This is a genomic window from Paenibacillus gallinarum (assembly GCF_014836635.1).
GTDB classification, from domain to species: domain Bacteria; phylum Bacillota; class Bacilli; order Paenibacillales; family Paenibacillaceae; genus Paenibacillus; species Paenibacillus gallinarum.
The window spans coordinates 1-115,343 of the sequence record NZ_JACSQL010000012.1; the positions used below are offsets into that span (position 1 = coordinate 1).

Sequence of the window (115,343 nt, forward strand, 5' to 3'; positions counted from 1 at the left end):
GAAAAGAAAAGATACGCCAGCATAAGAGATGTTAATTTCAAATTAAATTAATTGTGACATCTGAGACAGTAACAACTATTGAACTAACGAAAAAACGTTAGTTGAAAACAAAAGTGAGCAGCTTGCCAGTTGGCAGTTGCTCTTATTAGTTATGCAAACCGTCAGAATAGTTGAATTTAAGTGAAATAATTACAAATGTAGTCGTTCATTTAATTCGTTACACAAACATTCGATGAGAACTTTTTCACTGTAGTAACAGAAGGAAATGTTGACACGTTGAGGAATCCAGTAATAATTGAATGTAATCTTTATAACTAACGGGAGAGTAGGCGGATTATATGTTTGAACTTTCTGGCTGCATTATTATCCAACCGGTATATTCGAGGTTATAGGGAATACGGAGCTAGTTATAGCCACTGGGACGTGGACAAATTTATCCATTTGAATGGGTAAAAGATATTAGCTCTGAGTGGTTTGAACGACTGAGGGAAAGCCACTATGCATCGGAAAATCGAATTATCCTTACATACGATGCATGGATTCAATTGCCCGAAACCATAAAAACAAAGTGGCTTTTAAAATGGCTGCATGAACGGTTAGAACCGAGTGATGGCCAAACGGGTATAGCACTTAGTTATGAAGATGATATTTCTACAACAGACATTGAGGCTGGCAAATACCATGTTATTGAGGTTAAAATTCCTGAATAGTATTGAAGTATGAATAAGGCACGAGCTCTGTATGAAGAGCTCGTGCCTTATTTTATATATGTTTGTAGTTGTGGACTACGACCCATTTCTAGATAACTTCTAGTAAACGGAGGTGAAGTCTCCTATCGTACTTGTTTAATTCTCATCTTCTTACGAATAGACTAGCTAAGCTAGGTAGAGTGTTTGACTAGGTAAAAAGGCCGGGTGTTCAAATCTCTCACGGCGTGGGCATTTATATAACGGGATGTAGCTTTGTATATCAACTGGTTTAAGACCAGGGGGGGAAACGCTCATCACGGATTTTCTTAGCTTTCCGGAACGCGTGCCTATCGAGCTCTTTGTCTGGATGCTTACCAGTTCGTACGATACAATCCCATTGTTGTATAAGTCTTTTACTGCTGGGAGATATCTAGCGTTCTTCGGCTTGGTATTACGCTTATTTTGCTGTCTGGCTACACACCTTCAGTCTACAATCAATCTAAAGCAACGAAAGTGGAGTGTGATAGGGCATGTTAAAGGTGGCTTACTCTTGTATAGATGGTTCACCCCATGTTTTCTTAATAAATTCCTTTTCTTGTTCTGGCGTCGCTACTGCTACCGCTTCAACGTGGTTACTGCTCTCTAATTCACATAAATAATTATGATCTTCGTCAATCTTCAAAAAATCTCCGGCTCTCCATTTCGATGCAATCTCCATTAGTTCACTATAATGGTCCCATTCGACTGTACCTTCTGATTCTAGTATATTGATTAGTTGTTTAATACGTTCTGGTGTCATTTGAACTGAGTTGAGTTTATCGTTAGAGATAACTTTTTGGTGTGTCATAGCATGCATTAAGCTGATCACGTCTTTTTGCGTTGCTTTTGTACTCCCTGCTAACGCGCGTTCCATTACTCTATCAATTTCCTCATCGATTGATTCTGTCTTGATCTCTTTAATCGTGTTTGGCTTTTCTGTATCTATCCGTCCGTGAAGTTCTCCGGCATCACCGCGAATGGTTTGGGTCATGTTGAAATTAATAAGGTTATATGCGGTAAGTGATCCAATCGTGACTACGGAAATGGAAGCAACGATAATCATAATTTTTCTTGTAATCGACATTTTAGATTCCTCCGTAAAGTTCTGGTTGTTGTCTACTTTGTAATAGAGCCAATTTACTATCAGACTATGTGCTGTCAGTAATCTAGATAGAGAATGAGAAAAAGCTAATCCTGAAGGATAAGCTTTTGTGAAATTTATTGCACACTGCGGTTTTTATAGCTTAAACAGGAGGTGATAGATCAAACCCATATACAGGGATTTCTCCCTTATTTCAAAGGTTATTACCTGGTAGTTCATTACCAATTGTATATGGGACTTGATCAATACTACATGAAAGTGCCGCTATGGTAAGCTACTGGCATCCTGTTTTCTTCATTTTTGTTGTGTTAAGGTAACGAGCACTTCGTTTCATGTAAATCTCTTTCCTCGTTTATAATATCTCATCCTTTTAACGTATAGTAGGATAGAAATGTTTCATATTTACAAAAACTTGTTTCATAGGAATGAATCTATCCTGCAAAGTAAAATACCATACCTGAACTGTTTGTATTAATAATTACTGGATTTAAAATAATTACATCTATAGATCTATGAATGAGATGATGCTTAGCATCTCTTTACACTAGATATATGATTAATACACTATATGAATATTTCATAATAGAAAGCATATATATATCGCATACGAATTGAACTTACCCATACTTTTGAAGTCTCACCATACATTAGAGTGGAAAAAGGATCGTAAATAAGCTCCGGTATTAGTTTATCTATTCTACATATTAAGGCAAAGATATAGATAGTATTGGTTATGGGAGAGACTTGTTAAGTAGCCGGGGATATTAAAGATATAGAGATTTGATATATAAGGGAAGTAAAAAGAGTTAGCAGCTTTAAGATCATCTCTACATAAAGAGTGTGAATTATTAAGAGGGAGTGGAATAAAGCAGTTAGTGGTAGTTTTTCTCTTTTGATCTTTTGAAGAAAATCAGTCAAGATAATAAACTGCGTTTATTTCATTAAGTAATTAGTGAAGTGGGCTGATGCTACCCGCTCTAAAACGGCTACGCCGCTAAAGAGCGGATACGCACCGCTGGCGGGTTACTTCAGTCGATAACAAGAGCGCCTAAGCCGGAAAAGTCGTCTTGGCTAAAGCGCTCTAGGTTCCTGTCTGTCGCTTAACACCGCGCCACGGGGCCAAAAAGCTAAGGGATTTTGAGGGTAGTTCATAGAAGGCATGGCTGCATCATGAATGTTCCGCGCTGCTCCACTTATCATCAAGCCGCCACGCAAGATGAAGCACCATGATCCGCTGCGCTCCTTCATCGTGCAAAGGATAAGAGATATAGAGAAGGAAAAGGGGAGAACCGGCAGCTGCCGGTTCTTTTTTAATCTAGCGTTTTACGCCTTTTGCCTTCCGCATGGTAACAAGGGCAAAGCGACTAACCTTCCAGGAGGCCGAGCCTCTGGCTTCACCTCTCCACCTCCTGAAAGCTAAGTCGCTAAAGCGGCATGTTCAAGGGGCCGAAAAGTTTTTTCTTCTTCTAGCAAGAAAATGCAGATGAAAAAATTTTTCGGCTGAAACCCTTGATCATACCGCTATGCCCTTGTTTCCAAGCTACGCGTTAAAAGGCGAAAAAACGCCCTTTCGGGACCTGATCCCATGCGGTAGGCAAAAGAGAGAGTGCTACGTAGCACAAGAAAAGGAGAGGTGAAAATGATATTTAATAATGACTTCACGAAATTTTCTAGTTTGAATCAAATAGTTGAACGCACCTGTAAATGTAATTCAGCAGAAGACTGTGCGATCTGTGAGGGAGAGGGAAAGGTTACAGTACTGGATGGGAGGGACGAGTCTCAGTACTGGCACAGGATGCAAGAGGAATTGGTATACCGATTAGAGGCTGATTTTTATGAATCCAATTTTGTAACGGACATTTACCGAAAAGAAGACAAGTTATGTATTACTTATGTAGGCGGGGAATTTCATCCAGCCCAAACGTTCTGGTTTGATATTAAGTTTTTAAATAAACTAGCATGCCACAGTGAAAGTCCAATACATCTATGGACGGTTACGATTGGTGAAATACATGCTTTGTCTTCTGATGTGTATAACGAGGTCATCGTTCCTTTTTTTAAAGATGAGCTAGCAGGAATAGGACATTTATAGAGTTTTTATATTTCACGATGGATGAGCTGAATGAACCCGATTGGGAGATGCTAGCTATTGTTAGGCGTAAGACGCTGTGATTTTTCCTCTAATAACGAGCCGAGCCGTAGGTGAAAACTTTGAATTTAGTGCATTTGAATAGATTATCCAAATAAATGAAGAGAGGGAGATTAGAGATGAAGGAAAGACAAAAAGCTTATGCACGAAAAGCGATGGATAAAAAGTTTGTTCAATTAGTGCCCGATGAAGAAGAGCAGCTAGATATCGGGTTTGCAGACGATATTGAAAGAGAAGATAGTTACAGCTGGGTATATGAGTATAAAGGCAAGTGGGTGATGCTCACTTACCATTTAGATACAAAGGAAGTTATGGTGTCGGTAGCAAAAACTCGTCAGGCATTCTGATGAGTTTTACGCCAAATAGATACCCCGCCTCTCTTGGAAAGTTTTCGTAATGATTAGAATTTTAATTAGTATTAGGAAGGCTCTTTTTAGCTCGTAACTCTTGACCATCGCTACTTGTAGTTCTAAAATGAAGTTAAGTAAGTCATTAGTAGCCGAGTAGTAGTCATTGTAAACTTAAAGGTAATACCGGGAATTCCCGGTATCTTCATATTTTTTTCCAAGGCAAAAAGAACCCTAACGGCCAAAGTAAGGGTTCTTTTTGTTTTGTATGAATTATTCAGGTAAAGTGTAGAATAAGAATATAAAAAAGCCCCGGCAGGGGCATTCCTAGCTTACAGTGCAGCGGTCATTTTTATGACGGTCTTTTATACCGAGCTTACCATAAAGGGGTAGAGATCATGAGGACGAAAAATAATAAGGTAATTCATGGTAAGTTTCGATTAGGTGAAAATGCCTTTCCTTCCTCAAAAGAGAAAAGGGAGAAAATCGAAAGTGAAATCGCAAGTATTAATAAAAAGATAGCATCCATTAGAAAACAAAAAAGTAAGGAATAACAACAAGCTATATCTAATGAACAACTTTACTTTGAGGATCTTGAGTGAAGAACAGCTAACTATGTTGAGCCGCTGCCACTCTTCTGCTTTTGGAAAGATCTCAGGCGTTCGCAGTCATCAGATTCTAGCGTTCCTTTTATATTCTCGCTTTAAATGAATATGAATTATAAAGATTTGATAACAATCATTAATATGTCTCATTATCTAATTCAGCATATCTCAAGTTCGCGATGTAAACTCAATTTCAACATTGAATAGTCGTTTCGATACTGAAACATTCGATACGCTCGAAGAGGGAGCAGCTACATCTCATCTTGAGGGCGTATGAGTTCGATAACGAACACTATTTCCTAACTCAAGTTCATCATATGCTTTTTTAATTGTGTCAAGAGTATAAGTCATATCGTTACCCTTCTAGTTATAGAATGGGTAATTCTAATACTTCTTTCAGCAATGTCCAAGTTTGAGCGAGCTGTGGTTTCGGTGGAATATAAATAATTGTTGTATCGCGTCCACGAGTTAGAAGGACACGGTACGCATTTAATTTCATTTGTACCGGGCTTTTTGCACCATTTTTAGTATGAGTGGCTATCCAGTTTTGACCGTTCCAGCACAAATCTTCATCCCAATGAACAATTGCACAATCGAGCTCTAATCCTTGTGTTTGAAATTCTGTAGCTGCATATTGCAAATTCTTACAGTAGTAAGGGCTAGCAGGATAATTAAAATAGGCTGTGGCTGGTTTAGGTAATTCATTTCGATTCTCAAAAGGTATAACGGGTACTTTTTTTAACCCATCTGCACCTGAAGCACAAATCAAACCAAATGTTTTATGATCCTCTGCATAAAGCCCTCTAATGTGATCTGTCGCTTTTCTTAAATTATCTGTTATGAGTACAGGGTAACGCTGCTTTTCTAATGGTTTCTTGTAGTAGTTCGCTTGATGAATATCACCATCCAGCAAAGTATTTACAAACGCATAGTAATTCAGCGCGGCATGTGAACGTAGAGAACAGTTTAAATGAAGATGTTCATGTTGTTCATAATGTTCAGCGTTCCTAAATAACTTGTTTTCATGTTTTGCATGTACAGTAATGTGTTGACTCTGGATTGCTGTATTCCACAAACTTAATCCGCTTTCTTCTCCTAAATGAATCTCCTGCCCGTCACCTAGTAAGCCGATAACAACGCTCCAAGGTTTGTTAGCCTTCGCAATTTGAATAATGACATCAGGCTCGCTCAAATGACTCCCCATTTTTTTAGCATCCCAGGCTCGCTGCGCTTCATCAAAAATGATAACTTGCTCGTGTGGTGTTTTGCCATGCTGCAAGTAATCACGTTTATAACCGTAGAGTGATTGAACAAATGTCTTATTACTGAGCGTATCCTGTAGTACTTCAACTAAAGGGCCATTTCCAGATAAATAGACTGAGTTCGGCGTGGCGTGAGCGATTTGTAAGCCTAAAAATGTTTTGCCAGCACCAGGCTCACCAGAAACGAGTACAAGGTGGTGCGTGTTAGTCTTTATAGCTTCTTCGATAACTGCTTGTACAGTTGTATAAACCTCTTCAAAGTTGCTACTATTTATGGCTCTAATGCGCGGCAAGTCTTCATTGTGTAAAATTGCACGTGCCGCCTCAAGCATGGATGGAGAAGGCTGATATGTACCTGCTAAAAATTGATCGGCAGTAATGATTGCATCTGTACGTTTTTTAAGAAGAACACAAAGTAATTTGTAGAAGCTGTTTTGGCTAGCTAAATAGATTTGGAATTTATTGATGGCCAGTAGCTCCTCACTCGAATCATTTGTAAGCAGCAATACGCCGGTTACTTTTAATGAATGCTGCTGTACAGAAGAATGGTAATGCTCGATATCGCGTACATAAAGTGAAGCTTGTAAAAATTCTGCAGCGGTCACATCATTATAACTTTTGCATTCGATAACTAGAACGTGACCTGGAAGTAGTAGCAGCACATCGGGACGGCGCCCACTTCCTCGCAAAATCGAGTACTCAAAAATAAGAGATCCTTCAACTGCCTGATAATGCTGAAAGATTGATTGTAACTTTTCGTAGCAGTCCTGCCAGGCACGTTGTTGTGAGTGAATTTTTTGTTGTTCATCCTGCCATTGCTGAGCGCTTAGTGAACCGTATACATAAGATGTTAAGGATTGAATAAAGTCGCGTAACGAGAGGTTTAGAAAATCTTGGATAGAGCCTTTCCAGCCGCAGTTCAATTTGCTAACTCCTTTATAGTTAAATTCAACTGTAATATTAAGTTATTTCTATTATAATTTTAATAAATAGGGATTGTAAGTGTAGAATGAGAATGTAAAAACTGAAGGTAGGCGAGAATATGAACTTAAACGTGAATCAAGCTGTGTGGGTTGCTGCAGCTGTAATGACATATGAGCTTATTAAAAATGATGGTGCTACAACTACAGATGAAATTGCATTAGTACAAGCTGAAATTCAGAAACGTGCTCAAAAATTGACTAGTGATAATGTTGAAAGTGCAAGGATTTCACAGCATTTTAATGCAGATCATCCTAAAAAAATACATAACTATTTAAGACAGATTAGTGGCAACAAACGGAGAATCAGCTATATTGGTGAGTTTGATGGTATTAAGGAAAAGCCGGAGTTTGAAGCATTTCAGGAGCAAAGTTTTATAACTTTAGTGACAGGCGATAAAATAACAATAAAAGAGTTGATTGATTTTCATAGAAATGAGTATCGTTTACTGTTTGAAAACCAGCAGTTAACAGAGGCTGAGGTTGATTTTATTAAGATTATTTCACACCTAGAAGCTTATGCAAATGAAAGATATAAAAACCCAATGTCAGTACAGGGAAATGAAAGGGATGTGTATTTAGCGATTCGTGAAAGCGGCGGCGCTGCAGTAACAGAATTACATAAACTGGCGAATTATTTTTCGCGAAAATATGGACTGAAAAATATAGGTAAATCAAAGTGGCTTTCAGGTGGATATGATGTGGTTCGGCGTTATTTATGGAATCAGTTAAAATATGAAGAATATGAGCATGTTTTAACGAGTGTATCAATTTTTGCTGAGAAAATAGGAGAAGACGTGCAGTTTAGGATTTCTGTTGAATTAGATGAAAAAAATGCGAAAGAGGCTGATTACGATCAGCATCATAAAATTTTAAAAAAACCACGTATCGAAGCTCCAGAGTATTGTTACTATATTAAAACGAATAATGGGTCGGGAAATGAAATCTCTTATGAAACGGCTGAAGAAGCTTATAAGAAAGTGAAGGAAGGAACATATAAGAAAGTACAACTTGTATATGTACTTACACATGATCAAATTCAGCAACAACTACTAACTAATGACCAAATCTATAAAAAGTTTGATGAGGCATTCAGAAATTTACTGACTTACTACAATCTAGTTGTCGGAAAAATAAAATATATGAAAACAGATGTGGGGGAAGCATCGTTGTATGAGAAAAATATAGTACTATATGGACCTCCAGGAACAGGAAAGACGTATTATACAGTTATTTACGCAGTAGCTATTATTGAAAATACTACACTTGAAAAGTTAAGAGCAGAACCGTATGAGGAAGTCTTATCACGTTATACCGTGTATAAAAAAGAAGGGCAAGTTGCATTTACAACCTTCCATCAATCATTTGGTTATGAAGAATTTATAGAAGGTATAAAACCGGTATTAGATGATGAAGTATCTGATCAGGTAAGATATAAAATTGAGCCGGGCATATTCAAGCAATTATGCGAGCAGGCACAGCAGTTAGAAATTTCCTCATTGATCCCTAATCAGAGCTTCTCAACTGATACGAGAATCTGGAAAGTATCATTAGGCAGAAGAGAGAATGTTCAAACTAAAAGGGATTGTTTTGAAAATAATTATATCCGTATCGGTTGGGATGATCTTGGTGCAAACATAGCTGATGAAACGGAATTCCCAAATACGAGTGTTAAAAAGATTATATCTGATTTTTATGATGAAATGAGCATCGGAGATATTGTGCTTTCATTAGGTGATCAAAAGCACATCGATGCAATTGGTATTATTAAAGGGGAACCTGAATGGTTGGAGCAAGTAGACTATTATAAGCGAAGCAGAAAAGTAGAGTGGATTGCAAAAGACATATGGGAAGACGTCTATAAATCTAATCAACAAACGAATTTAACTTTAGCTACTGTATATGAGCTGAAGAAAATAAATAGAGAAGAAATTAATCAATTGATTTTGAGGTATGCGGAGAACAAACGAGACGATTTGGAGATTGAAGAAAATAAGAAGAAATATGTATTTATTATCGACGAAATCAACCGTGGAAATATTTCTAAAATTCTTGGGGAGTTAATAACGCTAATTGAACCAACAAAGCGATTAGGTGCTCCTGAGCAAATGAAAGTACAATTACCATATTCAAAGTCAGAGTTTGGTGTGCCTCAAAATGTTTACATAATAGGGACGATGAACACAGCCGATCGCTCAATTGCTTTGATGGATACCGCTTTAAGAAGACGTTTCCGCTTCATTGAAATGATGCCGAACCTTCAAGTACTAGAAGGAATTAATGTGGAAGGTATCGATATTCAAAAGATGGTGGATACAATCAATAAGCGAATTGAAGTGCTTTTTGATCGGGAGCATACAATTGGACATGCGTATTTCCTTAACTTAAAAAAGGAGCCAACCATGGCTAATTTAGCTGGTATTTTTGAAAATGCGATTATACCGCTTTTACAGGAATATTTTTATGAAGACTACAGTAAGATTCAGCTAATCTTGGGGGATAATGCGAAGGCTAATAATTTAAAATTTATTTTAGATACACCGGTTCAAATGGATAACATATTTAAGGCGATCCCTGATGTGGATCTGCCTGAAAGCAAATATTGTATTCAAAAGTCAGCTTTTCAAGACTCACAAAGCTATATTGGGATTTATGAGTGATCTAAATGAAGAGAAAAGTAGTGGAGCTAAAGGAACACGATGTTATTTCTAATAAGATAGCCCCTGGAACCGTGTATTTAGATAACGCATCATTTACCCAGTTAGAGAATCTTGTTTTAACGTTCGATGAAGAAGACGATGCAGACGCGATAGATTTTTTGTCTCTCTCATCCAAGAAGAATGTAGGGAAAATTATTAAGGCTAAAAATTATGTTGGCGTCCTGCCATTAAATAATGGCGTGCAGCTTGAAATTTTGCCGAAACTTCATGGGGGTACACAAGAGGATTCGAAAAAGACTTTTTTGAAAATGTTAAAAACCTTGCGCGATTTTCCGAGTAAAACATTCAATGAAGCGAATATAAATACAGAGAAGATGCCGATCTTCGAAATTTTTATTACCTTATTTATAAAAGAAGTCCAGCACCTTGTGAAGCGTGGACTCAAGTCTGCTTACTATGAGGTAGAGGATAATTTAAAGGTGTTTAAAGGGAAAATGAATTTTGCCCAACAAATGAAGCAAAATACGGTGCACAAAGAACGCTTTTACATGCAGTATGATGAATTTGGGATAAATAGACCAGAAAATCGTTTAATCAAGAAGACATTAGAAAAGTTAGCAAAGGAATCTGAGAGTGCGGAAAATAAAAAGGATTTGTATAGACTATTAGTACATTTTGAATCAATCGAATCATCATCAAATATAAAGAAAGATTTTACGCAAGTTAAGATTGATCGGAATTCAAAGTATTATGAGGCGCCTTTAAATTGGTCTAGAATTTTTTTAAGCAATCAAAGTTTCACTACATTTTCAGGAGAGTCCTTTGCCCAAACATTACTTTTCCCCATGGATCGTGTATTTGAATATTATGTATCGCGGAATTTGAAGAAGCTTCTAAAGCCTAATGAATGGACGATTTCTTTACAGGACCGAAAGCATTATTTATTTGAGAATAAATTTGCATTAAGGCCGGACATTGTTTTGCGAAACAATACAAAGCAGCATACAGTAATCATTGATACGAAGTGGAAGCTATTGACGAATTCTTCGTCTAGCAATTACGGTATTTCACAGGCGGACATGTACCAAATGTATGCTTATGCAAAAAAATATGAGACAAATGATATCCGTCTTTTATATCCGATGAATAATGAATTTAATGAGCAGCAAACTATTCGTTTTACAAGTGATGATGGTGTGAAAGTCACAGTCTTTCTTGTAGATTGTCATCGTATTGAAGACAGTCTAAAGAGATTTATAGAGGCTTTAAATGAATAAAAGAAACATACGAACTAAATTTCGGATGGTGCGTGTTTGATTTGAATGTTACGCTCGCCACGTACCACTTTATCCAAATGCCACCACCACGGCTTTAAGGGTTCCGTAGATAAAGAGAAGTCATACATTTGAGAGATATGGTCATACATTTCTTTTGCATTAAGCAAAAGTTGAATATCAAATAGAAGCAATTTATTTTGTTCTTCGGTGGTCATTTGAGAATGCAAATTATGTAGTGTCCTGGAATGCAGCATATTAATGGACTCAAACGCGCTTACCTCGAAATCATTGGCATCCATGCCATAGAAGTTAATGATCTGTGAAATGTTATGTTTCCTCATATTTGTCCTCCTATCTCTAGAACTTTCTTGTTTCAATATATCAATTGAAGATAAGGTGGGCAAATAATAAACACCCTTATGGAACCTGAACTGTACCCCGTAAGATGGACACTTTGAAAGAAGTGACCATCTTACGGGGTTTTGTGTTTTAATCAATATACAGAAAAGCCAACCTAGGAAATTGACAATGATAAAATCAGAAAAAGTTACACCGAGAACGAGTGGAATATCTTAGAGGGAAATCCAAGTGTACAACCAGTAACAAAAGAAAATTACCTATTCTTCCACGTTTAAATCTTTCTAGGCGTATAATGAGGGACACTCGCCAATGGGTATGTTTCTACAGAGCAGGATTCAGTATGGATATTATTGGTCAAGAGACTACGAAACAGAGCTGAAACGTTGGCAGAGCATGTATACGATATTACGACATATGGTGAAGTAGGCTTGCTTGACGAGCGTAAAGGAAAGGCAATATCACAAATCATCTGTCTGTTGAGCCTAAATACGGACATCCATAATGTATCTTATTCAAAGTGATCTGTAATACATACGTACATGTATACGTTTACGTATGTAAAATCATTAGATAGACTATTTTAGTTTTAAATGAAAAGTGTTTTGAGGCGAAGATTACTAGTATAATAAAATTCTGTTAGGTACGAGAAGATGTTGGATTGTATATGTAGTAAGAATTCTATGGATTTGAGGGATAATATGTTAAGTTGGCATGGTTTGAGAGCTGGAGATACGATTAACAATGATAAATTATGCAGCATCTTTAAATGCGCTCCGCAGGGAGGGATGCGAAGATCTCTTACAAAGAATTCATTAATTATTGTTTCTAATCATGTGGAATCGCTATACGAGGATCGCTGGGTTGATGATGTGCTCCACTATACAGGAATGGGCCAAAGTGGTGATCAAAGTAAGAGTTTTGCTCAGAATAAGACGCTTAACGAGTCAAATATTAATGGAGTTGAGGTGTATCTTTTTGAAGTTTTTAAACAAAAAGAGTATACATATCGCGGAAGAGTTGAACTAGCTGAAGAAGCCTATCAGGAAAATCAACCAGATGATACGGGTAGCATAAGAAAAGTATGGGTCTTTCCTTTAAGAGTTACCGGAGAGAAACGTCATTATCAACCATCTAAAGAGTTAGTAGATAAAGTGAGACAGCAACACGAAAAAAAAGCTAAGAAAATGAGCATCAAGAATTTAGAAAAGAGAGCAAAATACCCACGTAAAACTTCTATAGTGAGGAATGTAAATACCATAACTTACGACCGAGACCCATATGTTTCGGAATATGCAAAACGACGTGCGAAGGGTAAATGCCAGTTATGTGAGTGCCCTGCTCCATTTCAAAATAGACAAGGGGATCCTTACCTAGAAACACATCATATTGTTTGGCTAGCAAGGGGAGGAGAAGATACGATTTACAATACGGTAGCTCTTTGTCCAAACTGTCATAAAAAGATGCACATCTTAGATCTACCTACAGATGTACATAAACTTACTCAAGCTGCGCTAAAGGAAGGGATTAATAATGAAGCAAATTGATGTAGTAGGAGCGGTTATCGTTAACGAGAATAAGGAAGTCTTATGTGCTCTTCGTTCTGAGAGTATGTCTCTATCTAATTATTGGGAGTTCCCAGGTGGCAAAGTTGAGAAGGGTGAAGACCATAAGGAAGCTTTAGTAAGGGAAATTAAAGAAGAACTTCTTTGCGATATTCAGGTAGGTGACTTTATTACAGAAACTTTACACGAGTATCCAAACATTAAGGTGAAGCTTACTACTTACTTCGCTCAGATCATTAAAGGAACTCCAATTGCTACAGAACATGAAAAAATTAAGTGGACTCCTCTTAAAGATATACGTTCTTTGAAATGGGCTCCTGCCGACATACCAACCATTGATCTTTTACTTGAAACAGAAAGTTGTAATAAAAAATATTTTTAATCTTCTTATCCTGTAAAAAAACGAAGTAGCTAAGTACTCTTTACGCTTAGCCAATAAGAATCAAGGTAAATTCAATATTTATAAATTAGGTAGGTGTGAAACGGTGTCACAAAAGTTACATGATATTTTATTGGAAGTTAATTCAAGTCTAGCTGAACTTACACAAGAGATAGAAAAACTCATTTTCGTTTCGCCAAGAGCAGCGATGCAAACGACGCGTACAATGGCGGAAACTTTAGTTCGTGAAGTTGCGCACTTGGAAGGGATTGACCATAACGCATTTAATTTTGGCGAATTACAAATGAAGTTGAAAAGTGAAGGTTTCATAACGCCAACAACGGATAAGGCGATTGATTTCGTTCGTCGCCAAGGAAACACTGCGAGTCATGATGGCATGCGAAAAATGTTAATTCGGGAAGCGTTAACTTGTTGGGAGAATCAGCATTTGATTTTGACATGGTTTATCGAAACATATGCATCGCCAGATATTGAGGTGCCCCAGTATATTGAGCCAGTTCCTGATAATAGCGAGGCTGATAGTGAAAATTTAATCAATTATATAGAATCATTAATGCAGAATTTCATACAAAAACAGCCTATTCCCAAGAATATTGTAACCGAACAAAAGGTGAGTCGCAGAATTTACTATAAAGATGAGTTTGTTGAAATACCAGATTTTTTACGAGATGCCTTTTTATTACCACAGCGGTTCCCAAAATCAACGACATTTTTGATTCGCTTGAACGGTGAACAGCAAGCACGTATTATGAGTGAACTGCCTCACCAATTAGATGGTATGCATCAGCTTGTAAAGCGTTTTAAAGAAGCGAATGATAAATGCTTCTTTGAAGAATTACAATTATTCATTGAAGAAGAACAAAAGCGTAAAGTAGTGATGGAGCAATTTCGAGGAGAAGTCTTGTTATTTCATAAATCAGATTTTGTTATCTTAACAGAAGCATTACAAAATGTTGCATTAACAAAGGACAATTTTCTTGGTCAAACGAGCTTGATGAACTCACTGCAAGAACAAGGTTTCTTACATGTTAGGGATCTTCCGAAAGAGTTAGTTTTATTAGGTAAGTACCGAAATGTTGGTGAGATTGCAGTCACCAACTTATTTAATCAGCTGAAAGTTAAGGGGATGGAGTTTGCAAACGAATTTAATACCCGATGCGGAGTATGAGTTTTTTGTATTATTCATTCTAATGTAGTTACCCTCTAGTAATCCTGTTGATAATAGGAATGGCTTTCTGCAGCAGAAGCATCTCCAAATGAAATATCTGATGTTCTTAATGTAGAAGAGGTCTTTCCATACTACGAATTACGGCTTAATGGGACATCTATAAGTCAGTAAGCTACAATTTTATGGTTCTAATAAACGTAGTTTTCTTTTAATGTTTGAACGTATATTCTCTAACAACTTGCTGTCCAAACAGATCACTAGTCTGTCATTATGATGTTATGATAGATTAAATTGTATTGCTATATCGTATCTTAAATCTTATATAACCTAGTAAAAATAAAGAAGATTGAAACACTGCAGTTTTCAAAGCAAGTGTCATCGATCTTTTTTATTTATGAGCATTATTAATCCATTATAATTAAATATCTTGGAATTTATAAAATACACAAATATTTTCCTAATCATCTAGAGAAATTTTAGCGTTTTTAAAGTGTCTTTGTAGGTACTGTTTAGTAGTTCGACTCTAGAAACTATTTCTTTTTTGCTTCTTTTCCCTCTTCACTAATAATATTTTTATCTACTTGTATACTTTTGGCAAAGTTATTACAACTTACTGCTACAACAGCGAATATAAAAATAAACAGGAACTATTTCTCCCCCGAAGCTAAGATCCAGTAGTAGTGCAAGCAGATGTAATAAACCTTCATAATTATAATCTTACTTCTATTATAAAATGCTATAATTATAGAAAACTACATTAGCTGAAAGGTCGTATAAGTTAGATGGAGCAATATTCAAATTTACGTAAAGATTTAATTCATGAATTAGAAACATATTTAGTAGGCCCACAAAAAAAAGATGAAATACTAGGTGAAAACATTAAGCCAATGCAGTTTTATTTAACAGGGAAATTAGTTCCGTTAGGTGCAACATCAGATGTAGTAAATGAGCGCGATAACGCAATAGAAACACATATTCAAGTAAGTGAAGAAGAAATATCAGAGCAACTTACAACAAAGAAACTTTTTCGCCCGTCTACAATGGGCTTTAGTTTTAAATTAAAAGAATTAACGACAGTCGAAATAGAAGCATCCTGGGCTGTTTATGAGGGTAAAGAGCATAAACGTATGCCTCAATCCGAGAAATGGCAAATCGATATTTCAAATGAGAGGTCCAGCACGCTGAAAAATTTGAATGACTCCAAGTACGGGAAAGTACGTTATACCGTTACTTATCGGAATAACTTATATCATGTTAATATTTTTTTAATAAACAGTTTAAAGAGAGAACAATACCCTTTACAAAATGAGGTAATGTTTCAAAGTTCGTTAAAGGTACATATACCTACAACTCATGTTGCTAAATTTACATCTAGAGCTGATCAATATAATCTTCAAAATGAACTTCTTTATCGTGATAAAGAAGAGCTTGCAATCGGACATGGTGTCGGAGTAGATTGGGAAATAGTTGGAAGTATTACAACGATTTTTTCAACATGGATGCCGCGTTATGAATTGCCGAATGTAGAGCATTGTAAAATGGAGAATCAGTCATTTAAGATGAAGGATTTAAGTGAATACACTGTAGATATTTTGAAAGAGAAATTAAGCGTTATACCTGCTGCATATAAATTGTGGTTGAAGCATGAAGTTGAAATAATAAACAAACTACCAGATTATTTGAAAGTTGAGGCAGAACAGAACGTTTTAAAAGTAAAGAGCATTATCCAACGTTTAGAAGAGGGTATTTCACTTGTGACAGAAAGTAACGATTCTCTATGTTATTTAGCGTTTCAATTTGCTAACCGCGCGATGTTATTGCAACGAGCGCAATCCGGAGTAGCTCAAACATACCGTACAACAGGGGAGAGAATAAAACCTACATTAGATGGGGAATGGCGTTTATTTCAGTTAATATTTTTATTGATGAATATTGCAGGCGCATCGGATGAACAACACAGAGATAGAGAAATTGTTGATTTAATTTGGTTCCCAACAGGTGGTGGTAAGACAGAGGCTTATTTAGGAGTTGCTGCTTATGTCATGGCTTATCGTCGATTATTGGCGCCACATCAAATTGACAAGTATGCTGGTATAACTGTTTTTATGCGTTATACATTACGCTTACTCACAACCCAACAATTCCAACGAGCTGCCGCTTTAATTTGTGCTGCCGAAATATTACGTAAACCGAACACTAAATTATTTGGTGAAGAGCCATTTAGTATAGGTTTATGGATTGGAAGAGATTCTTCGCCTAACACATTAGAAGAAGCAATAGAGAAACTCGAGCAATTACTTGAAGGAAAAGAAGTGAAATCTGGTAATCCAGTTCAGTTGATGCATTGTCCGTGGTGTGGTTCCGAGTTAGGACCTGAGCAATATGTAATTAATAAGAAATCACAGAAAATATGCTGTTCAAATGAGCAGTGTACTTTTAAACATGGTATTCCTGTTTATACGGTCGATGAGGCTATATATAAGAAATTACCAACATTGTTAATTGGAACGGTAGATAAAATTGCTCAGTTACCTTGGAAACAAAATATGCATGAACTATTTGGAAATAAAAATGTTTATCACCGAGACCTAGGGTTTGAATATAGCAAATCTACTCCAAGAGGATACAGTCGTATTAATCGATTAAAGCCACCTGAGTTAATAATTCAAGATGAGCTACATTTGATTTCTGGTCCATTAGGCTCTTTAACAGGCTTATATGAGGTAGCAATTGACTTATTAACGCGACAGAACGGAAGACCTGCCAAAGTGATTGCATCAACAGCGACAATTAGCGGTGCGGAGGAACAGATTCGTTCTCTCTATGGTCGAAAAATGCAGCAGTTCCCTCTAGCTGTACAAAAAGCAAACGATAATTTTGTATCGAAGGAAGTCCCGACGTCCGAGAAGCCGGGGCGCTATTATGTAGGTATATGTGCGCCGGGGGTAAGTAATAAAATTCAAGCGATTCAAACATACAGTGCCTATATAACAATCACAAGAAGTGAGCCAAAGTTTAAGGTAGATCCATATTATACAATGCTATGCTATTTCAATACGATTAAAGAATTAGCAGGGATGAACACTACATTTAAAGACGAAATAAACTCACGATTAAATATGTTAGATCCAACTAACAAATTTGAACACGATTTGATAGTTGAAGAATTAACTAGCCGCAAAAAAGCACAAGATATTCCCCAGTTACTTATGCAAATGGAAAAAACAATGGATGAAGCAGGCGTTCTTGATGCAGTACTTGCAACGAACATGATTTCTGTAGGTGTCGATGTGGATCGTTTAGGAACGATGATTGTACAAGGACAACCTAAAACTACTTCAGAATATATTCAAGCAACAAGTCGTGTAGGACGTAAATATCCAGGAATTGTGTTTATTTTATTAAACTCTATGCGTTCTAGGGACTTATCACATTTTGAGCGTTTTAAAGTCTATCATCAAGCTTTATATCGTCATGTAGAAACAATGAGCGTAACGCCATTTGCTAAAGGAGCCTTATATAGAGGGTTAACAGGTACTTTTATCGGATTTATTCGTCAAACGATTATGGAAATCAATGCTGAGCAAAGTCCGAAGAAAATAGTACAGCTACAAAAAGAAGTAGAAGCTGCTACCGTTCAATTTTTAAAAAGAGTTCAAGATGCTTATGGAGCTACCATTGAATACGAAATAAAGGATTTATTAGAATGGTGGCGAGAGTTATCGTTGAAATACGCTGAAGATACGTTAGCTTACAAAGAATCAAATTATGTAAAAACATATTTATTAAAAAACTTTAATGAAGAAGTGAAAGTAAAAGATGCTCGTCCAGCTATGATGTCACTGAGAAATGTAGAAGCAGCTATTGAAATTGAGGTGTTAAAATCATGAGTCAACAAAATGAAACAATAAGACCTTCCCAATTAATATATCAATCAGGTCCAGGAGCAATCGTTGAACTCTTAAATCAAAGTGTAATCATAAAATCTGCAGATCAATGGAATACAGATAGAGCACCGCAGGAAAAGGATGTACGAATCACGTCATTTTTAGGGGTTGATCATGTAAGGATTCTGAATGAAAATCTCGGTAAGCAAAAAATTAAAGCGGTAGAGTTTCCTAAATGGAAAATCTGTCCCAAATGCCACAATATGACTAATTATGATAATGCCACTTGTTATTACTGTTCGAGAAAAAATAAAGATGACATTCAAGAACTATATGCAAGCCGTTTTGTATTAGCATGTGAGAATGGGCATCTATCAGATTTTCCTTATCATGAATGGGTTCATCGAAATAAGCCTTGTACAGAAAAATTTAAAGATTCAAGACTAATATTGAAAACACGTGGATTAAGCGGGTCTTTATCTGACTTACACGTAATATGTCTGCATTGTAAACATAGTGAAAGTCTAGGGAATATAATGAAGCCTGATGAAAGGGATAAACACAGTTTATTTAATTGCCAAGGTGAACGGCCATGGATTAGTCCGAGTGCTAATGAGCCATGTAAGTGTAAAATGAAAACAACTTTACGTGGTGCATCTAATGTATATTCTCCTTCGATTGTGAGCTTTTTGCAAGTTCCATTGACGGCATCTAGCTCTGAATTTGAAGTTTTGTATTTGGTAGAGAAAGATAAAGAAAACTTTAAAAAAGCATATGAAGGTATGCGTGAACCAGGTCTTGAGATGGTTTGCAGTTTCAAAAATATCCCATCTTCTTTTGTGCCAATTATCAAACGCTATCTAGATGGGGAAATGAATCTTGAAGAAAGTTCGACCTATGAATCCATTAAAAAGCAGGAGTGGAATACATTAATACAGGATGAAATAAATGATGATCGTTTTTCATCTAAGAAAGTCGACATTTCACCAATTTTAGTGCCATATTTTGATGGTATTTTCCGTATAGATTCTGTACCGGAAGTTCAAGTGCTGAAAGAATTTACTCGTCTAGATTACATTGACCGATTTACAGAAGATGAAGTGAAAACACAGCAAGTTGTTATAACAAATGAACTTAAATGGTTACCTGCTGTACGAAATTATGGCGAGGGTATCTTCTTTCAATTTAATTTAGATAAGTTACTACAATGGGAACAAACCGAACAGGTAACGAGCGCTATTATTAAGTCTTATAATGCTTACCGTGAAGAATTTAACAATACTCCTTTGAATATTTTACCACGTCAAATTTTGATACATACTTTTAGCCACGCGTTGTTACAGCAATTAGCAGCTCATTGCGGTTATACAACAACGTCTTTAAAAGAACGTATTTATGCAAGTGACGATATGTACGGTGTGTTTATTTACACAGCTTCTGGGGATTCAGAAGGAAGTTTAGGTGGTTTAACAAACTTGGTACAAAGTGAGAAATTATTACCTATTATTATACGTGCACTAGAAAAGATGAACTATTGTTCATCAGATCCAATCTGTTCGGATGGAGAATTTGAGTATCATACATCAGCAAACGGGGCTGCATGTCATGCATGTACATTCGTATCCGAAACTTCGTGTGAATGGGGCAATTTATTACTAGATAGACGTACATTAATAAACATTAATCCGAATCAAAAAGATGGTTATTTCAATCAATTATTAGAAATGTAACGTAAGAGGTGTTAAAGGTTGAAAGTAGATTTAGTCGATAATAAAGGAAACAATACTCTCGTTCAAGTGATAAAAGATGAAATAAACAAGGGCTCGAAAATTGCAGTTGCCTCTGCAAAATTCAGTATGAATGTCTTTCAAGAATTAAAAAAATCGTTAGCAAAAGGTGAATCTTTTCGATTTCTCTTCACAGATCCAACCTTTTATGAACAAGAAATAGATGAAAATCATCAATTTAAATTAGTAGAAAGAAAAGGGAAACAGCTCCAATTAGAAGGAAATCAGTTTGAAATTTCATTGCGTAATCAAATGGAATCAAAGCAAATTGCAAGAGAGTTATCGGAGTGGATTAGTAAACAGGCTCAGTTTAAAACGATTTTAGGCGAAGTAACATATCCTAAGCAAATAATGATTCAAAACAAAACGGATGAACATGTTTTTATTCAATCGGAAATTGAGTTTACAGCGGATGGATTAGGCATTACACCTTCAAATCGACAAGCCAGTTATACTGTCATGAAAGAAGCAGTGGGCGTAACAAAAAATATGCTCGCAGAGTTTGATCGACTATGGGAGGATGAAACAAAGTCTAAGGAAATTACTACTGAAGTTTTGCAACAACTGGATGTCTTTCAAAGGGAAAATGCACCAGAGTGGCTCTATTTTGTCACGCTTTTTAATATCTTTTCTGAAAATCTAGATGGTCTTTCAGAGGATCATATTATAAAAGAAGGAACCAATTTTAAAGACACTGTCATCTGGAATAAGTTATATCCATTCCAGCGTGATGGTGTACTCGGTATGATTGATAAAATGGAGAAGTATAATGGTTGCATATTAGCGGATAGTGTAGGTTTAGGAAAAACCTTTTCTGCGCTAGCAGTTATCAAATACTACGAGCTACGGAATGATCGTGTATTAGTTTTATGCCCGAAAAAACTCCGAGATAACTGGACTGTCTATACACAAAACGATAAAAGAAATGTGTTAAATGAAGATCGCTTTAACTATGACGTGTTAAATCATACCGATTTAAGCCGTGAAAATGGGATGTCAGGTGAAATACGTCTCGAAACAGTAAATTGGTCGAATTATGATTTAGTTGTAATCGACGAATCTCATAATTTCAGAAATAACAATGCGCATAAAGGCAGATTAACGCGCTATCAAAAACTTATGCAAGATATTATTAAAAAGGGTGTAAAAACGAAAGTGCTATTACTATCTGCTACACCGGTAAACAATAAAATGAATGATATTAAAAATCAAATTGCTTTTATAACGGAAGATAATGATCAAGCACTTCAAAAAGAAGGTATTGAAAGTATTGAACGAACATTACGCACGGCTCAAGCCGCTTTCAATCGCTGGACAATTTTACCAGCACCAAAGCGAACAACAGAAGAATTTCTAAATATGGTTGAGCAAGACTACTTCCAATTGCTTGATTTACTAACGATTGCTCGTAGTCGTAAGCATATTGAAAAATATTATAACGTAAAAGATATCGGTAGTTTTCCGACACGTTTGAAGCCGATTCCTATTAAATCGGATGTCGATATAGAAAAACGATTCATTGATATGAACGAAGTAAATGAGCGTTTGGAGTCACTTAGCTTTAGTATCTATCAACCAATGAAATATGTACTTCCTCATAAACGGAAGCATTATGAAGAGCTGTATGACACGAAAGTAAAGGAAGGGCAATCAACGTTTAAGCAAACAGATCGTGAATATGCAGTAGCGGCCTTAATGAAGGTCAATTTGTTTAAGCGTTTAGAGAGTTCAATTCATGCATTTAGGTTAACTCTCGAAAAATTAGTTGGACGAATTGAAGGGACATTACAGACATTACAGCTTCAAAATCAGCAAACGTATTCTGAGCAATACGATGACGTAGTTGAACTTGATGACGAACAGCTAGAAGCAATTACAGTAGGTAGTGATAAAATTCAAATCCAGTTAAATGACATTGATGCGTTGAAGTGGATAGGAGATTTACGTGCCGATTTAGCTACATTAAAGGACTTATTGCAGCAAGCAACGCAGATTTCTACAGAGAGGGATGCAAAGCTCGATCAATTAGTAAGCTTAATTAAAGAAAAAATTGATAATCCGATAAACCCAGGTAATAAAAAGGTCATCGTTTTCTCAGCTTTTGCTGATACAGCGAGATACTTGTACGATAACTTATCAGAGCGGTTACTTGATAGAAAACTCCATTCTGCATTAGTTGTTGGAAGTGGGGCTAATAAATGTACATTAAAGGGTGTTCGAGTAAAAGATATTAACGATATTCTAATAAACTTTTCACCAAAATCAAAGGAACGCCAAAAGTTGGACAGTAAACGTACAGATGAAATAGATATACTTTTTGCTACAGACTGCATTTCAGAAGGTCAAAACTTACAAGACTGCGATTATCTAATTAATTACGATATTCACTGGAATCCAGTACGTGTAATTCAGCGCTTTGGACGTATAGATCGAATCGGTTCTACGAACACAAAAATTCAATTGGTAAACTTTTGGCCGAATATGGATTTAGATGAATATATCAATTTAGAGGAACGCGTAAAAGGACGAATGAAAATATTAAATACTTCTGCTTCTGGGGAAGAAGATATTTTAGATACTTCGTCAAAGGAAATGAATGATTTAGAATATCGAAGAAACCAGCTAAAGGCGTTACAAAATGATGTATTAAACTTAGAGGATGTTTCTGGTGCTATTTCAATTACTGACTTAACTTATACAGATTTTAAAAGCGATTTAAGTTCAGCGTTAAAATCGTATAAAAAAGAGCTGGCAATAGCACCGAAAGGCTTATATGCAGTTGTGAGTAACGGCGTCTTGCAAGAAGCAAAGCCAGGTGTAATCTTCTGCTTCAAACAATATAAAGTTGTAACGCTTGAAAGTAATAGTCTAGCACCATATATTTTGTTGTATGTGACAGATAACGGGGAAGCATTAATTCATTACACACATGCTAAGAAAATTTTAGATGTCTATCGCAAATTAACACTCGGTAAACAAGATGTAGATAATGAAGCAGTTCAATGGTTTAATGAGAAAACAAATGATGCAACGGTGATGGGACATTATCAGGATTTAATGAAGAAAACAATTGCTATTATTAAAGATAAACAAGAAGAGGTTGGATTTGAAAGTTTGTTTAACTTTGGTGTGAATACATTGCAAGCTCAGTTAAACTTAGGTGAGGATGAAATTGAACTCATTTCATTTCTAGTTGTTAGGGATGAAGCAAATGAATGAAGGTCAGTTATTAAAGGCGCTCAGTTTTCCGAAAGCAACACAGATTATAAGAACATTGCCGTACAATCAAATGGAAAATAAGTTAACAGCCGCTCAGAAAAAAGTTATTTCTAAATATGTTGTTTCAAGAGGTATTCGAATTTTAGCTGCCATTCAAACCAGTAATACAAATATAGAAGGATTCGAGAGTGAAACAGAGCGTTTTGACTCTATCATATTTCTATCAGTACATGTAAATGATCTGGGGAAGTCAACACAGATTTATAAAGTGTTTATGAGCATTATGCCGAATCCCCTAGTTATTTTATTTTTCGATAAAACGCTAACAAAGTGGGTTTTTGCAACACATCAGAAAAAAAAGGATGGTTTTTTAGAAAGTAACGTTCTTTATGAAGTGCAAGAAATCGTAACGCTTCAACAAGTAGAAGAATGCTTGAACTTTGAAAATCTTAATAAAACGAATTTAAAAACGTTTTATGAATCATGGATTGAGAGATTGTTACAACTTGAATTACAATCTCGTTATAGCATATATACACCGGTTTCTTTACAAAATAATTTACTAGAGAAACTTGTTATAATGGATGCAAAAATTAATGATTACGTAAAGCAGGCAAAAAAAGAAACACAGCTTAATAAGCGTATTGAATTGCAGCAAGCTGCAAATAAAGTAAAGCTTGCGAAACATGCATTAATAGAAAAGGAGCAAGGTAATGGTAAGTAGAATGAATGGGGAATCATTAGATATAACTGCACAAAATATTACACGATTGAAAGAGTTATTCCCAGAAATTTTAACGGATGGCGATAAAGTTGATTTTGATATGCTCAAAACGTTATTAGGAGACGTAATAGAAACGGAGCAAGAGCGCTACCAATTTACATGGCATGGCAAGAAAAAAATGATTGAAGGAGCACAAAAGCCTTCAAAAGGTACATTACGTCCTAATACAAAAAAAAGTAAGAACTTCGCTACGACAGAAAACCTTTATATTGAAGGGGACAATTTAGAAGTATTGAAGCTTTTACAAAAATCGTACAACGGGAAAATTAAAATGATCTATATCGATCCGCCGTATAATACGGGAAGAGATTTTGTCTACAAAGATAATTTTAAAGATAGTATTCAGAACTATTTAGAACAAACAGGACAAGTAGATACGGATGGTAATATGCTTTCAACAAATGCGGAAAGCAATGGACGTTTCCATACAGACTGGCTGAATATGATGTATGCAAGATTAAAATTGTCGAGAAATCTATTAAGTGATACGGGTGTTATTTGTATAAATATAGGAGAAGAAGAACATGAAAAATTGAAATTTATTTTAAATGAAATATATGGTGAGAAGAATCTATTAGGAAACATCATATGGAAAAAGAAAACGAATGGGAATAATCAGGGACATATTCCTTCTATTCATGATTATATTTATTGTTATGCAAAAAAAATCGAAATGATAAATGAGAAAGAAATTGGGCTTTTACCTACGGAAGAATTCCTAAGTAAAAATTATTCAAATCCTGATAATGATCCTAGAGGTATTTGGACAACACAAGATTTATCAGCTAATCATGAAGGTCCATATTTCCCAATTGAGAATCCAAATACAGGAGAAATACATTATCCTCCTAAAGGGCGTTATTGGGTATTTAATGAATTGGAAGTCCAAAGAAGAATTAGTGAGGGGAGAATTATCTTTGGTAAACGTGGCGTTACGGCTCCTGTACAAAAAGTTTTTTACAATGAAAAAGAGTACAAAAAAATCAAAGTGTCTTCAATTTGGTCTGATATAGCATTAAATGCAGATGCTACAGCTGAAATTTCAGAGATATTTGATCAACCTAAAATATTCTCTCATCCTAAGCCAGTAGGTCTACTAAAAAGACTGTTGGAATTGTTTACAGAAGAAAACGACTTAGTTTTAGATTTTTTCTCAGGTTCAGCAACAACTGCTCACGCAACAATTCAGTTAAACTCCGAGGATAAAGGAAATCGTAAATTTATCTTGGTCCAGTTGCCAGAAACACTAGACGAAAAATCAGAAGCTTATAAGAATGGCTTTAGAACAATTTGTGATATAGGTGAAGAACGTATTCGCCGTGCTGGAGAGAAAATTATAGCAGAATTAAAAGAAAAGCAATTAAAATCAAGTATTCTTGATGAAAGTACTGTAGATCCAACTTCTATTGATATTGGATTTAAAGTGTTAAAACTTGACACATCGAATATCCGTGAATGGAATATTGATTTTACTAATTTAGAAAATGAGCTGGATTTATATGAAACACCATTTATCGAGGGTCGTTCAGAGCTAGATATTGTGTATGAGATTATGTTAAAGCAAGGTTTGGAGCTAACATATTCAATTGAAACCTTTGAAGTAAACGGCAATAAAGTTTACGACATTGCATTTGGAAGTTTATTTATTTGCTTATCAAAAGAGATTACAACAGACGTAGCAAAAGCGATTATTACACGTCGTGACGAACATGGAACAGAAACAAGTAGTGTTATATTCAGCGATGCGAGTTTCAGAAATGATTCAGACAAATTGAACTGTATTGAAATTCTAAAAGATTCAGGTTATCCAGAAGATAACTTGTTGACGATTTAGAGGTGACCAACAATGAAAATTCAATTTGATGAATTAACATATCAAGCAGACGCGATAAATGCCGTATTAGGTGTATTTGAAGGGCAACAAATTCGCAAATCCGAATTTACAATTATGGATCAAGATATACAGGGCAAGCTATTTGGTGAAAAAGGTATTGGAAATAAAATTGACATTTCAGAAAGTAAGCTTTTACAAAATGTTCAGCAAATTCAAATTAAGCAAGGTATTCCGATTGCTCAATCCATTCCATCCCCATTCCCGCAGTTTAATATTGAAATGGAAACAGGAACAGGAAAAACTTTCGTTTATTTAAAATCAATCTTAGAAATGAACCGAAAATATGGATTCACAAAATTTATTATTGTTGTTCCGTCTGTCGCCATTAAAGAAGGTGTCATGAAGACGCTACAAATGACAAAAGATTATTTTAAAACTCAAATGCAAGGGATTGTTTACAATCCTTTTATGTATAACAGTTCTGATTTAGATAAAGTAAAAGGCTTTGCAATCAATGAAACTGTAGAAATTATGGTTATCAATATTCAAGCTTTCAATAGTGAAGATAATATTTTTAATCGCAGTGATCGTGATAGTTTATATGGTGTGTCTCCAAAAGAGTATATCTCGGAAACGAATCCAATTGTAGTAATTGATGAACCACAAAGTGTAGACAATACGGAAAATGCCAAGGCTGCGATTGCTGCGCTAAATCCGTCACTTGTTTTTCGTTTCTCTGCAACACACAAAGAAGAAGGTTATCCTTTACTTTATAAATTAGGACCTGTTGAAGCATACCAGAACAAACTCGTAAAGCAAATCGAAGTGGCTGGCGTTAAACGTACAATTGATGGCAATGAAGCTCACTTTCGATTATTAGGTATTAAAGCGACTAAGACTTCTATTACTGCATCCGTTGAGGTTTTTGAGAAAACGAAAACAGGTATTGTTAAAAAGATTATTTCGTTAAAGAAAAACGATGATTTAGTAAGAAAGACAAAGCTAACTGCTTATGGAAAAATTGGGTATGTACGTGATATTTCTGCTGAAAATGGTAATGAATACATCGAGTTTTCGGGTGAGCCATCTATTATTTATTTAAGCCAAGCACACTTTGCGGATTTAGAAGTAAAACGTGGACAAATTCGAAAAACAATTGAAGAGCATTTAAATAAAGAATTAAAATTAAATTCTTTAGGAATTAAAGTATTAAGTCTGTTCTTTATTGATAACGTTGCAAACTATCGAAAATATGATGAGGAAGGTAAACCTTTTTTGGGGGATTATGGCCGGATTTTTGAAGAAGAATATAAAGACTTATTAAAATCTTCAAAATATAAAAATCTACGTGATTCTCATATTCCAGTTGAAGATGTGCATAATGGATACTTCTCTATCGATAAAAAAGGAAAGTTTAAAGATGGTGGAGAAAAGGATGCAAGTGCTTTTCAAATTATTATGAAAGATAAAGAAGATTTACTGACGATGTATGATGAAGAAAAAGGGAAGACGAAAACTGCCCATAAATTGCGCTTTATTTTCTCACATTCAGCTTTAAAGGAAGGATGGGACAACCCAAATGTCTTCCAAATTTGTACGTTAATTGACTCAAAAGATGAATTAACGAAGCGCCAAAAAATCGGTCGTGGCCTTCGTATTGCTGTTAATCAAAATGGACAGCGTGTGCATGGATTTGAAGTAAATACTTTAACAGTAATGGCAAACGAAAGTTACGAAGAATTTGCTTCTGACCTACAACATGAGTATGAAAAAGACGGGATAGTATTTGGTGTTTTTACGAACGAAACGTTTAGTTCACTTGTGTTAGAAGTAGACGAGCTTACGGGATATCAAAAACCTTTAGGTCATGAATATTCGAAAAAACTTGTTGAATATTTAACTGAGCAAAAATACATTGATTCAAAAGGTAAAGGGACAGTTGCCTTAGCGAAAGCGATTAAAGATCAAGTGTTTGAACTGCCTGAAGAATTTACTATACTTTCGCCAAATATAACGGAGAGAGTTATTGCTGCAATTGAGTTGAAGTTTAATACGGAAAGAGTTGAAATTAAAGATCATGCAAAAAAAGAAACGGTTCGATTAAATAAAGAAGCTTTATCTGGGCCATTTATCGAACTGTGGAAACGTATCAAATATAAAACGACTTATTCGATTCATTTTGATAGTGAAAAATTTATCAAAGATGCAGCAGACAAACTACGTGATGAACTGCTAGTACGTATTCAAAAACTTGAATATGAGCGTAGACAGTTAAAAATTGAAGAAGCAGGAATAGAAGAAAAAACGACTGTTAAAACAAGCTTCTCAACGGTACAGCGTGAATATACGAAAGTTCCGGATATTTTAACTGAGTTACAACAAGATACAAAGCTCACTCGTAAGACGTTGATTGCTATTTTAAAGCAGAGTGGCACGTTACATGATTTTAAACGCAATCCACAAATGTACATGTTAGAGGCAGCACGAATAATTAATGCTGCTAAGCGATTAGCAATGGTGGATGGCGTTAAATATGAAAAACTAGAAACAGAAGAAGTATACGATCAAAGTTTATTCAATCAAGAAGAAATTGAATCGTATGAAGATAGCATTGTGAAAGTTTCGGACAATCGTTCGCCTTATGATTATGTTATTGTTGATTCCAACATTGAACGTGCCTTTGCAGAATCGTGCGAACAAGATCCAAATGTAAAGTTTTATATTAAATTGCCAGCAGATTTTAAAATCAAAACACCGCTAGGAAACTATAACCCTGACTGGGCATTATCTGTTGAAGAAGAAGGAAAAGAGAAACTGTATTTTATTGTGGAGACGAAGGGAAGTACTGCTGCAGAAGATTTACGTAAAACCGAATTAGAAAAAATCCGCTGTGGAGAAAAACATTTTGCAGCGATTAATACAGGTATTACATTCAAACGAGCAGTGGAACTTGAGCAAGTTTATTAGAAAATAGGAGGTGATCATATGGCAGAAATCAAATATGAACTTGTTGAACACATTGGCGTATTATCTGAATCCACAAGAGGTTGGAAGAAGGAATTAAACCGTATTAGCTGGAACGGAAATGCACCGAAGTATGACATTCGCGAATAGGATCCAAACCGTGAAAAAATGGGGAAAGGTGTTACTTTGTCGGAGGAAGAAATAAAAGTATTGGTTCAACTATTAAATAAAACAAGATAAAAACAACGTGAACTCTCCCCGAATATTAGACGCTTAAAAGTGGTGAAGTGCACCCCTCAAAAATGGACATTAGAAAAAATCGCCACGGGTAAACTAATGGACATTGGGGGTGCGTCTTTATAGCAGAAAAAGGAACTAATGAAAGAAGCCGTTCAACTTCATGTGGAGGAGAAATGGACGTATGATCAGATCACAGACCATTTTCAGATTCAGGATCAAGACAGAGTCAAAAATGAATGAAAAATATATCAAAAGTATCAAAAGCTAGGATGATTTGGACTGCTAGATCATCGTGGAAGACAAGGTATATATGGTCTAGGATTTTTCTCAACTACGTATCTTACAATGTTGGAATGACGTAGTTTGTGCATCGTTCTAACGACAACCTTTTAGTCTACGGAAGTAAAAGGGAAACTTATGGGCTAATATCCTCTTTTAATAGAAATTGTTTGTCTAAATCTATTATTCTAACATCTATATAATTAATTATGGCTTTATATTGTTGTATATAATCTGAGATAGACGCTATCATTCTGAACTTTAACCATTCATATAACTTATTACTATTATTGTTTTCGTCAATTAGTTTAATCATTTTTGTTTCAATTTCTGGATCATTGTGTTTCTTCAGAAAAACATAACTTTCATCTGGAAATTTAAATAAGCTTGCATAGAGTATATGGAAAACATTCCAGGGAGAAATTAATTCTGGCCGTGCGGAGCCTAGAACATCAACTAAGTGATCAAACGTAACGGAAATTGGATTTATGTGTTTACTATTTGTTCTACTCAATACTTCAGGAAGTTCACCATGCTTATCCTTTTTATGCTTATCTTTCAACTTATACACATTGCTTAAGCCATGGTATTTTAACTCACGTTGTCTAAGAATTAAACCCCTACGGATATCTGTAAGTTCACAGGAATAACCCTCTTTGTCTTGGTCAACAAATACGCCTATCTCAACTTGTTTCCATAATCGATCCCTATTTAACCAATCCGATTTTTTTTCGTCAGTTAAAGATTCACGTTTTTCGATTATTTCTCGGTTAATGACTTCAAGTTCTTTAATAAACACTTCAAGATTTGTCTTCAATTCCTTAAATTTTCTTTTTTCAAGTTGTATCGGGTAACCTTTGTCCAAGTCACAGGATAAAACAAAAGACTTACATGTTCTTTCCCAAGTATACTGACTCATAGATTTCTTTAATCGATTAGCCAATTTTTTTTGTTCTTCTATATTATTAAAGATAAAAGTTAACTTATCAGAAACACTAACTATATCTTTTTCGAGATCCCCAGTAATTGTTACATCATGTACACAGCTCAGTAAGTGATTAAAATCCCGGATAAGGAGTTCATATAACCCAGTATTTTTTGAAATTATTAAAGGAACCTCTGCTGAGATAGCTTCCCATCCGGCTAGTCCAAATCCTTCATGTAAGGACAACATCATACTAGCACTTGAAACTCGCAACTCTTCGAACACGTTTTCTCTATCTTTATATGGAAGTGGTTGTATATTAACCTTTGCTTTTTCTGAATAAGTAGCGGAAAACTCCTGAAGGTCTTCATATATTTTTTTGAACTGCTCGTCATATGTATCCTTATCGGAGACTCCAATTAAAAACAATGGAGTAGAACTATCCTTTACACTCTTTGCAAACGCGCCAATTGCCACTTTCCCTTGTTTTACTATATCATCGTCTAATCTTCCATAAGTAACTGCTTGAGGTATTTCCGGAACTGACACAGAATTTATTTTTGCCAAACCGGGGATGATTTCAAAACAGTTTTCCGTTGATTTTCCGGCTCTCTGCAACAATGATTTAGCAGATTTATGAAGAGTTGGACCAACCGCAAGAACATAGTCAGCTGAGGATAAAACTACTTTTTGTGATTCTGTCTTCTGCATTGTTTTCTCAGCATTATTAGATTGGTGTGTAGAGTAGAATCGGTAACTCATGTGATGGATTACAACACTCTTTGAACTTGTTCGTTTGGCACATTCAATAGCAGTAGTTCCTGTTTTGACATCATGTCCAACCCAAATAGATGGCCTTCCTCTTGTCTCGTTTTTTATGTTTCTAATTATTCTGACAGCATCTTCATGATTATGAGACTTTATCAACTTAAGATTTTTAGGGATTGTGGAAAGACGACTAATGTCAAAAACAAGATCCTGGACAACACAAACAACTTGGTAATATCCCTCCAAGAAATTTGAAAGACTTAAGCACAGGTCGTAATTAAAGGAATTAATTCCTCCATGCTTTGATCCCCAACCCGTAGCAATAAAAATTATTTGCTCTTGCATCCCAATCACCTTTCTACGTAAGTATTAAGTAAATAATACCATTTAATCGCATCGTTGGGGGTTTCAATAATCACTTAATACGTAGAGAAACCCAGTTGAGTGTCTTATGCGAAAAAGATGATACGGTGAACCTTATCATAACTAAGGACAAGTTTTTTACGGAATTCCTTGAGGGACATGGATTTGTATATATGTGTGCAGGTTTCGGGCTATTGACTTTCAGCTTCGTCTTCTTGTTCAGCCCTTAGTTGGTTAAAGAAATCATGACATGATTGAGGAGTGAGGGAGGTACCACTACCGCGCTACAAGATGAAAATATCTATTTGTACATCGAACATTGTGCATCAGATCAATGAAAATGATGTGATAGCTAAACGTTGAACTGCTCTTAATTCGAATTCCTCTGTGTATGAATGAAAAACTTGTCCCTTTTTATCCATGAAAATGTCCCCTCCAAGTTGTCTCGATGTCTCATTATAACATGAGGCTCTTTTCGAGCGTCTACTTTGAGAGGATAATCCCAAAACTCCTCGATTTTTATAAAATGTTGCATCAAAATAGGAGACACCTTCAAGTTTTATTTTATTAGTTAGATAGTTGCTCTTATCTCTTTGCAATCATTACGCTAAAAATTCATTATCAACAATTTGGAATGTCATAAGAGTCTCATCGATCACTCTATTCTTAAATTCATTTCCACAGTCCGTGTGAAACCATTAAATTTCGCTCAAGTTACCTTCTACCGAGGCGAAGGCGCGAGATATTATTTGAAATGGCCTTTTAGCTTTGTTTATAGTTTGATTATATCTGAATAAAACTTATTTATCCTCTTTTATTTGTTTATTCTCTACTGTTGTTTCATTCGTACTTGTCCGTTTTTCCATACTATTTAACTCATAGATTTTATGAATTTTTTCTTGCCAATTCATTTTTTCTTCTAATATGGCTTCTTTCAAAGATAAAGCATGTTCTCGCTTTAAGTTCTCCATCATTTGATTAAATTCGAATTCCTTCCGGTCTAGTTTTTCTTCAGCCTCTCTAATCTGCATCTCATATTCTTTTTTACTTTGATTAAATTCCTCTTTTTGCTTACTCATGGTTTCCTCTAAAGACTTTATATCCTCTATATGTTTATCTTTCAGCTTCTTCATTTCAATTTTTAATTGTTCATTCTCTACTTTTAAATCATCATACGCCTCTACCTCTTTTTGCAGCATTTGATTTTTATCAGTTAAGAGACGGTTCATTTCTTCCAACGTTTCTGTAGATTTAGCATGCTGATTCATTTTTACCTGAAGATCTTTATTCTCGAGAATAATACGCTCTAACTCTTCAGCATAGTTCTTACTCTCTTTTGTAAGCTTTGCTACCTCATCTTTAAGATCATCCATTTCAATTTTTGAAGCCTCAACTAACTTCTTAGCTTTCTCTTTACTCTCACTTACCGCCGTATCTCCGCGCTGATAAACCCTGATAAATAAATTAAAAATAATATTCATGTGTTTCTCCAGATCTTTTAAATCGTACTCCAGCTCTGGGTTCGTTTCACGAATATTATGTAATGTTTCTAAAGTCATCAGAGACCTAAGCCACTCAGCGCCTTCCATACCTGATTCTGCGATCTTCTCATTCACTAATTTTTTAAAATCACTATCCATTTTAAACGATTTGACATCATCTTTAGCCATCTAAAATTCTCCTTTTAGTAAACCGGTAAACTCTTGATATAACTAATGGTTTACCGGTTTACCACTATTATTTAGTATAACTATACCACAAAAAAACAGGTGCATATAGCATGAAATTTGCCTGGAAAGGTGGTATAATAACGATAGAATCCTAAATTCCGATAAGATAAGCGTATCGGAACTTAGGATTGAAAGCAAAAAGAGGGAGAGAAGAAGAGAGTAGTGTAGTAGAAGAGAATAAAAAAGTAAGTGAAGTTAAAGTGAGTGAATGAGGTCGGTTTGTTCAGTCATTAAGAATACGAAAAAGGTAAGAAGATTAGTAAGAGGTGAGAATAATGAATGATAATATACATAATGCTGGATCATTCTTAGCTGAAAATAAGGATACCAGCATACAAGAAGCAAGCGAGGTATTGCATGCTCTTATGGAAGAGGCAAATACATATGTCTCTAATGCAAAAGCGCAAAATACCGTTCGTTCCTACCAGTCCGATTGGAGACATTTCACATCATGGTGCGATAGTTTTGGATTACCTTCGTTACCTACTACAGAGGAAACTTTTGCTCTCTATCTTACAAGCCTTGCTAAAGACGGATATAAAGCAAGCACAATTCAAAGAAGGATAAGCGCAATTACCCAAGCGCATACGGCTGCGGACTATGAGACGCCTAATACCAATAAGATTCGTTTGGTGTGGGCTGGTATTAAACGCACGATTGGAACAGAAGAGAAAGGAAAAGATCCTATTATCCTAGATACACTTAAGCAAATTCTAGAGGTAATTCCTGACCGGCTACTAGGGATAAGAGATCGAGCATTACTTTTACTTGGATTTGCGGGTGCTTTTCGAAGAAGTGAACTTGTAGGTATTGATGTAGAGGATATTAAACCGGTTAAAGAAGGAATTGTGATTTCTTTGAAGAATTCAAAGACGAATCAAGAAGGGAAAAAGGAAGTAGTTGCTATTCCATACGGAGAGAATCAAGATACCTGTCCAGTTCATGCTATCAATAAGTGGTTAGAAGCAGCGAATATTTCAGATGGTGCTGTATTTAGATCCATTAATAGACATGGGCAAGTTTCTGAAAAAAGATTATCTGATAAAGCGGTAGCTATTATAGTGAAGCGATATATTGAGGCTGTAGGTCTTAATGAAGAAGACTATTCGGGGCATAGTTTACGTGCCGGGTTTGCGACAACTGCTGCTATGCTAGGAAAGAGTGAGAGGTCGATAATGAAGCAATCTCGTCATAAGTCAGATTATATGGTTCGTAAATATATTAGGCACACCTCACTGTTTGAAGAAAATGCAGCAACAGATATTGGATTATAGAAGTAAGTACCTGATCTTGTTACGCAAATATAAGCTCGTTGATTCGAATGTACGTTCAACCTTCTTCTAATGGCTAACAAACAGTGTCTTTTTTCTTCGTTATATCGATTAGATGTTTGACTTTTCTCCGTTAGAGTAAAAAAGATTCCCTCCGGTTGTCCAGTGTTAGAGTTCATTTAACATGTTCTCTTTACTGTTTGCCATGTATCCATTAGCTTCTTTATTTTTTGCCATTATGCTTAGATGTATAGCTCACAGACTGATTCTCGTGTGTGAATGTTGTTGTGAAGGATCAGGCCATATGTATTTATAATTTGAACAAAGTGTCGCATCTCATATTACAATCCGTCATATGAAAAAACTATTATATTAGTAATAGGGCACTAAAGAACTAAGTATCATTAAAAGAATTGCCGTATATTGTATGATAATACGTCAATATCCGTTCTTTATTATGATATAAAATCATTCCCCCCTCTTTTTCTTACATCAGTTTAATTCCTACGTAAATGTCGACTTTAGCTTGAAAAGATTCAGATATAACAAGAAATTAGTATAAATAAATTTACAAAATATGCCGATTAGTCATATATACCTATATTGCTCCCATCTATTTGAAATAGAATCCATTCATAACATAGTTAGGTTTTTAGTATTATTTACGATATACTACTTCTTGGGTTTTAGGACAAAAGTATTAGATAAGGTTTATTTAAGAGATTACATATACGGGGTGTTAAATAAATGGGGTTAAATAATTTTGTGATTTCTAGTCCTAGACCATTACCTGTTTTCATATTAGTGGATGCAAGCGGAAGTATGCAGGGACCGAAAATTGATATGGTAAACAATTCACTTAAAGAAATGGTGGCTACACTTTCAAATATTGAAGGAGCCAAGGGACAAATTGAAATAAGCTTAATTAAAATAAGTGATTATGTAGAAGTCATACAACCACTAGATAAAGTAGAAAATATTGTGTTGCCACAATTGGTTGCAAATGGAAAAACACCCATAGGCAAAAGTGTGTTAAAAGTGTTAGAAATGATTGAAAACAAATCAATTGTTCCTGATCGGGCATATACTCCAGTAATCATTTTAATTAGTGATGGCATTCCAACAGATATTACTAGGGAAATGTACGAAGTAAGGCCATTAAATAAGCATCAATATTTAGAGTGGACACCATTTGAAAAATTTCATAATTCTATAAAAAGTAAAAATTGCATGAGGATGGCTTTAGGGATTGGAGAAGACGCTGATTTTGAATTACTAAAAGCATTCATCAATAAAGAAAATGTTCCTGTAATTAAAGCAGTTGAAGTACCTACCATTGGTAAGTTTTTTGAATGGGTAACTCAAACGGTTAGCCAACGTTCAGTTAGTGCGAATCCAAATCAGTTTGAGGGAATACCATTCGAAGATTTATTTCCGGATGATGCTTTGGTTATATGAAAATGAAGAATAAGATCTTTCGTGCTGACTTTGATGAAAACATAGAAGATACATGTAAAATAACATTTAATGCGATTTCCGTAAAAGGAGAACGTCATCAAAGAAATAATGAAAATAACCAAGACTTTTTCAAATGTAATATAGAGAATAAATTAAAATATGCGATTGTAACTGATGGCTTAGGTTCTGCTAAATACTCCCACATAGGATCGCAAAAAGCTACAGAATTACTTGAAAAAATGATAAATGAAAAGTTTCATGCCGAAGAAAACTTATCGGAAATCGATGTTTATGAATTTAATAGTGAATTTCTTGAAACATGGAGAATGAGTTTTCACGGTGATTTTAGAGATTTTGATACAACATTACTCTATATTATCATTTTTACACATGGAATTTTAGTTGGAAGTATTGGAGATGGGTTGATTTTATACTCCATGCAAAATGAAATAGTCTATATAAAAGAAAAGAAGAACTTTTTTTCTAATCAAACCTATTCTTTAGCATCAGAACATGCTATTGACTTTTTTGATTCATCATATACTACTGCTCAATTTAATAGTCAGTTGCCAATGATATTTATCCTTGCCACTGATGGCGTTTCTGATGATTTGGAACCTGAAATGGTCAATCAACTACCCACTTTTCTGTACGGTGAATTACAAGAAAAAGGGTTGATAGGGATGCAAGAGGTTATAGAGGATTGGATCATTAACTGGGAAACAGAAAATCATTCTGATGATAGAACATTTTGTTTACTCGCTATCTGGAAAGGCTGAGAATAAGAATGGAAGTATACAAAGGTAAGGAAGTTAAGGATACGGAAGGCCGGAAATATATCATAAATAATAAGATTGGTGAAGGAGCTCAAGGCGCTGTTTATGATACGGAAAACGACACTTTCTTAATCAAAATAGTTAGAGTGGATGAAGATCAGCGTCAGCCTACGGTAGATCGTTTCAAATGGATTATGAAGCAACGAATACCGTCTGAAGCTAGGATTATCACACCAGTTGCTATATTAGAACAACCATTAACGGGTTATGTGATGAAAAAAGCAAAGGGTCATGAATCCTTAAATAAGTACATATATCCGGGAAATGTTAGTAATTTAGGTGAGTGGTATAACATTCAAACTGGTGGGCTTAAAAAAAGATTCGAGATAGCTATATCTTTGAGTAAGTGCTTTCGTCAATTGCATTTACAGGGTTTATGCTATTGCGATGTTTCCCCAAATAATATTCTTATTTCAAGAAATCATAGATCTATTGTACTGATAGATTCAGATAATCTAACTTCTACAAGTCTTTTTACATCATCAATATTAGGAACACCTCGTTATATTGCGCCCGAGCTATTTATGCTAAGTAAGCAGCCTAATTCAATTACAGATACTTATTCTTTTGCGGTTATTTTATTTGAACTTTTAAGACTGGGGCACCCTTTAATTGGGGATGTCATTTTAAATGGAACGCCTGAGATGGAAGAGGATGCTGTAAAAGGCCATGTTGTATATGTAGATCATCCAAATGACGAAAGTAATAGAAACTCTTCAATTCTACCAGCAGATGTTCTTTTGACCGAAGAGTTAAGGGGATTGTTCCAAAAGATGTTTGTTGATGGGTTACATGAACATATGAAGAGACCGACATTATATGAATTTACTTCTGCACTTCAAAGAGCAGAAGACCAATTAATAAAATGTGATAATATACAATGTCATGCTTTTTATTATGCTCAAGATGGGCATGCGCAAGTTTGTCCTTGGTGTCGTCAAAAGAAAAATGAATTTTGTAAAGTTCACATAGTGGAAACTGCAAATTTTACAGATGAATTCTTTGAAAATGGAAAAGAAAAAATCAGCAGAACACTTTCTACGATCGTCTTAAACGATGATGCTATCGCTATATATAGCAGACACGTAGGATCTTTAGTTTCTCAGGACTCTGATAAGGCGCTTGCTATAATCAAAAAAGTGGATGATAAACATGTTATCATGAAAAATTGTAGCCAGAATAATTTCTTTATTCTTAACAAAGAAACGCGCAGTAGGGAACTCTTAAAGCCAGATGAAACAAAGAATTTGAATATGGGTTTAGACAATGTCATTTTTGATATAGAAGAAAATATTAGTGGTATTAGTGATATTTTTAATAAAAACAATAGAATTAGAGGTATTTTTTTTAATGTTAATTAGGAGGAAACTGAGTGAAAGCCACTGATATAAGTTTTGGTCAACAACATCAATACAATGCCAGAATTAATGTTCCTTTAGAAAAATCATTTGAAGGAAGATTTGTCAAAATGATTCCGTCGGGTGGCGGAATTTTTCTTGTTAAAGGTGTGGGAGCGAATAGTTTAGTTGAGGTAATACTGCCCGAAAATTCATTGCAAAATGTAATTTATGAATTGGAATATTATAAAGAAGCATGTATAGTCCGAATCGACGCTATTAATTATATGTCCATTTTATTTACAATTATTAAATTCTCACAATCAATTCAGTTTAATGAGAATGAAGCTTTGAAATTTGTTATCAATAAAGCAATTGAAGCTGATTTAAAAAAATTATCGGTTCATTATAATCCAATTGATTTCTTTAAAGAAGAATTTTTAGTTGAGGATATTTGTTTTGCGCGAACTAAAAACTTAGATAAGATTACTTTAATAGGAACAAAATACACATGTGTATTTCAAAAAACAAGCCAAAATATTATGCAAGCTATTGAAATAAAACCCTTGCGAAATAGATCTGCTATAAATGGAACGATTATAGTATTTAGAGGGTTTATTTCTTTTCAGGATCACCTAAACAATGCTCAACTTTCAATTGATGCAATGAAAAAATACCATGAAAGTTTGAAAGATACACATGAGTTGTTAAAACTTTGGAATTTATATAGTGAATTAGAAACAGAATTAGCGAAAGAACAAATTGAAGAGCTTGGAAGTTTAATCTATACTTCTACTTTTAGTAAACTGGGGGGAAATAGTCGCCTTAAGCAAGTTTTTTATCTTGATAAAAAACCATCTTCTGTATTTATAAAATCAGATAGAGGTTATGCGGTATCAAGTTCAGAAAGTTTTATTAGTGATGACATCACTAGTTCACGAAGTTTTTTTATTGGAAGTGAAGCAACTTTGGAACCTAAGCGCCAAAGCGGCCAATACGAACTTACAATTGAGTTAGAAGACGAGAATATCACAATTCCTCCATCTGGATATCTCATGGGAAGTTTCACCGGATCGAAAAAAATTGCTGAGCGCAGAGAAAAGGCACTAAACAAAATATTAGATGGAAAAAATCCATTGGTAAATTTGAAAATAATTTTACAGTCAGGCGTTTCCGAGCAAATTGTGGTGAAACATAAGGCACCCGTTACAGAAGAATTGTTGAGAAAAATCTTTGGAACAAAAAAAATGAGTTTTACAGAACGACAACGAGAAGCTATTGATATAGCAATTAATACACCGGATATAGCCATAATTCAAGGTCCGCCTGGAACTGGTAAAACAACTGTAATAAGGGCTATCATAGCAAGATTAAATACGGTTTATGACGGGAATATTCGTATACTAGTTTCTAGTGCCCAACATGATGCAGTAGATAATGCTATTGAAAATGTAGAATATGGTGGTCTACCAGTTAACCGTATAGGCGGAAAAAAAGCCAATTATTCTACGGATTCCGAACAATCAATTTTAAAATGGATTTCTGCAGTTACTAAAGGCTGTGAAGAGGTTTTAAATCGTGAGGAAAATGGACAAGAAAGAATAGTCATTCGTGAAATATTAATGATTCTGCAAGATATATATAAACATAAGAAAAATCAAAAAGAAGTCCAAAATTATTTCAAACAAATGTATCCCCTATTAAAAGAAATTACTGTCCATCCTAGTATTGTTATAAAAATTGAACATCTCATTAAAAATACTCGTTATGAAAAAGAAAATACTTATAATATGGATCAATCAGCATTTGTAGAACTTTTGCAAAAACAGAGAGTGACCATAGCATCATATATGGATGATGGGAGATACTTCTTATCACAGCTTGTTCGTTTTGTCCAATCGAATCTTGAGATTGATGTGGAAATACCAGATATTTGGAACGAATTGAGGTTGGCTGTAGATGAAGAAGAAGTAAATCAATTGCTCCCAAAATTTAGAGTAACGATTGAATCACTTATTGATCAATTTAACAACGATGAACCTACAATTACGTTAGATGAAAATTTATTTGATTTAGATGTAGATTCTATTTTGACTGAGATACATACCTATTTTGAAGATTATTTTTATAAAGGAGCTCAAACTGTATCAGATATTCTTTGGGACTTTAAAGACCAACTTGAAAACCCTGAAAAAATTACACAACTAATTAATAAATATACAAAAATAAATGCAGCTACATGTCAACAATCGGTATTAAACAGTGTTTCAACATTAAATTTGGATTTAAACAAATCAGACAAATCAAACATAGTATACGATTATGTCATTATTGACGAAGCGGCAAGAGCTAATCCACTGGATTTATTAATACCAATGAGCTTAGGAAAACATATTATTCTTGTTGGTGACCACAAACAATTACCGCATTTGTTGGAAGAAGATGTAATAGGAAAATTACTAGAGCATAAAAATGATCCAGAAATAAGAGAATTGCTGAAGGAACCATTATTTTCGAGATTATATAATATGCTGGAAAAAACCAAAAATACCTCTCATGCACGAACAGTTATGCTAAAAGATCAATATCGGATGCATCCTAAGATAGCCCAATTTATTAGTGAGTGCTTTTATGAAAATTCTCTATCATCCGGTGTAACTGCTGAACAAAGACAGCATAATTTAGATCGATATAATAATTTGCCTATCGCATGGATTGATGTTCCGCAATCGTTTGGACAGGAGAGTACAGCTGGCGGACAAAGCAAAAGCCGGAAATATGAAGTGGATAAGGTAATGGAGGAACTCCAATATATTTTGAATTCTAATACAGAATATTCAATTGGGATAATTTCTTTTTATAAGAAACAAGTAATGGATTTACAACGTGAAATCGAAAAATTATCAATGCAAGATCAAGTCCGTATAAAGGTCGGTACAGTCGATGCATTCCAAGGTAAAGAATTTGATGTCGTTATACTTTCTACCGTACGTTCAAATAACAGGAAAGATAAAAAGAAAAGTGTTGGATTCTTAGATTCGAGAAATCGTTTGAATGTAGCTTTTAGCCGGGGCAGAAGACTAATCATTGTGGTCGGAGACGTTGAAACAGTAGCGCTAAAACAGGAACAAGTTATTATTAAAGAGCTTCACGATTTTTATCAACTTTGTAGGAAAGAAGGGTATTATGAACACCTTTAAGTACACAATTAATTTAGGAAAAAAAAGCGTAAAGCCTCATTTTTTTCGCAAAAAGATTGCCTGGCCTGTTTATGCTTGGAAAACTATTCTTCCAAGTTTCTTAAAGGAAGAACTTGATATATTACAAAAACTCATTTTATCACTCGCAAAAATAAACAAACTTAAAGATTATACAATTTTTCGTCAACTGGGAATATCAAGTGAATTAATCAAAACGGTTCAAGAATCGTGTGTGCAAAAAGGATATCTAGGCTTAAATAATCTCATTACAGAAAGTGGAGAACAGGTTTTAACCAATAGCATGAATGTGGAACAGGACATGCTGATGAACTATGAGCAAATTTATATTTTTAGAGATGCTTTAACAGGGGACATTATCCCTAACTTTAAAGTAAGTGAATTGCCAGGAGAAGAAAAGCTCCAATATGATTATGTATTTGAAATAACTAGCTCAAATTATAGAGATCAAAAACCAACATTTATGGATATTGGTCAGGCGTTAAAAATTCGCCAACGGATTAATAGAATAACAGATGTGTTACAAAAAGATTATGCAAATGAAGTCGTTGATGCAGAACAACTCAGTAGTTTCGATGAAATGGATTTTTTTATTGAGGAAGTAGACTGGCAATTAATTGATGAAGATGGCCATATAGAATATAAAAGTTTGAAGGACAAAGAAGAACAAACAGAAATTAAGAAATCCGAGGAATCTACAACTACATTTAAAATTGTAAGTATTAGATCCGATATTCTTTATTTAGAAGCAGATCTATACGTTGATCCTGATTTACCTGAAAAGATAATGGTTACTTCACCCTTTGGCGAAAATGAAGACGATTGGTTTACAAAACATATGTTGCTGCATGCTCAGAAAAGCGATTGTCTTCAAGAAGATATAGAACTTTTCATGCTGGAAGCCAAAGAGGAGTTAATTGATAAATATCCGTTTAATAATTATCTGGATATTGAATTGTTTAGAAAATATCCTTCTATTGCAAACTACGAAAACTGGAAATCACTTAGAAGTCAGATTGAATCAACTGAAAGATCCTATAATCGATTAATTGAAGGTGATGAGGACTATGATACATTCTATATGCGTGCCCAAAGGTCCCTAGAAGGTGTTTTAAAATATTGCATTGAAAAGATTCCAAATAAAATGGATGTAATGAATTCTGTTACAAGATACAATTTTACAGATTCTTTAAAACGAATTGCTGAGAACCTGCGAATTGATATACCTTCAAACTTATTTAGTCCCGACTTTTATAATCGCCTAAAAAGTGTAGCAAACAATAAAGGGATTTCAAGTAAGGATCGTGCTCTATTTTTGGCATTTGATGCTTTTTATCATCAGGAAGAAACCCCTTCTTTGCAATTGTTAAAAAACATACCAGACTTTTATAAAAGAATTAACATCATAACTAACGTAAGAAATAAAACGGCTCATTTTACTGAGGAAATAGAGACAGTTGAATCGCGAAATTTCACGATTATTAAACAGGAACTTGACATTTTATTAGATAGCTTAATTGCATATTACTTAAAATAAAGGAGCCCTTCAATGGCTAAAACAAAAAAACAGCGTGGGAACGTTTTTAACAGAAATGATAACCAACCCACTAAACTAGATAAAGTAAGAGAAATTGCTGAGCAACATAAACAAATTAAAGAGAAAGAACTGCTTGAAGATGAACGTGTTCAACTAAAAATTCAAGAATATGATGAAAAAAAAGCTGAGTGTGAACGTCAGATGGAAGAAAAAGAAGCAGAATTGTTAAATAAAGAACTTGAACTTGAAGAAAAATACGAATCGTTAAAAACTAATCTAATGAAAGAAATCAAGAATGAAGAACATCAGTTGGAGCTTGAAAAAACGAAGTTAATAGAAGAAAGAGGAAAAATCACAGAAGAAAAGGAAAAAATGATTGAAACATTAAAAGCTGAAGAAAAAACTATTCAGGAAGCGTATAGAAAAGAGCTTCATCAAACTTGGGAGAAAGATTTACAGTTAAAGCTTAAGGAAAATGAACAGATTGTGGCAAAAACAGAACAGAAATGTCAGGAAGCGTTAAAGCAAAACGAAGAATTGCTTTCCAAAGCAAACGAGAAAGTATTGACTGCTCAGAAAGAGGCACATCAAATTAAATTGGAAGCGGAGAATGAAAAATTAAAAATTGTGCAAGCCGCTCAAAAAAGAATAGAAACTGAATATCAACAGCTTGTAAATGATTTTGAAACAAAAATGACTATCTTGATAGAAAAGGAAACTGATATACGAAAGAGAAAATTGGAAATTGAGTTGAAGGAAGAGGATCTTGGTTTCATGAGACAAGAACTCATTGATAAACGTAAATACTTTGAATCAAAGCTTAATGAGCTTTCTCCGCAAAAAGTAGAAGAACTAAAGTTTGAAATCAATTCTATCCAAGAGCTGCGACAATTAGATCAAGAAATTATCCAAAAGCAAAAAGAAGATATTCGCCACTTATCAAAGTTTATTCCTGAAGATGAACTAAGATCAGTACATACGATTGTGGAAGAGTTAGAATCTGTAAGAAGAGAGAATATGAGACTGAAAGACGACTTAGCTCAGTATCCTTCACAAGAAGAACTGATGACATTACGGAACAGCATTAATAAAGTAGATCTTCTACAAGACAAGCTAAAAGAAGAACAGCGTCTAAAACTTGAAGCTGAAAATAAAGCTAATTCTCTCAGCTTAGGTGTTATTGAACTTGAACAAACAAAACGTGTGACAGAGACGTTAAAAACATTAAATGCCCAGCTGCAAGATGAACTAAATAAGATTAATGAAGTGTATAAAGCAAGTTCACAAAGTAGGTTTTCTGGTCTATTAGAGATTGATCGTGAGATTTCTAAGCAAGATGTAGTTAAAGCAACGAGAAACAAATTAAATTTGAAACAATTAGTACAATATCTAAGAAGTTATGGCGCTTCAAAATTAGGTTTATATTATAGTGAAAAAACGATTCGTGCTTTTATTGCATCATTAGCTGCTTCTAAGTTATTGATTTTACAAGGACTAAGCGGTACCGGTAAGTCTAGTTTACCTAGGTTATTTAAAGAAGCTTTACAAATCGAGCATAGTTTAGTGCCAGTTCAGCCATCATGGCGTGATAATAGAGAGTTACTAGGATACGATAACGATTTTACTCATAAATTTAAAGAAACGATTTTCACAAAAAAAGTATATGAAGCTAGTGCAACTGCCAATAGAGAAAACATCTACTTAATTGTTTTAGATGAAATGAACCTAGCACGCATTGAGTATTACTTTGCAGATTTTCTAGCTGTACTTGAAGAAAGTCCAGAAAATTGGGTAATTCCTTTAGTTTCAAATAATGATGAACCGAATATAGATAACAGACCAAAATCTTTAGTTAAAAATCACACGAGTCTATTTGTTACACCAAATATTTGGTTTATAGGTACGGCTAATAGGGATGAATCGACATTTGGTATTACAGATAAAGTATATGATCGGGCTCAAGTATTAAACTTCAATTCCCGTGAAGAAGAATTTAATGTTGATGAACCAATGCAGCTACGCGTATCTTTTAGTGAATTTAGTGGTTTGTTAGAAGACGCCCAATTAATAAGAGCTAATTGCCTAAATGAAGAGGAATGGACACAGATTGATTTGATCGATGAGTTCTTACGAGAAAAATTGGATATAACATTTGGTAATCGTATTAAAATGCAAATGGAAAAATTCGTGGCAGTATACGTCTCTGCTGGCGGAACTAAATTAGAAGCTATAGATCACATAATCTCGAATAAAGTCTTACGTAAACTAGAAGGTAGATATGAAACATACTTGAAGGCTAGTTTAAAAGATCTAAACGAATTATTTGATATCGAATTTGGCAAGGAACACTTTACAGAGTGTAAAATGCTAATCTCACAAAAAATTAATCGTTTAGGTGGTTAATAAGATGAGACTGCTATTAAGAGATAGTTCAGGTTATAGTAATGAGCTAATAGTCAAAAGTCAAACAATTAGCATTGATAGTTTTTTTAATTATTTAGAGTTAATTGTTAATGAGGAAACATTAAGTGAAGTGAAAATTAATAATATTTTATTTTCATGCAAACGAAGTGAAGATGGAAGCTATATTATTCCATGCTATATGAGTAGGGACAATCATACAGTGATTGAAATGATCATAGATAATAAGCCCATTCGTATAGTGATAAAGTTTTCTGATGAACTTTTTATCGGAGAAAAAACAATTGATAGTTTTGCTGATTTCCATCGAAATGTAAAGGATTGGTTGGGGGATCAGAAAAAAACAATCGAAAGTTTGTTAGATGCGATTAAGGGGGGAAACATTCATTTACTCCAGATTATTAATCCTCTAACTGGACTCGATGACCAGACACTTTTAGAAGAGATATATAAGGTAATGCCATTTGCATTGGATATTTGCACAAAGCCAAGGCAGCATCTACTTATTGAAGAAGAGATCTTAGATGTGGAGTTGGTGAAGCGAGTAACCCCTTCCTCACTCCAACATCTTGCCTCCCATTCAGAGCATTGGCGTTCTAGAACGATTACTGGGCTGATTCCCTCGAGATTAAGAGCAGAAGTGTATGAAGACGATATTAATATTTATGAAAATATATTTTTTAAAATGGTTATAGAAGCAATTTTAAATTATGTCGTTAGAAAACATGAAGAAGTAAAATTAGCTATCTCACAAAAAGATACGTTACACGACTGGGAATTCTATGCGACTGAGATTAATGATTATAAAAAATTAGAAATGTTGCATAGTTTATTACCTGAATATAATAGTGAATCTGAAGAAGGAATTAGAAGACAATTTAAAGAACTTGAAAAACTGATATTAACGATCGAGAAACAGTTGTCTTCCGTAGTTTCTACGCCGTTTTTCCAAAGCATCAATGCAAGTAAACGACTGGAACTACCGATTCAGCCAACAAATATTATTAATATGGATAACAGATATAATGAGCTGTTTAAAATATGGAATAAACTTCTAGTTATCAGTACCAAAACTCAGCAGGACCTAACTGGCTCAAGTATCTTAGATATTGACGAATATTACCAAGTTTATATTCAGATTCTAAGCATCTATTCATTGCATTTATTGGGATATCAATTCAGTGACGATTCTTACCTGGAGTTAATAACTGAAAGTAAATTTAATTTTCATATTCAATTTAGCAATGAATATTGCGTGATAGAAGCTAATAATCAGAAAAAGGGTAAAAATGATATTACGTTCAGAATGGAAGAATCATTATCATATGCTATAAAAGTGCCAAATTCTTTTCCAGTATCATTTAAAGACTATGAAGAAGAAATGACATTTAAGGAGATTTGGAGTGATAATGAACAAATCTTACTGTTTAGAAAAAAACCTAATGAGACTTTAGAAAAGCAATTGAGTCAGGTAATTAAAAAATATGTTGATGAACAGCAAAACCTGACAACAAATCAAAAGATCTATCTAAAAAATCTTGATAGGGATTGGCGAAAGCATTTAACAGAGGAAATTTCTAGGATACCAGAGAACCGAACGTTTACTTTGAATTTGCATACACTTTTCAATTTGATGGGGGATTCTGAAAACAATTTACAAAAATACACAACTAGTATTCTAGATTCTGTACCATCTTCGTATTCCAATGTAACAGATATCTTTATTCTTCCTATTAATTTAGCTGATTTCTCTAAAGTGGAAAACTCAGATCTTTTACAAAGGCTAATTAATTTCGGAGAAGCATATACAGAAAATGATGCAAAAAAATATGGCGATTATCAAGTGGGAATTCTTCCTATTAGTCAAACAGATTTACGCTCTATCCAGAGATTAAGTAAGTTGTTTAATCTTTTTATTTATCGCCAGCTAATCCGATGGTCAACTGTTTTCAAAGAATGCCCAGCTTGTGGCTCAGCTAATATCACGAAAACAGATGAACACACCTGGCAATGTAGAAGTTCGGATTGCCACTTAGTTTGGGGGGTTACTAGGTGTTCACACGGATGCAATGAATTTTATGAGTGGATGAAACCGAGTCTTAAACCAAGATTAACTAAATTTCCAAATCCTAATTTAGAGGGATTTCATTTAGAAAAAATACTTCAAAATGAGATGCTATTTGATCGAATGGTTATTACAGCTTTTGATTTTCAAATCGGTGACAATAATGAATTCATATATAATCCAAGGTGTCCAAAATGCGGGAAATCAAAACTCCATTGATTAGATGTTATTTAACGTTCTTATTTATATTTATGTACAAAATATTGTTCTTATATAATCACTGTGTTTTTAGTTATGTAACAAAGCTGATTCCTTTTAAGCTTAAGGTTCACATGAAACTATTATCGGCAAAGTTCTTAACTGAGTACTTCGTTTATTCTTTGAAAGAGCACCACGTATGAAGGGCGTATGAAGGTGCTCTTTTTTTTATGTCCTACCATATGAATGAACCGTGAGGAAGTCTCAAAGAAATTTAATCTTGTATTCCAAACAGGTTTGACCTTACTCATAGTAATTGAAATAAAAGAGCACCCGCGTTAACGCTGTGCTCTTTTTAACGTACTATCCTTATTCCTTCATTGATCATTATTTCACAGAATTTCACCTAAGTGATGGTCTGTATCAACAACATTAAGTGTATTTGTATTTGCAATTAACTTTTAGGTTTACGGTGGAAAAAGCAGATTAACGAGCCAATCATCTCCTTTCATGTTATTTTATATTACATATTATTATGATTTAGATAACTTCAGAATTCTATCAGTGCGACTAAAAAGTATGATTTGATAAGATTTCTGTTCCTAAATATATAGTTTTCGGCTGGTTTTGTGAATTAATCACACAAGAAAATAAGATCTATTATGAATAGTTTACAATGACATTCTTATACATATGTAATATAATTTAACAAATAATAAAGGTAAGATAACATGAAATGTTAGGTAATTATTGTTTTTTATTTTATATTAAGGAGTGGATTTTGATGCATATGATCTCAAGGCCGTATTCCTTTCCATTTGATGGAGACCTAAGAGCCGAAAATACGGCGCTGATTATTATTGATATGCAGATTGATTTCTGCGGAAAAGGCGGTTACATCGACCAAATGGGCTATGATCTGTCTTTGACACGACGGGCAATCGAGCCGATTCAGCGGATACTCAATTGTGCTCGCAGTATCGATGGGCTTACCGTTATCCATACGAGAGAAGGGCACCGCGAAGATCTTTCTGACCTTCCAGCTAACAAAAGATGGCGCAGTAAGCAAGCCGGTGCAGAAATCGGATCAGAAGGACCCGCAGGCCGAATTCTCGTTCGTAATCAGCCAGGTTGGAACATTATTGAAGAATTGACCCCACTACCAAGTGAAATCATTCTCGATAAACCTGGAAAAGGATGTTTCTACGCGACGGATCTCGATATGATACTTCGAACTAAAGGCATTCGGAATCTCATTCTGACGGGAATTACGACAGATGTCTGCGTACACACAACGATGCGAGAAGCGAATGACCGCGGATATGAGTGCGTTCTTCTTGAAGACTGCACCGGAGCGACCGAGCCAGCTAATTGTCAAGCAGCACTAAATATGATCACAATGCAGGGCGGGATTTTCGGAGCCGTCTCTGACTCCGAGGCAGGAATTTCCGCTCTCAGACAACTTCAAAAAAAGACCGTGAAATAAAATTCGGTATTTCAATTTGGGGGATGATTTCGATGAGAGAACACGAAAATCAGATACTAGAAGAAGAGTATGAAAACTCCGCTGTTCCTGCCAAAGCACGTAAAAGTCTTTTCTCCGTGTCTATGATCTGGATCGGATTCCCTATGATTATGACCAGTGCGGTTACTGGTGCAACCATTATTGGTGGTCTTGGGTTCTGGACTGGGATGCTGTCCATTCTGATTGGAAATCTCATTTTGTTTGGTTATGTGGGTGCTCTTGCAATGCTATCGGCGAACAAAGGATATAACTTTTCACTTCAATCGGCCATTACCTTTGGTAGCAAAGGGGCCCGCGTTGTGTCAGGCCTGTTGTCTACACTCGTTATCGGCTGGTTTGCAGTCCAAACCGGCATGACTGGCAGCAGCATGCATGATGCTTTTGGCAGCAACGCATTCCTCATCACGTTTATTGCCAGTGTACTATTTATAGTACTAACTCTCTTCGGCGTAAAAGCACTCACCTATATCGGAGCAGTATCAGCTCCATTTTTCTTCCTCATTGGACTGTGGGCTGTCCACGATGCAACCAAAAACATTGGATTCTCCTCCATCACCGGTTTTCAAGGGACGGGTATGATCAGTATGGGTCTCGCGGTAACGATGGTTATCTCGCTATTTGCTGATTCTGGAACGATGACCGCTGACTTTAATCGCTGGTCTAAAAATAAAAAGCAGGCGCTGGCATCTACGTTTACAGCATTTCCGCTTGCCTGTATGATCGCCATGGTTTTCGGGGGCCTGATTGCAGCTACGGCTAGCCAAAACTCTGATCTATTTCTATATATAGCCGGCAAAGGCGGTATGATTGCCTATATTTCGAAACTCCTCCTGTTCCTAAATTTGGGTAGCGTCTGTGCCCACTGCCTCTACAACGCGTCTGTCGGCTGGTCCAGCCTGACGGGTCGTAAAATGCGGGAAACAGCTGTTGTCCTTGGCGTAATCGGCACAATCTTTGCCGTATCCGGAGCCTGGAACCATTTTTTTGACTGGCTTAATTTGCTCGGCATTATCGTGCCTCCGATCGGCGCTGTTATCCTTTGCGATCAACTCTTTCTTCGCAGGAAAGCCGATATCAGCCAAACGGTGCGAATTTCCGCTTTTGCCGCTTGGGTGATCGGTGCTTTTATTGGTCTGATCGTAGACCAGTTTGCTCCGTTTCTGTCCACTGCCGTAATGTCCATGCTTGCTGGCGGTGTAGCATATACAGCCATTATGCTGGCAAAAACAAGCTTCTTCACACCTGCAGAACCGGTGAAAAACCTTGCCATAGAGCCAGCACAAAAACAAAGTTAAGGTAAAGGAAAATGCCATATGAACAATGAACTGCTGCAATCTGCAGATACCGAATTTACTTGTGCTGATATTCTGAGGCTCCCGCATCTAGTAGGCATACGCCTGCGGGCAGGGGAGGCTGGACTTCGCCATCCGGTAACCCATGCCAATGTTATGGAGGTTCCCGATATATCTGACTGGGCCCAAGCAGGCGAGTTTTTGATGACAACGGGATACCCTTTTCGGAATAATCCTGCAATGTTGTCCGGCATGATCCCTAAATTAGTTGAAAAAGGCGTAGCCGCGCTTGGGGTGAAGACCAAACGCTTTATCGCTGAAATCCCCGAAGATGCAATCGAACTGGCAGAAAAGTATGGCTTTCCTATTTTCGAGTTACCTCCCCATACCGTGTTCTCGGAAGTACAGCGGGAAACAATGGAAAGAGTACTCGCACAGGAGACTGAAATGCTAAGCATACTGCATCAGCACGTGCAGCAGTTGTCGCAGTTGATGTTGGAAGGAAAGCCGCTGGATGAATTTATTGCTTGTCTTGAAGCCATCATGAAACGTTCGGTCGCTCTTTTCGATGACAGTGGTCTTCTGTATGCATCTGAAACAGGGACTGAATTAGAAGAAATTCTAGAAGGAAAGACGTTTGGCCAGTGGATAGATCTTGGAACTGGGAAGGATGCAAAAACTACTGTAGTTCATGAGGATTTACCTGTTCGAACTACGCCTATCCATGCCAATGGAAGGGAGCGATCTGCCGTGTTGTTTACGGCGGATTTTCCTATTCCGCATTCAAAGATGGATATTCTTCTTCTAGAAAGGGTCCGTGTTCTAATTGGGATGGAGCTTTCGGCCATACGTATGCGCAGGGAAATTGAATCTAAATATATGGATCAGTTTTTACAAGATTGGCTTCTTGGCCGTATTCCTACAGAAAAGGACATTCACATGAGAGCAGAAGCTAGCGGCTTTTGTTTACCGGTTCTAGTACCTATTTTCGTTATACTCGCTAGGCCGCTAGATCAGCGGCTACACCCGGGAAGCCTTAAACAGGCCGTGATACATCTGCGTTCCATAAATGTCGCGGAGAACACCCAAAAGCATCATAACCATATCCATGGAGTTGTTATTCGGGACCAGCTCGTATTCATCGCAGCCGGTGCAGATGCCGATTTTGCAGTGCGTTCCGTGAGGGAAGAGCTTGCTTTGATGTTTAGTCATCCCGATGAGCCTTCTTTTTCTCTATGTACCGGGAAAGGTGCTCTATCGCTTGATCAGGTTCAAGACAGCTACCAGGAAGCAGTGAAGGTGGCTTTGATATCTGTAATTACAGGAGTCAGGCAGCCGCACGTTACCATGGAGCAGCTCGGCATCTACCGCCTGCTGTATTTACTCTCTGACGAGGAGGAGGCCAGTTCGTTTCGGGATCAATATATCGAACCTCTCGCCGCTTACGATAGCAGTCATGGATCTTCCTTGCTCCTTACTGCCACAACCTATTTGGAGTACAATTTAAACGCGAAAAAAACCGCGGCTGCGTTATTTACTCACTACAACACAGTCATGCACCGGCTAGAACGGATTGAAGAGCTGCTTCAGATCAGTTTTGACCTCGCAAACGACCGCCTGCAGCTGGAAATGGCAATAAAGCTGTATGCCATGCAGGCTAAATTCAGCAAAATATAACCTGAATTGAGTTAAATATGTTAAACAAGAATGGAGCGGAAGTGTCATGGAAAACATATGCACCTTCACAGGCAAAGCAAGCTTGCCCAAGTCATTAACCATTACCTGTTTAATAGACCTATATCAAGAACAGAAAATTACCCCAATCCAGGTCATTGAGGAAATTATAGAGCGTGCTAATGCGGATAAAGAGATGAACATATGGATTGAAGCTCCCACCATGGAAAGAATTGCACCTTATCTTAAGCGACTAGAAGCCTTAGACCCAGCAAATTTTCCATTATGGGGTATTCCTTTTGCGGTCAAAGATAACATAGATGTAGCGGGCTATCCAACAACTGCTGCCTGCCCGGATTTTCAATACGAACCAGATGAGCATGCTTTTGTTGTCCAAAAATTAATTGACGCGGGGGCTATTCCTGTTGGCAAAACCAATCTGGATCAATTCGCGACAGGTCTTGTCGGCACCCGAAGTCCATATGGCGAAACGCATAACGCCTTGAAATCAGAGATGATCAGCGGCGGTTCTAGCTCCGGATCCTCTGTCGCCGTAGCCCGGGGTCAAGCGGCTTTTTCCTTGGGGACGGACACGGCTGGCTCAGGAAGGGTGCCTGCTGCCTTGAACCGGCTGGTTGGCTTTAAGCCAAGTCTTGGTGCATGGTCGGTCGGCGGGGTTGTCCCTGCTTCGGCAAGTCTAGATTGTGTCACGGTATTTACGAACCAGCTCCAAGATGCCCTAACAGTGGATCGAATCGTCCGCTCTGTAGATGAAGAGGACTGCTGGTCGAAGGCAGTCCCGCTAAAGCCTAGGCAGGCTCCGCTAAAACTGCTGATTCCCGAACAAACCGATCTGTTCATTGGACCATTTAAGGCAGAGTATGAGCAGGCATGGAAAGAGGCACTGCAGCGGATCGATTCCTTAGGTATCTCGATTGAACTAATTGATATCTCTTTGTTCGAGGAAGCAGCAAAGTTATTATACGGTAGCGCCTGGGTGTCGGAACGCTGGGCTGGTCTCGGAGATTTTGTTCAAAATCATCCCGGCAGTGTTCTTCCGGTAACAGAGCAAATATTGAGGTCTGGTGCTGATAAAAACTATGACGCAAGTTCAGTATTTCAGGCTTTGCACCTGCTGCAGCAATATAAAAAGAAGACTGACGTTATGCTGGATAGCGCCGTGTTAGTTCTCCCAACCTGCGGAGGAACTTGGCGCCGAGAAGATGTGGCTCTGGATCCTCTAAACACGAACCGTGAACTGGGGCGTTACACCAATCATTGCAATCTGCTGGATTTGTGCGCTATTGCGATGCCTGGGGATGATGCGGCGGAGGATTTGCCTTTCGGAGTTACGTTCTTCACCCTTTCGGGACAAGAGCATCTGACAGAGTATGTAGCGGGGAAATTCGAAGGTAGGAACAGCCCGGCTATAGAGTCTGAGCTTTCCGTAAAGACTGAAACTACGCTGGTTGCCGTATGTGGCTTGCATATGCGGGGCTTTCCGCTCGAGAAGCAAATGCACGATTTATGTGCACGATTTGTGATGGAGACATTAACCGCTCCAAATTATCGCCTTTTCAAGCTGGACACCTTGCCTGCCAAGCCGGGGATGATCAAAGTTTCAGAAGGAGGAGCGCAGCTTCAGCTGGAGATATGGGAAATGCCTTTGTCGGCCTTCGGCAAATTCGCAGCATCTATTCCTGCTCCGCTGGGAATCGGGAAAGTTGAGCTGGAGGATGGGCGAGAGATTCCTGGATTCTTGTGCGAAGCTTATGTCGCTGAAAGCTTATGTGATATTACTGCATCAGGGGGATGGAAGAAAGCAGTATCAGTGACCGGACAATAGAAAGGACTGCATTCAAGATCGATTGGTAGGAGCATAGATGGTAACAGAAGTTCCGATCATAGTTCCTTTATCCTGAGCATCTGAAACCGGATGGGGCAACCTATTCAGATAATTTGTATATAACTGATTTGCCTTCTTGTACAATTAAGTATAAGAAGGCTTTTTGACTTGTTAAAAAACACATTACCAAAGCCTTTTAAAAAACACCCAAATTGTTAAACTGATAAAATATTAACTTGGTAAAAAATTTATATCATTTTGTAAATCCCTGTGTAATTCGCCATGATTACTTACTTATAACTAGTTTTAGTTTGACATAGCTCTGAAAAAAGCATGATTTAAAAATCATGACTTTTATACTCCGATTATCCAATTCCACTATATACTTACTAATTAATCCAATGTAATGTTTAAAGCATGAATTGACAAAGGAGATGCTTACTATTAGTAGAATCATAGGTATGGTTTTCAGTTTAATTCTTGTTTTCACTTTTGCTACTCATCCAGTATCAGCAGCCAGCAGTAAAACAAAAATACAAGTTATATTTGTCAGCGCTGAACTTGTATGAAACAATCACGTGGGTAACGAGTGGTGGTGGGGAGGATACGTTAATGGTAAAGAAATTGAAGAAGGCAGTTCAGTTACCCTTATCTTGAGTCTTCTAAAACGATTAAACTACTAGCTGAAGCTCAAGAACAAGATAAATATCCAGATGACGGTGAAGGAAGTTCTGTTATTAAAGTAACATCGATTAAAAAAACGTTGAATAAAAACATCAAGGTAAAAGTCGTTGAAAATAGAGGTAGGTATTCTGGAAATACAGCAACTTGGAAGTTTACATTCAAGATTGAAAAAATATGAGATACAGCTTAATTTGTTATAAATTCTACTATGAAGTGTGACACCTAGCCAAACAATAAAAAAGCCCATGGCCTGATTCGTGTAGAATAGAGCTACCACAAAAAATTCACACAGGAGAATCAGATCATGAGCTAAATGAAATTTAGTAAACTAGAAGTACTACATCAACTGGGGACCGAGTGTTTTCTCAGTTAATAAAAGTGTCACCATTTCATCATAAACCACTCATTTTTGTACTCTTGATGTTTTATAATTTGTTTATTTTTTATACTACTCTTGTTTAAAGTAAAGCCAGCTCGATCATAGCCTGTCGTAAACCTGGTGAGATGGGGTTAGGATTTCGAATAGGTCCCATAACTAATCTAGCTTTATGCCGAATTTCCTCAATGCTTTGTTTTGAAAGACGAAACTTATTCACACGCAAATTCTCAATTATCTCCTGAGCTAACTCGACCGGCATATCGTTTGTAATTATATCAATTAATGATGAAGGGTCCACAACAGAACCTAGGGCTGACTTTACTTCATATGTATGTTTAGTAGAGGTTGCTGCAATCATAAGTTGAGAATCTATATGATTTTGACTCTGAAAGAGCTCACTGTTTTGCTTAGCATTATGCTGATATTTTATACTTAGTCTGTTCAGACACTCTCTCATAGCCTCGGACTCGTCATCTGCCCACCACTGAAATTCATCCCCTTCCTTTGAAAGAGATACAGCTTTCTCCAAGGGTATTGCTGCACAGTAAATGCTATAACCAAATTTATTATTTGAAGGAGTGAACCTTTGAATCCATGTCTTCCCCTCAGTAGGATCAACATAAGCTAAACTAAATACTTTATACTTCTGCACTACAGACGACGATTTATCATTATGATTAAAATGGTTCACTCCAAACATTTCGCGAAATACAAAGGATTCTCCAAACGTTTCCATAAACTCATTAACAAACTCACTCCAGTCTTCATCGATAGACGAGTGAACTTTCATTTGACTCTCTGCCAGATACAACGAAATCATCGATCGGTTGGGTACCTTTGCAATCCATGATGCATCTATAAAGTAATACGGTGTAAATCCAGCAGCCTTGTAAGCTGCTGTCCGCTTCTGAATATAGTTGTTATAAGACTCATCTTCTCGAGATCCTGTCACATAATCTATAGCCCACTTTTCCCCTGAAGGAAACACCAATATGTAATCCGGAACGATATGAAGAACGGATCGGTACATATAACCGTCTTCAAGAAGAACTCCGTGAGTTTTCACTTGTCCTTCTAGATAGGTACGAAGGATAGCTCGACCTACTCGATGAATTTGAATACTCTCTTGTTTATTAACACGGCGGATATATTTTTCGTAGTTGTCCGCACTAGGACAGCGTTTGCCTTCATGGCGAAAGTGGGGGGATTCTTCCCGAAGCACTAAAATCACCTGCTGACTGCAACACTGACAACTAAAGCTCCTCTTACGAGAGTGTATACGATACTTTTTTTCTAATGTTTGAATGATAGCACTCCTAGAAGACCCTTCCAAAGCCTCAGTTCTCCATTCCTTAGCGATATCAATTTTCTGATCAAATAGAATGGCGGTTTCCATAATGCCCTCCCCTGTAATATTTATGTACATTACTTCCTCACTGTTCTATTAAAATCCTTGTTGATAAGCAGTTAAGTAGCTTCTGGCAAAGAATCGAGTTAAGTAAAATTTGGGATACTAAGCATCTTTAAAATCGAGGATTGCTTTTTATCATACTTTATTTCTTGGAGGGATTATATTGGTAAGACCAAAGCTTAATGGGGTAAGTACTAAGATTGTAGAAGCTAACGTTTTTCTAAACCAGGCAAAGGGATTATATGATAGATCGGCCAAGGTTGGAGAGAGGTTAATATTGTTAGAAGGTTCATTATTAGAAGAGCCTGATTTAAATGGCTGGATTTATCGTGATCTTGAGAGTTTACTAGGTCAAGGATTTGTGGTAAAGATAGGTAGAAAGTATATTGTAAAACATCCAATTAGTGGTATCACTAGTGGAACAGCGGCGTCTGTACTTGGAGTGGGCTTTAAACCTGCAGGATACAGGCTGTAGAATTCGCAAATGGGAAAAGTATAACAGATGCTGAAGAAAAGTAAGAAGAGTTAATGTGCTAAATGCATTTTCTACAGAGAGCAGCTATGAATTCGGTTCGATTTTCTACATCACGACACAACAATCGGTCTCAGCCCATAAATTGAGGTATTATGCCCTCATGTGAAAAAAGAGAACATGTAACAATGAAGCTTGGATATGCATCGAGCTTGGCTGTAAGGCTAGATACGTTAACTTGGCCAGTTGAATAGGTAACTGCTCCGGTGTTTCTTTTTGTAAGTATTTCAATAGCTATCCCTATTTTAGCATATTTGTCCGAAACGCCTGAGTTGTTATCGAATTTGAAGTTAACTTGTTGAACCGTACGGTATGAGGCATTCGCCATGTCTTTAGAGAATGTGCGATTGCACCTTTGAAATCTACTTTGTAAGCAGAACTTGGGGGTCAAAAGGTGAGTTTATCCAAGCATCTGAAATAATAATACGAACAGCAAATCAAATAGTCATTTGAGGCACCTCCGTGTTTTCCTGCTTTAGTATTTGAAGTCACTCTACTAACGAGCTCTTCATATATAGGGGAGTTTTAAAACGACTTTTAACAACCAGAGAGGGTGGTGTTTTTGAAAAAGTTATCTGTTTTTTTTATAGCGATATGTTTTGTTTTAGTTACAGCAGGTTGCAGCAAGGCCAATGGAAAGTTTGAATTTCTAATTCCAAAAGATTACGTTGGATGGGTTTATATCATATACGATCAATCAGAGTATCCAGAGATTAAGAAGGAGGACGGAGTGACTACCTTCCGAATTGGAGAGGATGGCATCCTTAAAACATCTAACAAAGATGCCTTCTATGGTACTTCTACTGACAGATACTTTTATGTAGACGAAAAAGGAAATAAGGTAAAGGAACTTGATCAAATAGAGGATATTCATAATAAGGGCGTAGGAAATAAGGGCGAAGGAGGCGGAGTCAAGAACGGAGTAGAATATACTACCGAAGCACTTTCTACTGTCGAGTCCTTTTTTGTAGGAGACAAGAGTTTGATGAAGAACTACAAGGAAGTTTATCCAGAGGACGAAATGGAGCAAACAAAGTAAATAATATCATTAACTAAAGCAAGAGCAGCGGAACTATATCCGCTGCTCTTTTTTAATTAATGATGTTATAAATGAAAGCAAAGTATCCCGATTTTTCAAACTAACTTTTACAATTAATGCAATTAATTCACTGATAAAATATGTTTTTTACTAAAAAAAGCATACGTTCTAAAAATGAGAATAGCCCTCTAGGAACTCCTAATTACAAGCATAGTTGCAGAAGAGGAACTCAGCAGTGATGAAGCAAGATTCTATGGTTGAACGGTTTCGTAGCGAAGTTTATCCGATTGGTTGGCGGCTACAATATCACGAGAAAGAACGAAAGCATGAGTTATCTTTATTTGATGGTGCTCCTGAAACATCATATCGCACGGACTATTGGGATAGTAGAATCCTGGTTAAAGACTTTCTTTTAACACTGTCGATAAAAGGTAGAACTATTCTTTACAAACTTTATGTCGAAGATCTAACAGAAAAATAAGTAGCTTTAAATATGAGTCAGCAGGCGGGGAACAGATGGAAGAGAAAGATGATTCAACAGTTTATACAGACTGTATTGCTTCAAGAGGCGAAACAGAAAGAAACGGAAGCTATGCTAGATTAGTGATTTATATCAGGATGATATCGAAAAAATCAGCAATTCCATACGTATTCCGAAAGAAGATGCCAAATCACAAATTATTGTTGAATTGCTTGAGTATATTCAAAACGAAAAGAATGGCTAGACCAATGATGCGCTTGGGTGTAATAAGTAGTTATATCAAATAGACTGCAGGCAAACTAGTTTAAGCTAGTTTGTCTACAGTCTGAAGGTTTCCCAACGAAACCTTTTCCCATTTTCAACGTATAAAATTTCAACAATGGGAGGTGTCGCACATGATTAGGGACAACGATTCGTTGCTGATCCATGAACGGGAAGATCGAAGAATGGAGCCCTTCTTCTGGATTCTGACGTTCGAAGCCATGGCGGTTTTGATAGTGCTGGCCATTGCTATGATTGCCGGACCGATTGTGCTGCTATGGTATTATCCTGCTTGGTGGGCGTACACCTTGTTAGCTGTCGGAGGGGTGCTTGGGGTGCTGCTTGCGCGATTTACCTACAGGTATCTGACAAAACTTGTGAGAAAAAACCGTCGTCTAAGCACTTATCGAATTTACGAGGATAGAATCGAGGCCGTGGTTTATGATGCCGACGGGAGGAATGCTGCGGAGATCGATATTCCGTTAGTACAAGTGGAATCTGTATATGCATCTGTGCAGGTGGTGAATCAGGCTTACCATTACCAGAAGACGGGATGGACGGAACGCCTTTCTCCTTTTGATGTGCTGCCCATTCTGTACATTGCATATAACAGTGGCAGGAATCGGCGCGTGCTGACAATTCCTTTCTATAAGGATGATTCGGTCGACCGTTGGCTAGGTGCCTTGCAGAAACGGGAAATTCCGATACAGGTCATAGATAGGATGATGCAGTCCGTGTCCGAAGCTTTTCAATTGGATGCCATTGATAGTGGTGATTATACTTATCCATTTTTATATAAAGGTAATTTTAAGATTGATATCCAGCATGCTGTGGTCGAAATAGAGCGGAAGAAAAAAATGGATATAGAGCTGGCTATGGCAACCGGAGAGGAAGAGCCTCTTGAGGATCCGACTGCGGAAGAAGAGAGGAAGACAGCGGCTTCAAGCTACTCTTCTTCCTCACAAACAAATGCTACTCCTCCGGGTAAGGAGCTCGTTCCCGGAGATTCTGATGCCCGCTGGCTCCGATTTTCGTCCATAGGCATACTGGTGCTTCTCGTCGCCTCGCTATACCCGATCGTCCTTCTGGAGGAAACGCGTATTTTTCCGGACATTAGCGTGTTCTTGTGCTTTGGTTTATTGTTTGCCGGGGCGCTGGCTTACTTCTACCGGATGCGACAGTTGAAGGGTTGGGCCGCGTTCCGGTTCGTACTGATTACCAGTCTGGGATGGATTATATTGGGTCTTTCTTTGGAGACAAGGGGAGAGATCGCTTATGAGACAACCTCGATTGCCTCAGCGATAGCTCTCCTCCAGCCTGTCTTAGTCTGGCTGCCTTACTATGCGGCAGTGTGGATCCGGCGACGGTGGCCTGCCTCTTACCATCTGGTGCCTAAGCCACCACGATTGAAACGCCTTGACGGTAGAGGGAAGGGGGGAAGCGCATGAATTTATATCATGAGATATTTTTCTCCAAATGGCATCTGATTACAATTGTCGCGATCGCCGTCGCTTGGATTTCACTCTGGCTTGGGGGGTATGGCCGGAAAGCAATGCTTAAGAGTGGAATTGGGGCAACAATCTTTTTATATATAATTGCCCTAATTCCACTGGCTGTTACGATTCATGATAGGGAATATGTAGCAAAGAGAATGACCAGCCAGCTTGATCACCACTATGCTTTAAGGGTAGAACAATCCTTGGGCAAGGAATTAAGCGACATCGACCAGCTCGCAGCTTTCGCCTCCTCGCGTAGGGATGACGATAGCTACACAACGTATATATTTGCCGGAAATTATTCCGAATCTTTCTCGTTTAGCGGCAGCTTGGATATATTGATTTATGATAAGCAGGGCAAGGAACTGCATAAGGAGAAATACGAGCAGATCGTCCTGAAGCCTGGTGAGAAGAAGAAGATTGACCAATTCTACTCGCTACGGGATGCCAGCAACTATCAATATAGGTTTGTTTATCACCGTTATTGAATTTAGTACTATGCTGAGTGTCTATGGGAAGCTCCATGAATAATCCTCCTATATCTACATAAATTGCGGTAAATAAAGGACTTTTAATTTGAACGAATGATGTACTACTATAAGAATGGACGCGGTCAATGTGGATCTTAGGATTGTTCACTGGAATCCGACCTATCAATCAAAAAAGTTTATTGTCAGGGCAACCGGCAATAAACTTTTTTTGTTGCTCATAAAAACCCCTTGATCATTCCCGAAAGTGTCCATCTGCTGCAGATCACCCATGACCGCCGCATAAGCGCAGGAAATAATGCCGTGTGCTTGTTCGGTCCTGTAGCGCGCCGATAATTACCCTATTAAATAGATCCATCAGCATACAAAGGTAATGCCATTTCCGGACTTTCTCACACGTTAGTTGCTCAAACACATTCGCCGTATTTACTTCGTTACACGACGTTTTATTGATGCTTGTACTGAACTGTGTACCTGGAGGCCAGGCCTTTGATGCTTATTCGCCGACTGAAAGGTGAGTCCGTGCTCATAAAAATTATTAAATAAAAGCTAATCTTCAGTGGAGCCGGTGGCGAGTTCCATCGTTGTAGTGATATTTACATGGAATATTTCTATGATTTAAATTATGAGGGGCTTTCTCTAAGAGCTGAACAACAGGCCTTATTAATGCCCAGTTGTTCTTCGAGATAAAGGCATAGGACGTAATTCAAAAGCATGTTCAGTTCTACATCCTGAATAGTTTAATGAAGATTTGTCGACTCTTCATGGGTATGTTTGAATTTAAACATCTCTCTTTACGGTTGACCTTTGATCCTTCTTTATCAAAGCAATCAAAAAGGATCAACCAGAAGGAGGAGTGATCTCATAATACGAAAAGGCAGGAAATTTTGAGATGGTTGTGGAATAAATTCACAGACTTTACTGCATAAGGAGGTCTTAACTATGTCATCTTCAATGCATAGTATAGTCATAGGTGGACCTTGTAGAAGACGGGCAAGGAGATATACTTTTAGTAAAAACTTGTGAGGGTGGCTGGGTATACCCTGGTGGACACATGGAAGTGGGAAAAGGGTGTTTTATTAGCCCATTCCTTCCATAAAATCGGAATACTTGAAAACATAAGCGCCTTAAACGCCTATGCTCCTTATTACATAAAGTTAAAAGCCAGTATTGAAACTGTGTCGTCAATAAAAAACTCCTGTTTTAAGTCTAAAGAAGTTTACCTAAGAGTTAGAAAGATAAAGATATGGAGGGACAGAAATTGAAAAGGATACCAGTAGTCATTTTTATGTTATTGATCATAATTTTAAGTGGCTGTACATCAGAACAACCAAAAGAAGCTTCGGAGGAACAAGATAATTCAACAGTTACTCAAGTAAATTCTGAGGAAGCTGTAGAACCGACTCGTGAACAGAAAATAGAACAATTGTATCAAGAACTGAAGGAACAATACCCTGTTGCAGACTGCAGTCAAAACGAAGTGGAAGAAGCGGCTGAATGTCCAAAACCAGACTCTTTATCAACTGATCTGAAAGAAAATATAAATATTCAAATTATTTTGGATTCATCTAAAAGTATGGATCAATTGATAAATGGGCGCAGCAAGATGGAAATTGCTCAAGATGAGATTTCTAAATTCGTGGCCAGATTTCCAAAGAATACATACGTATCTTTTAGAGTGTACGGTCAGGAAGGAGCAAACGATCTGGAGCAAAAGAGTCTTTCGTGTTCTTCTACGGAAATAGTCTACTCTTTCCAGGAGTTAGACCAAGCTAAATTCAATACAGCTATACAGGATACAAAACCTGCAGGTTGGACGCCGATTGCGAAAGCGCTAGAAGAGGCAAAAAAAGATTTTGCTGAATTTAAAGGTGAGAATAATACAAACATTATCTATCTTGTTACGGACGGGCTAGAGACTTGTGGAGGTGATCCAGCGGCTGCAGCTGCAGCTTTAGCCGATTCCGACATTGAGGGCGTTATCAATGTAATCGGATTCGATGTTCAAGAAAGTACCGACAGTTTAAAAGAGATAGCGAAGAATGGGAATGGTGAGTACTTTGATGCAAAAAACGATGCTGCGTTAAAGAAAATTTTTGAAGATAATTTCAATTGGTATGAATGGACGACCTATTATAACTGTGTATGGTTAAATGAAACAACTTATAGCAACAACGTATGGTTAAAAGAATCGCTAGAGGCAAACTGTACATGGCTTGAGCTTACGACGCAAAAAAATAAGATTTATGCAGAAATTTCAAACAGAAAAAAAAATCAGGATCAAGAGGCTATAGAATTTGGTGAAGAGGTATATCAACGGATTGAACAGGAAAATGATGCAATAATCCAGGAAAAGAGGGAGAAGAAAGATCAGCTTGTTGAGGAATCAAGACAGTTTAGGGACAAGGCTGTTGAGAATGCAAGGACAGAACGTGATGAAAGGATTAACCCATAACATAAATGTGTAATATGAAAGAGGGACCCTTAAGTATAAAGTTGTCTCTCTTTTTTTATGTGCTATAAGGCGTGTCTTCAAACTCAAGCAAGCCACACCTCATCAGTATCTAGGTAGACATGATTTTAATTCGATTTTAGGCGGATCATTCATACTTTCCTTACGATACGGTTTAAGAACGACTAGTTGAACTTGCACGGAGAGTAGGTTCACAGCTTAAAAGGCCTACAATGTGAATGGTTTGATGCTGGAGATAAAAGAGGGGCTGTTGCTAGCAGGATCTAAGTCGGAAAGCTTTATACATATTGTATCGAAAGAGGAGACTTTGTAGTATTGCCAGGAGTGAACAATTAGGTTGAATGTTGATGATGATAAAAAACCTTAATTTATAAGGATTATGGAAAGACTTAAGTACATGTGTACAAAATCCTAATTTTGAGCATATGTCTATCTCTAGCTTGCACACTCCTTATAACTGGTCCACCAAATCCTGAGCTTTTACCGGAAAAAACGAACTGGGAGAGTATCCAATCTAATTTAAGAAAGCCTGAACAATGGGATTATCAAGTTAATAGTTTAATAGGAAAAAAAAGTGAGAAGAATGACGCAAATGATAAAACTATTTTTTTAATTCCTAAAACTGTAAAAAACGATGCTATTTACTTTAGAGAGAAACGAAATGATTGTGCACATGGAAAAGATATTGTCAGTTATCCGCATGTGGAGTGCTTATGGATGTTTATTAAAAACCATTCAGGAAAATTTATGGTTAATGGAGGGATTGATGGTTTTACACAGCTAGTTAAAATGCAATTTGACCCATCTGAAAATGACCCAACATCTGACTTTACAGAGTTACTGAATCTTCTCCCAAGTGTTGTTCATATAGATGAAATTAAAACACTTTTTTCTAAGCTATTTAACGTAGTGCCTATGAGATTCCAATCCCAGGATTACCACAAGCAATTTTGGATTTATCTTCTAGAAAATGATGAAACATTAAGGGGACATTTGTTAAGCTACCTTAAGGAAGAATTGGGCAAACTAGAGGGTTTCCTTTTTGCGTATCCCAAATTGATTCGATACTACAGTGACGATGATTCGACTTTACGTAAGATTTGGAATATTATTATCCCAGCGATTAATCTGTATGAAGATAGAATGGAAAGCCTATATGGGATGACAAACTGGTTAATATTGAATCAAAAGATTCCAAAAATAGAGTTGCCAGAATTTTGGAAGAAATGGATTAATAACGGAATACTACGATGGGTAGGGAATATATTGACACCAGAATTTGTTGCCCTGCTCCAAAGTTCTGGGTATTTTACGACTTATAGAGATTACCTCTTGAGGGAGAGTAATGCTGGTTCGAATTATTCGTTTTGGTATGATGAAGAGCAATTACTTCCGATCTACTTGAGATATGGCGATCTAGATCAAGAACTAGTTCAACATGTCAATACAATATTAGTTAATCTTAAATCTTCAGGCTCATTCAAATCCCGAGTAGCAGAAGCGTTAAATATTGACGGAGGAGCACGTCTAAAATTATTCAAAATGCAGTGCAATGATTTAGGCGTCAAATGTTATTATGGGAATTCGATTGATGAAGAAGAAGGCTCGTGACTCAAACTAAAGATATAGACAGATGATCAACATATAACTCAGATGTCTATTTTGAACATTTTTCTAGGTTAATGTTAAGTAGTTCAATTATTAAAGCACGTTATCACTTAGCCTAGGCGTAATGATGATTTAGAGCATTGTAGTTTAGAGCCGTTTAGGGGTAGATAGAACCTTACATCATATTTATAAAATCATCAATGTCTATACTCTCCTTGAAGTAGAATACTCAATTAAAGTCGTTGTTTATCTACTCAGCTGCGCCACTCCTAATACCGATATGAAGTCATTTTGCTATCATCGCTTTTAACATCCTTTTAATCCATAATGTCATTTCTCTTTCATTACCAACTTCCTCACATTCAAATAAACTATTGATTGTTATGTTAAAATAGAACGTCCTGCCTAATTTATTCAACATCGGGCAAATTAAAGAATGACCTTGAGGATAATTTCTCAAGGTCATTTGCATAATATGAGTGATGTTTAAGTTTCGATAATCAACAATCCGTCTAAATATGATTCTAACTCAGTAGTGTTAAGCCATGGTACTTCATTCCCCCTAACAGTATAAAAACGTAAAACGATCTCTTCACTATCATAAGAAAGTATTAGCATGAATTTCCTATGGCCGTTATATTGCCTATAGAGAACAGCAGCCCAAACTTCGAGTATCCTTATTCCGATGTTTAAGATTGCATCAGGATTAATACCCTCATCAAAATAATCATTTAAATGGATATGATTATAATCGGCTTCAAACGCTGTTCTATCAGGTACAAACTGATTTGGAGAAAAATAGGTTGCTAGTTCACTATTTTTTTCTTGATTAAGAAGAACACAACCGTCCCACTCAAAAAATCTCGGTAAGATAATATTCTCTATTTTTGATAGTTCATTAGATATATTATTCATACTGCCTGTCTTCATAGAATCAAGGTACTGTTTCATCTTAGAATTAGTTTTCATCTTCCACCTCATCACGGAGCGTAAGGACTTTCACCAAGATACTGTGTAAGTCCTACATTCAATTTCTTAACAAAATTTGAATCTTTGAGCATCTTATTAACACTTTTCGGAGCAAGTTTACCATTAGAATCTACAAATGCACCTTTTTGGGGGTCAAATAAATACTTCTTATTATTTGCATCTTGATAATGAATTTGTCCGGGACGCTGACCGGGGTTAGGGTTTTCCACGTCTATTCTTGCCTTACTACCATTCTCCTTCCAAATCGTCTTACTGGTAGTTTGTACCCCTTTTGCCCCAAATAAAGCACAATTAGTGTTGTGAACCCAAATCCCAAGGTCACTGACAAAGTACGTATGGAACTCGTCAACTGTCATATTGTAAACCGTAACGTGCCTATGTTCCAATTCGATGCTTTGAATCTTGAGTATATTCCCGTCACTCTGAACAAGCAAGTCTCCAACCTTAAGGTCTTTGACATACCTCCATCCCTTGCCCTTTACCCAAAACGGATGGTTATAGGTCGATTCAACGACTTGGTCGCCCACATGTATTTGATAAATCTCATCCGTTTCATGGTTAAACGTAGCGGTAACCTCTTTAATAGCTATCTCGCCAGTTGTTTCATCCTTCGAGAGAACCCTATCTCCTATCTCAATTTCCTCGATAGGTTTCTCCCCGTCGGCTGTTTGAACTTTCGTTCCTGCCGTAAAGCAATTACATTTACTGATCGGCTTAACTACTTTGTTTATAATCTTACCATTTTTATTGACCCATTTTACAACTAATTTACCGCCTTTAAGGACTTTTCCGACTGGTATAAATCCTGCAACCGCCATTGACTTATCAAAGAACGAGGATTTAGGATCGGTCAATGTTCGAATATCATCCAGTACTAAGAAGTTTACTGTAGCAGATGCACCTTTTTTAATAGATCTCCATCTTGTCCCTACCCATTCCCATACATGACCACTAGGATCCACATAAATTAACGGATTATTTCCGACATACGTATACAAGTTAAGTGTAGATGGCTCGACCAAGTCTCCCTGATAAGTATCTTCATTAATAAATCTCATGGAATTAGGATCATAGTAACGGGAACTTAAATAATAATAACCGGATTCATCATCGTATATCTCTCCTGCATATTTATAGGGGTTATTAAAGTTTCCAGTCTCTTTTACAATCTTCCCCCATGTGTCATATTCATAGGTGTTTAACGTTTTACCAGCCTTATCCTTAATCTCAATAACATCACCGTGCGAGTTATAGTAATAATAGCCAGCAGATGAGTTATGATTTTCTCTAAATAGTAAGTTCTGCCCTCCCCATATATTACGTGCTTTGCTATTTCCGGATGTATCGAGTTCCTCAATTACTTGTCCATTAAGATACACGTAGCGGGTAACATCCGATGTATTTGAAGTTTTAGTTGCTCTTGTTCCATCACCATAATAAGTGTAGGCTGTCTTTTTTTCTACTCCATCGTTATCGACTGATATATATGAAGAAAGCTGGTTAAGTGCGTCATATTCAAGAGAAGCACTACCTGTCTGAAACTCGTTAAAATCATCTCCTTTAATGGCATTGATATTTCCTTGTTCGTCATAACTATAGTCTCTGCTTCCCAACTGATTAATTTCTTGCTTTAACCTATTTAATCCATCATAAGCGTACACAAACGAATCACTGTTTACAGTCTTCTTATTAACATTACTATAGCCATCGTACTCAATTTTCTCGTTCATACCACTAAACTGATTTGAAACAGTTTCGTTAAAGGAATTTGCTGTAAGCGTTTGGGAGATTTGATTAGGATATCTGGTAATTGTAGTTTGATTATCTTCCCCAATCGAATAATCCATTGTAGCTGTTTCCATACCAGGATAGCTTACACTCGAAATTCGCCCTAACAGGTCGTAAGTATAATCCACATGATTACCGTCTGGATAATACAAACCTGTCATCCGATCAAATGCATCGTAAGTCAACTTATAATTATGGTTTCCTACCGTTTGTGACTTTAAGCGGTTCCAGTCGTCATAACTATACTCGATCTCTGTGTTATCACTACTCGAGCTTATTTTTTTTAATAATAAAGAGAATGGCTCGTAAGATTTTTCTATTTGATAGACATTTTCGTTTTGTGCATTTTTAACTGTGATGTTCTTTTCCTGATTATATCCGTTATATTCATAGGAATAACTTTGCCCTAACTGATCGGTTACATTCGAAACTAAACCAATATTATTATAAATATAGTTAGTAGTACGAATGGTATCTTTTAATTCGGGAGTATCACTTAATTGGGTTTTTTTCGACTTAAGCAACCAACCCACTTCGTTATAAAAATCTTCTTTTTGCAAAACTCCGTTAATATAGCTTCTAGTTAATGAACCATTAAAGTCATAATAATAAGTATATTTCTGTTTTTCAGCATCTATCATTGAAATCAGATTGCCATCCGGATTGTAGGTATATTCTGTAACTTCCTTTTGGTCTCCAGTTTGGATGCTTGTTTTAATATTCTGACCCAGCGAGTTAAAAACGTTATATGTTTCCCTCTTCGAAGTTAAGCTTTTTTCCAAGTAGTAATCAGTTTGCCCTGAAAGGTTTTGTTTTGTTATTTCAGTTTTACCCTCTGGATTAGTGACCATAACTGTACTCTGAGGCAACTGCTTTGAACCGCTAACTGCTGTATTCGCATAAAAATATCGAGTGATGTAACCAAGAGCATCTGTAGTTTGAGAAAGTTCTCCATTACCGGCATACGCGAAAGTTGTCTTCATATCGTCGTTTCCATAAGGTTTGGTGGCTGTTTGTAACAGCCCTGTTTTATTAAAGCTATTTTCCACTAGAATTCGATCATTGTTACCTGAAATAGCAGACTGAATTTCAATATCCCCATAAGGTGTGTAATTGGTTATCGTTTGAATACCTTCTGGTGATGTTTCCGTTATCTTTCTCTCTTTATCGTTATACTCATAAGAATAATCTAAAGCAGGTTCTGAGGTAGTGGTAATATATTTTTCGGAAATGACACGATCATTAAAATCATATTTACTTTGCACCTGACTCCCATCAGGAAATGAACTCAAGATCTGTCTTCCATATTTATCATATTGAAAGGTATAAGAAATTGGAGTTGGTGAAGAACCATCTTTTAAAGTAAGGTAAACGGTTTGTTTGGTGACATTTAAACCGTTAGCGTCATACTCTAAATACTGTTCATATGCACGGTAATTACCGTATAAATCTCCAGAGGAGGTTACACGTATATGAGTTGGCTGTTTGTTGCTATTGTAAGATAAATAATCCGTAACTAAGGTGTCCGTAGATGGCTTTCCTTCATTAGAATAGCTGTTAATAACAGTATGATTTCCTACTGTTCCATCGGAGTTATAAGCATATGACTGCCTCTTAATTAGTGAGCTATCTGTAGAAACATTCTCAATATAACTTACTTGGTGAAAAGGTCCATTATATAAGTAATTTGTTACATTTCCAGATACATCCACCGTTCTTTTCGGAAACCCATAGTTATCATAGCTGTAGGACTGAACAGCTGCTTGATTAGTAATGTTTGATGCGTTGCCCCCAAAGTAAAGTTCTCTTTTGAGCTGCTCTGTACGGTTGTCTGAAGCTAAATAATCCGTAAATGTTTTTATTATAGATGGATCATATCCATTTTCAAAAAAACTAGCCATTACAACCGATTTCCCAAAGTCCACCTGTACTCCATCGATATTTTGCTGTAAAGGACTGTTCATATCTTGGTAATCAGTATAGCTATAAGTGTTTAGTACTTTTCCGTTACTATGAGGCGTGTAGTACTTCCATTCGTTAATGACGTAATCTCCATAGTTATAACCGTACTTGGTGGCAATTTGATCACCGCTTCGAGATGTACTATCGGAAAGTCTGACATAAGCGACTCCTTCTTCTTCACGAGAAATATTCCAAATTTCATGAGAATCTTTACTGTCGGAGGAAGTATTCTTTTGAAAGATTTTTTGATTATTATGATTATCGGTATAGGAATAATAAACATTCAATACAGGATGATAACCCACATACGTAATAATGTTAGAATCAAGAAAGACACGGTTGCTCCCTCGCTTTTTGACCTGATCCTTCCAATTATCAGCTTGATCCCACGAACCATCATACGTACTATATTGATAGTTTGTTGAAAGACCATCTTCTTCATTGATTTGTTTTAATAATAAATATTCAATTTCGCCATATGTGCTTCTATCCCGATTAAAAATACTTGCTGCCTCTGCACCATTTACGTCCAAAATAGGTTCGTAATTTTGGTCAAAATAATACATATAGTCGTCTTCAAAATTAAAATCTGCATGTCTGGAAGAATCAGGTTCGTAATAACTATAACTTTTTATCGTTCGTTTATTAATATTGTCTCTAACTGAATTAAGTTGATAGTATGAAGCAGGAATGGTTTGGATGGTGTAAGTATCTGGCTCTACAGATTCTTTGTCAACCAAACGTAATGTAGCTTGATGGTCTACAAGATCAGAATCATAGGAAAGGTCATAAAGTAATTCACCCTTTGTGTTGGTTACTGTTATCCCAATGATTCTCTGTTCAACTCTACTGATTTTAACTACTGAATTTAGTGAATCAGTAATCGTAATTCCATCTTCAGAGTATGCATAAGTTATTTTATCGTCTAGAAAATTCTTCTTGTAAAGAATCTCTCCTTCTTCATTAAATGCATATTCAATTTGATCATTTAGAGTTAACAAATGATTCCCAACACTATCCATTTTATAGATAACATTATGATATGGATAATTAATAGGATAGGACTTATCATTATTTTCATCGTTTATATCAAACTCATAGGTTGTTCCATCTTCTAAAGTAAATCGTCTTCTTCCTTGGTCAAATCCATATTCTCGATTGTATACATCATAGGAAGAATTAGGTTGAAAAATTAATGGAATGGTTTCGAAAATCCAATCCGTCTTCATAGTAGGAATATTGAGAGTCCATCCTGTAGACACAAAATAATCAGTGTCATTGACGGAGTCTATGGCCTGGCTTACGGTATTTCCCATACAGTCTGAAGCAGGAACTTTTGTGTTGTAATCACTATTAGATTGGTCGCATATTTGTGTAGATTCATAGGAGGGTAAGGTTGTTTTTGCATTCATTGAGTCGTACATCCGGATAATTGATAAGTCCAATCCATGCTTTCCCTCCAAATAAATGTCCGTATCTGCTTGTGAGGCTGAACGGTAAACAGCATTCACATCGGCCTCAGTATCAACTGAACGTTCATAGTGGTAAAGAGTATTACGGTCATTGAAATTGAACAATGTGGGCAAAGAAAACTCACGAAATCCAGAATAGACAGAGTCTGTGACAGAAGGTTTCTGATTATCGTTTACATCATAATCATCGCCCTTATCCTTGCTGTCCTCATGAGAATCAGAATTACCATATACATCTTCAATGACCTCTGTATAAACAGCATCCGTAACTGATTCAGGTAAGATAATAGCTTCTGAGTGAATAGGCCTGTTCTTGCTTGAGGAAATAGGATCGATCTCAAAGTTATAAGCTTCTAGTACAATCGGCGTTAAGCCTAAAATGATGTCTTTTTCTGATTGCGAAAACGACTTTATTAGAGAAACTAATTCATTTTTTTCAACAGAAAGACTTTTCATTAATAAGTCAGTATCAAGTAAAGAATTAAGTTCAGGATAATAATAGCTGGCAGCTAACAACATATCGGCAGAATAGTATTGTTTAACATCTTTAATTTGCTCATTACTTAGGCGACCAGGAGTAGATATACTTACGTAATCAGCCTCATCTACGAAATTACTTGTCTTCGTATCCTGTGCTGCTCTAGCTATTCCATAGAAATTGGCATCACTTAATATCATAGAAATGATAATGAACACATAAAACATTCGAGTCCATATATTGTTCTTCGTCATCTATTTTCTCCCTCGTTGTTATCGATCACCATGCGATCTATACTAGTGGTATTTCCTAATTCATCATAGTTGTATTCTGTTAGATATAACTTTCCATTCTTAGCAAATTGCTCTGATAATAATTGATTGAAAGTGTTATATTCAAACTTCTTTATACCAACATCATAGAAAAAATCATATATCTGGGTTATAACCCCGTTTTTTAGAACCCCTACTTTTAAAGTCGTTGATTTATTTATAGAAATAGGATTGTTATATTCTTTACCATTAGCTTTAGTAGGTGTCGAACCATCTAGAGTGTAAATCATTTTATCTGCTGAACTGTTTAGTGTTAGATAGAAAGGTTTCTCATAAACCCCGCTAGGCTTATTCACATGAACAAAATCAGGCGGTGCCCAACCATCTCTCTTAATCTGTGCATAGGCCCATATATAAACTTCATTAAATTTTTGATTGAATCCATCATTTAGTGCTTGGTTTATATTGTTCCATATTCCAAGGTGATCTTGGTCAAGTACAAAACCAGCAAAATAATGAATTAGCTCAGGAGGATAGTTCAACTGGGATTGAACAAAGATCATGGATTTTGAGTGTTTTTGCATTTGATCATAAATGAGGTAGTCATAGTCTTCTAACATAAAAAAATCAAGATTAGGATATCTCCAGTGTTTTTTAGGGAAATTCACAATACTCATCATACGTGGAACCCTATCTTTATCTATTACTGAAGGTGTGAAAAATAAAACAGTGAACTTAGCGTCAGCGTACTTCTCCTTTAAAGCATCTCTTAGAAGCCAAGTAAATTCACCATTTTTATCCCTAAGCCAGTTCAGCATTTCTTCATGTCCTCTAAAAGATTCTGTACTGGATTTAAAGACATAAAGGTCTTTTCCTGTTTCTTTTTTATAAAGTTCTTTTGTAGCTTTATCATAAAAGGTTGGTGGTTTCCCTTCTTTGTTTTCCATAAACCACCACCAAGGTTCACCCAACTGGATCGCAGGTTCAAGACCATTTTCTTTTGATATTTGTGCAAGTCCTAAAATATACTTTTTATAGAAACTTTGTACTTCACTATTTGTAAAACTTAAAAAATGAGGAGTCGGTGTCCAGCCACTAGTAGCTGGAGTATTATCCCATGCCCTTTGCCACCACTCATTTGGAGCATCTACATTTTCCATTGAAATCGAATTTATCAAGCTGAAGTTATTCTCTTTTAATCTTTGAACATAGTTTTGGTACCATTCTTCAAAAGCTGCATTAAAAGGATAATCAGATATTAGCCTCATCTCTCCATTAGAATATCTTTTATCGTAGAAATGAGAAGCCCCCACATACATATTTACGCTCCCAGAGTATCCTAACTTCACATAATCGGAGATTACTCTTTCAGGTGTTAAATTATAAATATCGTCATAATCGTCTGTTAGACGAACTTGATGTTTCGATTTAGCCACAGGATCACTTCTTAGAAAGCTATCTCCTGTTACCGTCCAATTTGTCATCTTTATCATGAACTTTTGAGAATTGGGTAAATAATCTTTAACTAAATTTGTATTGTAATCTTTTGAAACAAAAGCCCACATAAGTCTTTTAATATTGGTAACCGGTATCTTAACCCATTCGGGATTTTTAACCCATTCTTCAACATAAGTTTTAGTGCCATCTGGTTTGGTAATAACTTTACTTTCTTTAATATAAGGTTGCCAGCCTGCATAAAGATTGTTAAAGTCTATTGTTATTGCTCCCTGTTGACCTGTCGCATTGCCTGAAGTTCTTCTAAGAGGAAAAAGAGAATTTGACCCATCTTCCCAATCATCTTTAGGTCTGTCAACGACATAATTCCAGAGCCTCACATAAAAAATGTCTCCTGTATTTGTTTCAATTGTAAGCGCAGGAGCAGAATTTGAGTCCATTTCTGGGATATCCCCGTAAATATAATAAGAGTAACTCAAGTTCACATTTGTAAAGTCAGGATCTGTTGGGTATTTCAGATCCTTATGGCTATACAGATCCTCCGTTTCCCAACTCATGCCACTAAGATCATAGGTTGTTCTGAAGTTCCCTCTAGTAATGACTGTATTTCCATTGGTAACTGTAGCTGCCATCATATCGAACGAAAAATTATTTGTTAAATATTTTGGCATAAGCTTGTATATATCTTTATTCGTATTTCCGATACTTAAATTCTGCTTGTTTGGTATCAATTGAGAACTCTTTGATTTAGAACTATTTTTTGATGGTCGTGGTTTATATTCAGGAAACTGTCTATTCCAACTTTCTAACTGTCTAGCATAACTCTCATTAATCTTATCCATATTCACCTTCTGAAGGGTTTCATTTTCACTTAAGCTATAAGGTGTCTTTATACTACTATACGTTTTATTATCGTCTGCGTAAGTTTCTTGGCTTATAAAACAAATACTGCTTACTAGAAAACAACAGATTAAAAATCTATAAATTTTCTTGCTTTTCAATAAAATAACCTCCACATTAATAACAATATTACGTATTCACTTTACAAAAATGCGCTTTTGGGTCGACCCTCCTAATTCAAGCCTATTATTTTTAATAAAGTAAAAATTTTCAAGCGGGGTTTATATTATCACTTTTTAAATTATATGTTAATAGTTATATATACCTAATTAATGTATAATAAATTACTTATAACAAAATAAAAAACCTTGAAGGCATGATGAAGTGCACCCCATAGAATAGACATTGGAAAAACCCCTGGGTTTAACCGATGAAATTCTAGGGGGTGTATTTTTTATGGCAATGAAAGGTCAAAAGTTTAAGACATATTCTGAGGAACTCAAGATGGAGGCAATTCGTTTGCACGTAGAGGAACAATGGACGTATCGGCAAATCAGCGATCATTTAGGAATTCATGATCAGGACCGAATGAAATGTTGGATGCGGAAATACCGTGAACAAGGTGAGTTTGGTTTGTTGGATCAACGAGGAAGACGAAAAGAGTATTTAGATCAGGAGCGATATGTTCAGCAGCTGAAACGGGAGAATACCATACTAAAAAAGTATTTGAAAATCTGGATGCAGGAGGGAAAGAGCAACGCTTCAGACTCATCGAACAAACGGCGAACATCGGCCACATAGCGGAACATTGCAAGCTTCTTGGCGTCTCTAGAAGCGGCTACTATGCATATGTAAAGAGGAAGAAGAACGACCGAGATGCCGAGGCTAAACAACTCATCCGCACGGTGTACAAACGCTATGAAGGGAAATATGGCTATCGACAGATCCAGTTATTCTTGTGGCAGGATAAAGGTGTATGGATGAATCACAAGAAGGTACTACGCCTGATGCAAAAGATGGGTATTCAAGCCAGCATTCGCCGGAAACGCCGATTTAACGCGACATACCAGGCAGCCGAGCGTGTTGCTGATAATCTGCTTAAGCGTAATTTTACGGCTGAAAAACCAAACCAGAAATGGGTGACGGATGTGACCCAATACCGAGTAGGCAGCGCTGGTTGTATCTCTCGGCAGTGAAAGACCTATTCAATAACGAGATTGTAGCCTACCAACTTAGTGAGCGTAATGACAATGAGCTGGTACTTCAGACCTTCGCAAGAGCCTTTTCTAAACAAAAAGACGTGACTGGACTAGTCGTTCATAGCGACCAAGGATTCCAATACACGTCTCATGCTTACCACGACATGCTACCAAAGGTTGGCGCCCAAATTAGCATGTCTCGCCGAGGCAATTGCCTAGACAACGCCTCTATGGAGAGTTTCTTCTCGCATCTCAAAACGGAAGGTCTCTACCCTTATGATATACGAAATCTGGTAGAGGCACAAAGGAGAATGGAGAAATTTATCCATTTCTATAACCGAAGACGGCCACAACGGAAACTAAAAAAACTGACGCCGGTAGAGTAGCGACGCCAGTTTACCGCCTAGGGTCTTTTTTCAATGTCTACAAAATGGGGTCTTGACCATGAGGCAATCAAGGTTTTTTATTTCTATTTATTACTGAAGCGTGAAATCCATCCATCCTCAGTGTATAATTCTCCAGCTAAACCATCACTGATTTCTCTAATATTAGAATACTTACTTTCTGTTGCTTTAACCAGTACATTAATGTCTTCTTCTTGTTCTAATGTCCATAAAAAATGATGTAAAGTCGTATCAACAATTTTAGGAAACAAATTAGCGATAAATTGAACTTGTTCAGGACTAAACGTGCTTAATGTTTCAAATATTTTTTTCGATTCATTATCTCTCATCTTACCTTGGAATATTCTTTCCCAATCATCTATAGCTTCATCTCTTATTCTTTCCATTAAAAATTGACCAAAAAAATCTAATACCGGTTTATTATCACTCATTTTATTCCACTCCTTATTTATACCAAGGTATATTACTAGGAACTTTGACACCTTGATGACGTAAGTTTTTAAGAGACTCCGCAACTAAATCTCTAGCTTCTTGCCGTGTTGCTCCCCCTGCTATTAATGCTTCTACCGCAATTCGAGTATGCTCTTGTATTGAGTTCACTCTTCCACTTTCAACCACTTCTTCTATAAATTCTTCTAACTGTTTAATCGCTTTTCTATATAGGCTTTGTTGTTTATGAGTCTGTTAATCTTTTATTGATAGACTCTACTTTCTTGTGTTCAATTAGTGGTGGTTCATACTTACTACTTATTTTAATTGCTGCACCATAGGACTCGGATACGTAAACTGGCCTATATTTAGCTAACAAGGAAGAGCAATGCTTGGTCAGCATAGATCTGGTTCTAAAGATTATTTTTTACATATCGTATCCAGGAAATCATTCAAACATTCGATCATTTGTTGCTGTTCTTCTAATGTAAGATTCGTTTGTTCGTTATAATCAACATTAACATTTGTCGCTTTATTGGAAACATGATTGACAGTAGTATAATTGTTGATGGTTGTTTTGTTCGTTATATCATTCGTTGTATTAGTCTCTGCATTCCATGAAGTAGCTAGTGTAGTAGTTATTGCAATAGGAATGAGCGGTTTAGAAATTTCACGCATAATAATAACCAATAATATTGCCCAAGTTGGTCTATCCTCTGGCTTATCCTTTCTAACTATATCTACTATCTCGGCCTTAACATGTGAATATCCATTCGTAATTACATTCTTAAATTTATCACATGTCTGTACTGGTACTTCTTCAGAAAGTAATCTCTGTAAAGTTTCATTATTCTCATAGTTGGATAAGGTATACTCCACTCTGTTTAGTAGATCACTGTAATCAGGTAAGTTTTCAATCGTCTCTAATGCAGGTAAAGCAAATTTAATTGAATTGATATTATGCGATAAATCGCTTACCATACTATTCAAATCAAGGGTGATCGGATTAATAGATTGATTGTTCCATATTTCAGTCGCTTTCAATGCTGCTTGATATCCTTCTGAATTGTATATCGATACTATTCTTTGTTGCGTCTCTAAGTAAGGTGCCAGAAGCTTATTTTGTCTCTCAAGATATTCATTCATTCGTTGATGTTGCTCAGAGTTAAAGAAATTATTATCTACCAATACTACACCCCTTTTTAATATTATTTAGTTAGGTAGATTATATGTAATAATTTTTATTTGTATATATGTAGTATTTAAGAGTGAATAATAGGTTAGTGTATACTACATATTGTGTTACTTTGAACATAGCGGACTATTATGGAACATTGATGAGTAGATATTTGAGTTAGATATAGTTTGGTATAGGTGAATGTTATATCATGCTGGATGTGTATAGATAAACATAGGAAAGGACTATAAGCCCCTGCAATAAAGATAGTGATTCCATCATAATGCTCTCACCTCCTTGCCTGTAAGTGAGAGCCTAACCCCAACTGTTATATACTTGTCTAACGATCAAACACGCTGCACCGCAAAATCCATCTAAATATTTATACAGAAAAAAGACCTCCTGAAAAGGAAGTCTTCTACGATAACAACGCTGTTATTTTATAACAGTACATTCATTATATAATGTCTCTATGATTTTTACCATTGCGCAATGATTGTCGTTACCGTTTGGACTGTCAACATTAAACCAGACAACTTTTTTAAAGAATGCCGCTTTTGTTTTTGTACTGAATTGGGGTCACGTATCCTAATGTGCCATAAATGCGATGCTTGTTGAACCAATTCACATAATCATATAGTTCCAGCTCTAGAAAGTGAAGACTTTGAAAATTCATTTGGTTTACAAATTCCGTTTTCATCACTTTGTAGGTGGCTTCAGCTACGGCATTGTCGTAGGGACAACCTTTCAACCTTAAAGAGTGCCCGATTTGGAATGTCGTAAGAGTCTCATCGATTAATCTATTCTTAAATTCACTTCCACATTCGTATGAAGCCACCCAATGTCGCTCAAGTTGCCTTCTACCGAGGCGAAACCACATTGAACCATTTTTCTTTTGAAATCTGCTGCAAACGTGCATCTTTGCTTTGGCATAGTAGATCCGATCCTAATCGTATTCTCTTTATTCTACTAGCCCTTATTTTTTCTGTTCAACTAATTGTAGACAATCCATACTAACAAGACTCCTAGCCGTCAAGAATTATTGCTCTTGAGAGCAGGAGTCTTAAGTTGATCTTATCTTTTAAATTACTTAAAAATCAAAAGTTTTTTCAACGTCTAATTCAAATCCTGGGACTACCAAGGAACGAATCGTTCCACTTTTCTCATTTGCCAAAATTTCATATTGACCATCTTCATTTAAAGTAAACACCTGTACATACTTTTGAAGAGGATTAACAATCCAATATTCTTGAACTTTATATTTTTGATAAAGATTCAGCTTAAATACTAAATCGTGAGCTTGATTAGATGGGCTAATGATCTCAATGATCAGTTTAGGAACGCCAACATATCGCTGTTCGTCAAACCCAGAAGGATCACAAATAACAGATAAATCAGGAATTACGACTTTCTGATTGTTTTCTTCGTCAGACAGAACAACATCAAATGGGGCTGCTAGTACTTCACATTCTTTGCCCATTAATAAACTACCTAACTGAACACTTAATTTCATGGAAATGCGCTGGTGACTCGTACTAGGAGATGGCGACATGTAAACAACGCCATCGATATATTCTAACAATTTATTTGATGTACTTTTCAATTCTAAATATTCTTTATATGTGATGGGTGATTCATTTGGAATCTTCATTTTATTCACCATCCTTGTAAATATCTCGCTACTTACAGTATATCATTTAACATTCACATGTTGACGTCTATATTCATAGACTTACTAGTCAATAAATGAAAGAACCTTTAAATTGCAGTTCTTTTCGTTTCTTTTCGTAATAATTCTGTAGTTTTTAGCACAATCTTTTTAAGAGCTTCTAAGTTCTCTAGATCTATATTATTACTAGGTAGAAGTATTTTAGCTTCCTTTATCTCTTTTATTTCATTGTCAATGCTATCTATTTTATCTCTCAGATCCTTTATCGACCAAAGCATCTGCTCATATTCATCGTTCAAGGAGATTACAGAATAAATAATCTGATTTAATTGCAATTGATCTGTATTAATTTCTTTAGTCTCATTAAGAATGTTTCTTTGAACTGATAATATTTTTTTGTTATTTTTCGCCTCTCTTATTTGATTATCAAACTTAGCACGTAGTTTTCCATTCCACCTGAAGCCAACTGCAGCAGCCGATCGATTTAACTTTTCACCTACATATTCAAACGCATCTAATTGTGTTTTGCCCTTAGATATATATGATATTACTGTTTGTAAAAGTAATATGTCCTCTTCGGTTTTCCAGGCATCTCTTCTCTTCATCCGGCATCCTCCAAATATACGTTCTTAATCTCATATATATCCTATTGCATATCATTTTATTCTGCTGCCCACTAGTTTGATTAAAATACTTCAAATAGTGAGTTTTGTTTTGGTTTATTTCATTTACTTTCTTTCGTTCGGTACTAAATGATATAGAATATATCTTCCATACCAAATAGAATTATCATCAGAATAGCTGCAAATAATCGGATTTTGACCAGTAAAATTATTAATTTTGATAGTGTCAGGGTATTTACATTTACGGCAAAATGACTAGTACAGTTTCCCAAAATAGTGTAACAGTCGTTTCGTCCATTGTAACAGGTAACCGCAAACCATAGTCTTAATCGTAATTATTATTATTAGTGTATATTATATTCTTATTCGTAATTGTTACCATTTAATCGTAATGGTTACTATTAGCTATCAAGGTTATATACTTTACGATGTAATTTAATCGTTTATTCTATATCCAATAGTAAATTTGTTGTTACCAATAAATACAACTTTACTATCTTTTGCAATAGAAAAGAATGACCAATAAGGTGTCTCCTTATCCTTTTTAAGATAATTTCCCATTGGGTTTTCTTGTGGAATAACAGGCAATCCATACTTTTCTACCGACTCTGATTTATAACGTATAGCCCAACCATTACTAGCGAATCCGTTTAACCAATGTGCATAATCATTTAGGAAAACGTCGGGTTTACCTTTCACTAAGACGAACGCAACCAATTTTCTATCTTCAATTTGATATCTTGTTCCTTCTCCTATAAACATCTTATGATATTGTGAGTTTTTATCTTTAGGATCTACAAATATCAAATTATGAATAGAAGCAGTCCCTTTACCATTATAGAGAGTGAACTCAACACCTCTAAATCTCTCTAAAGTTTCTGGTCTTCCTGACTGTAATGTTGGTGTCATATTCATACTCTCTGCATTACTACCTGTCAATCCAACTTCCCTCAACTCTTCTAACTGTTGATATTCCTTGGCCTTCTTATCCTGTACCTGTTCATATCTCAATAGTATAGCTGCTACTTCAGCTCTCGTTGTCGTCTTACTCGCATTAAACTTGCCATCACTATATCCGTTCATTAATCCAGTTCCGAGCGCTACACTTACTACTCCATAATCCTTATCACTTAATCCGCCTTTATAATACTCAGCTACTGGAACAATTGTACTCATTGTATCTGATACAGCTTGCTTATAATCCTCATCCTTAACCTCTAATCCTGCTACCATCCATCTAACCATTTCCACTCTTGTTATTGCTTGTTGTGGTTTAAATCCATTCTTCACATATGTATTGCTATCTACAAATCCTTTTGCTATTGCTTCACTTACTCCTGACTCACTCCATCTACCTGTTACATCCTTTAACTCTACACTATCATTCACATGATCATTGTTAGATACACGAGCCATTAATACTGCAAATTCTTCTCTTGTTACTGGTGCATTTGGTTTAAATGATCCATCACTATAACCTTTAAAGTAACCTTTAGATACTGCTGATTGAATAGCATTGTTTGCCCAGTGTAATGTTGATACATCTTTAAACTTTGCATCTGCACTTACTAAACTCGCATCATGTACACCAGCTAACAAACTCAATGATAAAACTACTGCTACGATTATCTTACTTTTGTTTTTCATAAATTCTCCTTCTTACTGCGACTATTGATATACATATCGACCAATATTATACATTTGATAAGACTATTTTACTATTATCCAAATAAAAAAGAGAGCAATATTGTATCTTTGCTCTCTTTTTTATTTATATCATTTAATAGACGGATAAATCACGAAGGTTTCAAAATATAATTTATCTGCTCGCTCTTCTTTTTCATCTTCTGGTAAGTTTTCTATATCCTTCGAGTACAATTCAATACTTCTCCACAATCTTAGGCCTAGCTCAGGAAAATCATATTGACACCCTTCGCTATAAAAATTATTAATAGCGTATGGAGAAATTTCATTTAATTTTGGAATTAAGTCTTCCACTTTTGTCTGAAATAAATCGATATTGTACCCTTCTAAGACTGCTGCAATCGTTCTATCGTTTGATATTTCAAGTTCAGTTAAGCTTGAATTCGTATAACTGGTTGTAAGAACCGAAAAAGAATATTCTAAATCGTTTAAAATATGATTAATTTCCGCTTCAGACATACCTAATTTCAGTGGTCCAACAAATTCTCCAGGCTTAATTGTAACTTTATGCATTTTCTAAAAACTCCTTTACTTTGTTCTAATCCCAGGCAACTATACCAAGGTAATCTTCTAACCCTAAAATTGTGAGAAGTAGCTCGTTAAAATATTTGTTGTACAAGTTACCATTCTCTACATCTGGATCTGTAAGTTTTTTGAAATCCAGCACATTTTTCGAAATTAATTCTTCATATTTTCCAGCCTTTAAATAACTAACTTCTTCTGCTCTATAGGCAACTGCTGCAGTAGAGGAACCATGATTAAGGGTTAATCTGTGATCTCTATAAATCATTCTTATTGCAGGGGATTTATTTGGATCTTTGCCTATTTGCTTCAAAGCATCAGCTGAAATTAAGTGATGTCTTTCTCCTCCTAAAGCTTTGAATGTAGAGTCGCCATAAATGCCTACTTCAAAATTATATCTTTGATGAGAACGTTTCGTTCCTGCCTCGAAAGTTTCGCTTGAATTACTAGCTTTCCAAACAGTACCGTTTTCTGTAACTGTGATTTGATAAATAAAATAATCAGTTGTTTTATCCATCGATTGAGCCCATACGTTAAATACTCCCGAACCCACCTGCGTTTTTGTTACTAATGGGCCAGCTGCAGCCATTGGCCAATTATTATATGAAGAGTTATGATATCTCTTTTGAGATAGACTAACTGTATCTAATTTGCTTGTTCCTACCTTAGTAAAATTTACCACAAATCCTGATCTTTGTGCTTGATAAGTGATGAACCATGCGGTGACACTTTTAGGTTCTCCAGTTATCTCGTCCATTTCAGAAAGTGTAACAACATCAATGTTTTCTGTATTAATTGTAGGCTGCTCATAAACCATACCATATTTCTCTATGGTTTTATTCACTCTCTCTTCTCCGTATTTTGCAAGTATTTCATCAAATCCATCAGGATAAGTTCTTGTATTAAAAATTGAAAGTTTTAGAGCTTGAGCTTGTTGAGAGTAATTCATATCATCTAATTTCAATAGATCAGCTCTATTGTTTTCTTCAAGAAATTGAATTAATTCAGGATTATCTTTAATATCATCATAATGCATCATCTCTATAACTGAATCGCTCTCTGGATTCTCACTAATCAACTCAATTTCCGAAGCTGCCTCTGTATTGGATACAAGTAAAAACATTGATAGTACGAAAATACCGAAAAACGTACTCAAATTACGTAACACGACTTTTTTCATTTAATTATCCCCTAGTATGTCTCTGATGTGTATTTGTCGTTAAATTGTCTTGTGTGATATGTACCTAATTTCTCTCCTTTAATCTAAAATTTAAGCCAATTTAAGCCAACTTTAAGATAATACCATAATATTCTTATTTTATTAAGAAATATTTTCTTTAATTGGTTTATAAAAATTAAACTTAATAATAATATGTAAATAGTGATATAATATTATTACCATATTATTATTGGTATTTTTCTTAAACGAGCGAGCTAACATAAAAAACTCCACCTTATTAGGTAGAGTCATTGTTCATTATTTTCTTTCTATCCCATCTTGCTATATTAATATCAGTAGCTTCCTTATACTTATCCATAAATTGTTCTGTATTCCTCACACTCTTCAATAAACGATGTTTAAACTTATAGTTGCTATATTTAGATCCTCTAACATACTCAGAATACAACACATACTTTCTATTCATCTGCCTAATATGTTTAAACACTGCATCACCATCTAATCCAGTCTTACCTGCTATATCTTCAATAGTAAGTTTATTATCCTTCAGCAGCAATTTGTGTATCATAAAATGTTTAATATTCAATCCTATATCTAGATAATATTGAAATAGCTCACTATTAAATGTGCCAATCTTATTGTCATCAGATATAGATAACAACTGTATCTCTAACACCTGTTTATCAGGTATCTGCTTCTCTGAAAGAAATCTATCCCATCGACTAACATTATGTACTTTGATTAGCTTGTACTTAATTAAAAGATTCATAGCGTTATATATATCATACTTTGTATATCCAGTCTCATTTGAAATCATGAATGTCGAAGAAGGGAGTAAAAAATCTGCTTGCTCTTTTCATTGTAGTAAAGATCAGTATTGAGATTCTCGTTAGATTTATTGAATCGATCAATTAATACACTTTGACAGACTAAGAATTTTTAAGACGGGAAAAATCAGCTAAGTACGGATGAATAAATTCTATTTCTAATTTTTCATATACTGCAAAAATATAATTAGTGATTTCGTTCCGTCATTGTTGTCCTTAGTGAGTAAACCAAAGCTAATTGATATCAACAGAAGCACCTAAACGCCACTTTTTGTTGTGGATTCGTAAAATGGAAGCTAGATCTAGCATCGCTAAAATAAGGTCAAAGGATGTTCTCGATCCAATTAATATCAATCTTGCTGGGAAAACAGACTCTAATGTCAAACAAACCTTGTCACAGTTGGAATCTTTGATAGATTAACCAGAATCTCCTCCTTTACAATAATCAATTAAATATATACGCTCTCAATTTTCTTTTTGTGATTTATACAATTTAAAATAATATAAAAAAAGAAACGACATTGAAAAATCAGATGCCGTTGCTCCTCTATATCAAATACTGATTGTTTTCCTACCGTTGTTTCTATACTTAAGACTACAGACTACAAATACACCAAAAAGGTTTTGTTTGTTTTTATAATGAGTTATGAAACTTAATCGAATAACATAAGAAGCTAAATAAACTAATAGGTTCCATATTTATCTATATCGTTTATTAATGTTATACTAAATTTCATTAAATAAGAATTTAACGCAATTTCGTTTTAAATCGATTTTTAAGGTGGTAGGCTGATGGATTATGCAGAAGTCTTTGAGCAATATGACCATGAAATTAGGCTTTTTATTGCCTATATGAAAGATCGTGAATATTCGAAAGAAACTCAGAAAGGTTACCTACATGATGTAAAACACTTTTTAATAAGTTTGGATGGAAAGTCTGTAAAAGAGGTAACTGATATCGATGTCATGTATTATCTGACTGAGGTCCGTGAAAAAGGTGCTGGCCCGCGTTACCGTAACCGTTTTATATCACAGCGCCGGGGTAGAATCAGTAAGCGTATGGTGCAAACGATCGCCGAAAAAACTTTCACAGCATTATTGGAACAATATCCTCAATTTGCTGGAAAGAGGCTTTCTGCATGCAGTTTCTTTACTATACCAAGGTTCTAAGCGGCTTGCTAAATAGGCTTGTAATAACTGATTTAATTCAGTTGGAAGGGGAATGTATCTCCACTTATCGCCTTTTCCTAAAACTGCAATCCTAGAATTATCTTTATCAAAATCCGTAACGTTTAGTTTCACAATTTCACTTACTCGAAGCCCCGCATAAGCCATAAGAGCAATGATGGTTATATCACGGATAATGTGTCTACCATGGACAAGTTCTAAACACGCATCTAGAGCTTCCTTTTGAAGATACGTAGGCTGCCGATTTTTCTCCACTTTTGCTTTTTCGATTTCCACTGCTGGATTGCTCGCAGCAACTTTAAACTTTACCATCACTTTATAGAAAAGCCGAATAGCTGAAAAATAATTTTAAGATAGAAAAATTTATGATTTTTATAAAAGGTGTGAGTGATTTTGCGTTTCTTTTTAACTTTTTTATATTTTGTTATTAGTTGCACGATCTTAGCATTTGTAGACGCTGTTTGGGCATTAGGTTACGCAACAAAATCGTTTATTAAGATTTTTCTTTTCGGTCTAGTCCCTTTCGTTTTATTGTGGAAATGTAAAAAAGTAGAATTGCTCGGTCTATTTAAGTTTTCGAAGAGTTCTTTTAGAAAATCCTTGAGCTACGGGGGACTTGTGTACGGGATCATCGTAGGTGGATATTTTTTATTAAAGCCTTTCATCGATTTTTCTAATATTACAACCAGCTTAAATGATTCGGTTGGCGTAAGTGCATCTAATTTTATAATAGTAGCTTTGTACATTTCGTTGATTAATTCGTTTTTAGAAGAGTTTTTCTTTCGAGGATTCGGGACCGTATTCTTCAATGTAAGCAACAGGTGGTTAACATATATAACAAGCGCTGCCTTATTTGCTCTCTATCATGTAGCGATGATGATTGGTTGGTATGACTGGTGGGTCTTTGTATTAGCTATAATCGGATTGTTTGTTTCTGGTATTGTATTTCACTTATTAAACCAAGCATCGCATTCTTTATATACTTCTTGGTTTGTACATATGTGTAGTAACTTGGGTATTAATACCGTAGGGTTAATCCTTTTTGGCATTTTATAATAATTCACGCGAAAAATAGCATCCCCTTCGATAGTGGTTATTTAGAAAATGGAATACAGAGATTTAATTCTCAACATTAATCTTTAACAGAGCCCTTTATTATTCAAAAATTGAAATAGCCACTTTTGATTGAATAATCAAAAGTGGCTATTTCTCAGCTGCTTTTACATTATTATTCTATTGAAGTTTTTTTAAAATATGCCTAGTTTATTCGTAAAATTTAAAGTGGTTATAGTGACAAAACGATAGCTCAGTTTTGGTTGTATTAAATAATGAACTGGTTTTTGTTTGTTCTTATACATCGAGTTTATTTGTGATTGTAATATGTATAAAACACTAACTCTTTGAACATACTTTTAATAAGATGATTAAGCCGTAACAGATAGCAAGTATTTCGTAACTAATTAAATTGATAGACTTGATGTCATAATGAGATTATTGGATCTATGATTTACTATGAAATAAAGCTTCTAAATTTATAGATACACTATAATGAAGTCATTAAATATTATTTAGATTAAACTCTTAAGAAATCTTTCATTTACTAATATCAATATTTTCTTCCATAACCTCTTCAATCCATTCTAAATCTGTAAGCACTTCGTACACATCTTTTTTCACTAATATCTTTTCCTTGTTATCATAATCAATACTCAAAAGAAATCGCCCGTCAAATTCAGTAAGAACGAGGTACATTAAGTCTCCAATCTCCTTCAATATTCCACGATGGTCTTTGAAATTTGCTTCTCTAAAACATGTGAGGTTGTAACTATAAAGTGTATTAATAACCAGTTCATGGTCCCATACACCTTCATAAACAAAAAAATAACCTTTTTCAGTTATCTTGTTCGTAACCGAGATAAAAAAATGATTGCTTTCTCCAACAAGAAGTGCGTACATTGTAATTTCAACCTGAATACCGCCATACTTCATAAAATTAACAGTAGAAGTTCTTCCTACTTCTCCAATTAACAGTCTCTGAATAGAATCAGAGTATCTTTGTATCTCGATAAGCATATCAGACTTTTTTCCATCAAAATTCAGTATTTTTTTCATAATATAAATTTCTCCTTTAGAAGCACGCTCAGTTAGAAACATTTCCTACTATTATATATCGGTTTATACGATCATATTTGACTAGTCTTTGAAAAAGAAAATTCCACTCATATGTCTTTTAGAAGCTAAATTAACAATGTATATAACGATTACACGTACGTACACGTATACGTATACGTACGTGTTAATTATTTGAATAAAATATGAGTTGAAACTCTCATTGGTTCTACTCATATCAATATTGCTTCACTCTTTTTGACCTAACGTCTGACAAGAAACTTTATCCTGTTATCTATGCCTAGCTATGGTAGTGATATAACCAGTCAAAATTCCAGCACACGTACCTTTTGATCAGTGTTCTGAGGAGAGGGGCTTCTTCCGTTACCATTTCTAAACAAATTGGTTGTGAATAGAGGTATGATTTATAGCTAAAAAGCGAACTATTGACTATGTTGATTCTACTTGAGCATTTTGGACACGTACATGTAAGAGATTGATCAGATAATTATTTGATCTCTTACACGTGAATTATCTTTTTGTGCTTCCTTGTACGAAGGGGGAGCTAGGTTAGACACATTCCCAGCAATAAATTCATAGTTGTATCGTCCATAACAATATCTTGCTTATGTATCTATAGCTAGCTTAATTTAGAACACGTACGTACACGTATACGTGTACGTACGTGTAAAATATATAAACCGAGAGGACTTTCGTTATTTGAATTATAGAATATCGTTTTTTAAAAAGTTAAATATGTTTCTTACCTTTTCATTATTTCACTTATGTCACCCAGGGGATTTCGTTCTACCTGCTTAATGTCTAATACTTATACCTCAACGTTTACCGCTTAGAGAAGGCATTTCTGGTGATAACTAGAGAACAGTTAACAAGTAGGTAGGTTTTTTATAGCGTACTGCTAATAACTGAACCTAATTTCATAGCTGTATCATCTATGACAAAAAACTCAGCCAATATATGTCCCTTTCTATAATAATGATCTAGTTCAGTTCTTCTAATCCTGCACGTACGTATACACGTATACGTACGTGTTAGTTTTTTTCAAAATTATTAGTGGAATTATCTTTGTCGGTTCTCATCAATATCACTAAGAGCAGATGTCACTTCCCTGATAATCTTAGAGAACAGTTAGAACAGTTAACTAATGGGTAGTCCTTTTAGCTTCTATAGCTTCTATAGCTTCCACGGCTGCTTTCTGGATCTTGCTATATCTAACCAGTGAAAATAAACCAGCTTTTGTCTTATCTCTATAATAATGATCTAATTTTATTTACATCATCTACACGTACGTATACGTGTACGTACGTGTGATTTATTTGAAGGATGTTAGTATAATTTCTTCATTTGATCTGCTCAATTATTTCTCTTGATCGCCCTAAAGAGTAGTTTACTAGTGGGTAGTCCTTATAGCTTCTATGGCTACCACATCTGCTATCTGAATCTTGCTATATTTTTTGAATTGAATAGCAATGATGTCGCGATATGACCTTTGAACCGCTCGATGCAAACCTTCATACCGTATCGTCCATGACAACAAACTCAGTTCATGTGTCTATCCCTATGATAAGCCTCTAAATTTGCTCACCTCCAACTACACGTACGTGTAAGTTTTTACAAGGATTTCAGTAGATTAATCCTCGTTGATTCTGCTTTCATCACAATATTGCTGAGTGTAGCTATCACTCCTCCTAGAAAAAAGTTAGCTAGTGGACAGTTTCTATAGCGTCCTAAGCTGCTATCTAAATCTTACAATCCTAGTTATATCGTCTATGACAACAAATCTAGTTCATATGTATATCCATAACTATGAAAATGATCTTATTCAGTTCATTTTCATCTACACGTACGTACACGTACGTGTAGATTTGTTTCAGGGATATCAGTAGAGTATCTCTTCGTTGGTTCTGCTCTCATCAATATTGAATAGAGCAGGTTTAACTTTTCCTGATAACCTAGAGAACAGTAAACTAGTGGTAATCCTTATAGCCTCTGAAGCGTCCCCAGCTGTTATCTAAATCATACAGCAATTGATATGGCCCTTCGAACTGCTCGATACTTTACTCTGCAAACATTCATAGACGTATCCTTTATGACTACAAACTCAACTCATTCGTCTACTCTAGCTTTGATAATGATCTAATTCTGTTCATCTTCTACTACACGTACGTATACGTGTACGTACGTGTTATTTATTATCAATGATTTGAGCAGAATTCTCTTCGTGCTGCTCTCATTAATATTGCTTAGAGCAAGTAACACTTCTTCTGATTTAACTAGAACAGCTAACTAGTAAGTAGTTTCGATAGCCTCTATAGCGTCCACAGCTGCTATCTGAATCATACCAAGCAATGTGTCGTGATATGACCTTCAGCAAACATTCATAGTCGTATCCTCTATGACTACAAACTCAGCTCATTCGTCTATTCTAGCTTTGATAATGATCTAATTCTGTTCATCTTCTACTACACGTACGTATACGTGTACGTACTTGTAAATCATTTCAAGGAGATGAGTTGATTTCTCTTCGTTGGTTCTGATCTCATCAATATTGCTTAGAATAGCTATTAGCTATCATCCTAGAAAACAGTTAACTAGTGGGTAGTTTCTATAGCCTCTATAGCGTCCTAAGTGTGATACCCACATTCATAGTTATTATCGTCTATGACAACCGACCCAGCTCATGCTCATATACCTATCCCTAGCTATGATAGTAATCCAATTCAACTCATCTTTTACTACACGTACGTATACGTGTACGTACGTGTTAATTATTTCAAGAAGATGAGTGGAATTCTCTTCGTTGGTTCAGTCTTCATCCATATTGCGCTAGAGCAGCTATCACTTCTCTTCATTACCTAGAGAACAGTTAACTGGTGGGTAGTTCTTATAGCTTCTATAGCGACCAATCTTGCTATATTGTTTTGAATTTACTAGCAATGATGTCGCGATATGACCCTTTGAACTGCTTGATCGTTTACTATGCAAACATTCATTAGTTTGATCGTCCATGACAACAAACTCAGTTCATGTATCCCTTTGATAATGATCTAATTCAGTTTATTTTCTAATACACGTACGTATACGTGTACGTACGTGTAATTTATTTCAAGAATATCATTCAGTAGAATCCTCTTCATTGGTTCAGTTCTTATCAATATTGCTTAGAGCAGCTATCACTTTTCTTAATTACCTAGAGAACGGTTAACTAGTGGGTAATACTTATAACTTCTTTAGCTACCAGAGCTGCTATCTGAACCTTGCTATATTTAACTAGTGGGTAGTTTCTATAGCCTCTATAGCGTCCTAAGCTGATACGCTCTTTCATAGTTATATCGTCTATAACAACCAACCTAGCTCATATGTCTATCCCTAGCTATGACTCATCTTATACTACACGTACGTATACGTGTACGTACGTGCAATTTATTTTCAGGATTTAAGCAGAATTCTCTTCGTGCTGCTCTCATCAATATTGCTTAGAGCAAGTATCACTTCTCCTGATTTACCTAGAGAACAGTTAATTAGTTAGTGGCTTCTATAGCCTCTATAGTGTCCGTCCTAAGCTAGTATCAAATTCACACATCCATGGTTATATCGTCTATGAAAACCAACCCAGCTCATAGATCTATCCCTAGCTATGATAGCGATCCAATTCAGTTCATTTTCTATTACACGTACGTATACGTGTACGTACGTGTAATTTATTTTCAAGGATTTGAGAAGAATTCTCTTCGTGCTGCTCTCATCAATATTGCTTGAGCAAGTATCACTTCTCCTGATTTACCTAGAGAACAGTTAATTAGTTGGTAGGCTTCTATAGCCTCTATGTGTCCTAAGCTAGTATCAGATTCACACATCCATGGTTATATCGTCTATGAAAACAACCCAGCTCATAGATCTATCCCTAGCTATGATAGTGATCCTATTCAGTTTTCTATTACACATACGTATACGTGTACGTACATGTAATTTATTTCAGGGATATCAGTAGAATGCTCGTTGTTGGTTCGGCTCTCTTCAGCTTAGTGCAGCTATTACTTCGTAGCTTGTATAGCGTCCACAGCTGCTATCTAAATCTTACTAAGCAATGTGTCGTCATATGACCCTCAGCAAACATTCATAGTCGTATCCTCTATGACTACAAACTCAGCTCATTCGTCTATTCTAGCTTTGATAATGATCTGATTCAGTTCATCTTCTACTACACGTACGTATACGTGTACGTACGTGTAAATCATTTCAAAGAGATGAGTAGAATACTATTGGTTGGTTCTGCTCTCATCAATATTCTAGAGTAAGTATCACTTCGCCTGATTTACCTAGAGAACAGCTACTAGTAGGTAGTTTCTATAGCCTCATAGCGTCCACAGCTGCTATCTGAATCATACTAAGTAAGCAATGTGTCGTGATATGATCCTGTGAACTGCTCGATCGTTACTCTGTAAACATTCATTAGATTTATCATCCATGACAACAAACTCAGTTCAAGTATCTATCCCTATGATAATGATCTAATACTGTCCTTCTTCAACTACACGTACGTATACGTGTACGTACGTGTAAATTATTTAAAGGGTGTGAGAAGTATTCTCTTCGTGCTGGTCTCATCAGTATTGCTTAGAGCAAGTATCACTTCGCCTGATTTACCTAGAGAACAGTTAATTAGTTGGTAGGCTTCTATAGCCTATAGCGTCCTATGCTAGTATCAGATTCACACATTCATGGTTATATCGTCTATGAAAACTAACCCAGCTCATAGATCTATCCCTAGCTATGATAGCGATCCAATTCAGTTCATTTTCCATTACACGTACGTATACGTGTACGTACGTGTAATTTATTTCAAGGATCTCAGTAAAATGCTCGTCGTTGGTTCGGCTCTAATCAATACTTGAGTAGAGCAAGTATCACATCTCTTGACTTACCTAAAGAACAACAGTTAATTAGTAAGCAGGGGTTCTATACCCTCTATAGCGTCCTATGCTAGTATCAGATGCATACTTTCATGGTTATATCGTCTATGAAAACCAACCCAGCTCATAGATCTATCCCTAGCTATGATAGCGATCCAATTCAGTTCATTTTCCATTACACGTACGTATACGTGTACGTACGTGCAATTTATTTCAAGGATGTGAGTAGAATTCTCTTCGTTCAGTTCTCTTCAATATTGCTTAGAGCAGGTATCACTTCTTATTGCTACCTAGAGAACAGTTAACTAGCCAGTAGTCTTTTATAGCCTCTATAGCGACCACAGTTGATATGTGTCATATTCGATTGTATAAATTGATTAGAGGTTATGGTTTTTGATATGTTCGGCATCTATTACTATACAAACACACGGTGTACATAACTACAAACTTAGCTTAGTACACGTACGTACACGTGTACGTATGTGTTCTTTATTTGAATAATATACTAGTTTAAAGCTCTATTGGTTCTGTTCAACTTAATATTAGCTTATAAGTAGCTATCAATTTGATTTAGAGTGGGTAGCTGTTATATCGGTACTAAGCTGCTTTTTGAAGCATACAAGATTGTTTTGTATTGACTAACAATGATCGAGATACGACCTTTTGAACTGGTCGATACTTTACTCTGCAAAACATTCATAGTACGTACGTGTGAATTACTTCAAAGAGATGAATAGAATTCTCTTCATTCGTTCCGCTCTCATCAATATTACTTAATGCAGCATCACTTCTCTTGTTTACCTAGAGAACAGTTAACTAGCGGGTAGTCCTTATAGCTTCTATAGCTACCACAGCTGCTATCTGACTCTTGCTACATTGCTATATAGCAATGATGTCACAAAATGACCCTTTGAACTGCTAAATCGATTTTTTACTCTGCAAACAATTTCGTCCGTGACAACAAACTCAGGTCAGATATCTATCTCTCTGATAATGATCTAATTCTGTTCATCTTCAACTACACGTACGTATACGTATACGTGTAAATTATTTCAAGGGTATGAGTAGAATACTCGTCGTTGGTTCTGCTCTCATCAATTTGCTTAGAGCAGCTATCACTCTCTGATCTACCTAGAGAACAGTTAGCTAGTGGATAGTTTGATAGTTTCTATAGCGTCCTAAGCCGCTATCTGAATCTTACATTCATAGTTGTAGCGACTATGACAAAAAACACAGCCCATATGTCTATCCCTATGATATTGATCTAATTCTGTTCATCTTCTACTACACGTACGTATACGTGTACGTACGTGTAATTTATTTCAGGTATATTAGTAGAATACTCATCGTTGGTTCTGCTCTCATCAATATTGCTTAGGATAGCTATTAGCTATCACTTCTTCTTATCTACCTAGAGAACAGTTAACTAATGGGTAGTTACTATAGCCTCTATAGCGTCCTAAGCCTAGTATTTGATTCAGGCATTCATTGTTGTATCGTCTATGACAACAAACTCAGCTCATGAGTTTATTCCACATAATAATGATCTAATTTAGTTCGTCTTCTACTACACGTACGTGTTAATTATTTTAAGGAGATGAGTTAAATTCTCTTCGATCAGTTCTCATCAATATTGCTTAGAGCAGGTATCACTTCTATTGACTACCTAGAGAACAGTTTATCAAGTAGTCTTTTATAGTCTCTATAGCGATGATTAGCTTGATTAGAAATTATGGTTTTTGAGATGTTCGGCATCTATTACTATACAAACACACGATGTACATGACTACAAACTTAACTTAGTACACGTACGTACACGTGTACGTACGTGTGCTTTATTTGAATAATATACTAGTTAAAGCTTTTTTGGTTCTACTCACATTAATATTGGCTTATAAGTAGCTATCCAATCTCTGATCTAGAGTGGATAGCTATTATATCGTTCTAAGCTGCTTTTTGAAGCATACAAGATTGTTTTGTATTAATTAGCAATAATGTCGCGATATGACCTTTTAAACTGGTCGATCGTTTACTCTGTAAACATTCATAATCGTATCGTCCATGACAACAAACCTAGCTCATGTATCTATCCCATAATAATGATCTTATTTAGTTCATATTGAACTACACGTACGTACACGTATACGTGTACGTACGTGTAAATCATTTTAAGGAGATGTGTAGAATTTTCTAATTGGTTCCGCTCTCATCAATATTTTAGTGCAGCTATCACTTCTCTTGATTACCTAGAGATCAGTTAACTAGTGGCAATCCTTATAACTTCTATAGCGACCACAGTTGCTATATGAACCTTGCTATATTGTTATGAATTTACTAAGCAATGACGTCGCGATATGACCCTTTGAACTGCTCGATCGTTTACTCTGCAATCATTCATAATCGTATCGTCCATGAACAAACTAAGCTCATGGGACTATCCGTATGATAATAATCTAATTTAGTTCATCTCTAATTACACGTACGTACACGTATACGTATACGTGTATGTACGTGTAATTTATTTCAAGGACATCATTAGAATCCTCCTCGTTGATTCTGTTTTCAACAATTTTGCTTAGAGCTGCTATCACTTCCCCTAAACTACCTAGAGGACAGTTAACTATTGGGAGGTTATATCCTTCCCCTATAGCGTCCTCAGGTACTATTTGAACCATACGAATTGACTAGTAATGATTTGACGATATACCTTTGAAATGCCAAAAAGCAAACCGCCGAATGAGCGTGTTTGCTTTTTCGAAAAAATGTTATTCGCACTGAAGTACCGAGCAGAGAAAATGGCGGTCCGGTAGCTGTTACCACAACCTCTCCTACCTACATTTCTCAAATCAAAAAAATGAAAGATATGAAGCACTTGGGCATTTATAATATAGCTTTGTTCTACGATGAACATCTTAAGAATAAACAGTTTCTCTAGCGCTTTTCTCTTCCCTTATTTTTTTCATGATAATATCTGCTATCTTTTCACTCGTAGTCCCATCACCATACGGATTCTTGGCACCACTCATTTTTTCATAAGCAGCAGGATTAGTGAGAAGTTCTTTGAGCTCTTTGTATACTACCGATTCATCTGTGCCACACAGTTTAAGTGTACCGGCTTCTACACCTTCCGGACGTTCTGTATTATTCCGAGCCACCAAAACAGGCTTACCAAGTGCAGGAGCCTCCTCCTGAATACCACCGGAATCCGTGAAAATTAAATAGGCTTCCTTCATAAGGTGAGCAAACACCTCATAGTCCAGTGGTTCAACTAAGTGAGTGCGTTCATTTAAATTTAAATGTTTAGCAATCTCATCACGAACGGCAGGGTTCTTATGTACTGGGAAAACAATTTGCACATCCTCATGTTCTACCAGAATGCGATTAATTGCGCTATATACTCCTTTAAGCTGAGCGAGGTTCTCTCTACGATGTGTAGTCATCAGAATAGTACGTTTCCCTGATTCCATAATAGATTTTAGCGGTTCCTCAAAGGCGAATACTTTACTTGTAACTTGTAGCAGAGCATCGATAACTGAATTTCCTACAACATAGATATTTTCAGGCCTGATATTTTCCCTAAGCAAAGCTTCACGATTGGTTTCTGTTGCAGCGAAGTGGTGTGTCGTAATCCGACCCACCAGCTGTCTATTGGCTTCTTCAGGGAAGGGGGAATAAATATCCTCGGTGCGTAGTCCCGCCTCTACATGCCCTACAGGGATTTGTCTTTGGAAAGCTGCAAATGCTCCCGCGAAGGTAGTAGCTGTATCACCATGAACAAGAACCAAATCAGGATTCGTTTCTTCTAAAACTTTTGTAATTTCAACCAGCATTTTTGAAGTGAGTTCAATCGGCGTCTGACGGTCCTTCATCAGATTCAAATCAAAGTCAGGTTTAATTTCAAACAATTCTAATACTTGGTCCAACATTTCCCGGTGTTGGGCGGTGTTTAAAAAGATACACTCAACATCTTCTCTGCTCATTAGTTCCTTTACTACTGGTGCCATCTTAATTCCTTCAGGTCTAGTGCCAAAAATAGCCATTACTTTCACTGGAATTCTCCTCCTCAGAGCTACTTCTCATCAATGTATAGAACACTAATGATCTATACATTGATTCTACACTAATCCAACAACCATAAATTTAAAATATAGTAAATATTTTAAAAAAAGGGTTCTAGTTGAAATCAACGCCCTTCTCTCCTATATATTCACTTAAACAAGACCTCTAACTACAGCAAGCTTTCTCTAATCTGCCAACCATCCGATAGTCTGGTGATTAAAAGAGTCTCCTTTTAGGATACTATTTTATCCCCTAAATATTGATCATTACTTTGTATTTTGTCTGATCAGCTGTGAAATCGCTTGTGTGGTCATGTTCGATCTATCAATCTAGTACATGTACGTACACGTACACGTATACGTATACGTACGTGTAACTAATTGTAAATAAAAGAACCCGCCCCGTAGGACCGGCTCCACTTTAGTCTTCTCCATATTTATAATTACTAAGTTCTTCAAGTAATTGCTTTAAACCCGATGGACTGAGTGTAACTGTACCGTGACCAAAAGCAAACGTATGATTTGATTTAGTGGATTCCCCCGTTACTATACAGGGTTCAAGGTTATCATACTTCTCTAGTATAATTCTCTCACCATCACTGTACACTTCAAACATTTGTTTTTCTCCCAAGTGAAGTTCATTACGAATCTGCTTAGGAAGTACAATTCTCCCTATATCATCAAGACTCCGAATATACTTTTTTTGCAAATGATCAACCCCTGCCCTTAGTCAGATTCTGTTTATGTTAGTTTTAATCTGATTGATTTTCTGCTTCAGCTCCTTCACCTCTTTTTCATCACCCTTGTCTTGAGCAATATCTAAAGAGTTATTCAAATCTTTAATTTTTTGGCTGCTTGATTCAAATTGACTCACTTTTTTTATCATTTTTGAGTCATCCGCGGCTAATTCTCGAGCTTCTTCAAGGAGTCCTGACCAAAGATAGGAAATTAACAGCTGACTTTTTCTTCTTTCTGCCAGTTCACTATCTGTTAAATCAATATCACTTGCTAGACTAATTACCGTATCGTATTTAGCCGTCATATAGGCAACCTCATAGTTAATTGGTGCATTTGCTGGGAAACGTGACTGAAGCTCCTTTAGTTGCTCTATCTCTTTTTTCTCTATCATTTTCTTTACAACCATATCAATATCGGTCTGACTTGGATCCAACTGCAAAATCTTATGATACTGTCCTTCTTTTTCGTATAACTGAACTAATTGCTTCCTTTCTGTATCAGCTAAGTGTTCAAATCCCGCTGTCTCAAGTATGGTTATAGCAGCTTCATTTTCACCGTTTATTACCTTACGGTAAATATCAGCAACCTCATCTGAGCTTAGAACCGATTTCTCTTCTTTTTCAACCTGAGAATTGTTCAACGCTGAAGCATTTACATTTGGATCGGTAGGGGAGAGTATGTTCACTGTAAGTAGAACAGCAGCTACTCCGGCGGATCCTAAGAAAAAGTATTTTGAATTGAAGAAACCTTGTTTTTCTTCATGATTGGCCTGCTTCTTTTGATTTGAATTTTCTTTAGATCGTAGACCACGGTTTGGCTTCTCAACAAAATCAGATATAGTTGCAGCTGTTAATTTACCGGCAGCTTTAGCTTTTCTAATCTCTCTACGTCTTTCAAAGAACTTCATTTGCTTTAAGCTTTCTTCATATTCAAGGCGGATCTCTTCCTGGCGTTCTATATTTACAATGGTCTCTTCCAAAACACGCTCGATCTCCTGAACTGAATCGGCTCTAAGAACCTGTTCAGCAAATCGAATAACCATATCCCTTTGGTCAATAAAGTCGGTCAGCCGCGGCTTACCTAAAACCCGGAAAAGCGTAGTTAAAGATAACAAGATCACCTCTTTGAGTCCATCAAGCGTTGGAGGAATATTGTAAAGACTATGACCACTAAATTCAAAGACTAAAGCCTTTACTTTACTATCTGTTAGATCTACAAAAAGGTTATTTTTATCCCACAAGATTGCTGTATTATGATTGTTTTTAGCCAGTTCGATAAAAGAACGGAAATAATAAACTTGGTCTTCAAAATATAATTGACGCAAATAATAAAATGATTTCATATTCTCTAGATAATAAGTAAACACAAGCCTGTTAGTTACAAGCGTTATATCATGTGCAAACAGGTAGTGGCTGTAAACAGCCAGGGAAGTCCCTTTTTGTTTATATACCATTTCCAGTTCATCAAGGCTATCAAAGTCCGTGTAGGATAGCGGTATACTGTAGTGAACTTCGTTACCAATGACTTCAATTTCACCATATTTATTAATGGTTGACTGCATTTAAACTCTCACTCCTTTCACTGTATTTTAAGATCATTTTTAAGTTTCTCTGCGTTGTAAGGGTAAACTTCCTCCTGATCCTTCTTTTCAAGGTCTGGTCCTCCTATAAAAAAACCATCTTTTATAATTTGTACTTGGCCATTAGTTTTCACAAAATGTATCTTATACAACTTAGGATCGTTCGTATCTTTACCTGGAAATACATAAGACATGGGAATTATTAATTCACTGACATTAAGTTTTGGGTAATAAACTTCTTTATGATCGTCTAAGAGCAGTCCAAAACGTGAAGCACCTAGTTCTAAAATATTTTTTTCACTTATTTCGACTCCACTTACTTGTAAAATACGTGATTGTGAGTGGATATAAATTGTGGATTTTATTTTCTCAGACATTTCTCTTTGTAAACCTTCTATATCTGACGTTGTGTGAGCTTTACGCCCATGAAATTCAGTAAGCGCAGCAACGTATTGTTGTGCCATTTTCTTCGCCTGATCAATGTCCTCATTTTTAAATACCGCTTCTCTTTCAGGTTCTTCTATCTGCTTAGCCGGTTCCTGAACCTGTTTTTCGGCACCTAGTGGAACTGTAGATGGTGTGTTTTCTTCTTTACCGCATCCTGACAAAACGATCATAAATGAAGCTGCCAATAAGATAAGTTTTTTCATCTATTAAACCCTCCTTTTATCTGCGTTTCATAACCATCATTTTAACTGCAGTCTTTGCACCTGAAGACACAGATCGAGCCGATCCGGTGCTAAATCCCCATTGTCCTAACAGTCCTGGAAGCGTCATCGAAAGAATAAAGAATGCTGAGCCTAGGAACAAATGATACGTATCCCCAAAATATTCAGGTGGTATAAGGAATTGATTTAGGCCGACTGCTATTGAAATGAGCTGCAAAGCTAATGTGATAAACGCAATGATGAAGTTTTTAAGCCAGAAGTCAAAAAAGTTGTAAGTATCATTTATTTTAGTTGCAATTGCAATGGGGCCGGCTATGTATAAAATAGCCACAAAGGCCGTGCGATAAAATAGCTGTAACATTAAAACGATTAGCAGAACGCCAATAATTAAAATCACGACTATTGAAAATAAACCTGGGCCCATTAAAATATTGCTGATCATGTTTATAATCATCTGATCACTATTGATCGTATCAATTATTTCTTTCATTAATAGCTCCTGTGCATGTAAGATCCATTCAATAATTGAATCATACACAAACAAAAAGAACGCACTGACAACAAGAGATACTATCTTTTCGTTCCATACCGCTGCGCTGTCCTCTGCGTCAGCCATCCGTAAACTCACAATTTTTGCGGCATTAAAGGCAATGAATATCGCAAGTACAATCTTGGATAAAGCAAAGATTCCGTCTTTATATGCTTCATAGGATGGGTTACCAACTACATCTGTTGGAGAGATAATTGTCTTTTTCATCAAGTCCTTGATAAAGTCCATTGCGGAAATCCCCGAATCTAAAGCTATCTTATATACGTGACAAGAAACATCAAATCGTCCGCAGCTTACTGTTCGCTCCTTTGAGTCATATTTCTTTATGAAGTCTTTATAACTTTCAGGAGCATTTTCAAAAAACGATTCGTGCAGTTCGTAATAGTCTCCTTCATCTGCGAAGCAAGTTGATGAAAATAATAACGAGGTTAAAGATAATAGTAGTACGTAAATTACTAACCTTTTCGTTTTCACCGTCCTGACCTCCAAATAAAGAAAATTAGGAAAAGGACAACAAAAACAGCAACACTCCACCTTAATGTGATTTGATATCTTAGTTCTCTAAGTTCATCTTCTGTCATGTCCGTCTTATATTCTAAATAAAAGTCTCGCTTCGCTTTTTCGACCGGCTTCTCATATATTTTGACTAAAAGTCTGAAAAGCTTATCCAGGACAATAAGTGTCTTCTGAGAGAATTCTAGCAGCTTTGCCTTATGGCCAGGAGACAGCTTCATTCAGCTCCCCTCGCCTTCGTCGCATTTTCCAAAGCTTCTTTTGCTTGTCTTCTCAGTTCATCATCGCGGGTATCGCCTTGAAGTGAAATAATTACATCATCTGCTTTCCATATTCCATCCTCTTTCATCCATACGGAGTGAATAAAGAATGTCTGAATATAATCATCTGCCGGGCTAGTGGAGCCGCCCATTTCATACTGCATGCGAACAGTAGCATAAGACTCTGCCTGATCATCCCGATCCTTTACCTTTTTTGTAAATAGCTGTTTTACTTCAACATTTGAGAGTCCCGCATCTTCAGACATGTGCATATCTTCATAATCCTTTTCCCGGTTATCTTGCCTTGCAAAACGCTCGGCTGCAGCTGCTGTTAAAAATTCCTGGTGTTTACCCTTTGCATATGCACGTACAAAGTCTTCAGAGCGCTGATTTAGCGTTTCAATATTTTGAAACTCTGCGATCGTTTGCCGTGCTCTATTCAGCTCTGTAAATAGTTTCAATCCCCAACCAAGTGATACTGCAAGGCTTATACCTAAGAGGAGCTTAATAAAACCGTTTTTCATTTGTATTCATCCTCTCTGCCCGTAGATTCATCAGCTTCACTGTGCAGATCAGACTCTTCCTTACGGCTTCCGATGTTTTGGAGGAAAGGCCAAGGATCTTCTCTTGTACCGTATATATCGCCTGTTTGAATCTCAAAGTGCAGATGGGGGCCGGTCACTCGTCCCGTTTTCCCGCATGTTCCTATCTGCTCACCCTTAATTACATTTTGATTAAGCCGGACAGATACAGCGGTTAAATGCCCGTATAAGGTAAAGCGGTTCCCGTGATTTATGATGATGTGATGTCCATAGTTGCCACCGCCTGATTTCACCGCCACTGCGATCGTGCCGCTATCTACAGCATAGATCGGATCCCCAATACTACACGCAAGGTCCGTCCCTTTATGCATAGTAGAGGGCTTCCCCGTTACGGGATGTGTCCGCATGCCATAGGATGATGTCACGATTAAAGGAGGAGCAGTAGGGTAGGCGTAGTCTCCAGATGCTATCTGATCGCAGTTTGCCGATAACCCACCAAATGAGTTTACGATACGTGTCACAGTAGGTATCCAGTGTGTATTGAGGTTATTAGGGTCGTTCTTTGCACCGACTGGGGCATATTTGTTTCCGATTTGCTCTATTGCTACGAGTCCTTGTGATATATATAGACGCTGTAAATTTGCCGCCATAAACTGTATACCTTCATCCAAGCTTGCAAAGGTCATAAGACCTTTTCCGTCCGCTCTCATGAGGCCGCCAGGGTTGTTCTTATTTAGTACGGCAGGAGATTTTCCGTACGTGGTTTCATGCATAGCGATGGACATGAGCAGTACCGGATCAATGCCGCTAGTTGTAGCAGATTCAATAAATACATTTTGTTTCCCCGTAAATACTCCAAGATCGGCAAATTTACTATCGATATATTCCATGTTAAGTTCTCCAGGGGTACAGAGCAGCGGTCCAGATCCTCCAGGGCCTGATCCACCGCTATTGTCATCTACAATAGCGTTCATAATCGCAGCTATTATGGCTACTATCCCGGCTAGAAGAAAAAATACTGCGATATAGTACCTAGCCTTATAAATCAGCGCTTCTTTCAGCAGCTCCTTCATTACCCGATCACTTCGCTCAGCGGCTTTCGCTCAAACCATAGCTGCTTCTCAACATCAGTGAGCACAACTTGCAGTCTGATTTTTTTAGAACCTACAAAGTAGAGACCCTTTCCTGCTTCTTCTTCTTTTCGTCCTTCAACGACTGTAATAGCGGTCTTTTCTTCTTCACTAAACTGCATATTCATTTCCCGCTCCAAGAAGTCCACTTCCGTATCAGCCATAGGCAGATAAAACCGCTGCGTTGCTTGGTTGATAACAGCTTCCCCGTAGTTACGCTGCTCATCTTTAGCCGATAAAAAGTCTTTAATAGACTGACTAGCAGGGGTAATACCGCAGTTAAAAGAGCGCAGCATTTTCATCGCTGTGTACAGATATTCCATAGCAAGCGGTACCTTCGGATCGGCAATAATGTGGGCTTCATCGATATATAGCTGTGACTCTGACTTGTCGCCGTTAACAACCTCGTACTGAATGTGAGACAAAAGCAAAAAGTAAACGACACGCTGCAGTTTAGGTTTGTGCTGTAGCTCTAAAATATCAAAATCACAAAGCGGGTTTTTGATATCCACGTTTGTGTGTCCGTTAAGAATTTTTGCGAAGAGTCCTTCAGCGTACGCATACAAAATGGTATGGAAATCAGTGATTTTGCTGAACTCTTCTTCGCCGCTATCTTTTTTCTCTGCAAGGAAATCGTATAGGTCTTTCATGATGGGAAAATCAGTGTTCTTGAGCTTACCTATGTCTGTTTTCTCGTTGATATTAAATTTCTTGTACAGTTCGATCAGGTATTTAGATAAAATGTCTTCTTGCAAGTCATTCATATCCGGATACATGAGCTTAAACATCGTTAATAAGGTGCTGATCTTAGCAAGCAGTGGGTTTCCTTCCGACAATCCTTGCCTTTCCATCTCTAGCTGAGCTTCTGCGCTAATCACTGGTATATCAAACGGGTTGATTATACTGCCACCATTAAAACTGAACTTCACCCATTCGCCGCCAAGACTTTTGTAAATAGCTCCGAATTCACCTTTTGGGTCAATCGTCCGTATGATGCTCCCAAGCATCCATTTGCGCATCATATTAGCAAAGAGCGTACTTGTTTTACCGGTTCCGCTCATTCCGATTAAAAACTCATGTTTATTGTGAAGCTTCGTATCATCTACGATCACAACATTTCCGGTAGTGATATTACGCCCCTTAATGATCCCGTGTTGATCAAAAATTTCGTTCTCATGGAAAGGAAAAAAGAAGCTTACTGCTTCCGCATTCATCGGCCGGTAGGTTAGGTCGTAGACCTTATTGTGACCAATAGGTAAAAAGCTATCGAATGCATCTTTTAGCTTCATCATTGGCGTTACAGTCTTGGCAAAAGGACCGACTACAGACTTTACGAGCTGGGTTAACCTCTCTAGCTGCTTTAGATCGGCTGCTACAATATGAATCAACATTTGGAACATATACATTCGCTCGTTCTTGTAGCTCAGCTGGTTCAGCGTCATCCGGGCGCTATCAATCTGCGCTTCTGCTTCCGCTTTTCCAGCATCGTTTACATACTTAGAATCTGCTTTTTGTCTGTTCTGCCTAATACTTTCAGATAGCTGCTTTCTTACTTCCCCTGAATCGTATTCGGTTAAAAACTGTACAACGCTGATATTCTCGCTTAGGTCGTTCAGATTCATGATGTGCTCCTGGTTCAAAATAGCGCTATACTCGGCCGCTACCAGAGTACGGGTAAAGTTAGCTCCAGAGCGCACAAAGGATTCTTCCTCTTCAATAGAATCAGGTGACAACAAATTCAGTATATTTTCACTAAAGCCAATGTAAGAAGACTCGAGCGTTTCTCTTTTCTTTTTGGAGAAGATACCCATGAAGTTGCTCTCCTTTTTTACATGATATGATTCGCTTTCATCTGCTTCCAGCTTCCGCTCATTTCTTCATATGTCCGCTCACCCACCGTAAGAGGCGAGAAGAGCGCTGTTTTAAAGCTGAAATTGACCTGAGCATTTTCATAGTCGATGCATGCAAACATGAGATGAAACAGTTCCTCATTGTCTAAAATTTTTGTTTTCATTTCATAGCGTCCACCAAGCATATTCTCAATTTGAGAGCTTACAATCTTAACGTCTCTTTCAAGTTCACTAAGCACTCTTTTTCGGTTTGCATTCGTAAATGGACGTGCCAATATAACGTACCTATTTCGTGAGACCATGTTTTTACTCTTCTGTATATCATCAATATAATTCAGGTAACTCTTAGTAAGGATCGCCTTCGCATGAGATTCTTCTTTCGCTGTTTTCTCCTCGATATAACTGCCGTAATTCGTAAGGTTAATGGGCTGGGCAATTTGGCTGACCTGAAGAGGTAACATGCTCCTTGGTAAATCATTCAAAAAGGTCTCATAGGCTTGAAAGATCTTCGTTTTTTCCTTCTTATTAAGCAGCGATAAGTTCACACTTGAAACACGGATCACCTTTACGAACCGGTTATCAGTCGTTTCATAGCACTCAGAGTAGATATTTTTTATGCCCAGCTGTTCACGTATATCTTTGACCGCGTTCTTTTTTTGTTTACTGCTCATCAGATCACCTTTCGTATAGACAAATATTTTTTGTCTTTTATTGAACTGAATTCTCCAAATCACCCGGTGAGTAAAGAAGTTTATGTTTTTACGGTCTGGATGGTGGATTGTCAGAATCAGTAAAAATGTGCCCCAAGGTGACAAACAAATGAGAAGTAGCTGTGCACTAAACGAGTAACCTAACTGAGTGAGATACCAGAGGGCCAAAAATCCGATAGCCATAAGCGGCAGTGAGATAAGTAAATCCCGGTACTTGATTAAGGAGAGAATATACTTCTTTGTATCAACATTGAGAGGAAGTTCAATTTTCCCTTCCTCCCTCAGACGGTCCCTGCGTTCTACCGCTGACTGATGATCAAACATCATAAAATCAGCCCCTTAGCCTCCAAGATTGGTTTGGAAATAGTCAACAACCTGTTTTGCCAGTAAGAAAGCAACCAGTCCAGTTACACAAGTGATCAGTCCTTTTTTAAATCTTGGCTGATTCTCTTCTCCGCCGAACGCTGCCAGCAAACCACATACGAGAATACCAATAGAAAAAAGCGTAATGAACGTCTTAGTGATATCACCAAACAGTGTATTGAATAACCCTTGCAAAGACTCAAACATCCACCATTCCTCCCTTATCATTTGCAATTTCCCTTCTAATAGGAATTTTACTAGACTTCTTCTAACATCGATATTAGTCAAACCTCCCATGAGAAACTAGCACAATATTACCAATTCCTTCCTTATTATGAATCTGATTAGACTTTTTCCGATTAATTCGGGGATAAAAATAAGAGATCACCTTTTGTAAAAGGTGATCCCTTATGTCGATATATTACTGATTATCTGCTCTGCTACTAAATTCAAATAAAATCGGTATGTTCTATTAGTGCTTTTTGCCTTGTTTTTAAGTTCAATTTTCACATTTTCACTCAGAATTAAATTCAAATGAGCCTTTTCGCTTATTACATAAGCGTAAGTTTTTATTTCCTCATTCAATATATAATGGGAAAAAAGAGAGCTCACTGTCATCGCGTTTTTCTCACAGTAAGATATAATCTTATCTTTTGTTGCTTTATCAATTGTAATCTCAATATGACTTTTGGACTTCATCTCTTCCTCTAGCTCATCTTGTTCCAGCCTAAATTTATCGCGGTTATTCAGGAAATAGTCTGAAATGAGTAGCCCAAAGAACACACGCCTTGAATATCCGTGTCTATCAATATATTCTATTTTTGTTTGTACCTGTTCACTGATCGTGGTCGCTGTAGAAACAGTCGTAGTAATGTCACTTGCCAGCGAATCAATGAATCTTTTATCATACACATTCTTTAATATCTCAACTAATGCCAAGGAGATTATATTTCGTTTACTTGTTCCCATCTTATTAGCAGCTAAAGAAATGATCATACCTGCATCCTTATTCAGTGCTAGATTCAGTTTGGGACTAGCCAAGTTATCCCCCCTTAGTTTAATTGGAAAATATTGTTTATTTATCTAAGATATCATCCAGCTCATTCGTAATCAAACAAGTTTTTCCTATCATTACATTGTTGTTTATTGATAGGTATGTACACATGATCAATTGCAATATTAATGATGGGTAAATAAAAATATAAAACCAAGAAGGTTTTTTCGGTGAATTGCTAATTAGCAGTAGATTTCTCAGTACTCTTATGATGTGCTCCGCATACTCTTTTTTATTTCACCTGAATTATGGCTGAAAGGACGTTTCTACGCTCACAAACATGCGAAGTAAGGGATAATTTCCTAATCTTAATTTGTTATATTTATGATAAACTGTAGGTTATATGGAGGTGTAAATATGATTCAACAACATGTGCCTCATTATTTTCTTAATCAAGTTGTATCTGAATTAGGAGAACCGTGTGAAGCGATATATAACGAATTAAAAGAAGGAAATATACGAGAGTTTCTTAAAGACATTATCTCGACAGAATTCACGCCTGCCAATACAAAAGAAATACGGCGTGGTACTAATAAATTAGCTCAAGCTACAAAGAAGAGATGGTACAAATCTTTAGCAGATAGTGTTAAGAAAACAAAAAAATCAAAAAAAACGGAAATATTAAAAGAGATTGCATTACTTGAATCTTTAATTGATATGTATGGTTTCTCTGAATTTAAGAAGCTGCATAACGTAGAAACCATGGATGAATTAATTAAGAAAAGATTAGATGAAGTTGCGAAATGGTGTAGTGATAAGGAATCGAGGCTTATGGATTACAAATACATAAGAGATAAAACTCCTACACAAATAAAGAAAGCACTTCGGTATGATGCGATTATTGCAATTGCTGATGTCCTAATAAAAAACTTTGATGGAAATCTAAATAAAATCATTATCGACCAGCCTTTAAAATATGCTGATCACCCGGTTGGAAATACAAGTCTAACCAAGATGAAATTAACGGATAAGAGCGTTCTCATCGATAATAAACTGCATTACATTAGTGAATATCGTCCTGGCGAAGATTATTCTCTTCATACATTAGTAAGCCAAGAACTTCTTAGCGAAGAGAAGATACTAAGGTCTGTAGATAATACAGATTTAGAGATTTTTCGCTCCGTAATATCCCTACGGGACAATAAACAGTTTTTTGAGAACCGAAAAGTGTATGTTACGATTGGCGACTTAGTTAGAGCAACCTATGGATCCGATAACAAAAAAAACTATAATGCTGTTAAAGAACGACTTATGAAGATGGCTAACGTAACTTTCAATGTCATTGAGCCGAATAGGACATTAGTGTTTGGTATATTTGATCGCTTGGATATTCAGCCACTTGGTAATGGTGAAATTGCAGAGATCACGATTAATGAAGAAATTCATCAGAACTATGTAAAAGGGCAGGTAATACGAGCTTATAGCGATAGACTCGCTTCATTTCAAAATAAAGCTTCTCAGACACTAATTTTCCCTTTACAAAAAGAGCGTTTCCTTTGTTACTTTAGACAGACGGGATACTCTGCAACCTTTGATTACACTTACTTCATTCATAAGGTGCAATTCCGGAGTAAACGAAAAGATGTAAACCTAGCCCTGATAGAGCAATGTTTACAGGACTTTGTCACCCAAAAGGTAACCGTAGAGTCTTATGAACGTAAACGAGATTCATTTCTCATCAATTTCTTCCCTGTGGAAACCTATGAAGTAGAAGACTTACTAGGGAACCAGCAATTAACTCATTTTATTGAAGAAGTTCCCGAACAAATTAATTTAAAGTAAATATAGACGTTTCATGAAGAGAGCTAGCTTGTAATGGCTCTCTTTTTTCTCTTCCAATTTTCCGCTCTTTTTTATCATCCTCTAGACAGCATAATACTAACCCAATTTTAAATACATAAATTTAATGATTTAAAGGTAAAAAATTCAGCCAATTTTCCGCTCTTTTATAAAAACTAGGCCAAATCTCCGCTCCTTTTATATAATATCAGCCAAAGCTCCGCTCCTATTAAAAACTCAGCCATTTTCCCGCTCTTTTTTCTTCATTTCGATACTTTTTGCTATATATATTAAAATATTTTACGAAATTCTCATTTATAACATGAGCCAAAAAGGACTATAAAAATAAAAAACTCTTCCAAAATTCCGCTCTTTTTATTATTTCACGCTACTTTCTAGTGATCTTGAGTCTATATGAGTCTATTTTTAATAGTGTTTCTCATTTTTTCAGCCAATTTCCCGCTCTTTTTTTTCTAAAAAAATTTTAATTAAGTTTTATAGTACAAAGAACCCTTGATACTCAAGGGTTCTTTGTAAATTCAGCCAAATCTCCGCTACTTATGTACATATCAAATCTCTATATACTTCAAGGGATTTCAGTTTTTTGAGCCAAATTTCCGCTCTTTTCTCATCTATTTACCGACTAAATCTGCAATGATATAATAACTTCTAGGTTAAGAAATCGACCAATTATTTCCTTTTACATAATTAAGTACTTTATAAAAATACATTAAACTTCAATATAGTGAATGATATAAAGATATTCGTCAGTGCATTGTCTCAAAAAGCGATTAATTTCGAATTTTCGCTGAATCCAATGCTGAATGTTTGAAACAATTTCTACCAAAAGAAAAGAACCCAACCTTTTAAAGTCTAAAAGTGTCGAGTTTGGCGACCTGCACTTATAAGACTTGGAGAGAAAAGTCGGGATCTTGGTTTTGCTTTATGAAACTGTGACTCAATTATATCACGGGTTGAATAAAAGAGAAAGCCGAGGCCCTTAATTTTTCTATGCCTTTTTGGGTTGGATTAAGGAGAGGCTATTTATGAAACACCACCCTGATTTATTCGATGCAAGAACCCTTCAAAATGATACTCGTCTTCTCTTTAAACTCAAACTACTCCTAGGAACAGTTTGTGCGTATGGAGGCGAAATCCCTCTTTCCAAATCAGAACTCGCTAAAAGAATGAAAACATCCGGATACCGGATCAATGTTCTCCTCCAAAAATTAGTTTGTGAAGGTATTGTTCATTCTGATGACAATGGCAAACTATTCTTTAATAAATTTATTTTTATTCAAGAGAAGGAGTCTACTAATAAAGAAGACTTATACTCCAAAAATTTCAACTTCTTCAATTCCGATGAATTTCTAAGTGAAGAACGCAATGTGCAGCGTCTTGTTCTCCATTATGTGGGTAAAGAGCTAGTTTATATCCCTGGGAATTTCAGATGGGGTTATATTAGTGATCTTTATGGTCCTTTAGGACTGTTAAATATACGTACTAGAAAAGAAGCTTTACGCATTTTAGAGAAAGCTTCCAAATACTTAAAAATGAAAATCTATAAAGATAACTTTCAAGTACTAAGCGTTCATCAGGAATGGTTAGATATGGGTGAAGTATATTCTGAAGGTGCTGAGCTGTGGGTTTTAAAACAGCTTAAAAAGCATCGTTTTTGCTGTGACTTTCTATCTCGTAAAGCAGTATGGCAAATAGCTAAAGTAATGGAAGATTACTATGCAAAATTTGGCTATGAGTATGCAACAGAAATTTTTGATACGGCTCTTTTCAATATTCAAAAAGACAAAATGCGTTCTCATCATTTTTTCAAGATGATTTATAAAGAAGAAAATGAGTTCACCATAAATGAAGAGAAAAATGAACTGGATGAAATAAGTGCTTACTTTCGGGCCGTTATGGAATCGGCTGAAATCAATTATGCAGTACAATTATCCATTGATTTAGAAGGAATCAACAATAAGAAAAAAGCAGCTGAAAGTAATCTATTTGAAGATGGTAAACTTTCACAAAAGAACAATGAAATTGTGGAAGAAGCTAGCAAGCAGCGTGAAAGCATTATCAGTAGACTTAATCATATTCACTATTGCTGGTTAAGTAGAGTTCATCAAGATCCTGAGTGGTTTATACAGAATTACTACCGAATTAAATCTCTTCCAGCGCCTATCTTAGAAATAAAACAAGAGATTGAAAGACTGATAGCGGCTAAAAATAAAAAAGACCGACGTTATGCTATATAGTTTTTAAAATCTTATCTAAGTAGGCTTTTTTCCTGTGTCTTTTTCTAGCTTCCTTGTTAAAAGCACACATACATTACGCAGTGGGATTCTACTACATAGAAGCGACTGCTTTTTGGTGTGTCGTTTTTTACTATCGCTATCCTACTTTATATGTTTAGCAAGATTAAGAGTAGCATCCAGAAGGGTAGGATACGATCTACTAGTAATTATTCTATCCAGTAAAAGGATTTTTTAATCATAATGTTGTGGATAACTATTTTTATATCGTGGCTATTTTAATTTTGTTTGTTCATTACTACTTCTTATACTGTTTATTACTAGACTATGATTATGAATAATCTGTTCATTCTTAGGGAATAAGCTTATTTCTATGTGTAAGCTTTTAATAGGGGAGTGTTTAAACAAAGTATCTTTCTTTTTCTCATTCTTCGGAATCGTAGGAACCCAGTCATACCAAGGGTTTTTTAGCAATTTTTTATGCTCTAAAAAGGTATTAACTAAATGTTTTGACTTATGATATTAAAGAAAGGTTTTAAGAAATGATTTTAATAAATGGTGTTGTAGAATAGTTTTAATGATGCTTATCTCCACCTATAAAAAATATATCTATAGGGAATTAAATAATAGAAGAGAGTAACAAAAACTTAGGAGGGAAGAATACCAAAAAAAGGGCTTAAGCTACTTACCTTAAGTGCCCAATAACCAAGTAGTTTCTTTAAACTTTAGCGCAGGAGTCAATTAAGATTCGCTTTATAGCTGATAGAACATGGCTTTACTCATTCTGTTTTTATCTTTGTTTATAAACGCCATAACGGCCTTACAATCACTATCAGAAGCTAGAAGAGAGCATTCTTTACTACTCTTTTCAAAACGATTAAAATACAAATGCTGTAGAGATCATCAGAAGATCGATAACATCAGGTAGCACCTATAATAGTAAACTCTTCTTCTGATACAAGTAAGTGAAGTTAGAAAGGCTGTCCGCAGAGTTCATTCACTAGCCATTCCGGCATATTTTCTTCCACTACATAAAATATAAGATCAAAAAACAATCCTCCCTTCATTAAAAGGAGGACCTTTTCAATATATTTTGAAGTATGTTAATTAGTATGAATCTAAAATTATTTATCTTTGTAGTGCTAATTCAATTTTTTCCTTTCCGGACTCCTATCCCTTACCTTTTCTATTTATGAATCAATTTGATTCATCTGGTTTAGTGAATTCAAGTTATGTTTTGCTGCTTCGAGAGTTTTTAACAATCACATTCCTAGATCTGGATGGAATGAAGTAAATCTTGTCAGATGTTTGTTCATTTTGGTTTAATTTTTCTTTCCTCGTATTTCTGCAGTTTACTTCTCTGCCTATAAAAAAATTTCCTCAATAACTTCGATGACCTGATGATTTAAATGAATCTCTTATGAATCTCTTGCATCCAACACAGTAGAGTAGTTACTCTTTGTTCCTATATTTAGTAGGGGTGTTTTTTGAGATGAAATCAGAGAATATTTTAAATAATTCTTCGCGCTGTTTTATAGTTAAATGTTCAATTCCAAAATACTTCTCCGCTAAAGCACCGGTCTGTATTAAACGATTTGCTCTTTGTTTTCTTTCTTTTTCAGAGCTTAACTTCATTAATCGGTGTTGTCTCTCTTTTAGCTGCTGGATTTTTAGATCGATGTCTGTTATGGGTGTCTTCTTTATTTCATCATGACTCATCCTAAGCACTCGTTGAACCTGCTTGGCTATAGATACTTTCGTCCGTCAATTCTTCTTTTAAACCTTTATTATTTCCTCCCATGTTCCTAAATGCGTTTTTAGCTTCAGATTGAAACTGATCTATCAATTTTTTTGCTTGCTCTATATCCTCTACTTCCCATGAATCCATTACATACTCCCCGATCTCTTTTTGGGCCTGCTCTATGATCTTCTTCTGTTTTTCTCTTAGTTCCTTGATTTGTTCTTCTAGTTTTTGTACTTGTCCTAACTTACTTTTCTTCGCCATTTTCATATCCTCCTCATGAGTAACAATCGATTTATTGATCCCTATTTTACTGGTAAAAGAGAAGGAAGTCTACTAATAAATGGTAATTTGTGATACGATAGGTCACAAGAGCGAAGCGAGAGTGCCCATTTATACCCCTGCGATGCAGGGAATGGGACTCGCCTTCTGCTCGTTCTCATTCACTAACCGTGAATGACTTTCCCTTAGGAAAGCAAGTTTACCTAACGGCAAATAACCCGTAGGGGCTTTTGGAAGGTGGTGAAGACATGGGTTACTTTTACTTTAGCTCACAGATCTTAAACCGAGCGAGTCATTCCGCTGTCGCGGCCGCAGCTTATCGCAGCGGAGAGACTCTCTATTCAGAGCGCGATGGATTGACTAAAAACTATGGTGAAAGAATTGTCCAGCCGCAGTGCTTTATTTTAAAACCAAAGCATGCTCCTGATTGGGTTATGGACCGGGAACGTCTATGGAACGAAGTTGAGAAAATTGAGAAACAAAAGAATGCACAAATGGTTAGGGAGATTCGCTTAGCCCTTCCTACTGTGTTAAGTGAGGAAGATCAAAAGGAGTTGCTTCTCGAATTTTGTAAAAAGAATTTTTCAGATGAAGGTATGGTAGCAGATATTGCAATTCATAGAGACAAAGAAAAGAATCCTCATGCCCATGTCATGCTTACTATGCGTCCTTTTAATGAAGATGGTTCTTGGGGGAACAAGCGTAAAAAGATTAACCAGGAAGTCGGTGGAGTGATCAAAAAGGTAAGTGTTCACCTTACAGATTGGAATGAGAAAGAAACGTTATCTCGCTGGCGTAAAAATTATGCAGAAATAATTAATGAGAAGCTGAACATACGTGGTATAGATGATCAGGTTTCTCATGAGAGTTATAAGAAGCAGGGCCTTAATCGGATTCCGGAGATAAGGCTGGAGAGAACAGCTTACCGTTATGAAATGCAGTTAAAAGATAAAGCAGCTAGGAACAAAACTCCATATGAACCTGCCACTTTTTACGGAAAAATCAATGAAGAAATAAGGCAGCTGAATGCACAACTCGGTAAACTAAGTGATGATAGAAGGAAACAAGTTATCTCGATTTCTGAGTACCAAAACGAAAAAACGCTTAAAGAACAAATCAAGCTGGTTCGCACAAGCAGACAGCTTAGTGTAGAAGAAAAATCAGCTTTACAGATGGTTGCCCAAAGATCTAAAAGCTATGTAGACTTCCGAATCGCTAAGCATATTAAAGATGAAATTGAACAAGGAAGCTGGAAGAAAAAAATTGAAAGTGATAGAGTGAAAATCCTCTCAGAAAAAAATCTCCTCAGTAAAGCGTACAAAGCGTTTCAGGAAGACCCAAAACAGGTACTGAAATTTGGCTTCACACCTACTCATTTTTTAGCTCAGATGAAAGATAAAGTTGCCAGCATAAAAATAATGGAACAAAAAAATAGTGAAGATCTTAGGAAATACAGCTTACTGCTAGATAAATCTGTAAAAGCATTAGAGGTGCAGCGAGAACTGACGGAAAAAGAATTTTTAGTTTTATATCAAATGAATTCCAAGATTTCTATAGATGAGATGTACTATGCAGTTCAGTATTTTAAGGATACTAGTCAGGTTTTAAACAAAGAAGAGATATCTAAGTATGCCAAATCTAAGGAAAAGGAGATTCATAAGAATGTACCTTCTCTTTCCGATCAAACTAAAAATATCTCAAAGAGTATTTTCATTTTAGATCGTGCAATTCAAAAACAAAGAAAAGTAATCTTAAACTCTCTACAAGAACAAAAGTATGATCTTGTTTATGAGGCTAATAAAAAAGTAGAGCAGTATAAAATCCAAAGAGCGAGACACGAAAAAGACCTAGCTGGTAATGTTGGGCTAATTAAAGTGGAGTTACAAAGTCATTATTCGGATTCCCTTGAATCAATTAAAAATGCTGAAGTGATATTGCAGCTTAAAGATCGGCATGAGAAGGGACTTAGTACAGGAAAAGTTGATCAAGATTTGCATCTTATTATCAGTAAATTTGAAAAGGAAAATGCGAATACTTCAGATCAAACCTTAACGCCAGAGAAACAAATAGAAAAAGCATATTCGCAACATATTGTTTCTGGATTACTTCAAGTTTTAGATCAGGTAGAGCGGGCAAACAAAAACAAAAAACGAGGAAAAGATCCTACGGAGAAAAAGCAACGCAGAAGGTATAGAGGTCAGCATTTGGATCATTAAGGGGGAATTATGGTATTTAAGAAAAAAGCATGGAAACCCATTTTTGTAAGTATTCTTTTAAGCCTACTATTTTCATATCTGCTCATGGTTGGCTTTTATTTCATTGGTCCAGGGGGGGATATTACAGAACTCATATTAGATCCATCTACCGTTATTCCATTTAGCTATACGCAGGGAAATTTGAAAGTAATATTCTCTTTTACACCGTTCATTATCTTAGGTGCGCTGCTTTACAGTATGAAGACGTCAATTTTAGTTCCAAAACTTATTGATGCCAGTGATTTTGGACTCCACGGGACATCGAAGTGGGGACAGCCATCTGATGTTATTAATGGAAAAACCTTCTCAAAAAGAAACTCATATCAGAGTGATCCAATGAGTGCGTTTAAGATGGAACCGGGAATTATTTTGGGTAAAGTCCCCAGTAAAAAAGAACTTATTATCATGCCCAAAGGGACCAATGTTGATAATCGTAACGTCCTTGTAATTGGTTCATCCGGTTCAGGGAAAGGGCAAGCGTATGTGTTTCCTAACATGCTAAATCATATAGATGAAACCATTATAGTAACAGACCCTAAAGGGGAAATTTATGAAGCTACCCACCAGCTCAAACGAGATCAAGGGTATAACGTATATCAAATCGACTTCGTAAACTTTTCTGAAAATGTAGGCTATAATCCGCTGGATTATGTAGAAGATGACGAGGATGCACGTGCCGTGGCAAATACGATCGCATCGAATGCGGTTGATGATGGTAAACGGGATTTTTGGAGTGAATCTGCTATCGCATATTTTGCAGCAATCATTCTGTACATCAAAACAGAATATGGTACTGAGGCAACAATGACTCATGTAGTGCATTTCACAGCGAAAGCTGGGAAGAACGAAGAATTCCTTGAACAGTTACTTGAAAATTTGCCAAA

At 36.2% G+C, this 115,343-nt stretch carries 79 protein-coding genes and 2 pseudogenes (1 of these 81 running past the window's edge); 46 read left to right on the forward strand and 35 right to left on the reverse strand.

What is annotated here, in order from left to right:
- The first annotated feature begins 545 nt into the window (after positions 1–545).
- Entirely contained in the window at positions 546–710 is a 165-nt protein-coding gene (locus H9647_RS20300; protein WP_191803475.1) for a hypothetical protein, read from the forward strand.
- A 523-nt stretch (positions 711–1,233) separates the two neighbouring features.
- On the opposite strand, the gene H9647_RS20305 is transcribed toward H9647_RS20300, so the two are convergent.
- On the reverse strand, positions 1,234–1,812 hold the full coding sequence (locus H9647_RS20305) for a DUF6241 domain-containing protein (RefSeq protein WP_191803477.1): 579 nt from the start codon (positions 1,810–1,812) through the stop codon (positions 1,234–1,236).
- Positions 1,813–3,469: 1,657 nt separating this feature from the next.
- Between H9647_RS20305 and H9647_RS20310 the strand changes: the two genes are divergently transcribed.
- The 3 genes from H9647_RS20310 to H9647_RS20320 all read left to right on the forward strand — a co-directional run bounded on the left by H9647_RS20310 (position 3,470) and on the right by H9647_RS20320 (position 4,880).
- The gene (locus H9647_RS20310; protein ID WP_191803479.1) at positions 3,470–3,922 is read left to right on the forward strand and encodes a hypothetical protein; all 453 of its coding nucleotides are present in this window, start codon (positions 3,470–3,472) and stop codon (positions 3,920–3,922) included.
- Positions 3,923–4,098: 176 nt separating this feature from the next.
- Positions 4,099–4,326, forward strand: coding sequence for a hypothetical protein (locus H9647_RS20315; protein WP_191803481.1), 228 nt, complete (start codon positions 4,099–4,101; stop codon positions 4,324–4,326).
- 398 nt (positions 4,327–4,724) lie between these two features.
- Positions 4,725–4,880 carry a hypothetical protein gene (locus H9647_RS20320; protein WP_191803483.1) on the forward strand — a complete coding sequence of 52 codons (156 nt, stop codon included), beginning with the start codon at positions 4,725–4,727 and terminating at the stop codon, positions 4,878–4,880.
- A 418-nt stretch (positions 4,881–5,298) separates the two neighbouring features.
- On the opposite strand, the gene H9647_RS20325 is transcribed toward H9647_RS20320, so the two are convergent.
- Positions 5,299–7,116 carry a DNA/RNA helicase domain-containing protein gene (locus H9647_RS20325; protein ID WP_191803485.1) on the reverse strand — a complete coding sequence of 606 codons (1,818 nt, stop codon included), beginning with the start codon at positions 7,114–7,116 and terminating at the stop codon, positions 5,299–5,301.
- 131 nt (positions 7,117–7,247) lie between these two features.
- Between H9647_RS20325 and H9647_RS26215 the strand changes: the two genes are divergently transcribed.
- Both H9647_RS26215 and H9647_RS20335 read left to right on the forward strand, forming a co-directional pair.
- Positions 7,248–9,833, forward strand: a complete 2,586-nt coding sequence (locus tag H9647_RS26215; protein WP_318245345.1) for an AAA family ATPase — start codon at positions 7,248–7,250, stop codon at positions 9,831–9,833.
- A 5-nt stretch (positions 9,834–9,838) separates the two neighbouring features.
- Positions 9,839–11,110, forward strand: coding sequence for an McrC family protein (locus H9647_RS20335; protein ID WP_191803488.1), 1,272 nt, complete (start codon positions 9,839–9,841; stop codon positions 11,108–11,110).
- 14 nt (positions 11,111–11,124) lie between these two features.
- Here the strand turns inward: H9647_RS20335 and H9647_RS20340 are convergent, their stop codons facing one another.
- Positions 11,125–11,451, reverse strand: a complete 327-nt coding sequence (locus H9647_RS20340; RefSeq protein ID WP_191803490.1) for a hypothetical protein — start codon at positions 11,449–11,451, stop codon at positions 11,125–11,127.
- Between the two features lie 699 nt (positions 11,452–12,150).
- Here H9647_RS20340 and H9647_RS20345 point away from each other — a divergent pair.
- The 10 genes and pseudogenes from H9647_RS20345 to H9647_RS20390 all read left to right on the forward strand — a co-directional run bounded on the left by H9647_RS20345 (position 12,151) and on the right by H9647_RS20390 (position 29,315).
- Positions 12,151–13,014, forward strand: a complete 864-nt coding sequence (locus H9647_RS20345) for an HNH endonuclease (protein ID WP_225229442.1) — start codon at positions 12,151–12,153, stop codon at positions 13,012–13,014.
- On the forward strand, positions 13,001–13,414 hold the full coding sequence (locus H9647_RS20350) for a (deoxy)nucleoside triphosphate pyrophosphohydrolase (protein WP_225229443.1): 414 nt from the start codon (positions 13,001–13,003) through the stop codon (positions 13,412–13,414). Before H9647_RS20345 ends, H9647_RS20350 begins: the two co-directional genes overlap by 14 nt.
- 103 nt (positions 13,415–13,517) lie before the next feature.
- Complete coding sequence (locus H9647_RS20355) at positions 13,518–14,600, forward strand: DUF4145 domain-containing protein (RefSeq protein WP_191803492.1); 1,083 nt, start codon at positions 13,518–13,520, stop codon at positions 14,598–14,600.
- Between the two features lie 782 nt (positions 14,601–15,382).
- Positions 15,383–18,490: a DISARM system helicase DrmA gene (drmA, locus tag H9647_RS20360; protein WP_191803494.1), complete on the forward strand. Its 3,108-nt coding sequence runs from the start codon at positions 15,383–15,385 to the stop codon at positions 18,488–18,490.
- A complete protein-coding gene (drmB, locus tag H9647_RS20365) occupies positions 18,487–20,217 on the forward strand; it encodes a DUF1998 domain-containing protein (RefSeq protein ID WP_191803496.1) in 1,731 nt (576 codons plus the stop codon). The genes drmA and drmB overlap by 4 nt, the downstream gene beginning before the upstream one ends.
- Positions 20,218–20,235: 18 nt before the next feature.
- Positions 20,236–23,493 carry a helicase-related protein gene (locus H9647_RS20370; protein WP_191803498.1) on the forward strand — a complete coding sequence of 1,086 codons (3,258 nt, stop codon included), beginning with the start codon at positions 20,236–20,238 and terminating at the stop codon, positions 23,491–23,493.
- A complete protein-coding gene (locus H9647_RS20375) occupies positions 23,477–24,217 on the forward strand; it encodes a DUF4391 domain-containing protein (RefSeq protein WP_191803500.1) in 741 nt (246 codons plus the stop codon). Before H9647_RS20370 ends, H9647_RS20375 begins: the two co-directional genes overlap by 17 nt.
- Positions 24,207–26,111: a site-specific DNA-methyltransferase gene (locus H9647_RS20380; RefSeq protein ID WP_191803501.1), complete on the forward strand. Its 1,905-nt coding sequence runs from the start codon at positions 24,207–24,209 to the stop codon at positions 26,109–26,111. The genes H9647_RS20375 and H9647_RS20380 overlap by 11 nt, the downstream gene beginning before the upstream one ends.
- Before the next feature lie 12 nt (positions 26,112–26,123).
- Entirely contained in the window at positions 26,124–29,078 is a 2,955-nt protein-coding gene (locus H9647_RS20385; protein WP_191803503.1) for a restriction endonuclease, read from the forward strand.
- 18 nt (positions 29,079–29,096) lie between these two features.
- Positions 29,097–29,315 (forward strand): annotated as a pseudogene (locus tag H9647_RS20390) (YdbC family protein).
- Between the two features lie 415 nt (positions 29,316–29,730).
- On the opposite strand, the gene H9647_RS20395 reads toward H9647_RS20390, so the two are convergent.
- The gene (locus H9647_RS20395; protein WP_191803505.1) at positions 29,731–31,632 is read right to left on the reverse strand and encodes a glycosyltransferase family 4 protein; all 1,902 of its coding nucleotides are present in this window, start codon (positions 31,630–31,632) and stop codon (positions 29,731–29,733) included.
- A gap of 818 nt (positions 31,633–32,450) precedes the next feature.
- Positions 32,451–33,320, reverse strand: coding sequence for a hypothetical protein (locus H9647_RS20400; protein ID WP_191803507.1), 870 nt, complete (start codon positions 33,318–33,320; stop codon positions 32,451–32,453).
- A gap of 335 nt (positions 33,321–33,655) precedes the next feature.
- Between H9647_RS20400 and H9647_RS20405 the strand changes: the two genes are divergently transcribed.
- From H9647_RS20405 to atzF, 12 genes are all read left to right on the forward strand, one after another.
- Entirely contained in the window at positions 33,656–34,654 is a 999-nt protein-coding gene (locus H9647_RS20405; RefSeq protein ID WP_191803509.1) for a site-specific integrase, read from the forward strand.
- A gap of 744 nt (positions 34,655–35,398) precedes the next feature.
- Positions 35,399–36,109 (forward strand): vWA domain-containing protein, encoded by a 711-nt coding sequence (locus H9647_RS20410; protein ID WP_191803511.1) that lies wholly within the window; start codon positions 35,399–35,401, stop codon positions 36,107–36,109.
- Positions 36,106–36,888, forward strand: a complete 783-nt coding sequence (locus H9647_RS20415; protein WP_191803513.1) for a protein phosphatase 2C domain-containing protein — start codon at positions 36,106–36,108, stop codon at positions 36,886–36,888. Before H9647_RS20410 ends, H9647_RS20415 begins: the two co-directional genes overlap by 4 nt.
- A gap of 8 nt (positions 36,889–36,896) precedes the next feature.
- Entirely contained in the window at positions 36,897–38,306 is a 1,410-nt protein-coding gene (locus tag H9647_RS20420) for a protein kinase domain-containing protein (protein WP_191803515.1), read from the forward strand.
- An 11-nt stretch (positions 38,307–38,317) separates the two neighbouring features.
- On the forward strand, positions 38,318–41,482 hold the full coding sequence (locus H9647_RS26220) for an AAA domain-containing protein (RefSeq protein ID WP_191803517.1): 3,165 nt from the start codon (positions 38,318–38,320) through the stop codon (positions 41,480–41,482).
- Positions 41,469–43,037 (forward strand): hypothetical protein, encoded by a 1,569-nt coding sequence (locus H9647_RS20430; protein ID WP_191803519.1) that lies wholly within the window; start codon positions 41,469–41,471, stop codon positions 43,035–43,037. Before H9647_RS26220 ends, H9647_RS20430 begins: the two co-directional genes overlap by 14 nt.
- A gap of 12 nt (positions 43,038–43,049) precedes the next feature.
- A complete protein-coding gene (locus H9647_RS20435; RefSeq protein ID WP_191803521.1) occupies positions 43,050–45,440 on the forward strand; it encodes a hypothetical protein in 2,391 nt (796 codons plus the stop codon).
- A gap of 4 nt (positions 45,441–45,444) precedes the next feature.
- On the forward strand, positions 45,445–47,742 hold the full coding sequence (locus H9647_RS20440; RefSeq protein ID WP_191803522.1) for a DUF2357 domain-containing protein: 2,298 nt from the start codon (positions 45,445–45,447) through the stop codon (positions 47,740–47,742).
- Between the two features lie 763 nt (positions 47,743–48,505).
- Positions 48,506–49,207 (forward strand): biuret amidohydrolase, encoded by a 702-nt coding sequence (gene biuH / locus H9647_RS20445; RefSeq protein ID WP_191803524.1) that lies wholly within the window; start codon positions 48,506–48,508, stop codon positions 49,205–49,207.
- A gap of 32 nt (positions 49,208–49,239) precedes the next feature.
- On the forward strand, positions 49,240–50,541 hold the full coding sequence (locus tag H9647_RS20450; protein WP_191803526.1) for a cytosine permease: 1,302 nt from the start codon (positions 49,240–49,242) through the stop codon (positions 50,539–50,541).
- An 18-nt stretch (positions 50,542–50,559) separates the two neighbouring features.
- The gene (locus tag H9647_RS20455) at positions 50,560–52,215 is read left to right on the forward strand and encodes a PucR family transcriptional regulator (protein WP_191803528.1); all 1,656 of its coding nucleotides are present in this window, start codon (positions 50,560–50,562) and stop codon (positions 52,213–52,215) included.
- Positions 52,216–52,261: 46 nt separating this feature from the next.
- Positions 52,262–54,058, forward strand: a complete 1,797-nt coding sequence (gene atzF, locus H9647_RS20460) for an allophanate hydrolase (protein WP_191803530.1) — start codon at positions 52,262–52,264, stop codon at positions 54,056–54,058.
- 1,142 nt (positions 54,059–55,200) lie between these two features.
- On the opposite strand, the gene H9647_RS20465 is transcribed toward atzF, so the two are convergent.
- Positions 55,201–56,517: a hypothetical protein gene (locus tag H9647_RS20465; RefSeq protein WP_191803532.1), complete on the reverse strand. Its 1,317-nt coding sequence runs from the start codon at positions 56,515–56,517 to the stop codon at positions 55,201–55,203.
- A 178-nt stretch (positions 56,518–56,695) separates the two neighbouring features.
- On the opposite strand from H9647_RS20465, the gene H9647_RS20470 reads away from it, so the two are divergent.
- From H9647_RS20470 to H9647_RS20510, 9 genes are all read left to right on the forward strand, one after another.
- Positions 56,696–57,007, forward strand: a complete 312-nt coding sequence (locus H9647_RS20470; RefSeq protein ID WP_191803534.1) for a hypothetical protein — start codon at positions 56,696–56,698, stop codon at positions 57,005–57,007.
- 619 nt (positions 57,008–57,626) lie between these two features.
- A complete protein-coding gene (locus tag H9647_RS20475; protein ID WP_191803536.1) occupies positions 57,627–58,103 on the forward strand; it encodes a DUF6843 domain-containing protein in 477 nt (158 codons plus the stop codon).
- 235 nt (positions 58,104–58,338) lie between these two features.
- Positions 58,339–58,584: a sigma-70 family RNA polymerase sigma factor gene (locus H9647_RS20480; protein ID WP_191803538.1), complete on the forward strand. Its 246-nt coding sequence runs from the start codon at positions 58,339–58,341 to the stop codon at positions 58,582–58,584.
- Positions 58,585–58,619: 35 nt separating this feature from the next.
- Positions 58,620–58,871 carry a RidA family protein gene (locus H9647_RS20485; protein ID WP_191803540.1) on the forward strand — a complete coding sequence of 84 codons (252 nt, stop codon included), beginning with the start codon at positions 58,620–58,622 and terminating at the stop codon, positions 58,869–58,871.
- 108 nt (positions 58,872–58,979) lie between these two features.
- A complete protein-coding gene (locus tag H9647_RS20490) occupies positions 58,980–60,293 on the forward strand; it encodes a hypothetical protein (RefSeq protein WP_191803542.1) in 1,314 nt (437 codons plus the stop codon).
- Positions 60,290–60,829, forward strand: coding sequence for a hypothetical protein (locus tag H9647_RS20495; protein WP_191803544.1), 540 nt, complete (start codon positions 60,290–60,292; stop codon positions 60,827–60,829). Before H9647_RS20490 ends, H9647_RS20495 begins: the two co-directional genes overlap by 4 nt.
- 1,028 nt (positions 60,830–61,857) lie before the next feature.
- The gene (locus H9647_RS20500) at positions 61,858–62,094 is read left to right on the forward strand and encodes a hypothetical protein (RefSeq protein ID WP_191803547.1); all 237 of its coding nucleotides are present in this window, start codon (positions 61,858–61,860) and stop codon (positions 62,092–62,094) included.
- A gap of 23 nt (positions 62,095–62,117) precedes the next feature.
- A complete protein-coding gene (locus tag H9647_RS20505; protein WP_191803549.1) occupies positions 62,118–63,284 on the forward strand; it encodes a vWA domain-containing protein in 1,167 nt (388 codons plus the stop codon).
- A 435-nt stretch (positions 63,285–63,719) separates the two neighbouring features.
- Complete coding sequence (locus H9647_RS20510; RefSeq protein ID WP_191803551.1) at positions 63,720–64,913, forward strand: hypothetical protein; 1,194 nt, start codon at positions 63,720–63,722, stop codon at positions 64,911–64,913.
- Between the two features lie 483 nt (positions 64,914–65,396).
- Here H9647_RS20510 and H9647_RS20515 read toward each other — a convergent pair whose 3' ends face one another.
- The 3 genes from H9647_RS20515 to H9647_RS20525 are packed head-to-tail and all read right to left on the reverse strand — an operon-like array spanning position 65,397 to position 74,328.
- Complete coding sequence (locus H9647_RS20515; protein ID WP_191803553.1) at positions 65,397–65,879, reverse strand: hypothetical protein; 483 nt, start codon at positions 65,877–65,879, stop codon at positions 65,397–65,399.
- Between the two features lie 11 nt (positions 65,880–65,890).
- Positions 65,891–71,854, reverse strand: a complete 5,964-nt coding sequence (locus H9647_RS20520; RefSeq protein ID WP_191803555.1) for a polymorphic toxin-type HINT domain-containing protein — start codon at positions 71,852–71,854, stop codon at positions 65,891–65,893.
- Positions 71,851–74,328, reverse strand: coding sequence for a chitobiase/beta-hexosaminidase C-terminal domain-containing protein (locus H9647_RS20525; RefSeq protein WP_225229444.1), 2,478 nt, complete (start codon positions 74,326–74,328; stop codon positions 71,851–71,853). Before H9647_RS20525 ends, H9647_RS20520 begins: the two co-directional genes overlap by 4 nt.
- A 295-nt stretch (positions 74,329–74,623) precedes the next feature.
- Between H9647_RS20525 and H9647_RS20530 the strand changes: the two genes are divergently transcribed.
- The 3 genes from H9647_RS20530 to H9647_RS20540 all read left to right on the forward strand — a co-directional run bounded on the left by H9647_RS20530 (position 74,624) and on the right by H9647_RS20540 (position 75,752).
- A complete protein-coding gene (locus H9647_RS20530) occupies positions 74,624–74,968 on the forward strand; it encodes a transposase (RefSeq protein ID WP_225229445.1) in 345 nt (114 codons plus the stop codon).
- 104 nt (positions 74,969–75,072) lie between these two features.
- Positions 75,073–75,363: an IS3 family transposase gene (locus H9647_RS26225; protein ID WP_191803557.1), complete on the forward strand. Its 291-nt coding sequence runs from the start codon at positions 75,073–75,075 to the stop codon at positions 75,361–75,363.
- Positions 75,360–75,752 (forward strand): DDE-type integrase/transposase/recombinase, encoded by a 393-nt coding sequence (locus tag H9647_RS20540; protein ID WP_191803559.1) that lies wholly within the window; start codon positions 75,360–75,362, stop codon positions 75,750–75,752. Before H9647_RS26225 ends, H9647_RS20540 begins: the two co-directional genes overlap by 4 nt.
- Positions 75,753–75,835: 83 nt before the next feature.
- Here the strand turns inward: H9647_RS20540 and H9647_RS20545 are convergent, their stop codons facing one another.
- The 10 genes and pseudogenes from H9647_RS20545 to H9647_RS20590 form a co-directional block, all read right to left on the reverse strand.
- Positions 75,836–76,201, reverse strand: a complete 366-nt coding sequence (locus tag H9647_RS20545; RefSeq protein WP_191803561.1) for an epimerase — start codon at positions 76,199–76,201, stop codon at positions 75,836–75,838.
- Positions 76,202–76,214: 13 nt separating this feature from the next.
- A complete protein-coding gene (locus tag H9647_RS20550; RefSeq protein WP_191803563.1) occupies positions 76,215–76,370 on the reverse strand; it encodes a hypothetical protein in 156 nt (51 codons plus the stop codon).
- A 249-nt stretch (positions 76,371–76,619) separates the two neighbouring features.
- A complete protein-coding gene (locus H9647_RS20555; RefSeq protein ID WP_191803565.1) occupies positions 76,620–77,387 on the reverse strand; it encodes a hypothetical protein in 768 nt (255 codons plus the stop codon).
- A 530-nt stretch (positions 77,388–77,917) separates the two neighbouring features.
- A pseudogene (locus tag H9647_RS20560) lies at positions 77,918–78,207 on the reverse strand (IS3 family transposase); the annotation flags it as partial.
- A 259-nt stretch (positions 78,208–78,466) separates the two neighbouring features.
- Positions 78,467–79,027 carry a Uma2 family endonuclease gene (locus tag H9647_RS20565; protein ID WP_160035266.1) on the reverse strand — a complete coding sequence of 187 codons (561 nt, stop codon included), beginning with the start codon at positions 79,025–79,027 and terminating at the stop codon, positions 78,467–78,469.
- A 107-nt stretch (positions 79,028–79,134) separates the two neighbouring features.
- Positions 79,135–79,650 carry a hypothetical protein gene (locus H9647_RS20570; protein WP_160035264.1) on the reverse strand — a complete coding sequence of 172 codons (516 nt, stop codon included), beginning with the start codon at positions 79,648–79,650 and terminating at the stop codon, positions 79,135–79,137.
- Positions 79,651–80,103: 453 nt separating this feature from the next.
- A complete protein-coding gene (locus tag H9647_RS20575; protein ID WP_160035262.1) occupies positions 80,104–81,315 on the reverse strand; it encodes an S-layer homology domain-containing protein in 1,212 nt (403 codons plus the stop codon).
- A 129-nt stretch (positions 81,316–81,444) separates the two neighbouring features.
- Entirely contained in the window at positions 81,445–81,885 is a 441-nt protein-coding gene (locus H9647_RS20580; protein ID WP_160035260.1) for a hypothetical protein, read from the reverse strand.
- Positions 81,886–81,910: 25 nt separating this feature from the next.
- Positions 81,911–83,074: a hypothetical protein gene (locus H9647_RS20585; protein ID WP_160035258.1), complete on the reverse strand. Its 1,164-nt coding sequence runs from the start codon at positions 83,072–83,074 to the stop codon at positions 81,911–81,913.
- A 277-nt stretch (positions 83,075–83,351) separates the two neighbouring features.
- Positions 83,352–83,891 (reverse strand): winged helix-turn-helix transcriptional regulator, encoded by a 540-nt coding sequence (locus tag H9647_RS20590; protein WP_191803569.1) that lies wholly within the window; start codon positions 83,889–83,891, stop codon positions 83,352–83,354.
- 802 nt (positions 83,892–84,693) lie between these two features.
- Here H9647_RS20590 and H9647_RS20595 point away from each other — a divergent pair.
- Entirely contained in the window at positions 84,694–85,071 is a 378-nt protein-coding gene (locus H9647_RS20595; protein WP_225229448.1) for a phage integrase N-terminal SAM-like domain-containing protein, read from the forward strand.
- On the opposite strand, the gene H9647_RS20600 is transcribed toward H9647_RS20595, so the two are convergent.
- On the reverse strand, positions 84,997–85,401 hold the full coding sequence (locus H9647_RS20600) for a tyrosine-type recombinase/integrase (RefSeq protein ID WP_225229449.1): 405 nt from the start codon (positions 85,399–85,401) through the stop codon (positions 84,997–84,999). The two genes, H9647_RS20595 and H9647_RS20600, sit on opposite strands and share 75 nt — an antisense overlap.
- 81 nt (positions 85,402–85,482) lie before the next feature.
- Between H9647_RS20600 and H9647_RS20605 the strand changes: the two genes are divergently transcribed.
- Positions 85,483–86,145 (forward strand): type II CAAX endopeptidase family protein, encoded by a 663-nt coding sequence (locus tag H9647_RS20605; protein ID WP_191803571.1) that lies wholly within the window; start codon positions 85,483–85,485, stop codon positions 86,143–86,145.
- Between the two features lie 537 nt (positions 86,146–86,682).
- On the opposite strand, the gene H9647_RS20610 is transcribed toward H9647_RS20605, so the two are convergent.
- From H9647_RS20610 to H9647_RS20670, 13 genes are all read right to left on the reverse strand, one after another.
- Positions 86,683–87,201, reverse strand: a complete 519-nt coding sequence (locus H9647_RS20610) for a hypothetical protein (RefSeq protein ID WP_191803573.1) — start codon at positions 87,199–87,201, stop codon at positions 86,683–86,685.
- A 7,843-nt stretch (positions 87,202–95,044) separates the two neighbouring features.
- A complete protein-coding gene (gene wecB / locus H9647_RS20615; RefSeq protein WP_191803641.1) occupies positions 95,045–96,172 on the reverse strand; it encodes a non-hydrolyzing UDP-N-acetylglucosamine 2-epimerase in 1,128 nt (375 codons plus the stop codon).
- Between the two features lie 439 nt (positions 96,173–96,611).
- On the reverse strand, positions 96,612–96,899 hold the full coding sequence (locus H9647_RS20620) for an AbrB/MazE/SpoVT family DNA-binding domain-containing protein (RefSeq protein WP_191803575.1): 288 nt from the start codon (positions 96,897–96,899) through the stop codon (positions 96,612–96,614).
- 21 nt (positions 96,900–96,920) lie between these two features.
- Positions 96,921–98,489 (reverse strand): hypothetical protein, encoded by a 1,569-nt coding sequence (locus H9647_RS20625; RefSeq protein ID WP_191803576.1) that lies wholly within the window; start codon positions 98,487–98,489, stop codon positions 96,921–96,923.
- A 17-nt stretch (positions 98,490–98,506) separates the two neighbouring features.
- Positions 98,507–99,157 (reverse strand): hypothetical protein, encoded by a 651-nt coding sequence (locus H9647_RS20630; protein ID WP_191803578.1) that lies wholly within the window; start codon positions 99,155–99,157, stop codon positions 98,507–98,509.
- A gap of 16 nt (positions 99,158–99,173) precedes the next feature.
- On the reverse strand, positions 99,174–100,199 hold the full coding sequence (locus H9647_RS20635; protein WP_191803580.1) for a conjugal transfer protein TrbL family protein: 1,026 nt from the start codon (positions 100,197–100,199) through the stop codon (positions 99,174–99,176).
- Complete coding sequence (locus H9647_RS20640; RefSeq protein WP_191803582.1) at positions 100,196–100,459, reverse strand: hypothetical protein; 264 nt, start codon at positions 100,457–100,459, stop codon at positions 100,196–100,198. The genes H9647_RS20635 and H9647_RS20640 overlap by 4 nt, the downstream gene beginning before the upstream one ends.
- Positions 100,456–101,022 (reverse strand): hypothetical protein, encoded by a 567-nt coding sequence (locus H9647_RS20645; protein ID WP_191803584.1) that lies wholly within the window; start codon positions 101,020–101,022, stop codon positions 100,456–100,458. The genes H9647_RS20640 and H9647_RS20645 overlap by 4 nt, the downstream gene beginning before the upstream one ends.
- Positions 101,019–102,113 carry a peptidoglycan DD-metalloendopeptidase family protein gene (locus tag H9647_RS20650; RefSeq protein WP_191803586.1) on the reverse strand — a complete coding sequence of 365 codons (1,095 nt, stop codon included), beginning with the start codon at positions 102,111–102,113 and terminating at the stop codon, positions 101,019–101,021. The genes H9647_RS20645 and H9647_RS20650 overlap by 4 nt, the downstream gene beginning before the upstream one ends.
- Positions 102,113–103,981, reverse strand: a complete 1,869-nt coding sequence (locus tag H9647_RS20655; RefSeq protein ID WP_191803588.1) for a VirB4 family type IV secretion system protein — start codon at positions 103,979–103,981, stop codon at positions 102,113–102,115. Before H9647_RS20655 ends, H9647_RS20650 begins: the two co-directional genes overlap by 1 nt.
- 17 nt (positions 103,982–103,998) lie before the next feature.
- Positions 103,999–105,057: a hypothetical protein gene (locus tag H9647_RS20660; protein WP_191803590.1), complete on the reverse strand. Its 1,059-nt coding sequence runs from the start codon at positions 105,055–105,057 to the stop codon at positions 103,999–104,001.
- Positions 105,058–105,069: 12 nt separating this feature from the next.
- A complete protein-coding gene (locus tag H9647_RS20665; RefSeq protein WP_225229450.1) occupies positions 105,070–105,381 on the reverse strand; it encodes a hypothetical protein in 312 nt (103 codons plus the stop codon).
- 120 nt (positions 105,382–105,501) lie between these two features.
- A complete protein-coding gene (locus H9647_RS20670) occupies positions 105,502–106,134 on the reverse strand; it encodes a hypothetical protein (RefSeq protein WP_191803592.1) in 633 nt (210 codons plus the stop codon).
- 370 nt (positions 106,135–106,504) lie between these two features.
- Between H9647_RS20670 and H9647_RS20675 the strand changes: the two genes are divergently transcribed.
- Together H9647_RS20675 and H9647_RS20680 are read left to right on the forward strand one after the other, a co-directional pair.
- Positions 106,505–107,929, forward strand: coding sequence for a hypothetical protein (locus H9647_RS20675; protein ID WP_191803594.1), 1,425 nt, complete (start codon positions 106,505–106,507; stop codon positions 107,927–107,929).
- Positions 107,930–108,972: 1,043 nt separating this feature from the next.
- Complete coding sequence (locus tag H9647_RS20680) at positions 108,973–110,184, forward strand: hypothetical protein (protein WP_191803596.1); 1,212 nt, start codon at positions 108,973–108,975, stop codon at positions 110,182–110,184.
- A 1,449-nt stretch (positions 110,185–111,633) separates the two neighbouring features.
- On the opposite strand, the gene H9647_RS20685 is transcribed toward H9647_RS20680, so the two are convergent.
- The gene (locus H9647_RS20685; RefSeq protein ID WP_191803598.1) at positions 111,634–111,900 is read right to left on the reverse strand and encodes a hypothetical protein; all 267 of its coding nucleotides are present in this window, start codon (positions 111,898–111,900) and stop codon (positions 111,634–111,636) included.
- Position 111,901: 1 nt separating this feature from the next.
- A complete protein-coding gene (locus H9647_RS20690; RefSeq protein ID WP_191803600.1) occupies positions 111,902–112,186 on the reverse strand; it encodes a hypothetical protein in 285 nt (94 codons plus the stop codon).
- Positions 112,187–112,452: 266 nt separating this feature from the next.
- Here H9647_RS20690 and mobQ point away from each other — a divergent pair, with 266 nt between their 5' ends.
- Together mobQ and H9647_RS20700 are read left to right on the forward strand one after the other, a co-directional pair.
- Positions 112,453–114,420, forward strand: coding sequence for a MobQ family relaxase (gene mobQ / locus H9647_RS20695; RefSeq protein WP_191803602.1), 1,968 nt, complete (start codon positions 112,453–112,455; stop codon positions 114,418–114,420).
- A 9-nt stretch (positions 114,421–114,429) separates the two neighbouring features.
- Positions 114,430–115,343, forward strand: the beginning of a protein-coding gene (locus H9647_RS20700) for a VirD4-like conjugal transfer protein, CD1115 family (protein ID WP_191803604.1). 1,312 nt of this gene lie beyond the right edge of the window; the window shows 914 of its 2,226 coding nt (coding positions 1–914); it begins with the start codon at positions 114,430–114,432; the stop codon falls past the right edge of the window.

Coding starts and splice junctions, on each gene's coding strand:
- H9647_RS20305 (WP_191803477.1), bottom strand. CDS start 1,812: ATGTCGATTACAAGAAAAATTATGATTATCGTTGCTTCCATTTCCGTA.
- H9647_RS20310 (WP_191803479.1), top strand. CDS start 3,470: ATGATATTTAATAATGACTTCACGAAATTTTCTAGTTTGAATCAAATA.
- H9647_RS20315 (WP_191803481.1), top strand. CDS start 4,099: ATGAAGGAAAGACAAAAAGCTTATGCACGAAAAGCGATGGATAAAAAG.
- H9647_RS20320 (WP_191803483.1), top strand. CDS start 4,725: ATGAGGACGAAAAATAATAAGGTAATTCATGGTAAGTTTCGATTAGGT.
- H9647_RS20335 (WP_191803488.1), top strand. CDS start 9,839: ATGAAGAGAAAAGTAGTGGAGCTAAAGGAACACGATGTTATTTCTAAT.
- H9647_RS20340 (WP_191803490.1), bottom strand. CDS start 11,451: ATGAGGAAACATAACATTTCACAGATCATTAACTTCTATGGCATGGAT.
- H9647_RS20345 (WP_225229442.1), top strand. CDS start 12,151: ATGGATTTGAGGGATAATATGTTAAGTTGGCATGGTTTGAGAGCTGGA.
- H9647_RS20350 (WP_225229443.1), top strand. CDS start 13,001: ATGAAGCAAATTGATGTAGTAGGAGCGGTTATCGTTAACGAGAATAAG.
- drmA (WP_191803494.1), top strand. CDS start 15,383: ATGGAGCAATATTCAAATTTACGTAAAGATTTAATTCATGAATTAGAA.
- drmB (WP_191803496.1), top strand. CDS start 18,487: ATGAGTCAACAAAATGAAACAATAAGACCTTCCCAATTAATATATCAA.
- H9647_RS20375 (WP_191803500.1), top strand. CDS start 23,477: ATGAAGCAAATGAATGAAGGTCAGTTATTAAAGGCGCTCAGTTTTCCG.
- H9647_RS20380 (WP_191803501.1), top strand. CDS start 24,207: ATGGTAAGTAGAATGAATGGGGAATCATTAGATATAACTGCACAAAAT.
- H9647_RS20385 (WP_191803503.1), top strand. CDS start 26,124: ATGAAAATTCAATTTGATGAATTAACATATCAAGCAGACGCGATAAAT.
- H9647_RS20395 (WP_191803505.1), bottom strand. CDS start 31,632: ATGCAAGAGCAAATAATTTTTATTGCTACGGGTTGGGGATCAAAGCAT.
- H9647_RS20400 (WP_191803507.1), bottom strand. CDS start 33,320: ATGGCTAAAGATGATGTCAAATCGTTTAAAATGGATAGTGATTTTAAA.
- H9647_RS20405 (WP_191803509.1), top strand. CDS start 33,656: ATGAATGATAATATACATAATGCTGGATCATTCTTAGCTGAAAATAAG.
- H9647_RS20410 (WP_191803511.1), top strand. CDS start 35,399: ATGGGGTTAAATAATTTTGTGATTTCTAGTCCTAGACCATTACCTGTT.
- H9647_RS20415 (WP_191803513.1), top strand. CDS start 36,106: ATGAAAATGAAGAATAAGATCTTTCGTGCTGACTTTGATGAAAACATA.
- H9647_RS20420 (WP_191803515.1), top strand. CDS start 36,897: ATGGAAGTATACAAAGGTAAGGAAGTTAAGGATACGGAAGGCCGGAAA.
- H9647_RS20430 (WP_191803519.1), top strand. CDS start 41,469: ATGAACACCTTTAAGTACACAATTAATTTAGGAAAAAAAAGCGTAAAG.
- H9647_RS20435 (WP_191803521.1), top strand. CDS start 43,050: ATGGCTAAAACAAAAAAACAGCGTGGGAACGTTTTTAACAGAAATGAT.
- H9647_RS20440 (WP_191803522.1), top strand. CDS start 45,445: ATGAGACTGCTATTAAGAGATAGTTCAGGTTATAGTAATGAGCTAATA.
- biuH (WP_191803524.1), top strand. CDS start 48,506: ATGCATATGATCTCAAGGCCGTATTCCTTTCCATTTGATGGAGACCTA.
- H9647_RS20450 (WP_191803526.1), top strand. CDS start 49,240: ATGAGAGAACACGAAAATCAGATACTAGAAGAAGAGTATGAAAACTCC.
- H9647_RS20455 (WP_191803528.1), top strand. CDS start 50,560: ATGAACAATGAACTGCTGCAATCTGCAGATACCGAATTTACTTGTGCT.
- atzF (WP_191803530.1), top strand. CDS start 52,262: ATGGAAAACATATGCACCTTCACAGGCAAAGCAAGCTTGCCCAAGTCA.
- H9647_RS20465 (WP_191803532.1), bottom strand. CDS start 56,517: ATGGAAACCGCCATTCTATTTGATCAGAAAATTGATATCGCTAAGGAA.
- H9647_RS20485 (WP_191803540.1), top strand. CDS start 58,620: ATGGAAGAGAAAGATGATTCAACAGTTTATACAGACTGTATTGCTTCA.
- H9647_RS20490 (WP_191803542.1), top strand. CDS start 58,980: ATGATTAGGGACAACGATTCGTTGCTGATCCATGAACGGGAAGATCGA.
- H9647_RS20495 (WP_191803544.1), top strand. CDS start 60,290: ATGAATTTATATCATGAGATATTTTTCTCCAAATGGCATCTGATTACA.
- H9647_RS20505 (WP_191803549.1), top strand. CDS start 62,118: ATGTTATTGATCATAATTTTAAGTGGCTGTACATCAGAACAACCAAAA.
- H9647_RS20515 (WP_191803553.1), bottom strand. CDS start 65,879: ATGAAAACTAATTCTAAGATGAAACAGTACCTTGATTCTATGAAGACA.
- H9647_RS20520 (WP_191803555.1), bottom strand. CDS start 71,854: ATGACGAAGAACAATATATGGACTCGAATGTTTTATGTGTTCATTATC.
- H9647_RS20530 (WP_225229445.1), top strand. CDS start 74,624: ATGGCAATGAAAGGTCAAAAGTTTAAGACATATTCTGAGGAACTCAAG.
- H9647_RS20545 (WP_191803561.1), bottom strand. CDS start 76,201: ATGAGTGATAATAAACCGGTATTAGATTTTTTTGGTCAATTTTTAATG.
- H9647_RS20565 (WP_160035266.1), bottom strand. CDS start 79,027: ATGAAGATTCCAAATGAATCACCCATCACATATAAAGAATATTTAGAA.
- H9647_RS20570 (WP_160035264.1), bottom strand. CDS start 79,650: ATGAAGAGAAGAGATGCCTGGAAAACCGAAGAGGACATATTACTTTTA.
- H9647_RS20575 (WP_160035262.1), bottom strand. CDS start 81,315: ATGAAAAACAAAAGTAAGATAATCGTAGCAGTAGTTTTATCATTGAGT.
- H9647_RS20580 (WP_160035260.1), bottom strand. CDS start 81,885: ATGCATAAAGTTACAATTAAGCCTGGAGAATTTGTTGGACCACTGAAA.
- H9647_RS20585 (WP_160035258.1), bottom strand. CDS start 83,074: ATGAAAAAAGTCGTGTTACGTAATTTGAGTACGTTTTTCGGTATTTTC.
- H9647_RS20590 (WP_191803569.1), bottom strand. CDS start 83,891: ATGATTTCAAATGAGACTGGATATACAAAGTATGATATATATAACGCT.
- H9647_RS20595 (WP_225229448.1), top strand. CDS start 84,694: ATGGATTATGCAGAAGTCTTTGAGCAATATGACCATGAAATTAGGCTT.
- H9647_RS20600 (WP_225229449.1), bottom strand. CDS start 85,401: ATGGTAAAGTTTAAAGTTGCTGCGAGCAATCCAGCAGTGGAAATCGAA.
- H9647_RS20610 (WP_191803573.1), bottom strand. CDS start 87,201: ATGAAAAAAATACTGAATTTTGATGGAAAAAAGTCTGATATGCTTATC.
- wecB (WP_191803641.1), bottom strand. CDS start 96,172: ATGGCTATTTTTGGCACTAGACCTGAAGGAATTAAGATGGCACCAGTA.
- H9647_RS20625 (WP_191803576.1), bottom strand. CDS start 98,489: ATGCAGTCAACCATTAATAAATATGGTGAAATTGAAGTCATTGGTAAC.
- H9647_RS20630 (WP_191803578.1), bottom strand. CDS start 99,157: ATGAAAAAACTTATCTTATTGGCAGCTTCATTTATGATCGTTTTGTCA.
- H9647_RS20640 (WP_191803582.1), bottom strand. CDS start 100,459: ATGAAGCTGTCTCCTGGCCATAAGGCAAAGCTGCTAGAATTCTCTCAG.
- H9647_RS20645 (WP_191803584.1), bottom strand. CDS start 101,022: ATGAAAAACGGTTTTATTAAGCTCCTCTTAGGTATAAGCCTTGCAGTA.
- H9647_RS20650 (WP_191803586.1), bottom strand. CDS start 102,113: ATGAAGGAGCTGCTGAAAGAAGCGCTGATTTATAAGGCTAGGTACTAT.
- H9647_RS20655 (WP_191803588.1), bottom strand. CDS start 103,981: ATGGGTATCTTCTCCAAAAAGAAAAGAGAAACGCTCGAGTCTTCTTAC.
- H9647_RS20660 (WP_191803590.1), bottom strand. CDS start 105,057: ATGATGTTTGATCATCAGTCAGCGGTAGAACGCAGGGACCGTCTGAGG.
- H9647_RS20675 (WP_191803594.1), top strand. CDS start 106,505: ATGATTCAACAACATGTGCCTCATTATTTTCTTAATCAAGTTGTATCT.
- H9647_RS20680 (WP_191803596.1), top strand. CDS start 108,973: ATGAAACACCACCCTGATTTATTCGATGCAAGAACCCTTCAAAATGAT.
- H9647_RS20685 (WP_191803598.1), bottom strand. CDS start 111,900: ATGAGTCATGATGAAATAAAGAAGACACCCATAACAGACATCGATCTA.
- H9647_RS20690 (WP_191803600.1), bottom strand. CDS start 112,186: ATGGCGAAGAAAAGTAAGTTAGGACAAGTACAAAAACTAGAAGAACAA.
- mobQ (WP_191803602.1), top strand. CDS start 112,453: ATGGGTTACTTTTACTTTAGCTCACAGATCTTAAACCGAGCGAGTCAT.